This is a genomic window from Candidatus Woesearchaeota archaeon, assembly GCA_030651375.1.
Taxonomy (GTDB): domain Archaea; phylum Nanobdellota; class Nanobdellia; order Woesearchaeales; family UBA12501; genus JAUSFM01.
Genome location: JAUSFM010000003.1, coordinates 1 through 111,092, shown reverse-complemented (window position 1 = coordinate 111,092; position 111,092 = coordinate 1). Strand labels below are relative to the sequence as shown.

Sequence of the window (111,092 nt, the reverse complement as noted above, 5' to 3'; positions counted from 1 at the left end):
ATGCGCACAAGATATTCCGGCGCAACGATGAGGTGCACCGCAACCATTCTGTCGTATGTTCCTACTCTTTCTGGCAGCGGAAAGTTTGCATTCATCAATCCCAATTTCCCCGTGTATAAATCGCGCGCTCCAAGAATTGTGCCGCCGGTCGCCCCCATAGGGTCGGTAACAACGAGTATTTTTGAGTCAACCGATGGATTCTCCGCAAGTTTTGCTCCAGAAACCGCGCAGCCAGTGACGTGGTGCCCTTCATCAGTTGTGCGGTTTGCCATGATATAATCGGTGCGCACAGGCCTTCCGGTTGCGAACGCAAGATACTCTTTTGCTTTTTCTGTTGCCGGCGCGCCGCCGCGCAGGATGGAAACGAGAACTATGCCGTGCTCATCGCTGGGCATGGGGCCAGTGTACCGCGCGTGGTCGGGATCATGTGCCGACATTCGCGTTTCTATATCACTATCATTCGTGCCAACTTCATTGCGCACGACGTGGTGCATCGCGGCTTGATAAAAATAACCCAGCGCACGCAGTGCCGATGACTGATCGGTCTGGGGATGGCCGATTTTTGCAATCATTGCGAGAAGGAGGGGGTCATTCAGTATATGGACATTAGGCCCATATCCATGAGCAAGCTCAAACGGATTGTCGGACTTGGGAAATTCCCATGCGTGGTCTTGAATATCATCAACTGAAAGTCGAGCCATTAAAATTAATTTTGTGTGTGCGAGACTTAAAAAGATAGTGGTGGTAAAGAAGCGATATGTAATCAGTTGTTGATGAGAAGGATTACCTTTTTCTTTCGAAAAAAATCAGCTTACTGGGGTTTCAGCAACGGGTTGCCTTTGCTGAACTTCTTGCTTAAGAATAGCGTCGTGTTCGATCACCGGTATCTGAACACTTGCGTCCAAAATATCTGAAATATCCTTAGGAGATCTTCCTGCTTTACCTAACTCTATGGCAATTCGTGCCCTCTCTGTTACTGCTGTTGTATACAGGTCTCTCTGGAATTCAAGAATAGATGCAATCGGGGCAATCGAAATTATCATCGGTTTAACGATATATCTCAATGATAAATACAAGCTCCCCAGGGTGCCTGCGGTATAAACAGCACTTTGTGCAGCATCTGCTATTGTTGTTCCATCCATTACCAATAGCAGTGAAGGTGCATTTAAAAATTTTCTGCTATTCTCTAATTCAAAAGAAAATCAGCTTACTCATTTATTGATATTCTGCAAAATCTTCTTCCTCGACTTTGCCAAGCCGGAGAATTCCCTTAAGCGTTCCAATCTTTAATTCTTTGTGCAATGAAACTACTGTTCCGACTGCTCCTTGTGGCGTTTCTTTCTTAAGAATCCCATGGCTTCCAGTCTGGCGAACCATCACAAAACCGAATTTGTTACATAGAATTTTGATGCATTCTTTTCCAGAAATTTTCTTAAGCATGCGCAACTTCAGCTACCTCGAATGTGGTCAGAAGCGGGCGCTTTGTTTCTTTGCACGGGAATTCTTCAAGGTACAGTTTTGTTGCTTCTTGCAGGTTTGCAACAGCTTCTTCAATGGTATGCCCTTGGCTCACCGTCCCTACTTCAGGGCAGGTGGCAACATACATATCCTCTTCTTTTTCCAGTAGTGCAGTAAACGTTCTCATATCTCTCGGGTGCTGCTTTAGAATATTTAAATCTTCCCCTTTCTTCGACCAAAAAATATGGCATCTTTCTCCTCTTCAATCTCTTTCGTCACCACAAAATATTTGTGTATCAGCACGGCCAATTTTTCTTTCTTTGGCGACTTCTTCAGAAAACTAATCGCATAGCGCGCGTTTTTCTTTCCAACGCGGCACATTTCTTTAATCCCTCTTTCTGCATCGTCAAAATTCTGAAGCGCGGTGATTGACACAACAACATCAAACTTCTTGTCGGGCAACGGCATTTTCTCTGCCGGTGCGCAAATTGTTTTCACGCTTTTCGCGAGCGGCGCGTTGAACCGTTCCAGCAGTTTTTTCGACGGGTCAAGTCCAACCACATCGCACGGAAAATTCGACGTTATGCCGGTGCCGCAGCCGACGTCAAGAAGCAGGTTTGTTTGTTTTACTTTAAGATATTTTTTGACCAGCGCAATTTTCTTTTCCTGCTCGTCACGGTGCAGTTCTTCATAGCCAGCGGCGATGGCGTCGTAGTAGTTTTCTTTCATTGGACACCAGCGTACTGGAGGTTATTTAAACTCTTCGATTCCCGGATTATTTTTTAATGTGCATGTATCTCCATCAGCCGATATGGTGTGTAGTGGGTGGTGTGTTTCTGCATCAGCCAATGTCACGACGGTAACGGCAAGGAATGAACTGGTAAGGAAATAACCGATGCAGTAGCACGGTCACGAAAAAACCGCGCGGCGAAAAACCGGCGCCGGTTTTTCGCCCTTCAAGAAAAATCAGAATGTGCAGACCACATTTTTTCCTTGCCCCCACTTTGTTTACAATGCGAACCCGTTTTTGTAGTGGCTGTTGACACACTACACACCACCAATTATGCATCAATTCACTATCCGTTTCGTGATAGCTGATGCAGTTTTTTTTACAACACATTTACCAAAAGATTCCTTTTTTTCGCCGGTGCGTCGTGGGGAGCTGTTCACGAACAACCATGTTGATAAGCAGCAAGCCGCCGACAATAAACAAGCCCGGCAGTACGGCTGCCCGCAGGTTGTAGGTAAGCAGCGACTCTAAGGCGCTCGGCGCCCCAAGCACAATGCTTGCCAGCCCTGCTGCGCTGAGAAACCTCTTTGTCCTGCTGCGCATCTGTTTGCGGATCATACTCGTTGTATACTACCAGTCTTTTAAAATGTTTTTGAAGAAAGGTTTAAAAACCCTGCCCTGTTTTCGCTGGCTATGGAACAGCACGGCGTTATTGAACAATTAAAATCTCTTACCAGCCATTCCCATATTCAGCTCACCCATCGCGGCGATGGAGCGATTTTGTTAGCGCTGCACATAGTGAAATGCGCATCAATCGAACACCGAAAACCGACTGCCGCTTACCCAACCATTCTCATTCCCGACCAAGCCGGTTGGCTGTCCTATCAAACGCTGCCAAAATTGCTCGGCTTCAACATTGTCGAGGTGAAAACCGACAACGGCCTCATCGACCTCGCTGATTTGAAAGAAAAAATAACATCAACAACCGCTGCAGCCATTCTCATCCAAAGCCTCGGCGGCTATTTTGTGCAGCAGCCGATGGAAGACATCATCTCAATCTGCAAAAAAAATAACTGCCTTGTGATTGAAGACATCTCCGGCAGCATCGGGTTTCTTCCGTCGTATGACAGCGACATCAAAGTGTGCAGCTTTGGCCTGGACAAGCTGGTCAATGTGGGCACCGGCGGCTGTTTGTCGTGCAAAGAAAACTATCTTACCCAATTCGCCGAAGAATTTGCACCGACAGTGCGTCTTGTGCAACCACTTTTTGATACTGCGCTTCTCCTCCAAAAACTCACCGCCTTAAAAAGCCGCGTCGCCTTTTTAAGTGCAAAAGCACAAAACATAAAAAGCGACCTTGTTCATCATACAATTATTCACCGGCAAAGCGTTGCTATCAATGTGGTGGCAGTTTTTTCAAGCGCCGCAGAGCAATCGGCATTGATTGAGTATTGCCAGAAAAACAAAATTCCATTCAAGCAATGCCCACGGTACAACCGCGTGTTGGCTCCTGCAATAAGTATTGAAGTCAAAAAATTGAGCTAAGCTGTACAATCAAATTATCCAAGGTTCAAATTATCCAAGGTGTTTGTATGAATATGTCACGACAACGCATCGGCCTTTTTCTTGTACTTGTTCCACTGCTCCTTTCCGGCTGTCTGAAACTCTATCAGCACAATGGTACCAGCGTGTACCAAACAAAAGATAATGCTACTAATATCGACGTCAACAAGCCGCTCAACTTTGGATCACTGAACACGTTTGAAGATATGTTTGGCGCCATTGTCCTTATTGATGACAAATATGGAATCTCATTCAAACAAGAGGCGCTTTTCGGCCTGATGGCTGATGAAAAATTAATTCCCCACATCAAACGCGATCTTGAGGATCTACGAAAAAAAATTGATCCAGTCAGCTCTATAACTCCTGAATTAGTTTTTGCTCTTGCGCCCGACAGCAGAACACCGCAGCAGCTGGGCGCGCTTCTTGTTGATGCGCGCATGAAAATGATTGAATCACAGGAAAAATTCCATCTCGCCTACGCATCCGGCGTGCAGGGTCTTGTCGGAGACGGATTTTACTGCCGTGAACAGCCCGTCCTGTTTGCCTCAATCGACGCATTGAACCAATCGGCAAAAACTGCTGCAACAGCAAAATATTATCTTGACGAATTATTGACCGGCAATACCAACCCTGCGGTGCCTTTTGTCGGTGTCGGGGACCAAAAGCCAGTATTTTATTATTCACCCAATGAACTCATATGGGACCAGCTCAAGGTCAACAAAGCAATTATCAATGAATACTGCAACACTGACCTGCATAACAAAGCGGGTAAATCGCGTGATTCAATCTTTGTGAATTTTGACCAGTCAAAACACAAGGATCTCTTTATCAACCCTTCAAGTATTGTCTTTCCTTCACAATGGAAGCTGCTGACTGAACCAGTGAGGTCAGCAAAACTCAAGGCTGCTTCAGCAGCTCCAGCATCTTCATAAGAGGTGGACGTATGGCTCTCCGCGAACCAGAATCAATGGATGAATGTGTCTACTTTACCCGCCGCCTGCTCGACAACGGCAAGGGAAAAGCAATGGCGTGGGTGCTTCGCAAAGCATGCCCGAAATGCGGCAAGGAGCAAATGCACAAGCCGAAAGCCGATGACGGCCATATCAAAATCCGCGCAAAAGAATATCAGTGCCCTGCATGCAAACATACTGTTCCTAAAGACGACTATGAGCCGACGCTGACCTGCGATGTCAAATACACCTGTCCCAGCTGTGGAAAAGCAGGAGAAGCAAGTGTGCCATTCAATCGCGTTTCATTCCAAGGCGTCAAGGCGGTTGTGTTTCCCTGCGCGAGTTGCGGACAGAAAATTGGCATCACGAAAAAACTTGCCGCTGGGAAGAAGAAAAAAGGAAAGAAAGACGACGATACGGCTGATGAGGATTGATGGGTAAATCTGTTATCCCAGCATAAAAAATCATCAACATTTAAATACTCTTTCTTCACTTTTACCATTTCATGGCGCAGCGGAAAAAAACAACAGCGAGCAAGGCAAAAAAAACAAAACCAGCGAAAAAGCAAGCACAGCAAGCGTCAGCACCCCAAAAAATCCTTATCACCAGCGCGCTGCCGTACGTCAACAACGTCCCGCATCTCGGCAACATAATCGGCTGTGTGCTGTCGGCAGATGTGTTTGCCCGTTTCTGCAGAAGCACCGGCCATGAAACCCTCTACATCTGCGGCACGGACGAGCACGGCACCGCAACTGAAACAAAGGCATTGGAAGAGGGCGTTACGCCAAAACAGATTTGCGACAAATATTATGCCATCCACAAACAGATTTACGAGTGGTTCGGCTGCAGCTTTGACTGCACACTGGGCAGAACATCGACGGATACACACACCAAAATTACGCAAGACATTTTTCTGAAGCTCAACAAAAACGGTTACATCACTAAAAAACATGTTGAACAGCTCTTTTGCGAACACTGCAAAAAATTTCTCGCCGACCGGTTCATCGAAGGCAGTTGTCCGCACTGCAATTATTCGCGCGCCCGCGGTGACCAGTGCGAATCCTGCGGCAAGCTCCTCAATGCCACTGAACTGAAAAATCCGACCTGCAAGGTCTGCACGTCAAAACCAATTATCAAAACATCGGAACACCTTTTTGTTAATCTTGCAAAATTGCAGCCAAAACTTGCCGCGTGGGTCAAAAAGCAGAGCATTGATGGTTTCTGGTCGTCAAACGCAATCACCGTGACCAACGCGTGGCTCAAGGAAGGGCTCAAAGAACGGTGCATCACACGCGACCTCACCTGGGGCGTGCCGGTTCCACTGAAGGGCTTTGAAAAAAAAGTGTTTTACGTCTGGTTCGATGCGCCCATCGGCTATCCCTCAATCACCGCGCATGAGTTTGCCAAACAAAACAAACCTGCAAACGAATGGAAAAACTGGTGGCAGGCACACGATGTTCATTTATACCAATTCATGGCAAAAGATAATATTCCGTTCCACACCATTCTCTTTCCCGGCTCGCTTATTGGCACGGGCGATGACTGGAATCTGCTCCACCACATCAGTTCCACTGAATATCTCAATTACGAAGACGGCAAATTTTCAAAAAGTTCAGGAAGTGGTGTATTCGGCGACGACGCGATGAGCACCGGCGTCCCTCCGGATGTCTGGCGGTATTATCTTCTGACAAACCGGCCGGAAACACAAGATACCCAATTTAACTGGAATGATTTTCAGGAAAAAAATAATCATGAACTGCTCGCCAATTTCGGAAACTTTGTCAACCGAACGCTGGTGTTTCTTGAAAAATATTTTGAAAGCACAGTTCCTGATGCAAAGCTCGCTGACAAAGACCGGGCATTCATCAACCATATCGACGGTGAGATTGATGTTCTCACCAACTTGCTCCAGCACGTCAAGCTGAAAGACGCGATGCGCCATTTCATGGCGATTTCAAAATTATGCAATCAATACTTCCAAGAAAATGAACCGTGGACGCTGCTGAAAAAAGGAGAAAAAACACGCTGCGGTACCGTGCTTAACATTTGCGTGAACATGGTACGCGACCTTGCGGTTATTGCCGAGCCCTTTTTGCCGTTTACCTCCCGTGAGATTTTCCGGCAGCTGAACCTGAAAGACAAAGAACCATTTGTTTGGGACTCTGCGCTGAAACAGCCGCTGAACAAAGGGCACAAAATAAATCAGCCACGGCCACTCTTCAGAAAACTCGAAGACCCAGAAATTCAAGGATTTAGGGAACGCTTCAAGGGAAAATCAAAAGCGGGAGCAAAAGAAAAAAAAGAGTCTGATCCTTTATCCTTTGTTGACCTTCGTGTTGCGGCTATTGTTGACGTGCGTCGCCATCCGAATGCCGACAAGCTGTACATCGAACAAATTGATCTCGGGCCGAAAAAGGTGCAGATTATCTCAGGGCTTGCTGATTACTACACACCTGAACAACTCCTCGGCAAAAAGGTCGTTGTTGTTGCCAACCTTGCGCCGGCGAAATTGCGTGGCGAGATGAGCCATGGAATGCTGTTGGCAGGAAGCAAAGAAAGCACAGAAACGGGTGGCAAGAAAATTGTGCGGATTCTTGAAGCACCGAAAAATTCTATGCCTGGCGATGCGATTGTTGTTGACGGGATTGAATCAACGCCCAAACGCGAGCTTACCATTGACGAATTTTTTAAGGCGGCGCTCGTGGTGAAAAATAAAAAAGTGTTCTATGGGAATAAGAAGCTGAAAACGAAATCCGGAGATATTGCTGTTGAGCTTGATACAGGGACGGTTGGGTAAATCTACACTTTTCTTCTTAATCTCTCGTACTCGTCTCTATCCATCTTAATCTGATTTAGAATTTCTTTCAACAACCCTTTCCCCAGATCTTCGTTACTGTGTACGGGAACAACAGTAAGGCGGCCATCAGGGTGTTTGTACCGAATATGGCTTCCTTTTTGGCATATTTTTTGAAACCCTATTTTTTCCAACAATTTACACATCTGTTTTCCAGAAATAAGAACTAACTTGCTCATACAGAAGTAACCTCAACCTGCTGGACGCCTACAAACTTTAATGGTTGATACTGTTCTGATTTTTCTGCTTCCAAACAAACTTCAATAGCTTCTTTAATTCGCTCTAATACCTCCTGAACTGTTTTTCCTTGTGTATAACATCCGGGAATGTCAGGAACTTTTGCTACATACACTCCATCTTCATCTTGTTCTATCAACACGGTATAATTATAATTTTTTTCCATAGGCTCTATAACTAATGAAATGTATATAAAGATATCGAAATATTCAGGTTTTTCTTCACTAACTTTATAAACAAATCTTACCAAAATATGTTCTGATACCTTTGAGAATTGAGGTAACATGAAAAAACAGTACCTTTGGGTAGTTTTAGGTAGCTTGCTTTGCGTACTTTTAGTTACGTCAGTCGCTCTTGTTGTTGAGCTTGTGCCCCGTTCCTCGACACCCATTGCGCCGCGATCATCCAACACTCTGTCGGAACTCGCTGATTATGGCGTTGGCGTTACCTCATCACCATCTGTTTCAGCTCCTCCTTCTCTGCGTCTAGCCAAAAAAACAGAACCTCTTTCTCTCTCTTCCTACCCCTCCGCTTTTTTCAAGCCTGACTCGCACCTTCTCGATGGTTTTATCATCGTCTCTCCCAACGCATCAGACACTCTTCGCGCTGCTGCGCTTGACCTCAACCAAAAACTTGTTCCGACTGAAACTGCGGAGAGCGATGAGCTTGAAATCGGCGTTGACTATGTCGGCGGCGCTGATGGCGAATGGCCGGGCGTTTCATGCCACGAGCTGACGCTCTTATGCATTGGTTCGCAATTAAACCTCTACGACCGTTACCAGTACACGGAAACATTGTTCATGCCGCGCGGCCGTGTCGAGTATCGCCTTGATCCAGAAGATAACGACCGCGTTCCCCGGCCGTATCTTTTTGTGAAACAGGAAAATGAAACCTACCGCTACAAAATTACATTTTTGCCAGCGCTTGAGTCAGTCAACCGCATCACTGCAACCGGCGGCCGCCTACAGTCAACAACCACGCCCGACACCGAGGTCAGTTTGTGGGGCAAAGAATACATCCTCATTGACGCACACCACCTTGCGCAATACTCGCTTGCCCTCACGCTGGTCGGCGGCATCAAGGATGTGCTTGCTGAAGGACAGGAACGAACGTATGACATTGACGGCGAATACGTGACCATCAAGCCGGTGTTCATCAACGCTAACAACACGATATTTGAGATCAACGGCCAGCGCATGAAACCAATGGTTGACGACGAATCCAGCATTATTCCTGCGGCGCACAACCGCAGCATTGCTGTCCATGAAATTCTTGAAAATGAAGGCAACGAGGAAGATGGCCTTGATCGGGTTGAATTTTATTTTGGCGACAACATTGAGCTGGTTGATACTAACACGACATCACCCAGCCGCATCAATGAACTCGGTGAATTTGTCGGATCCACCGTATTATGGAACAATGAGCAGCTGCCCAACGTTGATGTGAGCATTGTCACCACACGTGACGACGGCATCTATGATTTTGCCAAAGTACAGGTCAAATCAATTGAGCTGAAATACCTTGCGTCTGACGATATCTACGGCTCGGGAAAAATGAGCACACAATCAGAAAAAATCGAGCTCGGGAAAAAAGGGAACTTCCTGAATCTGTTTGAGCTTGACTATCTCGGCATTCTCCCCTTGAAATCGGTTCGCGACCAGCAAAAAACCTTCGAGTACCTGTTCCATCCGCGCGGTAAAGATGCTTATCGCTTGAAATGGCAGAACATGGATGGTGTGTGGTATGATTTTGATGCAGTGAGCTGTGTTGACGATGCATGCACGAATCTGTCCTACGGCAAAAAAAGCGGAAGCTCCTTTTATGATCTCGTGGTCAATGAAAGCGAATCTATCGGCGAGAATGAATATTTCTTCCTGAAATCAGAAACACAATCATACTTTTTGACATATGATACGCTTGACGCGCTCAATAATATCCTCACGCTGCGGGAAGTCAACCCTGACCATCAAGAAAACGAGCGCGACCCAACGTACGAAGTTTCGTACGACGCAACCACCGGCCTCGGCTTTTTTGACCTTGGCAAATCAACATTCACCTTCAATGTGACCAACGAAACAACCGGCGCCGTTGTTGCCGACCTGAACGGTGATGGCGATTTTTTGGATACTGGCATTACCCTGCGCGCCTCATCCGGCGGTGACTTCAACTTCAGCGCTTCTCTTGAGCCACGCATTGCGTACCAGACCAACGAACTGTATGAAGACACGCGTCGAGACGAGCTTGACTTCCGCCCATTCTTTGATCCGGTGTTCAAACATCTCGACGTGAATGTATCCGACGTCAGCGGCACGTGGCTCTCGGGATTTAATTCAAGCAGGACTGATGTCATCATCAACCACACACTTGAAATTAACAAGACTGATACCTCCGTAGGCATGACTGAATTTGGAATGAGCGCCGCGCTCACGGATGCGGACAGCCAGAATCAATCAACACTTACTATCACGGCACCCTACTATCAACTGTTCGGCTTCCTGAATGTCTATCCAACAACATTCAAGAAACTCGTGAAGCGAAGCGATGTGATTTCCCCTCTGGATAAACAGAAACCCGGCAACCGCATTGTTATCGGCAGCCCCTGCGAAAATCCAGCCACTGCTGACATTGTCGGATTTGGCACCACAGAAACTGAATGCTTCCTCGGTGCGCAGCAAGGCGAAGCAGTGATTCGTGCCTATCAACTCGATACCGGCTTTTCCGCGCTCGTTGTTGTCGGCACGGATGATGCCGCGACGATAAACGCTCTTGAGGTGTTGAAAGAGCCGGAAAAATATCTTACCAACACGATCAGTGACCGCGTTGTCGTTGCGCGGAAAAATGGGAAGATCGTGGTGAAATAAACCAACAATAAAACAGAATAAACCAACAACTTTATAAACTAAAAGAAGTTAAAATAGAAAAGAAAAAGAGGTGGGTTACATGTATAACCTCAATAAACCATTACTTCGACATTCAAAAAAAGGCGCACTTGAACTTTCTATCAACGCGATTGTTGTTTTAATTCTTGCAATAACCATGCTTAGCCTTGGGCTGGCATTCATGAAAGGACTCTTCAAAAAAACAACCGGCCAGCTTGAGCAGGTCGGTGAAGACATCAAGAACCAGATGATTGAGCAACTCCGGACATCCTCTGCAAAGCTCACGCTGAACCAGGAAGATATCACTCTCAAACGCGGAGAAACGCGAGAAATTTATTTTGGCATTAAAAATGTGGAAACAACTGGAGAATCAGGGAACAGTTACACTATCTCAGCAGAATGTGGCACTCCACTGAAAGGTGAGTCGCTGCCAGCAGATGCGCTAACGACGTTTCCTTCGTCACGCGATTTAAAACAGGGAGAAATTGATGTTCAGAAGATGATTATCTCAATTCCATCAACCGCTGACCGGACAACGCACTCTTGTAACCTTCAGCTTAATGGTGGTGCCTACGCCAAGAAATCCTTTTTTGTATCAGTCGAATAGATGAAACGGTGAACCAATGAAACGACGCCTCACTTCAGAGCAGGAATTTAAAATCATGAAGCTCGTGCTGGACAAATTTTTGTGGCTTGGCTTCTTGATCATGGCTGCCGGCATGTACGAGCTCTACACCAAGGGCTTTGCCGCGCTGCAGGATGCCCTGCTGCTGTTTGTAAGCGGCGCCGTTATTCTCGTCATCTTCATGATCATTATCGTGAAAGAGTTCGAGATTGTACGCCACGCATAAACGTGACGCTCGGTGAACATGACTATGAACAAGCGCGCTATGGAATTATCAGTAAATATGTTCGTTATGCTCACCATCGCCATTGTTGTATTCGCGTTCGGCATCAAATTTGTCAAAGATATGTTCTCAACAAGTTCCCAGCTGGCTGAAACCAGCTTCAAAGACGCTGACCGCGCGATTCAAGACCTTGCCTGCGCCTCTGCCGAGCGCGTGTGCCTGCCGGCCTCAACAAGAACCTTGGATGGCAGCAAGCCTGCATTCTTTGGTGTGGTGGTTGAGAACGTGCTTCCCAATGAAGAAGAGTTTACTATCCAATTAAACGGTGCGCAGGGCTCTTGCCCAACTGGACTTCAAACCTTGCCACCATGCGGCGAATCACGAAAAGAAAAAATAAAATCAAAAGAAAAAACAAAAGTCGGCATTGCAGTTGTTAATAACGGCGCGGATAATGGAAAAACATATACCTACACCGTAACTGTTAACAAAGCAGATGGCACCATGTACGCTTCTGCACCGCTTCTGTTCTATGTCCACGTGCCGTGAACATAAAACTTTATAAATTCTGAATCACCAGCTATTGATTAACTATGGCAGACAAAAAACAAATAATGCTTGCGCGGGTGCATCATGCTTCGCACAAGGGAATAACCAGCACGCGCGGATTTCTCGCTCCGGTTAAAGGAAAATTCAAGAGCAATCTTCAATTTGAAGCAAACATGAACCTTTCCACCAATGATGTTGTTGAATTTTATATGGAGAAAGGCGAGCCGATTGTGGTGCGAAAAGTAAAAAGCCACTAATTAAAAAGCCAAACTTCTTTTCTTCTTCAGTACATTCTGACGTCTTATGTGTCTTATTTTACGGCGGATTCACACCGGCTGTGCTTCCGCCGGCAGCAATCTTTGCAATGTACATGCCGCCGATTTCACGGGGGAGAACGACTTCATCGGCGCCGGCACGCTTGAGCTGGTTGACATATTTATCATACGTTGCTTCGGCAATCACTTTCACGTTGGGATTCATCTCCTTGACCAACATCGTGACGAGTACGTTATCCCCATCATCATTGAGGCAGGCAATGACTGTTTTTGCCTTCATGATACCTGCTTGTTTCAGATATTCTTTCTCAAAACAGTCGCCTTCAATGGCCGGAACGCCGGCTGCATTCAATTCGGCAACACGTTCATTGTCGCTGTCGATTACCACTGCGGGCATGCCTCGCTTGATGAGTGCCTTGCCGACGCTGAAGCCGAGACTCCCGCCGCCGCAGATGATATAATGATTGGAAAGCTCATTTATTTTTTTCACGAGTTTCGCCTCCTGGACACTTTTTTTCATTGCATCAGTATACACTGCCCTGACAAAAATTAACGTGAGATAGACCGTAATGACCGCACCTGCAATTGAAATCAGCACGAGCAGGCCGCTGTCTTGTGCATCACTGGGGATACCAAGATGAAGTACAATGTTGATAGCATTGCTGAACGCCTCTCCTGGATTCTGCTGGCCGTTCTGTTGCTTGGTGAGCAGGATTGTTGCAGCGGCAAGCAGGGCAACCAGCATGATAATTGAGAAGACGACCTTCTTTGTTGTTGCAGGCGCCTGTACGAGTGAAGTATCCACCCTATCCCTCTTTTTTCTTTTGTTGCCTATTCCTATTTTTGTTTTCTTCTTTTTATGTTCTCTTGTTTTATAAATATTGCGCCAATCGTCTTTGAACGCAGTTGTTCATTATCCTATTTCCACAATCTTTTTATAGTTACCTTCTGAAAACGCTTAGTGGGGTTATTCACTTGGAACAAAAAACGTACCATATCAAAAGTCTCATGGTCGGCAGGAAGCCACGCATTGGCACGAATAAGTATAAAACTGCAATTGTGAACCTGTTTACGAAAAACAACCCACACAAGACCGGCGAAGTGCCGAAAGAGATGCTGGAATACCCCAACATTGAAAAAGTGCGGATTAATGACCTCATCAACATCTCATACTACCTCGAAGGCAACGACATTGTCATCAACGACCTTGATGAGGTCCATATTGTGTTAGACAAGGCCATTCTTACGATTACCGGAAAACAGAGCATTTAACTTAATTCTAATTACTAATCATTAAAACTGCTGATTTTCACCAAAAAGTATATATAGACGACAACCAATAGAACTATCCATGGAAATAGAGGGTGAAAACAAAAAGTTCCTCACCGTAGAGGAAGCAAACCGCGTGCTTGCCACGCTTGAGGTGCAAATGCTCAAGTTGCAGGAGCTCAACAAAGCAATTGCCCTGCTCCGTTCAGTGTCGTTTGAATATGACGATGACCACCAAAACCTGGTCAGCGCCGTCAAGCTCAACCACCAGTTCCACACGATTTCTGCAGAATTTTACACCATCCTCCACCGGCTTTTGGATGCCGGCTGTGTGGTCAAAGATATTGACACCGGGCTTGTTGATTTCTACTCCACGATTGACAATCGAATCATCTGCCTCTGCTGGCAACTCGGCGAGAAGCACATTCAGTTCTGGCACGAGACCGACGCCGGCGCACAGGGAAGAAAGCCAATTGCAATGCTTCGGCAGCAGAGTGTGGAATAAATCTCTTTAATCTCCAAGATGCAAGAACCTATTCACTATTTCTAATCCATCCTCTTTTTTCCTGCTGTTCTCGTATAACAATTGCCTGCGCATAAAAAAGCACATCAGCAGCAAGTTTGCCTGCCATGACGCCCCATCCCTGACCGCCGATTCGTGCGCCAACACCTATGCAGAATGGCCGTAACAGTGCAGTATCGAAATATTCAGCAACGCCGAATTCGACGATCTCATTTCGCGCGACTTTGAGAGCATCAGTGATGGTGTATGCTCTTCCTTCTTTTTTCACTGCCTTATAATCTTGTCGAAGATCATATAAAAATACCGTACTGTAAAATCCAATGCTCTCTCCAATGGCGCCAGCATACGCCGCCGCTGCTTCACCTGCAATGCCCTCTTTTGTTGCCTTGAACGCATAAAATGAGGCGACGACCGCGGTTATGGTTCCAACTATTTCAGCGGGGCCATAGCGCTTAATCCACTTCATGGCTTTTTTTCTGGGCGGTTCTTTGATTTCCAGTAATTTTTCTAAATCAGCAGTCATACAAGATGAGAATAAGGAGGGGTATTTAAACTAGACTTATAATCAAACTAAAAGAAAAATAAATTAAAAAATTACTTCATCACTGCACAACTAATATCATCAACCTGTTTCTGATAACGATCCAGCATTTCAAACATCGCCGTCTTTACCGCGCCATAGCTCGGAAATATCTTTTGAAAACTGGTCGTAGTATTGAATTTCGATACGATTATGATTCTGGGCAGCACCCTTCAAAATGGATTTTAAACCAGCATTAATAACACAATACTTATCCTCCTGCGTACTCTGAACATCTGACTTAAAATAAACAGTCGTCGTCTTAAAAAACAAACCGTTATCCTCAACTGCCGTCACGTACCCAACATGACTGCCATTATCTGTTGTAATATAAGAAATACCAGTCAATGAAGTTATAATAATAAATATAATCATTGCAATAAAGACAAGAGTAACATATCTTATTAAATCAGTATCTTCCATCTTTTTCACCTGCCACTATCATCGTATTCTTGTTCTCCTTTTTCTGATTTAACGTCTAAACTTTTTGATTTATGCACGTTAGTCTCATAGATATTGGTGAATATTAAGCCAATAATAATCATTACAAATGATGAATATATGAAATCAATGGAAAAGTATTTTTCTACCAATATACCTATAAACCAAAGGATAATAATAGCTATAAACACCGTGAACACCGAATTTTTTTGTTGTTTTTTCATTAGTTTCAACCTTTTTATTGTATTATTGCATAGTCTAATGTGATGTTGTCGTGTGTTGCATTATTAGTATTTCCGCCATTGTTTGTTCCGGTGAGGCGAACTTCGAGATAGTTCGTGTTTGGCGGTATTACTTGTTGGATTGTTCGTTGGTTGCACACGTTTTCAAACCCTTCCATTCCCTCATGGTAGTTTTCGCTGATGAAGTTCATATTTGCATCATAAAAGGCAATTCCGAATCCTACTACATCACTTGCGCTTGATACAATGTCTGTTGCTGTTATTTGCAAATGGTTAGCATTAATATCTGCCACTCTATCTTGTAAGTTTACTACTTGTGAAACAATGTATGCTTCATTGTTTCCTTCTCGTTCCCTAAGAGCGTTTTGTCCCTGACAAGAATTATACCCTTCTGCAAGAGAAACAACACCCGGACTTCCCTGTCGAACATCCCAACAAGGCACGCTTCCATCTGGTGTTATTGCTCGTTCAAAATCTGCATTATATAATTGACCGGGAATATTAATAGTGAAACAGTAAGTACCATTCCCATCACCAAGACACTGAACTGTTCCAGCACCTCTGCATAAGTCTTCACACGCTTGCCCAACATCAAAACCATCATCAACAATACGATTACAGTCATCATCTTTCGCATTACAAACTTCAACACTTGGCAAAACCTGCGGTGAGACAATAACATACTGTGCAAGACCATCAACATCAACACATTGTTCAACTTGCGCCTTACAAACACCAACACCTAACGTACCATCAGGCCCATTATAAGATTCTCTTATATTTCCTAATAAACATTGGTCAAAATTATCACAAGCAGACCAAACAGACCAAGCACCATCAACACAATAACGCTCCTCAACACCCCTTAAATTAACACCACAAGAACGAGATTCAGGCACAAGATTATCAACCAACCCATCAAGGTCATCATCTACACCATTACAAACCTCCGGTGACGGAACAATACCAACATCTATTCCATGAATACCCGAATCACTATTTTGCGCATCATAACCAACATCTGGCATTCCAGTATCTACTGGAACTCCAGCATCTCGTTCTGGAAAACCGGCGTCTCTTTCAGGAACTCCAGAATCAACACACCTTAAAGGTTCGGGATTTGTCTGCACACACATCGTACTACGACCATCTTCTAAACAAACATAATTACCACCAAACACGCAACCAGCAACTTCTAAACTACAAGGCATTCCGACGTTATAATCCTCATCAGTATCAGTATCACAATCATCATTCAAACCATTGCATAAATCTTGACGAGGGAGAACTTCAGGCGTAGAAATTATGTACTTAAAAGATTCGCCCTGTCTATCACAACTTAAAAAACCCGCCCTGCATTCTCCCACATCAAGAGTAAAAATAGCCGCATTATAAAACTTAATCTGTGAACCTGCAACACAAGAATCATTATCAACACAACCACTCAAATTACTCCAAGTATTATCATCCAAACAATACCTAAACTGCAAACCATTACCATTCAAACCGCAAGCAGAATAAATCCTCATTCCTTCACGACAAATATTAGACAAATTAACCTCTGGAGTATTATTTGAAGAATCCTTAACACTGACATCACCCTTAACAATAGCATCATAACCTGCATCACGACCAGAAACAACACTCCTCCCAACGTCTGATAGAGTTGCAGGTTTGGAAACCGAATCCAAACAACCACCAAAATACAACGACACAGACAATAATAATGACGTTAAAGTTTTCATTCATTCACCTGATTTTCCTAATTCATACGCTGCGCTGACGCCGGCAAGCCCGCCGCCGACTATAACAACTTCAGTATCATTTTGAGTAACCATTTGTTTTTCACCTGGTACTTGTTTTGTATGCCTTTTTCGAAGGGTATAGATAAAGATTACTGTGGGGGAGTATATAAACCTTTCTATTGTTATCACTTTGTAGTGGTCTTTAAATACTCCATTCGAACCACAACATTTATATAATTATACGTATAATTAACTTGTATGGAAACCGTCACTAAACTTAAAGCGTGGGGAAATTCAGTGGGCATTCTTTTACCAAAAGAAAAACTGTGCCAAGAGCATCTTGCGGTTAATGATGAGGTGGAAGTTATTGTTCGAAAAAAAGCAGGCTCGCTCCGTGCAATCTTCGGCGAGCTGAAAAAATTTACCCCAACTTCCGGCAAATCAACAGATGTTTTACTTAAAGAGATAGATGAAGAATTTGAAAGCAGGTTTGACTAATGTATTTTCTTGATACCTACACCCTTATTGAAATTGCCGACGGAAATAAAAACTACGACCCGTATCTTGAAGCAGACGCCATCACGCTGTATTGTAATCTTGGGGAACTCTACTTTTTTTTGTTAAAAAAATATAATCAGCAGACTGCGGATTATTTTCAGAAACGTTTTGCGCCGTATGCGGTTGATATTTCTGCAGATATAATCCCTGCAGCAATGCTCTTTCGCTTTAACCAAAAAAAGCAAAAGAAAAGTTTTTCATACATTGATTGTTTTGGCTATCATTTTGCACTGCACCACAGCCACATTTTTGTTACCGGTGACCGCGCTTTTGAATCAATGGAGCAGGTTGAAGTGGTTCGTTAATATTTAACTACTCAACAGTAAAAATAAATAGAAAGGCTTATAAACAAGTATCTTACTCCTTTCATACCATGCTATTCGACTGGCTCACCGATCCGGACTCTTCATTGCAACAGATACGCACGGCGTTCGTACGAGTAAAACACGACCTCTCCAATGTCTTTGGCTGGACGCGCTACTTGTACCACCAGCAGCATGCTCAAGAGCGGAAAATCGAGCAACTTGAACAGCGCATGCACGAGCTTGAGCGGGATAATTTTAAGGTTTAGATACAACACAAGAACGTACCATCAAAAATTTCTTTTGACAATTTTATACAATTTTTATTACACCCAACGTACCCGACCTATTATCACAATCTTTATATAATCAATCCTTCCATTCTCAAAACTTAATTTTAGAAAGGGTGATAGACATGGAGGAGATGCAAGAAGATTTCTTGGAAGAAGAGGAAGAAACAGACAGTGAAGAGTCCAGTGTCGATGATGATGAGATTTCTCCGGAAGAGGACGCCTTCATCCACGGCCATGATGAGGCGAATGACCTCAAAGAGAATGATAAGTCAGAAGATGATGATGAGAAAAAATCAGAGGATGAATAATTTTTTTATCTTTCTTTTTTTTGCCCCGACGAGCATAAACTTTTTAAAACAAGCCCAACTTACCGTGCCTATGGCGAAAAAATGCCTTATTTGCAATGCTGAAGCGCAGTTCTGCATCAAGGGAACCTCGGACTACTACTGCAAGGAATGTGCGTTTGACCAGTTCGGCGACCTTGCCTACCTGGTGAAAGTGGAAGATGAAGCGCAGCGGCTCAAACAGGTTGTTGAAGAAGTTGAAACACACAAAGATGAAGAGCTTGACATCAGCATCAACGAAACAAAATAAAAAGACAACGAAAAACTAACATCCATAAAAAAGTAAAAAAGAGGCCATCCATGGTAAGCATCAGCGACCTTAACCTTCAGGATATTGTCATGCCTTTGAGCAACCAATTTGTTTTTATTCTCCGCAAAATCCAGCTGCTCGTCGGCGGCATTTTCGGCCTGTACTTCATTGCGTTTATGATTCGATGGTTTCAGGATCGCAAAAACGCGCGCCGGCTTGAAACAATCCAGCACCAGCTTACTGAAATCAAACACCTGATTAATGCCCGTCATGGAAAACGCCGAAAATAATCTGCTAATCATCTACTGACCCTCAACAATCTTCCTAAATCCACTTCCTTTTCGCCATGGACCCCAAGAAAACAATACTCAAGATACTGCACGCTTTCATCGCGCCAGATGAATCTCTGATTGAAATCCCGCCCGACGACGCGCTGGGCGATTATGCCTACCCCTGCTTCATGCTGGCAAAAGAACTGAAAAAATCACCGGTAAAAATTGCAGAAGAGTTCGCAAAAAAACTTACGCCTGAAGCGCCCTTCAAGAAAATCGAGGCCGCCGGCCCCTACATCAACTTTTTCTTCGACCCCGCTGCATTGGCGTGTTTGACGCTTGCCAAAATTCACGACGAAAAGGAGGAGTATGGCAAAGAACCTTCACTGAAGGAAAAAACAATCATGGTTGAATACCCCTCGCCAAATACCAACAAGCCCTTGCACCTTGGCCATGTGCGCAACATTGTGCTTGGCTCCAGCGTTGCGCGTATTCTCAAATTCCAGGGCCACACTGTGATTCAGGCGAACCTTAACAACGATCGTGGCATTCACATCTGCAAATCAATGCTCGCCTACCAGAAATGGGGCGGCAATGCGCAGCCAAACATCAAAAGTGACCATTTCGTCGGAAAATTCTATGTTGACTACTGCCAGCGTGAAAAAGAGCACCCTGAACTTGAGCAAGAAGCGCAGGAGATGCTGCGCAAGTGGGAAGCAGGCGACAAGCATACCCGCGAATTGTGGAAGCTCATGAGCGCGTGGGCGTACAGCGGCTTTGAAGACACCTATGAAAAACTGGGCGTGAACTTTGACAAGTATTACTACGAAAGTGATTTTTATGACAAGGGAAAAGAAATTGTTTTAGAAAATGTTTTTGATGGCGTGGAAAAAGGTATTTTCAAAAAAGACGAGACCGGCGCAATTTACGCTGACTTGCAGAAACAGGGGCTCGGCAAAAAAATCCTGCTCCGGCCGGATGGCACTTCTATCTACATCACGCAGGATTTGTACCTCGCAAAATTAAAGTTTGACGACCAAAAGCTGGATCAGTCCATCTACGTTGTTGCACACGAACAGGATCATCACTTTAAGGTATTGTTTTCTCTCCTTGGCTTGTTGAAGTATCCAGCAGAAAAATGCCACCATCTAAGCTACGGCATGGTCAACCTGCCGTCCGGCAGGATGAAATCCCGTGAAGGTACGGTGGTTGACGCCGATGACATCATCGCGAATATGCACGACCTTGCGGCGGTTGAAATCCGGAAGCGATTCAGCGACTTGAGCGATGATGAAATCAATGACCGCGCCAAGAAAATTGGCATCGCCGCGCTGAAGTTTTTCCTTGCCAAAATTGATCCGGCCAAGGACATGCTGTTCGACCCCAATGAATCAATTTCTTTTGAGGGAGAGACTGGGCCGTATGTCCAGTATGCCCATGCGCGCATTTACTCAATCATCAAAAAATTTATGGAACAAAACGAGCCATTGTTTGATGCGCTGCGGAAAAACACACCGCACCATGACCGCGATTCTCTGCTTGACTCCTTTTTCGAAGCCAACCACGTCAAGAGCAGCATGCTGACTCAAGGGCAGGAGAAAAAAATTGTGAAACTGCTTTACCAGTTTCCTGACATTATTTTCGAAAGCGCTGAAAAACTCAAGCCGAATCTGGTGGCAAACTATCTAATCGCGTTGGCGCAGGCGTTCAATGAATTTTACCATGCCTGCCCGATTCTCATGGCGGAAAAAGATCAGCGTAACGCGCGGCTCTTTTTGGCGCATTGTGTGCGGCACGTGTTGAAAACAGGGCTTGCACTCTTGGGCATTGAGGCGCCAGAAGAGATGTGATACCTTTTTAAGCATTGAGGAAACTATTTTAATGCCTTCCTTTCTTGATCAAGTATGGCAAATAGTGAACATATAAACGGTGCATTTCTGTATGGTATGTTAACATCACCACGTATTACCCAAAAAATGGTGCAGGCACTTCGTTTCACTGGTCGTACTGGTCGCGAAGCGGGATTTGAAGTGCACCGCTCTCTTGGAAAAAGAACGATTGAGTATCCTCTTTTCAAAGGAGATAATCGACGCGTTTTAACTGCGCCCGATGTTCTTTACCAACAAGGCGTCTATGGACTATTTCTTGTTCACACCCATCCTGTTGGTGATGTCGTGACACCAAGTCCGGGTGATTTAGCATACCTCCAATTTTCATATGATACTCACAAACTTGGTGCCGATGTTTCTGCTAATTCAGTGGGAGGTGTTATCCACGGTTTTGACGACGATGATTCTCTGTTTAGCTTGGTCATCTACCAGTATAAAGATCCTGAACTACACATTCCCGAGTTCGAGCAGCTTTGCCAGCTCGAAAAACGTATCGCCAAACTCCAAGATTCCAATAAAAATCGAGCGCTTCTTGGTCGATTAGAGTCACAAGCAAATGCCTCTTCGGAATCAGTTCTTAAAACCTATTTTCGTGTTGGCTTACTTGTCTATCGATTACATGGTACTTCTGCTGTTCTGGCGGATGCTACAAACAATCTCTTTTCAGACGATAAATCAATGACTGCACAAACACTCCTTGAAACTTTTTCCTTTAAAGCCCGAATGGTAGAATAACTGTCTCACTCACAGTTGCTTGCTCGTTATTTAATCATACTCATCGATTATCTCACCGACAATTTCTTCAAGGACATCTTCAAGGCTGAGAATGCCGGTGATTTTCCCTCGATGATTTCTGACAATAAATAAGTGCGTGTGCTTTTTCTTAAACAGTTCCAATACCCGGTCAAGCCGGTCATCAGGACTGATGTACTGGACAGTTTTACGCATCATTGTTTCAACGGTAACCTTCACCTTGTCACCAGGGCTGATATGGAAAAGATCTTTTGCGTAGAGTAGGCCGACAATAGTCCGCCGCACCGGGTCAAAGACCGGCACACGAGAATATCCGCGTTCACGAAACATGCCGATGACTTTCTTATCAAGCACTGCGTTTCGGTTGATAACTGAAGCAGTATTGAAGGGAGTCATAATGTCTTTTACTCGTTTCTCTGACAATACTAAGCCGCGTTCAAGCAGGTCAAACTCGTGGTGCGCGATGTCAGACTTTCCAAGCTTCTCAGCCCGGGTGCGTTGCTGCCGGAGCAGGAGGTGAAACTCCTTGCGTGAATAGATGGTTGGTAGATTCCCGCCAACGAGCTTGTCCAATAATAGCGCAATTGGTTTTGTGATAGGGTAAAATAATACCATCAAAAGCTCAACGAGGCCAGCAGCCTTTGCCCCATAGACAAGGCCATGTTTAGCAAAGAATGCTTGGGGAAGAATCTCTCCAAACACCACAATAAGGCTGGTTGCAATGACGCCTGCAATAAATCCTGAAGTTAGTGAACCAAGTACCAAGGCAATGGTGGTGTTAACTGCCACATTGCCAAGAATAAGCGTGCAGAGCAGTTGGTTGCTCTTCTTGCGCAACGGGTAGATGCGAACCGCTGCAGGGTTATTAAGCGCAACTTTGCGCCGGAGCATGTCGAGGCTCAGGCTCATCAGCCCCAGAAGCAGTCCTGAAAAAAGCCCTGACACTACAACGAGCACTATAACAATGACAATTTTGATTATTTCCATCGGAACGCTATTGAAAAGAGGAGGATGCTTTTAAATTTATTTGCAGAAGGCGTACTAATCAACTGGCAGCTTGCGTCATTTTCAATTGTTTCTTCGCCTGATACAAGAAGTATCCAAGTACCCCGAGTGTTGTCAACGGTGGCACAATGCTGGGTATGTGCACGCCAAAGCTTTCTGCAATCATAATCGCACCGAGTATAAGAATTGAATACATAGCACCATTCTTGAGGAGCTTGTATTTCTTGACGCGCTCAATGTTTCCAATGGTCACTTGTCGCACAACCAGAGCGCCGAGACCATTACCAAACAGAATTAACGGAATGGAAAGCGTAAATGCAAACGCTCCAAGTACACCGTCGATGGAAAACGTAGAGTCAATCACTTCAAGGTACATAATCTTGCTCCAGTCACTCATATGTCCTTTGCCGTGTATCATCTGATGCTCCATCTTTTCGGCATTCTGCTTGAAGCCGTGCGTGATGAAAAAGGCCGTTGAGCCAATCACGGCACTGAATGCCATCAGGGGATTTTTTTGCAGCGCAAACCAGGTGATGACCGCAAGGAGTATCGAAACAACCGCAAAAAACCAGACTCCATGGCGCTCAAAAAATCGCTCCGTACGCTCGGTATGCAGGCCATACATTTTCGGCTCCAAAAACAGCCAGTGGAAAAATAAAAAGACCAAAAAAATGCCGCCGCCGACAAGAAGAACAGGGGCGGATGATTCTATGGCTGCAACAGCTCGCGGATCAGAGCTGAATGTTGCAGTGAACGCGCCCCACAATCCGAGTTGAGGCGCAGTCCACCAGATGATAATAAGAGGGAGAATACCACGGACAATAAAAACAGCAAACAACATGCCCCACAACAAGAACCATTTCCGCGCACGGGCGCTCATCGTGTGGAGAACTTCTGCATTGATGACTGCATTGTCAAGGCTGCTGACGGTCTCAAAAAGGCAGAGGCCGACAACGGTCATGATCATGGAAAGGATGTCAAGGGACATAGGAATGCAAAAAGATGGCGAGTATTTAAATATTTGTTTGTTTATCTCCCTTCTATGAACAACCTAATCATTCTTTTAATTCTCACGTTCATCGTAGGCGGATGTGCTTCATCGGCTGAGAACATTCAGCAATCCTGCTGTGCACAATGTCTCGATACCTTCTCCCAAAGCCCTGTCGGCGTGGGGCAGTCCGCAGCGCGGTGCGGAGAATTTACCAGTTCATTAAATCTTAGCAACGATTGCGCTGCTTATTTTAAAACAAACTCGATGACCGTGGCGCAGTGCCAAGAACCGCGATAGAAACATTTATAAATCCCTGCCTAATTTTGTGCGTCTATGGTAAGCATTAGAAAAGCAATCTCCTATCGACGGCTCGAACGTCCCTATACTCGGCGTTCAAAGTTCAGAGCTAAATCCTACATCAGAGCCAACCCCGCCAGCAAAATCGTGCGGTATGACATGGGCAGCGCGAATAAAAGCGACCAGTTTCCAGTACAACTGTTTCTGAAATCAAAGAGCAACCTTCAAATTCGCCATAATGCTATCGAATCAGCACGGCAAGTCTCAAACCGCGTGCTGGAAGAGAAAATCGGCAAAGGAAACTATCACCTGAAAATCCGCATTTATCCTCACCACATCCTTCGTGAAAACCCGCTTGCATCCGGCGCTGGCGCAGACCGTATGAGCACTGGCATGGCAGCGTCTTTCGGCAAGCCAATCGGCATTGCAGCGCGTGTGTTCAAGGATCAGATCATTTTTCAGATTAACACCTCAAAAGAGCACGTTACCACTGCAAAAATCGCACTCAACAAAGCTCGACAGAAACTCCCGTGCCAATGCCTGATTGAGATGGTTGAGAAAAGCAAAACTGCAGGAAAACCAGTAGCGATGGCGAGTGCTTAATATTCATCAATTAAGTTTTTAAACCCCCTCCTTATTTCTCCTTTCCATGCTTCGAAAACTCTTCATGCCCGGGCTCCATCTGAAACGGTGGGTATTTCTTATTGTACTCGGCTTTCTTTCGCTGATGCTTTTTTTCATCATCGCCTATGGAAAGGAAATCCTTTTACTCCTGGCTCGGCTTGACCAACAGGTAAACTCGTTTTTTCACCTTTCTGTTGGCCAGTATTCCCCGCGCATTGTGCTGCTTTTGTTTCTTTTTTTCATCGGCCTTATCAGTATTGTGCTTGGACTTAAGCACCTCATCCGCAGGTTTGTACACTACGTGGCGCCGGAAAAACGAGGCAGAATTGCGCATCTTATTTTCAAATCATCCGAGTTGAACAAAGGAAAAAATATTGTGGTCATTGGCGGCGGCACGGGATTGAACAGCTTGTTGAGCGGCCTGAAAAAATACACGAACAACATAACTGCCATCATCACGGTTGCTGACGAGGGGAAGAGCAGCAGAGTCATGCGCACGGAATATGGTGTGCTGCCGCCGGGTGATATCAGAAACTGTATTGTTGCGCTGTCTGACGCCGAGCCGCTCATGGCAAAACTTCTCCAGTACCGCTTCAATGAAGGAACATTCAAAGGCCACCCAATTGGCAATATGCTCTTGACAGCCATGGCAAAAGTCACCGGCAGTTTTGAAAAGGGCGTTGAGGAAACTGCAAAAATTTTTGCAATACGCGGCCGCGTGCTTCCGGTTTCCTTGGGCACGACTCATCTCTGCGCTGAACTAGAAAACGGGAAACTAATTTGCGAAGAGCCGGAAGTTGAGGAACACAAGAAAAAATATAAGTCAGAAATCAAGCGCCTGTTTTTGGACCCGCAGGTTTCTGCGTATGGAAAAGCAGTTGAGGCAATCAAAAGTGCAGATCTTGTGGTGCTTGGGCCGGGAAGTTTATACACTAGCATTCTTCCCAATATTCTTGTTAAAGGCATTCCTGAAGCGCTGCGAAAAACACGAGCAAAACTTGCATACGTCGTCAATGTCATGACACAGCCCGGCGAAACCGACCAGTACACTGCGTATGACCATGTTGCGAAAATCGAACAGTACCTCGGCATTGGTGTGCTTGATGTTATTCTCATTAACAAGGAAAAAGCGCCTGAACAACTGTATGAAAAATACAAAAAAGCAGGCGCACGGCGAGTAAAATCTGATGAACAAGAACTTGACCGGCTCCGCGACTTTGGCGCTGAAATTGTGACGGCAAATCTGATGACCAAGAAAGATTTGCTGCGGCACGACTCCGATAAGTTGGCGCAGGCAGTTGTGAAATTAGATACTTAAGGCGTACGGTGCTTACAGCGTTGCCGGAAGAGAACAATTATACGCCGCTACTTCTGCGCGAACAGCCGGCAGTTGGACTCTGAGCTGTTCTTTCGCCACCGCATACAATCTGTTTGTTACTAATTCAGGAACGCCCGATTCAAGAACGCTTTCTTTTGCTAATAAACTCCGTATCGTTGCATCAATACCATCGAGCGCTTTTGCTTTTTCTCTGCCGCATTCAGGCGCAAGGTCTAAATCTTCGAGACCGAGACCAACTGACTGGTTTAATTTTATCATTCTTTGATTTTCTATATCAGTATCACGTTGAAGGGCTAATGTCGTTACATATAATCTCGCTCCTTCAACAGCAAAATCAACTTCCGCTACATGCTCTTTTGCTATTGAATCCTGCATAAGATATGCGTTTACTCGCTTAAAACATGCTTCCGTCGTCGCTCGTTCAGGCGTCCCTTCTGTTGATGCGTTATACTGGCGTGCACATTCGTTTTCCTGCTTTTCAATTGATGGCTTTTTTTCTGCAGGCGTGTTTTGTGCATACACCGTTGAACACGTCAGCGGTGCGGCAAGTACATATAGTGCTGCTCCCAATGATGCAATAAATCGTCTCATGGTGATTGAAAATTCATATCACTATTTAAACCTTTTTATATTAATCAGCACAAAGTTTAAATACCTTCTTGAACAGAAAGAATGTATGATTGGCCTTTTCCAGATTCCATATGTTGCATCCTTAACAAACCTCTACGATCAGGCACAAACCGCCATCGGCAACAAGTATCTCTTTGCGCTCGCCATCCTCATTGCCTTTTACGTTCTTTCCAAACTTTTTTTGTGGATTACTGAAAAAATCGTGCTGCGCGTCACGGCAAAAACAAGCACATCCATTGATGACCAGCTGGTCCACACAGCAAAGCGGCCGATTTCGTTGATTCTGTTAATGTTTGGAATCAAGCTGGCAGTTCTTCCTCTTGGTATGGTGGGAAAAGCAGGAGAACTTATTTCAATACTGATTACCACGAGCATCATTATTTTTGCAACCATTGCCGTTATTCGCATCATAATTATTATCATTGACAATTGGGGCCATCACTGGGCGCAACGAACAAAATCGTCGGTTGACGACGCGGTGCTTCCCCTGTTTCGCAAAATGGTCAAAATCGTCCTTTGGATTTTTTGCGCCTTGTTCATTCTTTCGTACTGGGGCTTTGACATACGCGGCCTGCTCGCTGGCGTCGGCATTGCAGGTCTTGCCATCGGCTTCGCCGTAAAAGACAGCCTCGCCAACATTTTCGGTGGCATTTCGCTGATTCTTGACAAGGCAATCAGAACCGGCGACATCATCAAGCTGGACTCGGGCGAAGAAGGCACCGTGCTTGACGTCGGCCTGCGCTCGACAAAAATAAAGACGCTCGACAATGAAGTCATCATCCTGCCCAATGGTGTGCTGGCAAACTCAAAGGTACACAACTACAAATTACCAGATCTCTCCGCCCGCGTTGTGGTTCCCTTTAATGTTGCCTACGGCACTGACCCTGACAAGGTCAAAAAAGCAATTGGCGACGCATTAAAAGGACTGAAAGAGATTATGAAAGACCCCCCGTCAACTGTCAAATTCATTGACATGGGCGAATTTGCATTGCAATTCAAAGCCTTGTTTTGGGTGCCTGATGTGACACAGCGGAAAGACAAGCGCGAAGAGGCAGTTAATCTCGTCTACAAAACACTGAACAAGTACAAAATTGAAATTCCGTTCCCGACGCGCGTCGTGTATCTGAAAAAGAAGTGAAAAAAGTGAATAGTGTATGAAACAAAAAAGAGAAAAAAGAAGGGATGCCTATTCGTTGTACGTTATCGTCGGATTAATCGCAGCTGTTGTTGTCGGTTATCACTCATCGTCATTTTTTGCAACCGGAAACCTCATTGTTGCAGAAGAATTCAAGACGCCACAAAAGTGCCTCTTTGTTTCTGACTGTCAAAAACTTTCTGAAGAAAAAGGAATCCTCCTCACGTGCCGGCTTGCTTTTTCTTCAGCGCGCGAAAAAAGTTGTTTGCCTCCGTTAACAGAAGGAATACGTTGTACAGTGAATGAGGACTGTGATGCAGGCCTCGCCTGTATTAAGACAAATCCTGATGCGCTGCATTGGATATGCAAACGCGCGCCGCGCAAGCCCGGCGAGACGTGCCAGAAACGCGAGGACTGTGGCGAGAATACTACCTGTGTTCTTCTTGAAGGTGCAGATAGTATGACGTGTGAAAAAATTCCACGCCAGCTGAATGAGCATTGTGCCGTTGATTATGACTGTACCGCCGGATTAAAGTGTATTTTTTCTGTCAAACAACGAGATCTTATTGGCCAATGCCTGCCACCACGTGCGCACAGCGAACCTTGTCGCTCTGAAACAGACTGCGAAGAAGGATTATATTGCAGAGATACGCGCGCTGGCGGAAGCGTATGCATGACGGGCGATGAGTTCAAGAAGATGTGGAGATAAGTAGTTTACCATATAAAACTTTTTAAACATCTTCTTTTGATGGATGCCGTATGACACTTGACGGAAAACTTGCCATCATCGGCGGCTCGGGCATTAATGACAGCCCTGAATTTCAGGACGCAGAATGGCAGATATTTGAGACACTTCATTCTAATGGGTTTGGCAATGGTCGTGTCGAATATCAAGAATTTGATGGTGTCATTTTTATCCCGCGTCACGGTCGCCACGAAACAGTGCGCCATTCACCAAGTACAACGCAGTACGGCGCAAATCTGATTGCGGCACGAATGTTGGGTGCAACGACGGTTGTTGCATTTAGCTGTGTGGGAAGTCTTACTCCTTTCATGCCTGTAAAAGAGATTGTTATACCTGTTGATTATATTGATGAAAGTAGAAGAGACGATAACCTATTTGGCGTCGGGCTTGTTGTTCATGCAAACCCAAATCCCCCCTTCTCTGAAGGGCTTAAAAAAATTCTGTTTACTCAAGCTGCTCAGTGTTTTCCCAGCGTGAGTACGGGCGTTTATGTAACTATTCCCGGCGACCGATTTGGCACTGCTGCTGAAGGAACTAAACGTGCGCAGTACGCTCATATTGTCGGCATGACGCTCTGTCCGGAGGCATCAATGGCAATGCAGCTTGGCCTGCATTACGCGTGCGCCGCGTTTGTCGTTGACATGAACACTGATGCAAACCATGAAGGCGAAACAGTGCGCATCATGCACGAAATGGGGCCAGTGGTACAGCGTTATGTGCACGAGCTGGTCCCTCCTGCAAAAGAATTTGCGCGCGACCCACCGAAACTGGTGCAGCTCGTTGGCAACATTATTCCGGGAAAAATGGAGAGGGTTCCTGGATATTGTCCTGCGTTACGACAAATTGCTGAAGAACTTGTTCAGAAATATTGCGCTTAATTACAGCGCGCTTTCCAGCGGCACTTTCTTTTTATCCTGCGATTTTTGGGACGCGTCGCGTGCCATTTTTTCGAGGTCAACGCCGAGCTCTTTCAGCGCCTTGACATGCATCTGCATAAGCTGTTCAACAATAGAAATGACTTTCTGGAATTCCTCACGCTCTTTTGCAAGTGTTGATAATGCTCCTTTGTGAAATCCGACTTGTTCGTCTTTGCTGACATTTTCATTTGCCATATGATTTCCTCCGATTCGTTTGTCGTATGGTCGTTGTCGACATTCGTCTTTAATTAGTTTTTGGTTTAGATGCCGGAAACATTCCAGTACAGGATGCGCGCGTCGCGGTATTTCGCAGCGGGTGACGTGAGCTTCGCTGATGCAGTCTCATTAAGCAATGCTGTAGTTTGCCCATCTTCAGCGCGCTGATACGGCATTTGTGCTTTTGGCTTGTAAAAATCATGCAGGTGCGCTGTTGGGTTGAGCGCATGGTGTGCTTCATCAAAGCGCTTGCTCATTTCCGGGCGCATACTGTATTCTCGCGAGGCGCCGTAGGGTACTATCGCTGAATCTAATAAAGGCGCGTAGCGCGCTCCACTATATCCACCGCAGCATCCTTGTCCCATTGGTTCACATCGCGTAATTGATTGTTAGTTTTCCCCTGCTTAATTCCCTGAAAATATCAAGGGGGTTTTTATCTTTTTGTTTCATTTGTTTTTGCACGAACATGAATGCGACATCGTGCAATCCATTTAATGCAGGCATCGGATTTGGATTGATTGACGCGGCAAGGTTGGCAATATTGTGTTCCTGCAATGCTTCAATCCACGCCATCTCAAAGGCAAACGCCTTTGCTTCTTCATCGTGCTGGTTGTTGAGCGTGAATGTCATAATGTGACCGATTTCATGGCCAATAGTAATCATCAGTTTGTCGAGCTCGTTTTCCTTGACGACAATGCTGCTGTTTCCAAAGCCTTGTTTGTTGACTGAAAATCCTTGGATGCCCGGACTCCATGCGCCACCCACTTTTTCATGGCGCTGCTTCATTTCATCTCTGGTGACGATTTCCATGAGCACGTCGTTGGGCAGCGTGCTGCCAGTCACTGCTTCAAAGGCCTGCTGGATGTAATGGGCGATGTCTTCAATGGCGCCGACAAACGGCGATACCGGTCGATTGGGCTTCAGGAATGGTTCTGCTGATGGTGTATGTATTGGACGCGGCGCTGAATAATCTGACGAAGGATTAAATGCGTAAGCGCCATTGGTTGCATTGTATGCGTGCGCCATCATTGTCTGGGGTCTGAAGTCTGTGGTCTGGGGTTGATGGTAACCTGTTTCAACAGCAGCTTCTAAATTGCTTATTCGTGGCTGATACGCAGTTATAGGCGTCATACAGCTGTTTATGCAGTATCCGGTTGAGTGAGACATATAGGTCATGCTGTCGTGGTATAAGCTAAGTATAGATAAAATGATTTCCACCAAATGTGGGACAAAAATGTCAAAAAGAAGAATAAGAAAAAAACAGCGACTTAGGATTCATCATCCGTTTCATCGTCGCCGGTGTCATCTCCACCATCGTCATCGCCGTCGTCACCATCAGCTTCTTTCGCATACAACCGTTCTTCACGTGCCATAGTAGTGTCCCTCCAATTGAGCTTTTTGTCCCCGAAAGTGGAGGTTTTGCTATAAAAAGCTTTTGGGAAATTTATAAATTATCAAGCGCTTCATTCACCAGCCGGTCAGCTTCCTGTTGGTGCGGGTCAGAGCGTGGAACCGATTTATACGTTACCTTTTCAAAATGCTTTTCCAGCATTTTTACTTTGTCAAACAGCGGGCGCAGATGCGTAGCCTTAATTTTATACCGGCCAAGAAGCTGGCGAATCACCAGTTCAGAATCCATGCAGACTTCCACTTCGCGGGCGTCACTTTTTTCAGCAAGTTCAAACGCCCGAATAAGCGCGGTGTATTCAGCCACATTATTTGTCGTGTTTCCAATACGTTCGCCCACTGCTTTCAGCTTCTTTCTTTTCTCGTCCCAGAGCACTACACCAATGGCTGCTGGCCCGGGATTTCCTCGGCTGCCGCCATCGCAGTTGATGAATATTTTACGCATGGACATCTATTTGTTTCATTAACTTTATATAGTTTGTTTTCCTAACCATTTTCGGTGATACCTATGGCATTTCAACTTGCAGGAATTTCATTATTTCCCGTTCTCGGCGCAGCAGTTACAGCAATGGCAATCGGTGCATTTTGGTACTCGCCTGCCTGCTTTGGCAAGGTGTGGATAAAATTGAGCGGTGTCAGTGACGCAACTATGCAAAAAGCAAAGAAGAATGGCATGGGAAAATATTATGCAGCAGCGTTTTTGTCGAATGTGGTCATGGCGTTTGTTCTTTCGTTGGTGATTAAGGAAATAAGCAACCCCGGAGCGATTGCTGGCGCGTTCATTGGAGTCCTTGTTTGGCTCGGATTTATCGCAACCGTCAGTCTTGGCATGGTGTTATGGGAAGGCAAGCCATTCAAGCTGTACCTGCTCAATAATGCCCATGAACTTGTCATCCTTGTGGTGATGGGTGCAATACTGGGGGCGTTTTGATAAAAAATCATCTTCGGCTATATTCTCTTTTTTCTTTTCTTTCCCGTTCCTGATATGGCGCAATATGAATAGTGTCTCCTACTTTGATGCCGTGTGGTTTTTCCTGTTTCAGGAATCGGCCGTTCCGTTCGACGCGGTAATCCAATTCTCGCGCGGCTTGTTTTCCAAGAAGTCCTTGGACGGTATCGTCTGAATCTTTTGCCAGTTGCCTGCTGACATAGAAATATTTTCCCTTGAGCGAGCGGTACAAATGCGCACAGTCACTGCCGCCGTTTGCTGGCGGCTGCATAACATCAACAATATCATTGTATAACATAACCGTTTTTCCTTCTTGCCGACAATACAACACGGGATCCTTTGCAGGATTATTAGGTGATAATTTTGAATAAAACCGCGATTCCAGCGGTGTAAGAACGTGCCGTGGCGTGTAGTGAGGTGGCTGGATATTTTCGTGGATGTCAGGAACAGGGTCTATGGTATGCGGTGCGCGGTTTGCGCTGAGTGGTGCGGCACTTGTCGATAGTGTTGTAGTTTCTGGCTGTGCTGGTGCTGCTTCAGCCGTGTTGACGATTCCATTTTCAACCGTGCCGTTGCAGTTCAGTGCATGGATCGCCCATGTGCCAAAACTGCCGCCAAGAACGCTGGAAACAAGAAAAAGGGGAATTGTCGGAAATCGGTTGCCTTTGCTTTTTGGTTGGTGAGAAGGCGGCTGGTACGAAGGCGCGTCTTCAATGCGCTGCAGCGTTCCCAACTGCCATTCACCTGAATCTTCAGCAAGCGTCGGGTCAAAACCTAAGGGGTGGTCTGCCATATCAGCTATAGAACCAAGAAACAATAAAATTGTTTAGTGCAGCATAATGGACAACAAAAAGAAATAGATATGACTACATACCACCAACTACCTAAAACCGGATATGGGCCTGCCCGGAACAATCTTTTTTGCTGCGGCAAAAAAGCTTGCACACTACGGGGCGGGCTTCGCGTTGCTCAGTCAACCAAATAGGTTGCGTGTCATATCTGCACCAAAAACAGAACTAAAAATGGGCCTGCCCAGATTTGAACTGGGGATCTCCACCGTGTGAAGGTGGCGTCATACCGGGCTAGACCACAGGCCCTCCTGCCGCTGGGACACGATAACGGAATATAAAGCTTGCTTTTTCTTCACCACTCCATTCAAGCGAAAGGCATATATACCCTCCCTGTCCCCAATAATATATGAACATGCAAGAGCTCCTCAAAGTTGAAACTGCTGACACCTATCTCGATCACGCGTTTCACGCAGCAACTGAACGTGCAGGGATTATGCGCACTAAGAAAGATGAAAAAACGCGCATGGATAACCTGCAAAAATCAAGAACAATCGAAAAAATAAAGGTAAAAACAGTCACCGCGAACCTTACGCGTGCACTGCACAAAATTTTGAGTTCGTTTCCAAACTTTTCAGAGCTGCCTCGCTTCTATCAAGAACTGGTTCGCCTGCGCCTTGACTTTCACGAATTCAAACATTCACTGGGGGCAGTGCAATGGATGCATGACAAGGCCAACGAATTACAGCGGGACTATTCCAATAAAATTGATGCTGCGCGAACAATCGCTGACATTAACAACCACCGGCGCGCATTTTATGGCAGAATCGCATCGTTTCTGAAACAAGTTGACCCCCAGTTTAAATTGCTTGACGACATGAGGAAAATACTGAAAGAGTTTCCCACCATCAAGACCTCCATGCCAACCGCCTGCCTTTTTGGCTTTCCCAACGTTGGAAAATCAACGCTCCTTGCAAAATTGACCACAGCAAAGCCGGAAATCAAGGCGTACCCATTCACAACAAAAAACATCAACACCGGGTATCTCAAAGAGCCGGGAATAAAGATACAAATCATCGACGCGCCCGGCACCCTTGACCGCTTTGAAAAAATGAATGACATCGAAAAGCAGGCGTACCTTGCGGTGAAACACTGCGCCGACCTTGTGGTGTATGTATTTGACCCGACGGATGAAGTGCCGGAAGAAGACCAGCTGAAATTACTTGAAACGGTTAAAAAATATTGCAAGGAAATAGTAGTCTACATCTCAAAGACTGACATTGCCGATAAAAAAGTAGTTGACAAAACTATTGCTGCGGTAAAAAAAGAAAAAATAAAAGAACTCTTTACTGATATTGAAGAATTAAAAAAGCGCCTGCTTCTTTTGCCGCCGAAAGAAAAAATGCCGGTTGAAAAAAAGGAGTATGAGCGGGTTTCTCACGATGACGGCGATGAAGAAGACGATGAGGATGATGGTGATGACCATCCCAGTAACAAGTACAATAAGGAAGAATGAATTTACCGCAAAGCTTATAAGTGGCCAACTTTTTCTCTACTTCATGACTCTCATTGACAAATTAAAAGGTGGAATTTCTGCAGCCTTTTTTGTAGCTGCTGTTTCGTGTGCGCCTCCGGATCCGCGCACCGCCGATCTTGACGATGTTGCTTGGGATAAAGTTGAGGTGTGGTATCACGATAAGTGTATCAGTCCACGGCACCCATATTGTGTACCATGGAAAGCACGATTTTCCAAAGACTATTCAGCAGTGCGTAACGGGGACGTTGTTCGGGAACTGGTCTTCGGCGATACAGACGATTCAGAACTTCGAACTTTAGACTTCAACGAAATTAAAAAAAATGCTAAGGAATATGAGACACATGTTGCACCGGTTGTCTTTATTTTTGAAGTGAGATAACTAGTTAGAGTGTATACACAAACCCTGCGCTCGGCCCGACACCAATCGTCTTCTTGAGTTTCATGTTCAGCGGCGCATACACCGCATTGTACACAATCAGTATGGCATCTTTTTTCATTTCTTTCCCGAGTTTTTTTTCAAGCTCATACAACGGATTGTCTGGATTGATGAAAATGACGTCGTATTCACCGAGGTGAATGTCCGTCAAATAATTTTTTTTGACGAACAACGCTTTTTTCAGCGCCCCATGTTTTACTCCCAACTTTTTCTGCATGCGCTGTGCTGTGGCAAACAATTCATCATCTAATTCAACACCAACCGCGTTCGTGTACGCCGCTGCCATCAGCACTACCCGACCATCACCACTGCCAAGATCAATGAATTTTTTGTATTTTTCCAGATGGATTTTCTCAAAAATATCGTGAATGTCATCAATTCGCGCGCCGGCAAAATAGCCAATGCTCGTTGGTTTCATGAATGTCTTTTTCTGAAGCATTTTCCCGGCAAGAAGATGGTATTCGTCAGCAATGCTTTTCAAAATAGGCGTGCGATTCATTCCACGTCACCTTATTCAAATTCAATTGCCGCAACACCCGGCCCAAATTCCTCATGCACCAGCGTGTTGTCATGAAAAATTTTCACATGGTTCCGGTTCACCAGCTGGACATTGTTGCCTGAAATAAGAAGGTTATGCATTGGATTTGGCGATGTGAGCCAGACATCCTTGTAAAACAGTTTATCGCCCTGCCGCTTGCAGTGCTTGAGCGCATGAATGCCGGTGCTGGTATGCGCAATGACTGGCCCTTTCAGGACGTCTTCAACATATCCTGCCAGGGCAGGATTATATTTTCGTATGGCTTCAAGGCGCCGCTTTGCCTGAAACAGCGATTCAACACAGTCAAATGAGCAGGGAAAGTGGCTCAGGAGCGCGACGTCAAAAAAACGCAAGGTATTGTTCGTGTAAAACGGTGGATGCTCCTTAGTGTTGGCAATGCTGAAAAAGCAGTAATCGTCGTGCAGTTCTGCCGCTTTCTCATAATTGTCGCGATAAAAACGAACACAGCATGCCGGATAGCCGAGCATCTCGCCCATTTTTTCGTCATTGTGGATATGCTCATAAAATCGCGTGTGCTGTGCATCATCGCGTGATTTTGAAATGTACGCAAAAAAATGTCCTTTGCTGGGGTGGTCGGTTTTTGCCATTAATGCAGTGGTATTTGACGGATCGTATCCAGGTTCGTTTTTATCCTGCTTCAGAATTTTAAAAAAAGAAAGCTCGAGCGCAAGATTGTTTGCCGTGCAAAAATCATGCAGATTTGCATAGGAATCTTCGTGCATTTCAACGCGCGCAACCGGCTTGAGGTCTTCCAGCACGAACAGAATTTCAAATGCATCAACCATTGTTTCAAAACTGTGCAGAAGGTCTCTCCCTTTGTAGAGCAGTTGTTGTGGAACTGATGTTGTTGTTTTCATGCTGCAAACTCCAAACTGCCATCTGCAAACTATTCCATTGGAACCTGGCTCCACAGCGTCCAGTCATTGGACGGTGCATACGCGCCAAAAATGTAATGCGGAAATTCTGCCTGGCCAAAGTATGCGAATGATACATCATTCCATCGGGTTGCCCCTCCGGGACGCATTGGCCCGCCCATTGCGTAAATCGGACTGCCAAAGGCGCGCCAGGCGTCGCGCATCATGCGCGGCGCATCGCCGTATCCCTCTGACAAAAACGCCCCTTTGTAGCCTTTCTTTTTGAGATACTCAACTGCTTCGACAACCGGCGTGTTTCCGTGCCCTACGGGGAGATTTCCGTGGCCAAAGCCGAATCCATCAGCGATGTGCAGGTGGCCGATAATGCCAGATTCCTGCATTTTCTTGACTTGATCCATGTACCACGCGTTGAAGCGGCCGTTGAATTGGTCTTCTGTTTCGCCGGGAGTTTTCACAAAGTGTTTTTTCCACATGCCTAAATGTTCCGTGTCAAGCGTTGCGCGGATGTGCGTTTCTGCTGCTTTTTTTGCCTTGTCTTCACTCCAGTGGCGCTCTGCAATTAACTTTTCCGCCATTTTTTTTCGCGAGTTCTGCACCAGTTCGATAAGCTCTTCAGGATGGCTGCCATAGCCCATTTCCGGAAAAATATTTTCCGGCGCGAGAAATAATGGCCGCGGCAAATTTCGGTCACGCGTGGTATCCATTGCGTAGATGCCTGCTTCTGCGTATGAATCTGATGTTTTTTTCTTTGCATAGCGGCCAACGCTCATCACATGGTGCATGTCCTCAATAATGCGGTCTGCTTCTGCGTCTGACGCTGCAGAGGCTTCGTGCGCGTACCGCATAGCATTTTTTTGCTGCTCAACAAATTCTTTTAGGATTTCTGTCGGCATTTTTTGCTGTGAACCAATAAATTCAGCAACCTGCTGTCCGCCACGCTGTATTTTAAACTGTGTCTTGAGTATGCGCCACTGCTCTTCTTTTGGTGTTTTGTCTTCAATTTTCTGAAAATAGTCGAGCGCTTTTACTGCTTCGTCATACGCCTTTTTTTCTTCTGCATAATATCGTCCGTGAAACAGCGAGCCGCCGCGCGAACGCAAGGCATTATTGAGGTATTGTGTTTGCTGGAACATCTCTTCCGGTGAAATCTTGTCTTTTGCTCCTTGTTGGATTTCCGTTGCGTGACGCTCATTGAACTGGCGCGCCCGTTCGACAAAATCGTCCCATTTAAGCGGAATTGTTTCAAAGCGTGTTTTTGACTGGTCCCATGCCGGCACGCGCTCGAACATGTCATCGGTGTTGTCCGGATTCAGCCAGTGGCCATGTATGTCAACCCAATCCTGCTTTTGGAGGACGCGCCCGGTTTTTTCGTCCCGCCTGCCAATCTGATTCAGCGTTTCCGCAGTCTGATATTTCGGCTCGTACACAATCATGTTTTTCTTCGCCTCACCCATGATTCGGCCGGTTCTGTCGTCGACAACATACGCAATGAACCGCTCTTTTTCTTCTTCGTAATGCTTAAATTCGCCGTATTTTGTCCGTGCCCATGACTGTTCGGTAAACGGGCGCTGGAATTCTCCCGTATGCACGATGACAGCAGCACCGTCGGTGGTGTCCGCCGCAAACTGGATTGCTTTTTTTACTTCAGTGACTTGGATATGGCGATGGTCGTCAACAAAGCCGCGCTGTTCACCCGCAAATCCGGACATGTTTGCAACGACTTGAACAGGGGTGTGGACTGATGCGATATTGATTTGGTTTGCCCGTGCAATTTCCCTGATTTCGCGCCGTTTTTCTTTTCCGTAGAGGTCAGGGCCGACATTTGGTTCGCTGCCTGACGCGCTCAAACTTAATTCGATATGCGAACCACCTGCACGGATTGCTGCCTGTACTGATTCAATAAACGATCCTGATCCACGGCCTTCGCCGACGGTTTGTCCGAGTTCGCCGACGCTAATCGTTGGCTCTCCTCGGGGGCCCTCAATTGGTGCTGCAAGCGAGTCACCGTACAGCGGCACGCCGAGAAGCGTTGAGTTTGGCAAGTATTCAGAATCCATTGCGCTGGCGTACGTGTAGGGTCCGCGTTCGTTGAATATCATAGAGGCCTCTTTTCAAAGAATAAACATGATTAATATTGTTTGAGTTTATAAAGTTTTTAATTTGGAGGAGTATGCGTGATATTAAAAAAACTTATTCAGCGGCTTGTCCGTCGGCGCCGGCAGTTTTCCCTTGATTTGGCTGATGATTTTGTTCTTGCGCGTGTTGACGTCGTTGCTGATTCCTTTGGTCATGGCATGTGATGCATTCATTTTAATGAACAGTTCCTCAGTCAGGAGAATGTTTTTGCGGATGAGCGTGAGTATTGCATCGCTGCGCCACTGGATTTTGTGCTGGTCCAGAAGTATAATCAACTCATGCACTTTTTCAAATGAGGTGATGACACTGTTCAGAATGAGGCCGGCGTTGACTGGGTCGAGATTTTTGATAAACTGATGTTCAGGTGATTTGCTGACAAGGGCAAATATTTCAGTGAGGATATGTTCGAACGAAGAAAGATTGATATTGATTTCGCTGGTGTCCCGTTTGTGGAAATGGTTTTCCTCAATTTTTCCCATGATGCGGTTCAGGTTTTGCCGGAAGTATAACAGAGAGGAACGGAGCCGATTGAGCTTTTCCTCGAATGAAAATTCATACAGTTCAGTAAGTATGATGTCCTGCTTGATGGACACGAGTTTCGAGGTAACCAAGGCAAGCAGAAGCAGGCCGAACAGCACTTCAACGATAGCAAGCAGTTTGAAGAATCCTAAGGGTACGATGTCACCGAAGCCCGTTGTTGTTGCCGTGACAAAACTGAAATAGACCGCATCTTTGAGTGACTCAACATTTTGGTTTAGCTGGTTGTAATGAAGGTAAGAATGACTGGTTGCAAACGAGGAGTAGAAAAAGCCAAATAATATGATGATACCAAGCCACACGGTGAGAATGCGGGGGAATGACAGCCGATCAATCCATGTGCGGAATGTTTGCTGGCGAATACTGCCGAGCAGGAGGTTTCTGCGTATCTGCTCAAGAACCAGCTTGCGGCGCACCTGGCCGGTCATGATACTTTTAGTTACTTCAGGAAGCTCTTTGTTCTTGATTGTTTTCAGAAAACGGTTAACATCTATGTCCTTCTCTTTTTCTTTCTCTTTTTTTGGCATGCAAACTCCTCTTTTTGGCTGTTGATACCTTCCGTTTGTCTCGATGTTTATTAATTTTTTGATGGATAAAATAATTCAGTCAAATAATACTATCAACAAGTGGTAAACAGAGGAAGGTTTAAATAGGAGTCATATGTCATAAACTGTATGGTTATTGCTGTTCCAACACTCGATGAGATTATAACGTACTACAAAACTAAAGAACCGCTTCTGGCGCACGAAGAAGTTGTTCGGGACATGGCGGCCAAAATACGCCCGCTTACGTCTGAAATTCCTGAAGAGGAACTTAAGCGAAATATTGCTCTGTTAACTGTATGGCCATTGGTTGAGATATATCGGCTTGCCCAGCGCGCGATAACTCACGACCTAAAAAAAAATGAACAGGAAAACTTCACCCGATTAATGGACAAGTATCATCAATTAGTGCTGCGTGGCGAACAAAACGCGGTTCTGTCGTATTCTGAACGGCCTGAACAGCCCAAGATGCACTTTGTCCAGCCCTATAATTTTTCTGTTCCTGCCTTTGGCGCGTTATTGACGCGTATGAGCGAGCCCTGCGACACGTGGCATGATCATCTGCGTGATACCACGCGCTCACATATGAAGGCGCTTCATGACGCACAAATGGGTGGTTCACTTTTTGTTATCGAAAAAGAAAAACAACGAGACGCTATGCCGTTCACGCTCTATCAGCGTTCATTTATTTGCATCAATCAAAATGGTGAACCAGTTCTTTTTATGGATGGCATTCAACATCAAGAAGGGCCGGATGTTTCACGATTAAACCATTGGCGTGGCTATGATAAAAATTCTGGTGAAAAAGTAAGAGAATCAAGCATTCATGAAGTGTATGCCTCAGTCGCTTCAGCGCTGTATCTGGCACAAAAATTAGATATCCGGTACATTGTGTTACGCGATACTCCGTTGGTTGATTTTGCACGTGAAAACGGCATACCTGAGCGAAAAGTTTTTTCAGAAGATGATATGCCCTGGAAGATTGGCCTTCATTCACTGGAGCAGAAAACTGGTGTTCATACCAATCTGTTGTATGGTTCAGGAAAAGATCGGCGCACGGGCGTACAGCTTCGCTGTCAAACCCTTGAACAGTTCCCATACCAAAACCCTGCAGAAATGTTCCAGAAACTTGAAGCACTGGCCGCTGAAGTTATCAGCACCAATCGTGACCGTAAAAAACGTGCCCCGAAAACAACGGAACGGCTCCAGGCAGCAGCTGCATTATACAACCTGATCGTCGATTTTCCGCTTACTCCCTCTACCAGGCGGCAACAAGCGTATGAGGCACTCAAAGCAAGCTATGGGGCAGTGCATGAAATGCTCTCCATTACACCGCCGACTGTTTAGATTTACTCACAGCCCAAACTCATCCCGCCGGCGATATGACCCACGGATGCCGTCGATAAGCCGCTCGTTTGCTTCAAGGTGCCGTTTCTCTTCATCGGTAATGCCTTTGTACATCATTGCTTTTTCGGTCTTGTCCTGCAGGTATTCAACGGTTTTCATCTGGTCGTACGAAACGTTGCCCGCCTTGGCAGCGTCGTAAATCGAGGCGAGCTTGTTTTCCGCTTCGAGTGTTTTTTCGAGAAGCAGGCCGTACTGCTGCGGCTTTCCACCGTGCGTTCGCTGAAACCGCTCAATGCCCTCTTTTTCATCTTCAATCATTTTCTCAAGCTGGTCGATGTGCTCGCTCGGGATGATTTCTTTTTGTTCTTTTATCTTTTCTCCGGTGAATCGTTTTGACTTAAAAAGTTCTTTTTCTTCGGGTGAGAACAGCATGCCCACATCAACCGACGTCATTTGGGGAATGGGAATGTCGCGCTTGATTTCTTCCAATGCAATTTCATGCTCGCTTTGCGCCACCAGTTTTCTGGCTTCTTCGATTTCTTTTTTCCGCTCTGTTTCAAGCTCCTTGAGCTTTTTCAGCCGCTCCTCTGGAGGCAGTTTTTTTATATCGGAAAGGTCCATGAAGAATCACTAAAGAAGGGGAATATAAAAAGGTTGGTGGGAAAACGCTTTTATATAACTTGTTATTTTCTAAACGCATGCTTAGAGACATAGCAGTATTTGCACACTCGGTCGTACGCGCAGGAGTATCTAATGGTTTTACCCATTATTGGGATTCTGCACCAGATGAAGATTTACATGCTCTTGTTAATCACCTATCCAATGTGGAAGATACAGAACGGTCGCTCCTGCGCCGCATTCTTCGGGAAACAAATCCAACGTCACTGCTTGATGTAGCCTGCGGGCCTGCTACTGAAAAAACCGGCTATGACAAATACGGATTAGGTATTGATTATACCGGATTAGATGCGAGCAGGTATATGTTACATGTCGCAAAACAAAGGCATCCTGATTCAACATTTGTGAGAGCAAACGTTCAAGAACTCCCCTTCAGAGATGCCACGTTTGATGCAGTCTTATTAAAACATATTTTAGAACATCTCCCTGCCTATGAAGATGCGATACATGAATCATTACGAGTCGCACGAGATACCGTCATTATTGACTTTTTCCACGCCTTAATTCCGATTGGCAGAAATATCCATCTGAAAGATAGAAGAGGATTTCATAACAATTGGTATAGTCGGCCAAAATTTCATTCATTTTTGGATACCTGTTCTATAACGGGATATGAGCTTCGCCAAACAACCGGCACTGCGGGACAGACTGCGGATGTATATGTTTTACATAAAAGATAAGAGCATGATATTTTTTAGAATCTTATCTTCCAAATAGTTGAGCACCAGTAGCTACGGACCCAAGAGATTTGTATTCGACAACGTCACAAAGATGCACCGTCATTGGTGCCCAATTCGGCGCAAGAGAATTGTCTAACAATCCATGTTCTTGAGTTCTTCCTGATAGTATTGGCTTCGCTGGTTGTGATAGGTCAACACCATCAAGTGTTAGTACGAAACTTTTCTGTACAGCACTAATATCGTCCCCAACAGCACGGCCATCGTCATATTCTGCTTTTGCGATGCTTCCGATTACATATCCATCAACGCGTGAATGGTCGCGAGATTTAATTTCAAGTACACTTCCCGATGGAACTTCAGCAAGTTTACCATCGAATCTTCGAAGCATTCTTTCTCGTGCTGCCGTTCCCATAACTACAAGATAAAATTCTCTTCCGAGCATTGTTTCTAATTCTTGAGGATCAAAAGGAGTCATGCCTTGTCTTCTCATGTACCAGTCTCTGACTCCCTTAAAAACCATTGTACCGCTCCAGAATGGTAGTTGTATTTAAATCTTTACTGGGGTAATTCCGAGTGCCGTACTTGTAAATCTCTTGTTTCCCCAAACACTCAAATTAAACATTTATAAGCCGTATAACCCCATTCTAAAACGAAAAGATTTATAAAAGAAAGCCGTGTCAAAATCATAGAAAAAGGAGTAAAAAAAAGCAAAAACTTTCTCAACAATGGACGAAAACGAACAACCAACCCCGACGCAGGAAGCAGTGCAGGAACCAGCACAAAAAGCGCCTGAAGCCCCTCAAACCAGCCAAACAACCAAGGGCGCAGACACTTACACGGCAGAGCACATTCAAGTATTACAAGGCTTAGAAGCCGTCAGAAAGCGTCCTGCGATGTACATTGGCACGGTTGGCAGCAGAGGGCTCCATCATCTGGTCTATGAAGTGGTGGACAACTCCATCGACGAAGCATTGGCTGGTTTCTGTACTGAAATCATCGTCATCATCAATGAAGATAATTCAGTCACGGTCATCGACAACGGCCGCGGCATTCCGACAGATATACATCCAAAGTTCAACATGCCAGCGCTTGAAGTGGTGATGACCAAGCTACATGCCGGCGGCAAGTTTGACAATAAATCATACAAAGTTTCCGGTGGGCTCCACGGCGTCGGCATTTCAGTCGTCAACGCGCTTTCGAAAAAATTAATTGTAGTCACCAAGCGAAACGGCAAAGTATGCTCCATGTCGTTTTCGCGGGGAAATAGCGACGGGCCTATGAAACATGACGGCGACACATCTGAAACCGGTACCACGGTTACCTTCTGGCCGGATGAGCAAATCTTTGAAGCAGTCAATTTCAGTTTTGATATTCTTTCATCCCGACTTAGAGAACTGGCGTTCCTCAACAAAGGCCTCAAAATTACCATCAAAGACCTTCGAAAAGGTGAAGGAGAAGAAAGCGATGGAAAAGAGCAAGTCTTCCAATACGAAGGCGGCATCAAATCATTTGTCGAGTTTTTGAACAAGAACAAAAATCCGCTGCATCCGGTTGTGTACTTTGAAAAAACAAAAGATGACATCATTCTCGAGATTGCGATGGCGTACAATGACGGCTATCAGGAAACGGTGTTTTCATTCGCCAACAATATCAACACGATTGAAGGTGGTACACACCTCATCGGGTTTAAGGCAGCGCTCACCAAATGTATGAACAAATATGCCAGTCAACATAAATTGAGCAAAGAAGAAAACAAAATTACCGGCGAGGATGCGCTCGAAGGCATCAGCGCGGTTATCTCAATCAAGCTTTCCCAGCCACAATTTGAAGGCCAGACCAAGACAAAACTGGGCAATTCAGACGTGAAAGGCATTGTTGAATCACTTGTTAATTCCACGTTGGGTTCGTTCCTTGAGGAAAATCCTGCAGTTGGACGCATAATCATAGCCAAATGCATCAGCGCAGCAGATGCGCGCGAAGCAGCAAGAAAAGCACGCGAACTCACGCGAAGAAAATCTGCCCTTGATGGCGCAAGCCTGCCGGGAAAATTAGCAGACTGCAGCAGCAAGGATCCAGCAAAATGTGAACTCTACTTAACTGAAGGAGACAGCGCAGGCGGCAGTGCAAAACAGGGAAGAAACAGAGAATATCAAGCGATTCTTCCGCTGCGTGGCAAGATTCTGAACGTCGAAAAAGCGCGCCTGCACAAAATTTTTGCAAACAACGAAATTGTAACCATGGTCACGGCAATTGGCACGGGCATTGGTGAAGAATTCAAAATCGAAAAGACACGCTATCATAAAATTGTGCTCATGACTGATGCGGATGTTGACGGCCAGCATATCACCTGCTTGTTACTCACCTTTTTCTACCGCTACATGAAACAGCTTATTGAAGCTGGTTACATCTATCTTGCCAGCCCACCATTGTATAAAGTTAGCAAGGGCAAAACGATTCACTACGCGTACAACGATGCAGAAAAGGACGTGTTTGTGCAGCAAATCGGTGATGGCGTAACCATCCAGCGCTACAAAGGCCTGGGAGAAATGAACCCCGACCAGCTTTGGGATACCACCATGGATCCTGCGACACGCACACTTAAAAAAGTGACCATTGAAGATGCGGTTGGCGCCGACATCATATTCTCGATTCTTATGGGCGACCAAGTCGAGCCGCGCAAGAAATTTATCTACGAGAACGCGCGCAAGGCGGTTAATATTGATGTTTAAATAGGTTTAAGAAGTGCTAAAGAAAGTTTTATATTGTTTCTCGCTATCCGCCCTGTATGCCCGAGCTTATCCATGCGTATGATCAACAAGGCACTATTGTTGAGACCGGAACAAAGAGAGACATCCTTAACAAACAGAGGGAATATGCTATTACCAACGGAGAGAGTCCCTTTGCAGTCCCCTCAGTACTTCTTCTTCTGACGCATCCTGAAGACGGATTTTTTTCAGTACAGCGATCTAACCGCCGTGAAGATCCGCTTCTTTGGAGCGAGACCGCTTCAGGACATATTGCGATAGACGAAGACCCTAACACTGCCCTTTTGCGGGAGGGCCGTGAAGAGATAAATGTGGACATTATTATTGCTGGTTCGCTTGAAGAGTATCGTGCTCGACTTCGTCTCGATAATCTGATTGACCATGCTGTTGTCCGCCCTATTGATTTTCGACCATGGATGGGTGCCTATCGGATTGACCGAGAAACACATGCGCGTTGGATGAAGCGTACCCGTACCAGTGTTTATGCTGGTGTATACCGTGGTGAAGTTCAATGCAGTAGCGAAGGTGGTGGTGAAGACGATAGTAACGGATTGGGAGAAACATTGGCGGTTCAGAAATTTAAAAAAGATGATTTAGTGGCGAGGATAGCTGCGGGTGATCCTCGGTTTCGCCATCAATTAACTATGGCAGTGCGTGACTATCACGCATTTATCGAAGAGCCATTAGAACAACCTACCGGGAAATAAAAAATTCTATGTGCGTAGCATTGCATCTTTGCCTGCGGTTTACCATTAGTGGATGTTTCTTAATATACTAAGTCGTTGCTCAAATCATACATATCAAAGTCGTCTGCCATTGCGTGAATGTCTTCATAGTCACGCAATCGTTGTTTCATCGGGTCATGAAAGTAGATGCTCGGTCCCCAATCGGTTTTTCTGCGCATGCTAACCACCCCGGTAGTACAGAAGTGAACAAAAGATATATACCTTCGCCTTATACAGTATATAGTGTGTCGTACTGTGTACAACGTAAGGTCGTATTTGTATAAACGATGAGAAAAGAGAAAGTACGAGAAAAAAGAAAAAATGGATGGTGGAGACGAGCCCCACACATCCAGATTTTGCTTATGTGCTGAGAGTGTTATGCGATACTCGGGATCAAAGGAATATAGCGGTGGGACGTGAAGCTTTCGCTTCACCCCACCCCAGGTTTTGCTTGTGTGCTGAGTATGATTTGAGTTTGATTGTCTTGATGAACACTACATAATCAGTTGTTTATATATAGTTTTTCGTTATACTTTATATAAACCTTAAACTTTTTCCAAGGTTTATATAAAATTGATATTTTATCAATATATTTAAATATAAGTAAGGCATTCTACATGGTGGGTGGTTACCTATTAAGCGAAAAATCATTCAAATTGGTAATTCAACACAACTCGTCTCGTTACCACGTGCATGGGCAAAGAAGTACAACCTCCAGAAGGGGGACGAACTTGAAGTAGAAGAAAGTGGAAACAAGCTTCTGATAGGAACTGAAAAAGAGTTTAAACTGAACGAAGTCACTATTGATGTTTCAAATCTTGATCGAACGTCGATTCTTCTCTGTGTACGAAGCGCTTATCGCAAGGGGTATGACATTATAACGCTCACCTATTCAAATATTCTCACCACGCACCTTCGAATTGGAACAGAAGTAAAAGTGAGCACAATCATTAATGATGAGGTACGTCGCCTGATAGGGGTTGAGGTGGTAGAACAAAAAGAAAATAGGTGTGTCATCAAAAATATTCTTGAGCATTCAGGAAAGGATTTTGACACTATCCTCCGCAGAATTTTTATTCTTATCAATGAAATGACAAAGGAAGTAGTTGATGGGATAAAAAATAATAACCGGGAGATTCTTGAGACGATGGAAGAGCGGCATGATAATCTCACGCGGTTTATTAGTTATATCTTACGCCTCCTCAACAAACACAACTATGAACAGCATCAAAATATTCCAACAATGTATTATCTGGTTGCAAGTCTCGAGGATATTGTCGATGTTCTGAAGTGGACCGCACGGGATTTTCTCATTTTTTTCACGGCGCCGCCAAAGAGTGAAACGATACGGATTATAGAGCAGATTGGATTGACCTTCGACAGATATTATGACCTTTTTTACAAATATGAAGAGACAAAAATTAAGGATTTGTATGAGCTTCGCCAGCGGATAATATCCTCAATCTACAAGCCATTGAAGAAATTTATTCCTGAAGAGCTTATGCTTATCAACCGTATGGGCCAGATTAATGAGCTGGTGGTTTATCTTACGCAGACAAAAATGATTTTAGAATTATAATCTTTTATTTTGGGGTATAGCGAACAGCAACTGAAGAATACCAATCATGGTTATAACAACGATCCGTCAGACTAAAGACCCGATTACCTTGTTCATCAGTCATCGGACGCCCCAAAGGCGACCCTAATGCAGATCGGAAGAATTCGTCAAGATTTCTCTCATCATCTTCTGCAGCAACACGCCGGTTAAGGTGGAGAACCATTTTTCTGCGTCGGGGAACTTCAATGTCAGTCAACCAGTATGTTTCTCGGAGGTAATCAGAGCTAAATGGCATTGAACTGGCAAATTGTTTAGTGTTTAAAGGAACTTTTCCGTCGGTTTTTAAACGATATCGAATATCATCCATAATTAATTTAAGCTGTTCAAGTCCTGAAAGGCCATTCGTCACTCCCCGTTCTGTTTTTATTTCGTCAACTGAACGTCCAAAAAATGCTGCACAGCATGTTTCTGCATAGAGCCGGAGAACCGTACCGGGATCAGGAACCGGAACAAGTCCTTTTATTGCTTGATAAAAGGCAATGACCTGTGACAAACGAGCGTAGGTTACATCAATACGTGTTGCTGTTGAACGAACGAGGGCATCGGTCAGGGAGATTCTTTCGTGTTTGTGTTTCCATTCCTTTCTCATTCTGTTTGAATTATTGTTGTGTAAAACATGACTATAAACATCATCTTTTGCAAGTTCTATATGTTTTTGAAAATTTTCCCGAACAATATCTATTCTTGACTTTCGTGACGCATCATCGGTTTCACGCAATGCTAAACGCGTTTCAAGGTCTTGTGGAGTGTCCGGTGTAATAAGAATCGGAACAACAGAAACCCCCACGTCTGTTAACGCGTCATATGCAGTTCTGACTGCATCTGGATTGCCAAGCATAAGAACCATATCGCGTTCTTCCAACAAAGTAAGATTGTGCCGTGGAAACCCATATAGTGCCGGACGCCCAGTTGCATCTTTGCTGTAAGGAATACTATACCTAAAAAGATAATTGCCAAACCCGTCGCGCTCTTCAAACTGAGCACGGGTAATAGTAACATCCTGTTCATCGCCGACAGGACGTTTTTCACGGGTCATTTCACGAGAAGCAATTTCAACTTTTTGTAAACGGGCAACAAGAGCTGATTTACCAGAACCAGTAGGTCCTCCGATAAGGAATACATAATTCCTTGCATCGGGTAGTTGGGGAGTTTCATCAGTTTGGCCCGGGCTCACACCTGGCACTAGACTGAATCGTGGAAATAATCGGTCCCTAAGTGTAAGACCTGACGGTTCTGTGGTCACTGGTAGTCCCCCAATCGCTTCTGCTAGATATCGAAAACTCATATCCCTCAGCCCATAAACAGATAACCTTAGTTCTTAAGGTTACAATCAAGGTGCAAAAAGTCTACCTATTTAAACCTTACGGCTATGGGTGCAATTATGGCTTTTTAACCAGCGGCTAACCATTAACTTTATAAACCACCTGTCTTCAAGCCAGTTCTATGGCACAACCGGCAAAAGTTCAGCGCACCATTGACGTTTGGAAGAAGAAACGATGGTATAAGCTGATTGCCCCTGCATTGTTCAATAACGAGATTCTGGGAGAGACGCCAAGTCTTGAGCCGGTACTGGTTGAGCACCGCACGGTTTCTGCAAACCTGATGACGCTGACGCGCGACATGAAGAAACAGCACATTGATGTTACCTTCGAAGTTGAGCGGGTGCAAGGCGATTCTGCGTTTACTGATGTCAAAAGATATGAGATTAATCCTGCGTTTATCAAGCGCTCGGTTCGGCGAAACAGAAGCAGAGTGGATGACTCATTCACCTGCATCACCGCTGACGGTTGGGAACTCCAAGTCAAGCCATTTCTCCTGACACGATTTGCAACACCGCGAAGCATTGAGACCGCGCTGCGAAGAAAAGCAAAAGAGTTTATCGTCAGGGCTGTTTCAAAAAACAGCAAGGACACCATTCTTCGTGATGTTATCTCCATGAAACTTCAGCGCCTCCTGCGCGATTCAGTAAAAAATATTTACAATCTGCGCGCGTGCGAAATCCGTGTACTTGACGTTATTGGCAAGACCACGAAAAAGCCGCTGGTTATTCCTGATGAAAAGCCGGTGCTTTCTGATGAGGAACGGGAAGAAAAAGAATCAGACTACGCTCCTGTTTCCGCACCGGAGCCAGCACGAGAAGTGAAGGAAGAGAAAAAAGAAACAATGGAACCAGCCCCTGCAGCTGATAGCGAAGATAAAAAGCAGAAAAAATCGCGGAAAAAAGAATCATCTGAAGAGCAGGAAGAATAATTCTGGGTATACGAATAATAATTAAACATAAAAAAAGTATATAAACTTAAAATCGGCTATCTTTATCCAGGAATTGACTGGAAGTGTTTATTTCTCCCTGTTTTCGTGTTGTTTGAGTAGCTCCTGATGATATTGACTGCTCTGCCGTTGCTGCCAATTTCAAAACTCACCTTGGCGCCCTTGATCATGCCGCCGGGGCCGGTGGAGCGCTTGCCTGCTGCTTCGTCAAAAAAGGCGGACAGCCCGCTGACCTGATCAGAAATAATTTCACCAAAAGCAGTGCCTGATGGCGTCTTTTTGATTATGCCTACATATCGTCCCATGCTATCACCTAAACATGTTTGATACGTTGATTTTTATAAAGTTTGTCGTCGTGCCCTCGAAAAGCACCTTGGATGTTAAAGTCATTATTTAGTGGTAAAATTTCGAAAGTTTTATAAGAAAGCGGGGTTCAGCAAAGGCAATGGACCATAAACCTGTTCTTGAGAGCATGGTGCTTGCGCACCAAGTTGCTCATCTCAACGCAATTCTCAAGGGTGAACTGCATCCACTGCCGCTACCGAAGCCTGAAAGTCTTGGAACAAAAACACGCGAGTTTGTATCGACAATGCGAAGTGCAGATTTTATTCCCTATGCAGTTCGCCTTGCACACCAGACTGACCCAAACCTGTTTATTTTGCTTCTTCCCGACAAAAAACAGTACCCGGAAGACCCGACCATTGAACACGCCGTTGGATTATTCGCACAAATGTACGAACGTGGCATGCCCTTCTTTGATTTTTATCTTGCCACTCTTGAAACAACTGAAGATGCAAGCATTGTGCGTTTTGAACAGGCACAAGAACTGCGTAAATTCATAACTCAGTTCAGAAGAGTACGCGTTTCGCCGCCGCAGCGAGTTGCTGACCACCATCTTCGTGGTGCTGAATCAACTGCCATTGCTGCACGAGACCAACACGCGTACCTTAATGCCCAAATAGAGCGATTTAACCTGTACAAGGACGCTATTAGAAAAAATGTGGGCTCGGGGCCGGGAATTGCGATGATACAGCTTCGCGACGGCTGCAACCCAGCATTGTTTGACATCTTTGACAACGCAGGGCTCACCTATATTGCGGTCGCTCCGTCGTATGCAAACGCTCAGCCTTCAATGATGACCCTTACCACCGTTGTTGGCGGCATTGACTGGCTTTTTGCTGACCAGCATATTGGACGCATCCATACACTTCTGGGCTTAAGGGGGATCACTGATATACCTCATGAGACTGTACACAACGGGCTTGAGGAATCAGGATACCGCCTGAACAAACGAGAGCGAACGTATACACTTCCTGATGGCCACGGTCAGCTGAAAGTTGAGATCCTGCACATGGACGGGGATGGCAACCGAGAACGCAGAAAAAGCATGCTCACCGTATCAGTTCCCCGTGCCTGCAACGACCTTGTCGAAGCGCTGGGAAAGTATGTGCATGGGATATAAAATTTCTAACGAGGTGCTTGAATTCTCCAATATGCGCCCGGATGGTCTGTATCAGCACGATAACACCATGATGTTACAGAATCAACAAAGAGGCCATCTTGTTTATGCGCTGACAAAAGAGTAATGCTTTCCGGCGCAACACAGAGTACTTTGTTCTGCTGATAAAATGATTCTATAGAATTATCTTGCCACCACCGATGGCTATGATGAGGAGCACGGGGAAGAATAATCTCGGGTCGATGAAACAGAACAACTCCTGGGTTTAGTATACTTCCCTCACTTTTTCGTCCGCGAACTTCGACAAGATGATCGCCGGCAAATTTTTTTCCGAGCCGTTGAACCGCGTGCCTGAGTGCAATATCTTGCAGATGCGTGGCAGGTCCTTCTTGGATGGAATAATCCGGTCCTGAGCTCACGTTTGATGACGCAGTATCATAGACGTCAGATGCGGTACTGACAAGCCAGTCAAGCACGGGAGGGTTGTTCTGTAAATGTTCAACATACGCATCTTCGTATAATTGAATTGCGTCACGTTGTCCAACAATGCGGCGCTCAACATCCCACGCAAGAGTCCAGTTGCCTTCACCGAAACGGGCGTTCAGGCCTTCAACACGTTCGTCACGCTTCTTGCCAAAATAACCGGCCTCGTGATACAGCAAAATCCAGTCGGGATTGGGAAGGGGGAACATGAGAATCACAGAAACTCAAACGTGAGAGAAACGGTTTTTTTGAATTGTGGACTCCAACCCCGATAGTGAAGTCCGTTTATTTCTCTGCCTTGTTCTTTGAAAAGGGCGCAGGTCGTGTCAGCAGAATGAAATGTATCCATTATATCAATAGGAGGTGAATATGTTTTTCTGGAAGTTAACCCCGAGGGATAAGGAACCTCTCGCTGGCGGTATTTGTGTTGAGACAATGCATCAAAGGCAGAAACAAGGCGTTCAATTCGTTGTGCCAAAAGTTCATCAGCTATCTCCACTGTTATTTTTTCTTTTCCAGCGATATACGAGGAGGATACGGTTACACCAGGAGCTGTATAAACTGCTGAACTTGAGGTTGAAGAAGCAGCAAAAGATACCTGCACATCCGGGGATGCATCACGAAGAAGAGAGGTGAGGTAGGCGTCAAACAAACTGGCATAGTGAACATCTTGGATTGGAGCTCCAGGATCAGTCAGCTGAAATGGATTTACCCCAGCGAGTACGCGCATATCCAGAGTACGTTCAGAAAGTACCATATTGTCGCTGATACAAAATCGCCCTATTTAAACCTTTCTCTTTTTTTGCCACTAAACGATAAGAAATAAAAAAGTAAAGAACCAATTAAGGTGCTGCTGATTGAGCAGTCTTTTGGGCAATAACATCAAGATCAATAGCTGCCAAGAGCTGGTCTTTTGGCGATGTTGGCTTTACTAAGGGGCCTACTTCACTAAACGCGCCAATCTCGATAGAATTGCTCATATGTTCAAATTTAAGCCCTTTTTTTGTCCCAACAATAAAATGAGGAACCGAAGATGCCCATTCAGGCTTGACCGCATACATAAGCACTACGGCTCTTCGATGCGGGTACTTAATCTGGTGAAGCGCTGCAAGAAACGCCGGAATAGTTCCCTTAAAGGTTGAATCAACAAAGACAACATCCTCATCGCCCACATTTGCTTCCCGATAAATTCTCCATGCTTCTTGGGCAAATGCTGGATCAGTATCGAGCTTAACCTTGAGCCGATTAGTTACTTCTTGCATAAACCGCTGATATGCAATTTTTCCTTCAAGCCCGGATGACGCAACTGCGTCACGCGCCTCAACCATAATACCTGACTCGTCTTCTTGTTTATAGAGTGTGCTGTACACCATGCCTTCTTCTGTTCTGCGCTGAACCGCTGCCATGCCAGGGTCTCGCGCAATCATTCGATAATAGTCCAAGCGTTCTGCATCAGACATCATTGATATTCTGCTGACGTACGAAAGTTGAACGGGTGTATCACCGCCTTTTCGAGCTAAGCGCACCGCAGCAACTGGTTCAATATCTCCCAAGAGCCCGACAACTTTTGTTGATGGCGGCAACCCATTTTCCTGAATGTGGGTATCAAGCGCTTTATCAAACTCAATGAGCAGGTCACTATTTGCCTCAGATTTTGCACGAACACTTCCCGGTGTTTTTTGATTGGCAAGAACACGGCCAAAATCGTCGAGGATTTCAGTCTCTTCAAGCCCTTCGCGCGTGAGTATGTCCTCTAACACTTCAGAATATACTTGTTTCAAACGAACAGGATCGGTCCGGTATTCCAATGCACTTACTGATTCAAATTCAGAAGCTCTTTTTTTAATGCCGTCAAGTAAGGCGTTTGCAACCCGCACAAGCTGTTCTCTTTTTTTGCCAGGAAGTGACGTAGCTGCTAAACCAGTTCTGACTTTTTCTTCAATAAAATAAAAGTTGCCTTTGGTTTTGGTGTCGAGATAGAAAAGATCCATCAAAGAAAGAAGCGTTTCATGAACACCATACTGTTGTTTAAGAGCACCCAGTTCTGAAGAAACAACATCCTCAAGTGTCGGCTTTGTTTCCTTAAGGTGATCTATTTTTGTTTGTAACGCTATTTGATACACAGCAACGGGACGTGCCGTTTCTGAGTTGGGAATGAGCGCATTAATTTCTTTGAGTAATGCTTGACGAGACGACGAGTCAACACGCGCTGCCAAATCCTCTTCCTTCATCACTTTCACCACTTCAGTTTCTGCCTTCGCCGCATATTTCGATTCATCAACAAATACAGAGGGGAATGTTTCTGCTGTTTCAAGCGTGCCTTTCTTGAGCTTGCCGGGCTGGAAGAGACCAAAGAACCATGATTGTTTATGCTCGCCATACCACTCTTTTCCTTCCGGTGTTTCGAGGAATGTTTTTCCTGCAGGTATGCCAATCCACGCTTCGAGGTCATTTATTTTTGCCCGTGTGGTAAGCCTGTTTGTTTGAAGGTACGGCTCAAGTTTTTGTGCATCGTCAGGAAGAATTTCATCTTTGAATCTGGTAAAGTACGACCATGCTTGTTCTGATTTTCCTTCACCGCTCAACCTTTCTAATTCTTCCAGATGCGTGAACCCGAATTTCGCCGCGCCGGGAGGGATGTTGACAGGGAAATTTTTATGGTTTGCTTGTGTAACCGAACTGACGATGGGTACCTGTTTTCCAGTCGCACGTGCCAAGACCTCATTCGGATTAATCCCTTCTTCAAGAATTGCCTCAAGCCGGCGTTCGCCGCTGTATTTTATATGTGTAGCAGATTCAGGAGAAACACCAATACTAAGAAGAGCACGCTCAAGGTCATCATCTTTTAGGCTGATAAGCGAATCAGCAACCGTGTTAGTAACTGGGTATTTTTGTTTTGTGGCAACAGCAACTTTTGCTTTTTGTAAACGCTCACGTAACATAACCGCTTCTGTTTTTGCAACGATGCTTTCTTTTGGCTCAGGAATTTTTTCCCAGCCTCCAAAATCAAAGAAGATAACATCGCCGCGAGTGTACTGCTTTCCATTAAGTACTTGGTCTTTAGTGAGCACCATATATTGAATATCATCAGGAAGCCACCCATGCTCTTCTGCAGTGCGCAGACCTTGTTCAAGCTGGCGTATAGATTTTTCATTTACATACATGGCGATGTCATCAAGTGATGTAGTGGACAGAAGGGGTTCACTTCCTTTAAGGGCAATGCCTTCAACAATTTCCAGGGCCATTGCCGGATTGCCACCAATATCAACAATGCCGTAATAATGTGGTGTTGGAATAATCTGTTCAAGTTCCTGCGCTGCACTAACTTCGTGATTCCAACTGTTGACGACATCCTCAAGATTAGTAGTCACCACTCTTTTCTTTGCAATTTTAAGTGCAACATCTTTATCTACACCTTCTATTCTCCCGATGAATACAGTTGCACTCCCACCTGAATCTCCACCGGGCAGTGTTTGAGTGACCACTGCACGTGGAACTTTCCCGCGAATAGATGCAGTGTATTCAGGCGGTGCAGTGTGGAACTCCGCAGGCAATTCAAAAGAAGATTTTTGCGCTGTTGTTTGTTCTCTCCGCGGCACAAACTCACCAACAACAACTTGATCAGGCACCTGTTTTGCATAATCAGCACGCGGCTCGGATCGGCCGGGCTGCCGAGGGAACTGGCGTGCCATGCGCTCATTAATTGAGATGTATTCTCCGTTTGCAGTCGGGAGTAAATCACCGTCATTTTCAATGAGTTTTTGCACAAGGCCGCGGTCCTGCTGGCTTAATTCCTGCTTAATTTTCCCTACATTTTTTTGGGCGCCCTTCAAAATAGTCCGCGCTTCATCATCAGTATAGCCGGCACGTTTCATTTTTGCAAGAAATTCTGATTCATCTGAAACAATGTCGTCAAGTTTTTTCACAACACCGCTGAATTTTCGTTCTGCCTTTTCAAAATCAAATTCGCCCTGTTTGATAAAATCTTCATAGTTGAACAAGCCAAAGATATGGTCATTTGCAGAACTCAATACTTGGGGAATACGGTCAGAACTGACCGATTGATGCAGGATAGGATAATCAAGAATTCCCAAGAACGCTTGTTCTTCATCAAAACGGACTAGGCGAATATACGATGATGGATCGTCTCCGGCTGAATGGGGCAATTTGATAAAGCCGAGCTCGACATCGCCATTGCCAAACACTAGGTTGACTATTGCCTGCCGCTCTGCCTGTTCTGTAATTTCCGTATATTCTCGTGAGGTAAGGTGATTGTCTTTGAGAAGCGCACTTAATTTTTTGAACTGCGAACGAGGATTCTTGCTAATTGATACATAGTCGGGAATAAACTCAGATTCAATAACACCATATCCGTCGATGGTTTGCAGCCTTCGCATGCGTGGAACAACGACATCATCAAATTCGTCAAGAATCGACGCCATTCCAAGTTGTCGCCTGCCTCCATCAGTGAGCCCGATCACTTCTCCATGCTGAAGACGGGCAGAAATAGGATTTGAGGTATCTATTTTCCAGACTGCTTTTGTTCCATCAGTTCGTTCAACAATGCGTGCCTGGCTAATGCCGAGGTCTACCTTTTCAAGTTTTCCGAGTATGGACCGTTCATCGACTGCACTGGTTAGTTTTTTTGCCTTGATGCCGCTGGGAAGCGGCATGATATCTTTGACGCCGAGCCGAATAAGTTCATCTTTGACGGTATCACTGATATCTGTTCGGAGATGGATTGGTATTTTTGGCGGTTCGGCACGTGTCTCAAGGAGTGTACCTTCTGGCATGTCAAGTGGGATGTCAGATGCTATCTCAGGCACACGTTCAAACGGTTTGGTTAGTACACCTTGTTGGTTCAGATGCTGTGGAGGTTTGACCGATTGAGGAGGAGAAGGAGGAGGAAAGGTAAGAGTCTGCGTGATTGTTGGTGATTCTCCAGCCAAACGACTTGGCGAAGCAGGAAGAACGTCGAGCAGAGGTTCTGGAGATTGAATCTGTTTTGCAATGGGCCGTTCAGCGCTGGTTACTGTTTGCAGTTTTGCAAGAGAGTCCAATTCTGATGTGCGAGCAATGCGAACGCGCTCAAATTCTCTCATGGTGTCTAAAAATGTTTGCCGTGCAGTGGGAGTAAGATATTTTCCAAGGTCAACCGGAGTGCTGGCCTTGCCAACTATTTTGATCATCACAATGTTGATATTTGACGGGTTGCGCGCAGCTTCACCAACATCACCAAATTTTCCCACTGCCTGCACCGCACCGGTACGCTTGTCAACCCAGAGTTGATATCTGGCAACGCCCGTGCCAATTGTATCAGAAGGCGCTTGAGTAAGTTTTGCAATGCTTGCCTGAATTACTGCTTCGTCTCTGACGTGAGGAACCGGCACTTCTGCTGGTTTGGCAACGCTCGCCATTGCCGCGCCAAAATCTTTTTCAAGAGCTGCAGCTGCTGCTTCGATCTGGTGTCGACTTACTTCTGCACGCGCTGCATATCCGGGTTGTGGAACGTGGCCGGGTGCAAGGCCGGCTGCTGCTTCAAGGCCTTCAATCGAAGGTTGTGTCGCGTAAGCTCCGGATGCCAATTCTCCAGAACCCAGAGGCGCGACTTCAACGATTGCGCGATTCTGCTCCATCACGTGCATACCCTGCGTTACTTCGGTTGTTTCAGCTGCGCCATCAAGGTCGTGCACGTGCTGGAAGCGCTCTCGCACGGTATCTTCTGAAAGCCCCAAGCGCTCTGCAGCTGCTTTTCCTGCATCAGTTAATTCGCAGGGTGATGCACACTTTTTGATCGAGTTAACGCCAACAACTTCGTCGATATTTGCGGCGACGCCGCGCAGAACATCAGCAACATCATCGGCGCTGCGCTGCAGTGCCATTTTTGATTTGATAAACTCATCAAACATGAGAGCGACATCACGTGATTTTTCGTATTCCTTTGCAGCTTTGGTAACTTTTACTGCGGCCAACCGAATCTCTGGTTCCTTGCCAAGTTGTTTTGTTGTTTCAAAAAGGCCAAGAGCTGTTTCCAGCGGCGCGGGCTTTTCTTTGCCAAAAACAGTAATGCTGCCAATACTGCGCTGCGCTGCCTGAATTTTTTCTGCAGCAATGACTATTTTTAATTCTGCAATATCTTTTGCTGCCATCGATGCTGCTTCAGCGTTGCCCACCTGGTTAAAGGCAGTGTACATGCGTTCTGCGTTCTGAAGTTGTTTCCGTGTAGAGCTTTCAACGACTACTGGAAGAAAACCATGCTCTGCTGAGCCCAGTTTTATTTCACGGCGCGCAAGATAGCGGAATGCGTCCCCTGCTTTTTCAAAGCCAACAGCAGACGCTGCTTTCGCAAGGGGACGTCTAATCGGGGCAACGATTTTTTCAGTTGTTCGTGCAACACCACCTGCTGCTTTAGCAAGCGGGCGGACAACTTTGATGGCAACGGTTGGAAGTGTCTGTTCAATCTCATGCACGGTCTCGCCGATACGCATAAGCCGACGACCGAGTTTTCCTGCGCGCGCGAGCTGTACACCTGTTTGTGCGGCTTTAACAAGAAGCACAGAGCCAACCACGGGCAAATCAAGAGCAGTAGTAATGTCAATAGCGCGCCCTGCCATTTCAGTGGTGGTGCGCCGTCCAAGGTCAAAACTGCGATCGTAGGTAATGCCAACTTTGATTGTTTCTTTTTCAACCTCTTTCTGGAATTTTCGCAATTCATCAAATCCGGAAAGTGAGCCGCGCTGGTTCCAGAATTTGTCCTGTATTGCTGCAAGATCTTCTTTTGCAGCATACGGGTCTGCAGCAAGGTGCATTTTTTCTTCTGCAGCAGCCATCAGCACATTGAATTCCTGTTGCGGCGTCAGCGTACCGGCAGCCTGATGTATCATATATTTTCCATGGCTGCGGTAAAACCCGCTGGTGTCACCTAGAGGAATTTCTTCGCCGATAGTGTCATGCTTTTCTTGCGGGCCCATCTTGTTCCATTCGTCGATACCAATCCCTCGCTCGGCAGCAATACGTTGCGCATTCGCCGCTTGCAGCAAGTCACGGCCATATTTGTCAGCGTCTGACTCGCGTTTTTCCTTGACGTCTTTCAGTGCCCAGCCGAAAACCGTCACCATCGTTGAGCCATCCCATTCGTTTTCCTGCCGTCCTGCTTCTCGTTTGCTAATGCGCACGCCGGTTTCATCGTCGACAATCTCGCCGTAATACGCATTGCGCATTTTTTCGTATTCGGCATCAGCAAGCGGACGGTCGATAAGATCGGTTTTCAGCCGCTGTGCCTGAAGCTTGAGCAATTCACTGCCGCTCTGTTGCACTGTTTCATATTTTTTTAATGCCTGCTGAAGAAGAATCGGAGACCTGCCTTGTTTCATGTCTGCTTCCATGCCCATAAACGCAGCAAGCGCAGGATCTTTTTTCTCGATGGATGCGATGCGGTCCTTGGCACGCTGCAGCTCGGCGCCGCGGTATCGTTCATCAACGCCAATGGCAGACAAGGAAATGCGCGCACTCGTTGCAGGATCTGATTCAGCGTAGGTTGCGTCAAGAATTGCTGCTTGCTTTTCGAGCTGGTAACGCTGCCGGTCCAATCGGTCACGATCGTCTTTCATGTCGTTTACTTGCTTCAATAATTTCTGCCAGTCTTGCTCCTCTTTTGAGGCGCTAATCTGTTCCTGCAATTCTGCAATTTTCCGCTCTTTGCCGCGAATGATAACATCGACGCTGCGCAGCTGCTCGCCGATAAATGCTGCGCGTTTCAGGTCGTCTTGTTTGTCTTCACCTGCTTTTTTTTGGCCTGCAACCTCGGCAACAAGTGTTCGGTACAGCGCGTCATTTTGTTTTATTGCTTTTTTGATTCCTTTGGTTTCTTCGCCGTTCTTTTGCGCAGAAACAAGAAGGGCATTGTTCAATTCGTTTGAAGCCTGAATGTTGGTCTTTTGCAGTTCATTCATGGCGATACCAAGCGCCGCTGACGACTGTTTCATTGCGGCGCTGCATGCCTTGTCAAGGCACGAGCCGTCTGCACCAATTCGGATGTTGAATTGCTTGCCGAGTGTGCGCGCCTGCGCTTCTGCACGGTCTTGAAGTGAGAAGGATTGCTGAAGATGTTTTGCGTACGCTGGATTTGAGAGAAGCCCGACGTCAATTCCGGTTTTTATTTCCTGCGGCTGGCCGAGCATACTCTTGCCGTTCATCACTATGCTGACTGCTTGGGTCTTGCCGTTGATTTTTGTTTCATATCTGCCAATGCCTTGGCTACCAATACCAAAAAAGGTTTTTCCCCCCTCGGCACTGACATACAGCGGGCTGTCAAATGCCAAAAATGATGACTCATCAGCGTCGAGCGCGTCATTCATATCTTTCAATGCCGCCGCTGGAACATCAAATTCCAGTTTTCCGCCGCGCACATCAGCGGTGATTTCAAGGCTTTGCCGATGGATGTCATCGCTGGTTATCTCGTCGCCCGTAGAAACAACTGCAATGTTTTTTACAATCTTTGCCGCGTTTCCATTCTGACAGCCATTGCACGCGACTGACAGAAACGCCTCGTTGTCGCGCTTGCTCAGCCGTGCTCCTGATTGCTGTGTTTCTGCACGATAGTGCTTGTCGGTATAGATTCCTTCGCCGTTCATAACAAATGTTTCTGACGTGCGAGCCGGCGGCGTAAGCTGGTCGCTGACAAAGTCAAAAGTTGACGAGGCAGTTGAGCCGGTAAATGATGCTTTGTTTTGATTCGTACCAACTACTTGGCCACTGCTGACAAAGTAATTGCGCACCATGACTTTTCCGCGGCTGTACACCGTTGTTGCGCCGCTGGCATGGTTGATGAACACTTCGGCGCTCTGTCCTGCTGATGGAGAGGATTCGCGTCGTAGGCCATCTGCCTTTTCCCGCGCCTGTTCAGCACTCGCCAGTTTTTTTGGCACCAGTTCCGAGGAATCGCTCAGTTGATCGAGATGTGTCAGCACAAACTCGTTTTTTTTGCGGTCCTGCCCGCTGCTAATCACGCCGATGCCTGACATTTTATCGACAAGAACCGTTTCGCCATTTGTTTCCTGGTCATCAAGGTCAACGCCTTTTCGCATACCCTGTTTTCCACCGAGACTGTAGGTGTACACCTCTTTTCCGCCGCCGGTGATAGCAAAAGTACCATCGAGATACAAGGTTGGCGTGTTAAGTTCGACATCACTTCTGACTCCAGTGGTGATATCGCCATTTTGTTGAATCGTGAGTGATGGCGTGTCATCGGTGTCAACGATGCGCTCGCGAATACGAAAATCCATGGGCACTTTGTTGATGGTAAGCGTGCCGTGCGCAGCTCCTTCAATGGTCAGCGTTCCATCAGGCTGCAAGGCAAATCTGCTGGACCCGTCGGGTTGTACGGTGTGCGTTTCTCCGTTCTGGTTTTTGAGGGAGAATACACCCTCTTTGTACGCCAGTGCAACCGGCGCTGCGCCGGAAAAAGTGATTGTTTTTTGTTGTACGCCATCAACTTCAGTGATTTCAAAATCATCGCGAACCGCGCGGATTTCTTTTATTTTTTTGTTGTTGAAAAAATCAGCAAGACGAATTATTTTGCCGCCGGACGACAGCGTTCCCGCGTCTGAATTATAAGCAAGGCGCGTCGCCGATGCGTCAAAAACATAATTCGCTTGGTAGGCATTAGCGAAAAAAGCGCGCGCACCTTCACGAGCCTGTTGTAGGGTGTCCGGACGCTGAAAATAGGTCTTGCTTGTTTCCAGATTTTTCAGCACGTTGGCAGGCGTGTTAAAATAGCGAAGGTCAAGTTGCGCATCTTTGCCGATGTTTGTTGTGTCGCCGTAAAAAAGCGCGGCGAGCTCATCACGGTACTGTGCCTGCAATTGATGCAGCTGATCTTCAGGAGAGAGCGCCTTAAATGCATCAGGGCTTATATCACCAGTGATGGAAGTATCAGGAGTCGTGGCACTTGCTGCACCAACAGAAAGCGAAACGAGGAGAGTGAAAACGAGGAGTAAAACTAGGAACAGCACCATCACTGCTCGTTTTTTCTCAGTCCTCGACCACGAAGCGGACACTGCGTTCATCACTGGAGCCATGAGTATCAGTTGCTTTTATTTTGACGGTGAAGGTGCCAATATTTATTGGTGTAAAGGAAAACAGCCCGTCGCTGGTAATAGGAATTGAAGGGTTATTTGAGGTGAACGATACGGCATCATTGTCTGCGTCAAATGCGTCCACATCGTACGTGAACGGCACGCTTCTTCGGAGCACGAAATCCTTCAGGTTCAAAATGCGTGGCGCACTGTTTCCCGTGGCGTCCTTGCGCGGCCGTGTTTCACTAACGCCAAACCACCAGATGAGCGGTGCGTTATCAACCCAGAATTTTTCATCGTCGTCATACATGGAGTAAACCATTGTTTCCTTGTCAAACGGCAGGAGAGAAATCATGACTGTGTACTGGCTGTTGAGCTGGGCAAATGCAGGAAGATTGGCACGCTCGGGGTTTTTGGTTATGATGCCGAGCATTTTTTCGGCAGCCGCAAGCAAATCAAATGCTCTACTCGGAACCTCAGCACTGAATTTTGATAGCGTACTTACTTTGTCTTTAACGATTATTTCAAGCGGGTATGTCACATCAACAATAACGCGGTCGCGCGCAATGGTTGTTTTTGCCGTGACGTCGCCTTCGGCAATAGCCATTCCTTGTTGGGCAAAGCCAGAAAAGTCAACACACAAGGGAAGATTTTCAGCAACGTATGCTCCCAGTTCCTTTTCGATGTCGCTACGGCTTGGCATCACTTTTTTTCCGTTAAGCAGATAGTACGGAAACGCACGCTCAAAGGTGAGAAAGTTTTTTTCAGTAAAATCATCCTGCTGGAAATCCTTGTCTGTATACATCCTGCCCCCCTGATACGCAAGCAGGTACACACCAGGAGGCGTTATTTTTTTAATGCACTGTTCCACATATTCCTGCACTGCCTTGATATCCGTTGGCGCCTCAACTGCTGTGGGTTTTTGCACGCTGACGCGCTGATAATAGAACCAAAGCGAGGCGATTATGAGAAGGATAATGCCGAGTATTATAAATAGCGAAATCTGCCCCTTTTTTTGGTCCATCTGGAGACGTATCAGGGAATTTTCTTTATAAATATTATGGAGTAATTAACTTTAAATAATTCATCTGCTCATCTCCCCTGTATGGCGCTTGAATTACCTTGTTCGTCCTGCAAAAATCGCTTTCCTATGGATAAGCTAAAATGCCCACCGGGCTCTCAATCAGTGGTCTGTGCTGCATGCATGACGAAAAAAGACAAGCCAGCTTCTCCATCCTCTTTCTTCGGGAGCATCGGCAGCAAGTTAAAAATAAACAAACCCAGCCTGACGGACAGTAAAGAGTGGCCGGTTGTTGGTATGAGCAAGGAGCAGCTTGCTGCGGAAAGCAAAACAAAAAAATCAACCGTGGCAAAGCCCGGCAGCGAACCAATGGGGCAGTACAAGTGCCTTGACTGTGGCTACCGCTTTTCAAAAACAAAACAAACAAAAACAACAATGCGCTGCCCATACTGCAGCAGAACACGTGTTCAGAACGTGATTAATTTAATTCAGGAAGTTGACCAGATAGGAGGTTAGTCGGTAGGATTTAGTAGGGAGTAATCAGTTTTGACAAATTTTAGCAGCATTCAGCAGCGTGCTGAAAGTTCACGGCAGATATTCATTACCTGTGCGCCATATGGCCATGCAGGGATGGTTCCATATGCAGGCTCTCGGCTGTTTTTTATGCGCCACTGTTCTTTTATATGTTGATAGAGGGGCGTTTGTTCAAACAAAGTACCTGAAGCAAGAATATCCTCTCGTTTGAATTCAATCCCGTGCGCCTGTGCATACACGGTTACGGAATCTACTGTTTGGTCACCGAGCCTGCCATCAGGAGTGATTGAGGTTCCTGCAATATCATTAAACTGCTGCTGGAATGCAGCATTCCGTGGGCACCATTCACCGCAATTGTACGCAGCAGCAACCAGTTGGATTTTCTGCTGCCGATCCATATCAGGCGTCACATATTTTGTCCATAGTTTTGCCAACTGCCGCTGGCCATGTTTCACCGCGCCCTCTTTGCCAGTAAGCTCACGGGGACCGTCAAAATCATTCTCGGGAATAACGCCCTGGAATGATAATTCCGCTGCATTTTGTTGTGCATTCTCCGGCAGAAGCTGGTAATAGCCGTAACTAAAATCAGGCGCCCAAGAACCGAGCAACGCAGCAGCGTCTTCTGCTTGTTTTTTTGCTTTGTGATATCCCCAAACACTATCAGTCAGTCCTGATTCCTTGAGACCGACCGAGAGCGTGAGCAACTCAAAGTCCTGTGCATCGCTTTCAGCCAGCGGATACTCCCGCATTCGTTCTTCAGTTGATTTTGTAATTAATGTGCGCCATGTTTCAGCATCATCCACTCCCTGTTTTTCAAGCGATTCACTAAGGGAAAGCGATGGCTCTGCACGCTCCTCTTCATAGGGGCTGGTTCGCGAAACAAATAACACATCACCGGCCTTTGGTGCGTTCATTGCGTTGCGCAGTTTGATTGATTTTGCCAGCGCAGGAATATCACGCTCGGGAACCTGGCGTGCTTGCAACTCCTCTTCAATTGTTTTATAGCGCAACTGCATCGCCTGCACACCGTTCAGGTCGTTATTTGCCGAAGCGTCAGCCATTCGTTTTTCATTCGGGCGCAGGTGTTCATAGAGGGAAAATGAAGGATTGTCATCCAAAAATCTTCCGAAATCTTCTTGGCGAACCGCTTCGACTTCAGGCTGGTTGGGATTTTGATGCCAGAGTTGCGCAATGATAATTTTTTCCACTTTGACAACAGTATCGCGCCCGGGAACAACACGGTGTCCTGATCCATCATAATAATTTCCATCAGGGTGCAAACGAACGCGCTGATACGCATCAGCACCATCATCCTCTTTTTTTACCCAAACCGGGAAGTTGGCCAACAAGGTCGGATTCTGCACGCCGATTTCTTTTTTAAGAAACTGCCCCAAGGAACCGGGTGAAGGATCATAGCTCAAGACTTCAGTGGTTGTGCCGAGTACTTTTGCGACGTGGGTATTCTGGCGGCCGTCTTTCCCGTCGGCAAATGATTCATCGAGATAATTGCTGCCCGTAAAGTACATGCTGATGACGTCGCCTTCTTTAAATGAGCCAAAATCATAGGAAACCTGCGCAGCAAGGCGTGGATCACGCAGTGGCAAATCGCCCCCTGCTTCTTTCCAGTACAAACTCGTTCCGCCATGGTCGCGAATATTTTCTGAAATTTCCCATGCATTGCCATACTGTCCAGTGTACAGGTCAAATGATTGTTTACGCAGCCCATAGGCCTGATAATACCCTCCCTCCAAGCGGGCAAGCCTGCGCACAAAACCAGCGCATTCAACCTGGCTCAAATCCATGTTTGCCGCAATGAAACAGGGCAGGCAATTCTCGCCGCTCATAAACCCTTGGTTAAAAGCAAAAACACTATTCTTGTTTCCTTCCCTCGTCACAATCGCGGCCTGTTTTCCCGCATCATCATACGCAACAATACTAACTGGCAACGGGCTTACGGGATTAAAAAAAGTTTTTTTCCGCGTCAAACGCCCAGTCAGATGGTCATACTGTTCGTTGCCATATGAAAAACTAACCTTGCCTTTTACTTGGACACTCAGTGTGGCGCCTTCAGTTATGGCAACCGTTCCGCCGCTCGGCCTGAAAATCATCGTCGATGAAGCGCTTGCTTCTTGGAAAAAAGCGTCACTGTTCTGCACATCCCAGCGGCCAGTAGGAGAGAGCCAGCCAGCATCGACCGACTGGAGTTGATGGCGTTTGTTGTAGGCATTCTGCCACGCGATAACTTTTGAGCTGGTTGCTGTAGTATATTTTCCGGTTTGCCGATCGCCAATAATCCGCTGAATCATCATGAGATTAAAAAAATCAGTCGTCCCCGGCTCAAACTGGTCTCCGGGTTTATAGCCGCGGTCAGGCACCTCAAGAAACGGCACACTCTGCCCGATTAGTTTTCGTCCCGCAATAACTGAAGCAGGGTCAGCAGCAACTTCGTAGGGATTCGCGCCGGCACTGGCCATAAAGACGTTTTTTCCGTCGGGCGCAAAAAAAACGGTATTTGCAGATGCCCGGCTGTCAAAATCAGTTTTCTCAAAGGCAATTTTTACGCGGTTATTGACACCACGAATTTCATATCCATCAACAACACCTTCATCTCCTTGCTCAACAAACAGCCGCCGAGAAAATGGTTCGCGCGCATCCCCACGCAGTGAGAATGTTCCGCCAATGATATGGGAAAAGCCCCGCAAACGAGTGTCTTGCTGTATCCGATAGCGGTCGGGTTTTCCAGCCCCTGAATCTCCTTTCATAAACATAAGCAACGTCGGCTTGGTAAATGCAAATGGGCCAAATAGTTCTGCCCGCGCAACAACCCGGTCATGCGAGTCAATAACCAAGTTGGTCACCTGCTCAACCGTATTCCCGTCAAACGAGCCCCTAATCAAGGAAATTGAGCCGTCTTTTGCTGCCAGAATCTTTCCCGTAAATGAATGCGCCACTGCTGTTTTTCGGTCAGCGCCTTTGCGCACAAGCACAATGCTTCCATCAGGCTGCACCCCAAAGGCAAAACGCTCTTTGAGCAGGCGCACATTTACTTCGCCGTTGTTTCCTTTCAGCACGCCTAACGCAGTGTATCCCTGCACGTTTCCGTCAACCCGGATATCAACACCGTATGATGAAAGATAGTTGACAAATGCTGGACGCTGGCCATTAATATTTTCTGCGCTTTTGGAAAAAAAGAGCTCTGCAATCTTTTGCTCATCAGCAAGAGACGAGGTTCCTGAAGTGAATGATGCATGAGCAACGGCGTCGCGCGCATATTCGCTAATATACTGTTGGGTGAGAAACAAAATTTTATTGTCAGAAGACAGTTTATTCCACGCATTGAGATTGACCAATGAAGGATTGCGCTGATGGAGCAGGAGAAGGTCAGCAGCAGTGGGATGTTCAATTTTTAAGAACGCATCAAGCGTTGGCTGTTGATTGAACGATAGTTGGATTTGGTTCATTTGATTCGGTGGAGCAGCGAGTAATGAAGGAACATGTATAAGAAAAAGAATAAGGAATACAAACAGGGGGAAGAACAAGCGGGAAGAAGGAGCGGGCAGTTCGTTATTCATGCTCCTTCACCTCAAGAACCATAACCGTGCTGTCCCACGCGCCTGTTTCATCAGTGGCTTTTATTTCAATGATGTGGGGACCAACCATGTTGGGCGTTGGAGTAAATGCAATTTTGCCGGTGCCGATGACCGAATCAGCAACGATGTCAAACAGGTCGCTGTCGTCGGAAAACTGAACTGTATGTGCAATAGGTTGCACAAACTGACCAGGAGCGCGCGCTGCGTTTGTTTTGATGTCAAGTGAGAATGGCGTGCCAACAACTGCAGTCACACTCGCCAATTCATGCTCGTTAATAATGTTGATGCTGCCAGCTGTTTGGTTACTGTCTGATGCGTATTTTGCAGCAAACTGGAATACTGCCGGCATCTTTGTACCAAGACGTGTTTCATCAAATGTTTCGTTGTAGAGCAGCTGATACACCATGACATAATCCGGCGGCTGATTTGATTCAAATGTTTGTAATTCCATGTCACGCGGCGTCTGTTGTGCCATGCATGAAAGGCACAGCGCAAGGTGATTGTCGCCTATAATATTCCTGCTGATGCGAAGCGCCTCGCCAAGGCGTGAGGGAATGACCACTACATACCCGCTAATAGTTATCTGTTCACGAGTATCAACAGAAGTCAGTATTGTCGGAATTGCGGCAGACACGGTTATCTTGCTGGAACTGGTTTGTTCTGTCACAAGGTCAACCACAAACAACGGCACACCAAACGTGATATTGAAATCAGGAAGTTGAATGGTGCCAGTGCAGTTGCGCATGGTGAGAGCGAGATAGTCACCAATTCCTTTTTTGACCGTTTCATCGCTGGGAATAAAAAGCTCATCGCGCACTTGATAATACGGAATCGAAGAAATAAGCGGTGATTCTTCTGCAGCAAAGTCAACATAGTTCTCCGGAGGAACCGCATAACCACCACGGTGCGCCACAAAGAGCACTGCTTCCTTGATTTTTTCCCGCAAGCATTCCGTAACCTGGAGCCGTGCTGATTTTGCAGCAGTGGCAAAAGTGAACGACGAAGATGTTGTTTGCTGTTCCTTTTTTGGTGATGAGAGTATCAAAACAAAAAGGAGGATGATAATTCCCAAAATAAGGTACATACTAATCTGGGCTTTCTTTGAGAGCATCTATCTACCTCGAATAGTAAACAAGATTAAACAACACAAAAGAGCTTTATAAAGTTTCTTTAAAAAAATTCTAAAACGAATACTGAACTACCACTTCACACCAAGCGCCTTGAGGTCATGCTCAAGCTTTTCCGGCGACTCAAACAACAAGGTCTTAATACCAAATGGTTTTGCCTTGTCGAGGAATTTTTGGTGGTCGTCGATGAAGATAGATTCTTCCGGCTTGACGCCGTGCTTTTTTATTTTTTTGGCGAGAGACTCATAAAAATGGGAATCGCCCTTGCTGCAGCCCGCGTCGAATGAGTAGAGGAAATCATCGAATTCATTTTTGAGGTGATAGTGGCGATTGAGGTAGTCTATTCTTGCCTTGAAGTTGCCGGAGAAGACGATGACCAGGTATTTCTTGCGGAGTTTTCTGACGAGTTCCTGCATGGTCGGCTTGGGAATGTACGCCTCAAACCACAACTTTTCAAGCAGGGGAATGAGCTCTTTTTTAATGCCCAGCTCGTTCGCTACACAGCTCCAGAATTCGTCGCGCGTGAATTTTCCCTGCCGGTACGCAAGGCCTTCCTTGCCCGGGCTGCAGCTGAAAATTTCTTTTATTCGCTGTTTTGGTGCAGAAACAAGTTGGGCAACTTCATCAACAAGGGTTTGCGTGGCTGACGTGAAGTACACACCGCCAAGGTCCATGATAATGAGCTTGACCACACACCATGATTACTGGCATGAATATAAAAAGGTAGCTGTTGAAAACCAGAAAATATAAAAATAAGCCGGACTTCTCTTTTTTAACCTGTAAAGGGGGTGTTGTGATGAATGAAGATTTTGGAAAAGTTGTTTTGCGCATATGCGCCGGTTTGCTGTTTCTCGTTGCGGGATTGACGAAACTGATAAATCCCAGTGGAATCAGCGCCATGCTCGGCCAGATTGGCTTTCCGATACCGACGTTGTTCGGATGGCTGCTGCTTCTGTCAGAAGTCGTGTTTGGCGGCGCATTAATTCTCGGCTACAAAGCCAGATATGCGGTGTGGCCGCTCATGCTCGTGCTTGTTGTTGCATTGTTCACGGTGCATATTCCGAACATGAGTTTTGGAAACGGAATGAGCATGATTACCGTGCTATTCCACCTGCTTGGCATTGCAGCGCTGTTGAATATCTACGCGCTTGGGCCGGGGTCTATGAAGGTGGGGAATTAGAAGGATTTTTTTATTTATTTTTTTCTTATTTTTTCTTTTCAAGAATAGTTTTTATCGCGCGAATTCCATTGATGGCCGGCAGCGTCAGTTTTTCTGGCAGCGCATGAAGATCGAACCACTGCAATTCGTCACACTTTTTTGGTTCACAAATGGTAGGCGTACCTGCAACAATTTTGCACAGAAATTGAGGCGTTATCCAATGCTCGTTTTCCTCTTGGATAAAATCGTTGGTCACGCTCAAGAGCTGGAGAAGTTCAATATCGACACCAATCTCTTCCTTGATTTCCCGTTTGACTGCGTCTTCAGCGGTTTCAAAGCGGTCAATGCAGCCGCCGGGAATCGCCCAGTAGCCAACACAGTTCCTGCAGCCAGCGCCTCGTTTCATCAGGAGAATTTGATTGTTCTCATTCAGAATCACAGCGCCGCAGCCAACGCCGATGTAGTCTTTGCCAGGTTTCATGGCACTGAAAAAAAAGAAGGAATTAATAAATGTATCTCAGTGCGTTCCCAAAATTTGGCCAATTTGTTCTCGAGTGGTCACCGCGCCAATGCCCTCAAACACCAGTCGGTTCATGTTGGCAAAATAGTTGTTGCCGTTACCCTGTTCATACACCACACCAACTGCTCCCCGCTCATCGGGGGATTCGACGATATGAACTCTCACGGGCAGTTTGGTGTATTCGCGCCCGTCAATCACGCGCTGGCCGAATGTTTGCTCATAGGCGAGAATTGCATCAGCCCATGTCTCGCCGCGGTTTCTGCTGGGCTGGTCAAAAATGTCGCGAAACAGCGGACTGCCCAGAACGTCCCGCTTCCATACATCGTAGGATAGGATGAACACCGAAACGCCGAGCGCCGGTGGCATCTCAGTAACCAGTTGGTTATAGGCCGCAGCGGAATCAGAATCTGAAACACGGTTGCCTTCAGCGCCAACTGCAGTTGCTGTAATTGGATACACTCCCGGCTGGTTCCACACACCGGGAAAAAGGGCTTGATAAACCGCGCGGGAGCCACGGATGGTTGCGTTCTGCTGCGGCACGGTGATTGTCTCAATTTCACCAAGAGCGTTCGTCAGCTCAAACACTACTTTTTCTGCGTTCTGGGTAATCGCCTGAAACCGGCGTTCACTGCCATAACGGAAATAATCGGAAAAAAAGTGATGATCAATAGTTACCGGAAGAACTGTCGCGTCAGCAGAAACCGCTGCATCTGCAGCTGCATCCTGAACACGGCCATCCAGTGAGCCAGCATCGAGTTCAGCAGACTGCCCTTCACCTTCGCCATTCCCGTGTTCAGGTGGGCGCACGTCAGACTGGGTAGTATCAGCCACACTGCCAGCATCAGGATAACGATAGATATAGACTGTTTTTTCAACAGTGTCACCACAGCCGACGAGGCCGAGCGCCAACAGGATTGGAGTGAGTCTCATATGCCATCAAAAATGGGGTGGAATATTTAAGCGTTTCTAATTTATTTCCGCGCAGCCCGTGCAACGCGCTCAAGCTCGACCGCCGTGATGGCCTGCGCGCCATCAACTCGTAATTTTGTTCGGTCATATCCGACGGGCATGACGTCAATTTCCAGCCCGTGAGCACCAAGCTGCAATGCAGCAGAGCTCATGGCCTCGACCATGTCAGCATGTCCGGTGCTGTGGCTGGGATCAAAAATAATGGGAAGGCAACTTGCTGTTTTGATGGCAGGAATGACACCAAGGTCAGGTGTGTTTCTGCTGTATTCTCCCGAAAGCGACGTCCGTATGCCACGCTCGCAGAGAATAATCTGCATGTTGCCCGTTGTTGCAATATATTCTGCAGCGAGGAGCCACTCTTCGAGTTTTGCAGCACAGTTCCGTTTCAAAATAATAGGTTTGCCGGTTCTGCCCACTTCTTGTAAAAGCTCATAGTTGTACATGTTGCGCATGCCGATTTGGTACACATCAGTTACTGCATTGAGCACGTCCAGATGGCGAGGGTCGAGCACTTCCTGCACCATCGGTTTTTCCGGATAGAGGCGTTTAACTTCCTGCAAAATGTGTATGCCTTCTTCGCGAAGGCCTTGAAACTCGTACGGACTGGTACGCGGCTTGTAGAGAAATCCGCGAAAGACATCGGCGAACGGGGCAATTTCTGCAAAGGTGCGCAGTGCCTGCTCTTCAGTTTCAACAGCGCACGGCCCGGCGATAATGAGAGGATGGGGCATTACGTCTCCAATAACCTGCCTACCAATGGATACAGTGTGGGTTGGCCGAAACTGCCTGCTCACGAGCTTGTACTTGCTCGTGATGCGCCGCACTTCTAACACGCCGGGGAGCGGAGAAAACTGGTCTTCTGCTAATGCACGGGTATCGCCGATGAGGCCGATGACCACTCGTTCGTCGCCGGTTGAGACATCTGTTTTGAAGTCGAGTGCATGAACATGTTCAAGGAGAGCATCAAGAGTTCCATTCTTCTCGGCTATTATAATCATACCGAGGAGCAAAAAGAACCTGAATAAATGCTTTTGGGTACGGTATTTAAACCGTGGTTCCTGAAAAACAAAAAGCTACTCTTGCACCATACGGATGAACAGCAGTCAAAGTTCTATATACTTCAACTTCAGACCTGGAATTTCTTTAAAATCAGTATCGCCAGTGACGAGTGTGTAATCATGTTCCATAGCGAGTGCAGCGATGAAGAGGTCAAAGGTTGCAGGTGCTTTCCCTTTGGTTTCTAATTCAAAGAGAAGATCACAATAGATAATCGCTGTTGGCATGGTTGGATTTAAAAAATGATATTTTTTCAGACCTTCTAAAAGAGCTTGTTTGTTTTTAAGATTTTTATGCCGAAGGCCATAATAAAATTCATAAAACGTAAAAAAACTAAGGAAAATATCATCCTCATCTTCGTTAATAAAAGAAAGTTTTTCAATTACCTCTCGGTTTCCTTTTTCAACTTCAATAAGAATACTGGTGTCAAAGAGATACGTTATGCCGCCTCATTTTAAACGTTTTTTTGAAGTGCCCGCGAATTTTTTTGTAATCAACATCTTTAAGTAAATCTTTGAGCGGTTTTTCCCCAAAGAGGATTTCTTTTGCATTGCCTTTAGTACACTGCTGGCGGTGATCTGCCACCAGCTTGGTGAAGAAGTCTCCCATCTTCATGCCATGGCGTGCAGATTCTGACTTGAATTCGCGCCATTCTTCATCGTTAATGTTCTTGATGCAGGCGTCCATGGATACTCTCAAATAGTGGATTTATATAAATCTTTTGTTTTTTATAACTTGTTATAAAAGTATAATCATTTAATGACCCCTAATTAGTGGTAAACAGAGAAAGGTTCATATAATGGTGCAACGTTGAAAAAAAGATGAAACGCTCATTTCCTGCCCTTGTTTTTGCCGTAGGCCTTGAAACGCTTGTTTCTGGTCGTATTCCCGCACTTGTGCCCCGAGAATTCAAAGAAGTCGTCGTCAGCAGCTCAGCACTTACTGCGTACCATGATATCAAGCAGACAGAGATACCTGATCCGCTTGGTCACCGGCACCTTCTTGGGCCGCATGAGTTTATTGTCCCTGACAAAGTGATGCAAGTTGACGACGCACAAAAAGGGAGAGCACCTGCTGCTGGTTTTTTTCTGGATGAAACATCTCTTTATGATTCTGGGCCACTTATTGGCGGATTACAGAAAGCAGGTTATAGTGAACATGATGCATGGTGGTATTATGGTGTGCTGACCACAATAGGCAATATTGTTATTTCAGAAGAAACATTCCAATCACTTTATTTTCGGGAAATACTTGTTCATGAACGGTTACATAAGCGCATACCAAACCTTCCACACAACGAACATAATATTCTTTCTGATGCGTACAACAAATTGCATCAGCGAAACATCATTCCCGAAGTATTTTTTGCAGAAGTGAAGAAAGTAGGATCAAATCCGATGAACGAATTTTATCCAGCCCTTGTAGGTTTGGCGTATGGTTTTGATGACCTCATGGGAATAAAGATAGAAGAAATACTTTTTAAAGACTATCCCGCAGCGTATCATATATTCGACCACCTTAGAAACGAAGAAAAACAGCGCGTTGGATTGATGAAGTAATAGAATAACATTTTCTCTACCAGTATCCCTTTCAGGTATCATCCCATACAAACATCCCAAACCCCCCCATTTATGCGTCTTGCACCCTATTCCTATCCAACAAGGGGACGTAGAGAGTTTTGACCCCTCAAACTGGTTTGGGGAAAAATTCTGGGAACATGCACGAAAGAGAAGTTTCTTATGGCATAATGACAGAATGGGATGGTTTTTCAAAAACAGGTCATTCGAGATAATGCCGAATAAATAAAAAAGTGGAAAAATGAACAGAAAAAAACGAGTTTTTCGGCCTTGTTTTGGTACGCTTGTGATGAGATCGTTGCGTAGAACGAACGCAATCGATTCTGCTAAAAAGATTTAATCTTTTCTTGTACTACCTTGGCGTAATTTTGTGTACATTTCATCAATTTCAGCCGGCGTCATGCCCGGTTTAACAGGAAATTCATTTGAAAAGTTGAAGACAACACCAACAAAAGCACCGATCTCCATAAGTCCAGTACGGCCAAAGATAAGTCCTGCAATGTAGCCAATACACGCACCGGGCACAAAACCAGTAAAAGCATTGAGTGTGTGTCTTCCTTTATCCAGATTAACATAATGAGTTATAGTACTAAAACGTGCAGTATCAGAACTGTACATTCCAGCCAGAGTATACGCAATTTCTTCAATCATGCCTTCCCGCATCAAGAACAAACTTAAAAGCTTTATGCTTCGCCAGAATAGTTTAAGCGCAAAATGAACAGCTTTTTAATCTTAGTCATCTCTGTCTATCCCCAGATCTGATTTCTGGGCTGAAAATCGCGAGTAATGACAGCAACCTTTTGTTGTTTTTTCATACTGTCGTCGATATTTTGGCAAAATTTAAAAGGGAAACAAAGAGGATATAAACTAAAAACAAAAGAGGTGAAACCCTTCAAAAAAAACAAAATAATCATTCAAGACCACGAGCCGAGCATCAACCCAACCAGCGAAGAGCTGGCTGCGATTATTCTTGCGAGAATCGGCTTAATGCCTCGCAAACAAGGCTCAACTGACAAAATGCATCGCGTTTTGCTTGAATTATACGAGCGCGCAAAGCAGTCGTATCGTCAGAAAAAACCTGAGCTTGCAGTCATGACCGTCGAACAAATGGGCTGTTACGCTGGCATCTCGCGCCAGACCATGTATGACTACCTCAATCGATGGACCACGCTGAATATCATCAATAAAACAAGCTATATTGCCAACAGTAAGGTAACCATTGGCTACAAATTAACAGGCAATACGCTGGAACAATCGTTTGAAAAGGTCATGAACCGAATTAAAATCAACATGGAACTAACCCAACGGTATATTCGGGAGCTCCAGCGGCTGGTGAAGAATGAGAAAATTTCAGAGACCCAGAGCGGCAAGGCAGATGAACCCTTCAAAATTGAAGAGAAAGTTGCGATAGAAGCTTAAAAGTTTTTATCATTTTTTATTTTTTTGAATTTGATACGGTATTTTACCAATTTTAATTCGTTAAAAAGCCGACAGCAAATAGGAAAAATAGCGAATTAAAACGATAAAAAGACGGCACACTATTTTTCCGGCAGATGTCGGGAAAATAACAAAACATGCGCCGGAAAGTGAGCGTACGCTTACGAGATTCTGGCAAAATGAGGGAAAGGGACGGAGAAAGTGAGGGACAGATATACTCTGGTTAATTAACACCCCCGGTAATCATCACACAAAGGTTTAAATACAGCCTCTTTATAAAGCAACCATATGGCCAAAGAAACCCTGCTCAATTGGACTGCTTTTGAAAAGGCACTGGGCAGCGTAGTTGAGGGCGATGAGCCAACCAACGACCAGCGTGACCTGCTTGAGTTCTATCATCTTGTTAAAGCCAACATTGGCACGACCGTTGGCACGGTTGAATTTGAAGATAACCCAACAGTATATGTCTCGCTGGCAGATCTGAATGAAGATGTGGGAATAGTCGACAGTGGAATCACCCACAGCGACGCAGTACATGAACAGCTGAAAAAGTCAGGCGTTCTCGAATCAAAAACAATAAGCGATGATGAGTGGTTCCAACCAAGTAAAGAACCAGTCTTTAATCTTGGAAAACTTGAAACAGCCATCAAAGAATTGGGTGAGGACCATCCAACGACACAGTGTTACAATGCTCTTTTCCTTGCCCTAACAAGCAATGAAATTTCTATTCACACAGCAGATTTCAATGGCAACAGCAGAATTGTCCGGATGGCTGACCTGCATGATGCTGGAGTTGATATTCCGCTCGGCTTTTTCATTCGCTACGTTGAAAAACATGAGATTCCGATTAGTGAAGAAACGGGAGAAGCAGAAGAAATAAACAAACGGCTTACAGATGAAGTAGAACGCCTTACCACGGAATTAATGTTACTCGGACGCCGCTACCAACGACTGAAAGACAAAGAACAAGACATAGAAAAACCAAGCGAACCAGAAAAAGTAACTGTTGCCGGATACATAAACTATCTTGCACAGCTTTTTGTGTACCGCGCAGAGCGAGAAGGTCACATCACGCCGGGATATATCACTCTCGCCGAACAAGAGAGGAACAGAATCCGAGAAACAGGTGAAATACCACGGGCACTGCTTGATAATAAAACAGAAGGAGTGCCTATTAATTCTATTGAAAAAACAAGGTACGTTAGTGAAAATAGAATACTCCGCAGAGTGTTACAGCCGTTTCATATCAGCGATGAGGTGGTACATGCAACTGGCTCATTGTATGCAGCACTCATTGGCCAGATGGTGTTTATGGACATGGTCCCAATAGAACAGATAACAACCTTCCTTGACCTTGGGAAAAAGACTGTTGAAGACGTTCTTGCACAGGCAGAGATACCAAAGGAAACTACCTCTGCACGAGGCATGCCCGAATATGATGTTGACGCTGTCCGCGAAAAACTGCTGCTTCCGGCGTTTGTAGAAGCGCTCCACATCTTTGGCATCGACTGCCAGTATCGAACCGTAAAAGAATCACAAAGCCGCCTTCCTGTTTCTGCAGAAGTAAAACAGCAGCGGTTTGGACAGAGGACTATTGAAGAAATAGAACAACAGCGCACTGGAACAGACGCGCCCTACACGCCACTTATTGACGCCATCAAACAGATGATTCTTAATCCGAATTATTCACGAGAAGTAGCTTGAAGATAAAAAGTAAAAAAAAGATAAAATAAAAAACTTAACACTTCTGGCAATCAGGGCAGTGCGATGCACCGAGCTTGCCGAGACCGACGAGGAGCAACAGTGCACTCCACCAGTTTACGCCCCAGAAATTCCAGACATTCAGGTCTTTCAGCACAAACACCACACCCAGCGCCAGCAATAGTACGCCGCACATTTTTCCACATTTACTACAGCATTTCATCATAGGTACCACCCTCTAAGGTTAATGGATTATACTGGAGAAAGAAGGTTTATAATGATTGTGGTTTAAATAAGGGAAAAGAAAAAGAAGGGAACAAACAAAAAAGGAAAAGCTTTAATAAGAAAAAGAATGCGTAAACCCTTGCATGGCTAAAAAATACCGCCACAACGATTTTACCTACCGGCTTCTGCTATCGCCTGAAAAAAGGATGGCGGTCTTTAACGAGATTCCTATTAACAAGCGTGGATTTATTCTTCTGGGCCTGCCGCGGCGGATACAGCAAGAGATTGTTATCAACACGCCGGACAAGGAACTCATTCCCCTGCTTCATTACCTTGACCCCGACGAAACAACTGATATTATTCAGAATATGCGCGACTACCGAAGCCACCGGATACTGCAGGCGCTGAACGATGACATAAAAGAAAAAGTTGAGTTTCTGCTCCGATTCAACCCGCGCACCGCAGCAGGCCTGATGAGCCTGAATTATGTGCAGGTCGAGCTCAACAGCAGATTCAGAGACGTCTATGGAATTATTAAAAGATATGAGAAGCGCAATCAGAAATTCCCCACACTTCTTGTCGTCAAGGACGGCTATTGCGTTGGCACGCTGCAAGGCCATCTGGTCGTGCTCCACCGCGGAAATGAAAAAATAACGCGGTACATAAAAAAAGTCCCGACCATCCGGTACGACAGCGATGAAACAGGAGTTATCAAGCTGTTCAAGAAATACCGCAACAATAAAGTAGTGGTGTTGGACCACGACAACAGCATCCTCGGACTTATTTATTCTGAAGACGTCCTGCGCCTTATCGAAAAACAGCCGGCACGAAACTTGTATGAATTCGCCGGTGTCACGCAGGAAGAGAGCGTACTTGACTCTGCGTTCATGAAAGTAAAACAACGCTACCAATGGCTCATTCTTAACCTCGCAACGGCATTTCTTGCGGCGTATGTCGTGAGTCTTTTTGCAGAAACTATATCCTCATTCGTCCTACTTGCTGTGTACATGCCAATTGTTGCCGGCATGGGCGGCAACGCAGGAACACAAACACTTGCAGTCGTCGTCCGCGGACTGGCATTAAAAGAAATCCACATGCAAACAGCAAGGCCAGTCATCATCAATGAGGTCACTGCCGGCGCCATTAACGGCCTGATTAACGGCGTTATTGTCGCGATTGTCGCAACACTCTGGAACAAAAATCCGCTGTTGGGGCTTATTATTGGCATATCTATGGTCATTAATCTCGTTGTTGCCGGCTTCTTCGGCACCATCATCCCGCTCATCATGAAAAAGATGGGCAAAGACCCCGCTGCATCAGCCACCATCTTTATCACAACCGCAACCGATGTATTCGGCTTTCTCACGTTCTTGGGGCTGGCGACGCTGATATTGTGAACAGGGCACGAAAAGCATAATCTTTAAATGTGAGTACATCCACTAAATGTTGTTATGAAAAGCGCTAAACCAGAGCACATTCTCCGATTTTTTGGTGTACTCAAAAATAAAAACTGGAAAAAAAGAGAAAAAGAACACCGCCAACTGCGAAAAGAATTTGAGGAACGGCTGAAACAATCCATTTGACCTGTTCTGATAGCATGAATGCCAAAGAAAAAAATAATACGCCGACGCTCGGATTTGAACCGAGATATCCTTTCGGAAACTGGTTTTCAAGACCAGCGCAATACCGGATTATGCGACGTCGGCAATAGGAATGTGACTTGGTGTAGGGTTTTTAAGTTTTTCGTCGTTTTGCGCGGAGCGCTGTTTTCGCCGGAGGCGAAAACGTTCGTCGTGTGCAGCTTTTTGCGCATCAGCGCAAAAAGATTGACCTGTTTATGCGACTGCGGCAATGGCATTTAGTTCATTCAGGTATATTATAAAGGTTTTTATATTAGTTCTTCATTTTTACCCATATGTTCAGCCGATTTACCCGTGGCCTTGCCCTTGTTCAACAGAGCTATGCTGTTCTGAAGCACGATAAAGAAATCATGCTCTTTCCGCTGATTTCAATGATATTGACCGTCGCATTATTTTTTTCCTTTATGATACCGCTCTTCTTTATGAGTGGCGGTGCGCCCCCACAACATTCCAGTATGTACTATCTTGGATTGTTTGGCTATTACCTCATCAGCTATTTTATTGTCATCTTTTTTAATACAGGGCTTATTACCTGCGCGCATATCAGGCTGCATGGCGGCAATCCAACATTCAGCGACGGCATTCGAAATGCAGCAAAACATATCGGCAGAATTTTTGTCTGGGCCCTTATCTCAGCGACCGTTGGAATAGTTTTGCAGATGATTTCAGAAAGATCAAACATGCTCGGCAAAATCGCTGTGGCACTCGTTGGCATGGCATGGAGCCTGCTTACCTTTTTTGTTGTGCCGGTCATGATCTTTGAAAATGTAAGCGTCATTCAATCCATTAAACAGTCAGGGCATCTTTTCAAAAAAACATGGGGAGAGAATGTTATTGGCCAATTTTCAATGGGATTCTTTTTCATGATACTTGGGCTGCTGGGTGTTATTCCCATTGCTGCAGGCATTATCTTAAAGTCGGGTTTGCTGGTGCTAATCTCGCTTCCGTTTGTTGTTTTATATTGGGTACTCTTAGGCATCATTAGTTCAAGCCTCAACGGCATCTTTACCACGGCATTGTACACCTATGCAAAAACAGGAAAAGCGCCAAAGGCATTTAACGATGATTTTGTTCGACATGCATTTGCACCAGTGCCGACACGAATTTCTCACGGGATAATTTGAGATTCGAGTGGCCACCTACCCGTAATTATTTTCTATCTTTTCTTTTTTTGTGAGATTTGCAGTATTCTTCAAAACTAAGAAGGGGATCACGCTCGAGAGCTGCACGATTTTTCCGCTCGAGTTTTGTGAGCTGACCTAAAAAAGAGGCAGGCGGTGAAGGAGATGCTGGCTGTATGTTAGGAGGAAGAGAAGCATAGACTTGTTCATACGCTGCACACAGCCGCTCAAACGCAGGGCCTGAAAGGTTATAGAAAGTCCTTCTTTCATGAGGACTGGGATATATTTCTTTTAGATTTTTTAAAAACCCTGCAAGAGCGGGCTGTGCAAGAGCGCGGTTATTCCAGCGAAAGATTTGCGTGCGTTGGTTTCTCGGCGTGCGCAGAAGAAATTCGGCAAGCATATCAATAGAGCCCACGCCGTTGGCTTCAAAATAGCCAGTGCTATGGCGAGAGGAAGCATACCGAAATTTTACATAATCCCATGCGAGTCTTTCAACCTGCACAGAAGAAGGAAGGTACGGGCCAGATTCGCTTCCGCCATGGGGCTGTGCAAGGTCGCCTAAAAAATCAGCCAGCACGGTCGGAAGCGGGCGTTCATCGTGATATGCCCAAGGATCAAGTGCAAAAGAAGGGCTGAAACTTAGTTCACCGCCGTGTTTATAGGAAGTCCGAACTGCATGCTCCTTGAAGTCGTCAATCTCCAGCTTTTTTCTGCCGGTCACAAAGTCTTCGAGATTTTGTATTTCTTCAGGTGTCCCAATAAATGCCTGCCTTTTTTTAAAAAAATGAAATACTGCTTCAAGATAGGTTTGCGCAGTGATACTTTTTTTATGGCGATGCGCAACAACCGGAACATCGGTGTATCTTCCATCGTGCACAAGATTAGGGTAATACTGTGATTCGTCATTTTCTCGATTCTTAAAAAGAGTGCGCATGCCAAGAGACAGAGGCAGCGATTTTAATCCATGCTCATGAAAATACACTGCACTGCTCACCGAGAAGAGAAGGAATGCTTTTATTTGGTCTTCCGATTCGATATAATCACCGAGCAGTTCAATTCGTGAGCCATTGTTTTTAACGCGGACATTGCTCCCGACTGAATGGGGCGTGAGCATAAAAAGGGCATAGGGAACAGCAAGTGCGTAAAAAAGCTCAAAGCCGAAATGGTCAGCGCTATAATCAGTGCCGCCCGGATTGCTCATATTCCAGTGGGTAGAATGGCCAATAACACGGATATCTTGATCAGAATAAATAAATCGGAGTAATTCCCGCCGTGCAAGATAGAGCGTGTCATAGGCCTGCTGGGTAAATCCCGGCTGGACGCGCACCGGCGGTGTACAGATTTCTGGATCGTGCTCATCCACATACATGCCATTACCCATGCGCGTGCGAATCGCAGTATCTGATAGTTTGTGATAGGTAGGTGGATATTTTTTGAGAAGGCCCGGCCACAGAGTTTTAAAATCAAGCGGCTCTGGACTCCATTTTAACGCATCAAATGCCTGAAATTCGTTTTCAATGCCGACGTAAAGGGGCGGGCTCATTTTGCATTCCGGCCATTGTTCTCTGCTAATGAAAGATGAGGGGGGATATTTGGTTCAATGAAACAATGGGGGATAAATCCAACCGATGAAGATAATGCCACTCCCAAATAAAGTCTGCCTTCGAACTGTGCTTCAAAAAGAGAGTGATAATCCGGAGTGTCTGCAGCGAATGAGAAAAGTGGATTGCCGCGCGCATCCATAAAACGAGCGTGATTTGTCCACTCATGGTCAGGATATGCAATCACCGTCTGCGCACCAATCCACAGTACGCTTGCAGGTGCACCCGGCTCATCAGACGTCAAACGAAAACGGTAACGAAGCGGCAAATACTCGTCACCCGGAAATACATACAGGCCAGTATCACTGCTGTCTTCACGGCCAATAAGAAGATCATCAATTCCATCATGGTTAGCATCAGCAACAGAAATGTGCAACTTGTTTTGGAGGGTATAATCATTTCCCGGAAGCTGTACCAATCCACGCTCACCATCAAGAAGGTACGTTCCTCGGTCGCTGAACAAAACTGCTTCGCGTTTTCCATTGCCATCAAAATCACCAACTGCAGAGGGATGAACGGAGATTGTTAGTTCTTGAAGAGCTTTCATCGTCGGTTCGCTTAATTCAGATGAAAGAACGAATTTATTATCGGAATAACTAAGCACAACACTCGGCCCCCGTACTTGGTCAATCACTACCGGGGGCAGTAGGATCTTTGGGGGTTTATTGTCACTCGAATAAAGCGGTTCGCCTGTTTCTGAAATACCGCGAACGTTGCCTTGTTCAGTCATGAAGAAATAAGCAGTGTTGCCATTATAGGCGTAGCGGCGCACTTCGCTTATTTTTTCATTAGACGAGAAAAGAGGAGTCAAGGTGATTTTAGGCGAGTTTTCTTCCTGCGCATAAGAAAGTTCAATCCGATAAATACCATGATCAGTTGTTGCCAGCACTGCGGCGGTGCCTGCTGAAATCAAACCAGAAAAGCGCATTAAATAGGTTGAACTGGAGCCATAATTGTTAAAAACTGAAAACAATCCGTCAACGTGCCCCACTACAAGAAGGGGGCTGCTGTACGGGGGAACAACAACTGGTTGGATGGGAGTACTAAAGTCAGAGCCAGCAACTAACCGAACAGTTAGATTATCTTGCCAACTACAGTGCCGTTGAAAATAGGTATTAATTTGTGCAGTCATAGTAGTTTTTGAGAGAAGTACCTCAAGAGCACCGACTCCTTGCTCCTTTTTTGTTTCATCAAACAAACGTTCTGCAGTCTCGTAATTTCCCACCTCGACGTTTGCTATTGCTTCGTTTAATTTCCGCTGGCGCACCGCACGAGGATGGCAAGAACTGTAGATAATGGTAGATGCAAGAGCTGTGGAAAGCAGGACAGAACCCCATGCACGATAGAACTTAAATCGTGATGCCAGTTTAGTTTCACGAGCAGCAACCAGTTTGTTATGCTCTCTAATCTTTTGTAAGCTCCCGAGCAAGCTTTCGATGATTGAGCCAATTTTTTTTTCCATGGGCAGTACCTATTTATTTACATCCCCAGGGGCAGACGTTGTTTCAACTTTTTTTTGTTCAGCAAGGACAGTGGGATGAATATAATCAATGTAGGATATAACTCCTATGACAAGGGCGGCAACAGCTCCAACAACACCTACGGCAAGATAGTTGGAACGTGAAAGTTTTGACGCATGCCACGCCCGACGCCAGCTCACTTGGCGTTGTGAGTCTGAAGGAGAATAGCCTTCAGGGAGAGAGGCATCTGCAGAAGAATCGTACGGAGGATGCTCATGTTCAATAAAATCATCAAGATTCCGGATGGGAAATGAGAGTGGTGATTTCAACGAAACAGCTGGCTCAAAAACCGCCCTGACAGCGCGTGAAAGTTCTTTTGACAATACTTTACGATCTCTTTGGGGGATTGTTACATCAGTTGCAAGAGAATTGGGAAGTTCAAGTATATCCTCATGAACCACAGAATCGTATTGGTCAGTAAGAGCCGAAACTAATCTTTTTTGTTGTACGGGCTTCAGGCGTGGGAGGGTTTCTGCGATAACATCCATAGCAGGCAGAGATAAAAGCGAAATTGCCCGGCCAGAAGCATCACTAATGGTGATGGCATCCCATGAACTCATTTCGTGCACACGCTGTTGCTCGACGACTGAACCAAGAAACGCGGCGAGCGGCGGCAGTTTTTTTTCTTCTGCATACGCTTTTGCATCGAGACAAAAAAGTGGGTCATACGCAAGTTTCAGGTCTGCTCCTTTATATGAATACTGCACTGCAAACCGCCTGAACCGGTCCATATCAAGTGTTCGTTTTCCCTGCACAAAATCTTCAAGCGTGGCCACTTCTTCTGGCGTGCCAAGCTTGAGAATAACTGGTTTCAGATAGTCATACGTTAATTCAAGATATGTTTGGGCAGTGATGGTGGTAAATGTACCATGAAGAAATGCAGTGACCTTAGTATGCCTGCCGTCAAGAACAGGATGTGCATATTTTAGGTCAATGAGAGGAAACTCACCAGATTGAAGGGGCATTTTTCCGCCGTTCCCTGTACTAAAAACACTTGCAGCGTACAAGAGTAAAAATGAAATAATCTGATCCATGTCTTCAATGTAGTCTCCTAACAGTTCCCAGCGGACTACTGGGCCGTCCTGCCGATTGTTCTGTTTCAGGCGAAGATTAGTTCCCACCGAGAGCGGGTTTAAGGTGAAAAGAGAATAAGGAACAACGTATGATTTCATGTGAGACGAACTGTCAGCACTGCCATTGTCGATGGAAGGAACAGAAATATTCCAGTGCGTTGAAAAACCAACAAGACGCGCGGCGGGCTCTGACGAAAGCAAATCGAGAAGTTCTTTTCTGCCAGCGTACAATGCTGCTGCTGCCTTTGTGGCAAACCCCTGTTCAACCCGCACAGGTGGCGTGCATACTTCAGGATCTTCCCCATCAATGTAAATGCCAGAGCCAACGCGTGTTCTGATAGACGTCGGACTTTTTCTAAAGTGAGGCTGCTTATATCTTTTTAGTAGATCTCTCCAAAAAAAATCAGGTCCGGAAGTAAGTTGACGATAGGATTGAGTAGACGTGTCCATAATCTGAAACTCGTTTTCAATTCCGACGTAGACTGGTTCGGTCATCGGTCAAAACCCCGCATCATGCCGTGATAGTACACATCATACACTATTCTTGAAATAACATTCATAACGCTTCCAGCACTGCTCACCGCCGGAAGCAATGGTTGTGGATGTACTTCGACATTAAACACAAAAGGCAATGAATGTTGACGATGAAATTCATCAAGCACACCCTGCAATTGGAGATACGCAATGTCGATTGGTGATGGTTCCACGGGAACAGCAGTATGAACCTCAGTTAGCACAGAATTTCTCTTGTGCTGGCCAATGCGGTTACACATGATGGTCAGCGCATACCGTTGGTCAATGACGCCAGTAACAAGAAGATCGTCGCCATCACGAGAGTCGGTGATAGATCCCATCTTGCTACCGATGATGGTGCCGATAGGTAGGTAGGTGCCTAACGGGGAAGAACTATTTTGTTCAAGAATCCTCTGCATCTGCAGACAACTGGCTGGTGAAGCAGCAGTCAGCTCATAAATCCGCGCCATGAGCAGCGTGAGATTGTTTGCTGTTGTCGGGTTGCTCCCATCGGGGTTCCACTCGGTACGCGTTCGCGGCACATTCGCGCTTAGAAGATGGCCCATCATGGTGCGAGTGGCACCAAGCTCCTGCATAAGCGCATTAATGTACGGAAGGGTCACATGATGAGCAAGCATGTTGGTCGCTTCATTATCTGAAGCACTAATCATGAGATCGAGCAGGTCATAGACAGAGACTGCTGTTCCGAGTTTTATGTTAGTTACTGCGTCATAACTTTCAAGAGAATATCGATGATCAACCACCAGTTTATCAGTGAGGTCGAGTGTTCCTTGGTCGATAGCGTGAAACACGGCAATCATGACGGGAACTTTGATAGTTGATGCTGACCAACCCATACGGTCGCCAGAAATAGAAAAAGAAGGAACGCGCCCAGTAAGATCGTAAAAGCTCACGCTGATGTACATGTCAAGAGTGGATTCATAGCTCCGCACTTTTTCTGCAAGTTTTTCACCAAGTGTTTCTGGAATCATGTCACCAAACTCGCGCTGCAGTTCAGCACGAGAAAGTTGTTCCAGTAGCGATTGGGAAGGAGTGTAGGTATAACCCACTCTTTGCTGATATCCGGAAAAACGACTTGAGTCAGCAGAAGAGAAACCTGAAAAATCAAGAGATAGGTCATCCTGAATGCGTTGAAAAAGAGACTGGCGACGAGGCCTCTTTGGTTTATCTGCCATCATTTCCACCGCTGTAGCGCTGCCCTGCTTCCATAACGCGGAGATACGAGGGGCCCGGACAGAGTTTTAATAAGTGAAACATGGAAACAACACGCTGAAATGGTTCAGCAAAAGCACGTTGTACGCCACGCTGAAACTGCGCGTCGATTGCTCTGCTGATTGCTTCGCGTGCAACAGAAAAAGGGCCATGGTCACACACATCCATACCGACATCCGACAACGGCATGCCTGACGTGCCAACCAATCCATTGTAGCGTTCAATTAAATCGTTCAGATGTTCAAATTGGCCAAAGGTGTGGGACAACACCGGAAGAGAGATGCCTGCTCGGCTTGATAATTCTGACCGAAGCGCATAAAAAGCAGCAAGCGCCGGCGATGACGAAGCGCATTTATCGGCATGCAAAAGCACCACGCCAACACTGTGCTGGTTTTTACCGAGCGTGTGCGCGCCCTGCACATCCAGTGGGCGCGTGGAATAAATTGTTCCGTCAGGATGAATGGCAAAATGGTAGCCGATGCCTGCAAAGCCACGCCCAAGAGAAAATGCCAAAAGGTCTGACAGGTCACTATGTTTGTAGGTATTGTGCAGATAGATCCTATCAAACCCCTTCATGGGTTCATGGTTTGCACGAAGTGGATATCGACATTCAACAACAGGCAAACGCCCAAGCCGAGCTGCAGCAAAAGTAAGCATAGGTTCGAGCCGAGCGACGATGTTTATAAACGTTTCGGGGAGGTTTATATAGGAATTAGGAGGGATGAATCAAGCCAACGGACAGCAGAAAAGCCGTTCCAGAATAAAAAACCTTAAATAGAGATGAGTGATTTTTCAGGGGTATGGTTGACCAACAAAGTCTTGAGATACTTACTGAAATGGCACTTACTTCGGTGATGATAGGTGTAATTGCCGGCACAGTAACGCTTGGTCACTGGTATGTTCTGAGAAGTAGAGTACGCGACTATGGAGCATCGGGAATTGCACAGCAACTCACCCCAACTGCAGAGCCAGCACGGACAATACAACGCAGCACGGGACCAAGAGCAACTGACGATCCGCAAATCCGCGAAGAAGGAGACAATATTGTTGAATTCACACAAGTCGGAGATGATAGTTTTCGCCAGTATGGTGACCAACAAACAACCGTCAGAATTAACTGCAGCATTGGAAAAGGACTCACGGTAGATGATTATGTTGCTGCGGTCGCTTATTTAGACAAAAGGGCACAACGAATTCATCCGCACGAAGAGCCGCACTGGCCGCATTTCCATGAGCGAGCATATCTCTTGCACGGCGTTGCAGTTACGGTGCCTGAACCGCTCGGCATGCTGCGCGTGCAGGGATATTCGCCTGCAGTCAAGCCAGTTGTTGAGCAGCTTATGGCAAACCTTCCATTTCTGAAACGGCCGAGAGAAGTTCAAGTAAAATAAGACTTTGAAGCGCAATTTTTATAAAGAAACCTCTCACAACGATTCATACAGCCCCGTCGTCTAGTGGCCAAGGATATCAGGCTCTGGTCCTGAGGACCGCGGTTCAAATCCGCGCGGGGCTATTATTATTTTTCTGTTATTTTCAACAGGTTTATAAATCACTCATGTTCCACCACAATAAATGACACCTTCCAAACTCACCCGCCGCGAAGAAGAACAGCGAGAAGCATTTTTCAACCGTCCGAGCACAGTCAGGGATAGTATAGGCAGCAGGACGGTAATTGAGGCAACAAGAGACAGCGTGCTCGAAGCAGTTGCCCGCTGTGCAGAAGACCCCGACAATCGTGCGGTGCTGATTCAAGGAGCACTTCTGCCGGAAAATGTTCAACCACACGAGGAGTGGGAACTTGCACTTGAACCATGGCGTGTTTTCTTGAAGTATGGAGAGGAAGTTAACCTGCGCGTTCCCCGCTCAATCAGAGAGGCGCTTGCCCAACAGACATCAGAAGTCAAGCTTCGCAGAGAAAAATTTGCTGGCCTTGATGAACATGTTGACTACTGCGGCTTGGTCTGGACCGGCATCCGCACCAGAACCAAGCGAAAAGTGCATCTGGTTGATGCGATTGAAGGAGTGAAACTTTTTGTATACGCCGATACCCGGCACAAGCGCTCGCCTGATCGCATCGACGTCAACGCCTACGCTGACACTAAAACAGCGCCAACACAAGGGGCATTTTATATTGTTGAAGTTCCTTCACGCTCACGAACAACACCGTATCTCTTTCGCCTTCAATCCGTCCCGCTGCCGAACAGCGAGCAGCGCCATGTCGTCTGGACTGACGAGCATGCGTACGGGCATGGATGTGAAGAGAACTTATACTATTTCAGTTATCGGCGGCGAACTGGCGAGCACGTATTTTGTCCCCATGTTGTCGCAGCGCACATGGCGGTGGCAAAACAGGAGAAAAAACGCGGATTTATGGATATGCCCTTCCCGCTCCCCACACCATTTCTCGTCGAGAAAGTCTACAACGTTCTTCGCGGACGAACAATGATACTTGAGGAAGTGACTGAAAAGGAAAAAACAAGAAAAATAAAACGGCCGCTGAACAAAGGTGAGGTTGAATTAGTCTTGTGGAAAGCGGTTGCGCACTACGGCCATGACCGGACGTGTTATGTCAATACTGACTCTCGCAGAGGCCCGGTTGATCCGCGCATGCAGGAATACCGCTGGCAGATTTCTTAAGGAAGAGAAAATGAGGATTACACAAACCCGCCTACACCGATTGTTCTAAGAATATGCTTAATTTCGCCAATGGTTTGTTGTTGATGTTTTTTATCAGACATTCTGACAAATTTGAGAAGGATGTCGGTTAATTCTTCCTGTTGGATACATCTAAGTTTAAATCCATCGACAATAAAGTAGAATCGGAAAGTGTTATATTTTAATTCTTTGATGACGATGCCGCCAACGGTTCCCAGAAGTTTTCCTTTGTGAGGATTTTCTTCAAGCTCCTCGATCAAATCAAAAACACGGTCAGCGTCTTGTTTAAACGTTTTTTCTATTTCTTCAAAGAGGCTTTCTACAATTTCTATTTGTGCCATCGTTCAGCATGCCGTTTACGGGCTTCGGCAAGGGTTATAGTGTTTTCAGACGAAAAAAGAAGTTCGCGCAATTGTTCTTTGACAGCGAGATCGTACATCCGTTTGACAATATCATCGTACGTATCTTCTTTCCCGCCAAAAGTGCTTATGGCTGCTTTGGTTTCTTTGCTGAGTTGGATGGTTGTGGTGGTCATTCTATAGCAGATATAGTGGTTATAGTATATAAATTTTACGTACGACACACCGATTAATGCCGCGGCGCCCACTATGAGACTTATATAAGTACTCCATTTTATAATATAATAAATATAAAAACAAAACATTTATATATAAGTTACGCTACAGAACAAGATTAATCATTGAGGTGATGGAGATGCAGAAAACTATTGACTTTTGCTATTTTGGCAAAGGGTTCAAGCCGAAAGTGCACGCGAGCGTGCCATTCCACCTTCAGACAACACTGGAAGCGGCATGAACGTGTACTGACAACGCGAACAACAAAAACACGGTCCTACCTCATGAAGAGAAAACTGGTCAAGCAAGGAGATAATGCACTGACGGTCACGATTCCGGCATCGTGGGTACACACTCACGGCCTCACCCCAGGAAATCAAGTTGATGTGCGCGAAGAAGGACAGGAACTGATTCTAAGTAGCGCGCCTGCTGAAGAAAAAACAGCGGAAATAACGATTGTCGAAGGAGCAGAAGAAAAAATACGCGAATTATATCGGGGGGGATACGACCGTATCGTTGCCCGATTCTCCAACGCGAAAACACTCTCGAAAATACAGAGTGTCGTCGGGAAACTCTACGGGTTTGAAACCATTGAGATAACAACAGCAACGTGTACGATTAAAAGCGTATACGAGGAAAAACCGGAAGAGTTGCCCAACCACATCAAACGAATGACGACAGCATTAAAAGTATTGCAAGAATTAGTGCTGAAGCAATTCAAACACAGAAAAGAAAATGAGCACATACCGCACTTTAGAGATAATGTTGTTCAACAAGCTGACCTCATTGTTCGGCTCATTCGCAAACACCGGCTTATTGAAGAATTGTCGATGTATGAAGAGGCGATGAAAGGTGAACAGATGGCGAAGATGGATTATGAAGTGTACAAAGAAGGATTAGTAAAATCAATGCCGACAAATGTTATTGCTTTTTTTGAAAAAGTCAAGAAAGTTATGAAGAATTAATTCTCAATCATTTCTATCTCAATATTCAGGCCTTCGGGAATCGGCACACGCATCACAAGGCGAAGCGCACGTTCATCAAGCCCCAAATCAATCAGCCGCTTGTGGACACGCATTTCATAGCGCTCCCAGGTTGCCTTGCCGTTGCCACAGGGGCTCTTTCTGGTCGTGAGCTTGAGCCTCTTCGTCGGCAGTGGAATGGGACCGCGCATTTGTACGCCGGTCTTTTCAGCAATGCCCCGAATGTAGTCGCACACTTGATTGATGCTGTCAATCTCAGCGCAGACCAGTTTGATTCTTGCTTTTTGCATTGTTTTGTTCCTTACATGATAAAATTCTTATTCATCATGCCTGTACCCCTTGTGAGCTATCGATGTATGGTATAATGAAAATAAATTAAAAAAATTTAGGCGAGCTTTTTCTCGACAATGTCAATGCACATGCCCGCAGCAACGGTTGCACCAGAGTCGCGAATTGCGAATCGGGCAAGCTGGGGAATGTCTTTCTGCTTCTCAATGACAAGCGGCTGGAGCGGTCTGATTTTTACGATCGCAGCATCGCCGTTCTTGATGAAGTCAGGCTTCTCTTGAAGCACTTCGCCGGTTGCAGGGTTCAATTTCTTGACCAGTTCGATGAACTGGCACGCAACCTGTGCAGTGTGGATGTGGAACACCGGAGTGTATCCTGCCGTGATAACGGTTGGGTGGTTCAGCACGATAATTTGTGCGGTGAACTCGCTGGCAACTTTTGGAATGTTGTCAGGGTGACCCATAACATCGCCGCGGGTAATGTCTTTTTTACCAACGCCACGCACTGAAAGGCCGACGTTGTCGCCGGGCTCTGCCTGTTGCATCTGTTCGTGGTGCATCTCGATTGTTTTGACTTCGCCGGGCACGCCTTTTCCTTCGCGGCCGGGTACAATCATGACTTTGTCGTTTACCTTGAGAATGCCGGTTTCAATTCTTCCGACCGGAACAACGCCGATACCAGTGATGTTATAGACATCCTGTATAGGCATGCGCATCGGAAGGTTGGTTGGCTTTTCAGGTGATTTGAGATCGTCGATGGTTTCAAGCAGTGATTTGCCCGTGTACCATGGCATTTTTGTTGTTTTGGTTGCAACGTTCTCGCCGTGAAGTGATGCCATCGCCACAAACGGAATCTGGTCAGGCTTGTAGCCGACTGATTTGAGCAGCTTGGAAACATCTTCCTTGGTCTGGTTGAACTTTTCCTGTTTGTATTCAACGCCCGGCATGTCCATTTTGTTGATGGCGATGATAATCTGCTGGACACCGAGGGTCTTTGCAAGGAACACGTGCTCCTTGGTCTGAGCCATGATGCCGTCGGTTGCAGCAACAACAAGTACTGCGGCGTCTGCCTGTGACGTTCCGGTAATCATGTTCTTGATGAAGTCCTTGTGTCCGGGTGCGTCGATAATAGTAAAGTAGTATTTGCTGGTCTCAAACTTGCGGTGGGAGAGGTCAATGGTGACACCACGTTCCCGCTCTTCTTTGAGATTGTCCATAACGAAGGCGAATTCAAATCCTTTCTTGCCGAGCTCTTCTGCTTTTTCCTTGAGCTTGCGCATGGCTGCTTCGTCAATGTTCTTGGTATCGTACATCAGTCGTCCGACTGTAGTGGACTTTCCGTGGTCAACGTGTCCGATGAATATCAAATTTATGTGGGGCTTTTCTCTTGCCATAGGGATTTCCTCCGTTCACTCTTTTTTATGATAAGGAGAGTAAGGAATCTTCCTTAATCTCTTGAATTTTCTTTATTTTCTGCCATTTCTGGCGTTTATGAACCTCTACAAAACGCCACCCCTTTATAAAGCTTTTGGAGAGGGCGATGGTACAATTTAAATATCTTAATGGAGAGTTACGATAAAGAGAAGAACATAAAAAAAATAAGATAAAAAATAGCCTATTAATCTATCAATCTATCCAACATAATTCAAGCTCTTCTTCTGTTGCGTGTCCTTGGCCATTTTTGTTTGCTCAAGAAGCCCGCGAAGTTTCTCCTCGAATTTTTCTGCTTGGTCAAGCAGCGGCTTTGGGTCAAGTTTCAAGCCCAAGTAGCCATCGAGCACTTTGATTATTTCTGCAGCTGCCTTGCTGTCAGGCAGGCCGGTGTGGGTTTCAACAAAAATGCAGGATAGATTTTTTGCTTCTTTAATCAGCAGTGCGCCGGTGACGCCGATAATAATTCCTTCCTTGAGCAGTTGGGTTTTGCTTTTTTGGAATCTTGCGGCAGCGCCAGCGAGCGTGGTGTAGAAGAAACAGCGCGCATCCGGTTCGCCACCGGTGCCATCTGCCATGGGCGACGCAACGCCTTCAAGGCTTACAATTTCTTTTGCTTCGAGCTGTTTTGCCACTTCGAGAATTGCTTCGGTCAGCTTCCATTCAATGCCGGCAACGCTGGTGATGACGTGGAGAATGGCGAGGTTTGTTTTCTTGTCATAAAAAATGCCGACTGGATTCACGAGCTTGCCGTCGTGGATTGCCACCATGGTTGGAATGTCGGGAAATAAGACGGTGCCAATAAGTTCTGCTTTCAGCGTGTCAATGAGAAACTCGGTCGTAATGGTGCCAATGAGGCCGAAGCCGGGAAAGCCCTGCACGAGGATTACGCCTTTTGGCTTTTTTTTCAGTTCAATTGCAACATCGACCATATGACACCTCAGGATGCGAATTTATCAGCGAGTGTTTCGAATTCATTGTGCTCGAGACGAACCATGCGGCCAGTTTCCATGCCGTCGCGCACCATAACATCAATGCCGTTTTTTTTGACGCGATCAATGAGCGAACGCGCCTGATGGCGGTCAGCATCCGTGCGCAATTGTGTAGCTGGCTTTATTTGGGCGAGGACTTTTGGGAATCCTTGGTATGCTTTTGTTCTGCGCTCAAGGAACGACCGTGCGCGTTGGGTTATTCGCTCGCGAACTTCGTCGAGATGACGCAGTTCTTCTGCAGTGAAATATTTTGAGTATTGCGTTTCAAGCACTGCTTCAGTGTTTTCTACAAAACGAAGCAAAGCCGCTTGTCGGTCGGTTAATGGGCCGAGCAAGTCAGTTTGCAAAACGTCGCGGATAGTATGAAGGAATGAATCAAACTGAACATCAAGGTTAGCTTGGGGTGGTGTTTTTTCGAGCATGGTTCTCATTGAGTCAAGCATCTTGCCTATTTTGTCAAGATCTGCCCGTTCCTCTTCCTGCATACGGTAAATATCAGTCTCCGCTTTCATCGTGTCGCGCAAGCGTTGCAAGATTTCAGATTTTTCCTGCGCAGCGCGCATCATTGTTTCTTCTTCGCGCGCACGGATATCGGGGCGAATGGTGCCGGGAGTGTGGGAAATGGGGGAGATGGTATCTCCGCCTTGACCAAGATGTCGAAGCAGTTCACGTTGCTTGGTAAGACTAAGGAGAAGAGATGAGAATACTTCGGGAGACTGTCGAGTGCCACTGCGCCGGTGCTCGTCTACTTCTGTGATAAATAGTGCAATAACTTCGTCAAGTTCTTGTGCACTTTTTTGAACTGGAATTGGTGGTGCCATGAGTATCACGTTTTACTAATTTACCAAGGTGATGGATCGTTGTGTATTCGATGACGTTCAAATTCATGCAACAAATTTAGTGTTGCAGCAGTTGCATTTCCAAAATCAATACGGAGATTATCAAAACGTACGGATTCAGCGTTAGTAATCCGGCCGATATCAGGATGACGACTAATGTGTTGTAGATGGGTAATAATACGCCGAGCCTCACCATCAAGTGCTGCTTGCGCCGCATTGTATGGTCCCCAGTCGAGACCTGTCGTAACGGGCGCAGGATACGGTGGAGTGGGATAAGGAGGAATGCCTCCCGCAGCGTTTGCATTCAGCAAATCACGCATTGCAGGAACGCGCAGCGCAGTTTCGCGAATGTTGTTGTAGGCAGTAATAGCCGCTTCAAGGGCGTCAAGGCGCGCAGTGAAATTAGGCGGCACGGGTGTTGGCCCGGGATGTGCTGGTGTGGTTCCAAACGGCCAGGTTGGTGCTGTTGGAGCAGCTCCCGCTGGTCCCGCAAAAATCGCTTTGAAGATGTGATACAGTCCTGCAATAATACACACGCTCGTTGCAAACCCTGCAATGCCTTGAGTAATATTAAAGCTGGGAATGCCCGCAGTTTGCATTGCTGAAGTGAAGTGTGTCAGCAGTGCAGCAAGCAGGAAAAAGAGGACTGCCTTGATGATGTGGTTGAACCGATTGTCCTCGCCGAAAAACTTGTGCATGAGAAATAAGGTTCCTGCAATCGGCGCGATGTAGAGAATAAATGTTGCAAAAAAGGTGTACGATTCAATAATGCCGCGCAGCATACTTTCCGGCATGCCGAGTGTGGAGATTGCAGCGACAATAACGCCGAGCGTCACCGCAATGTTTTTGTTCTCTTTGAACAGCATGCGAAAAACTGCGTAAAACAAAGCGAACAGCAGAATCCAAATCAGGAATTTTGCCCAGAAGGCGAAGTTGGCGCTCTCGAGCATGTTTACGCCGAAGATGGGATAAAACAGCTGCATGACTGTATCGCCCACATTGCCAATGTCACCGGCGAAGGGCGCTGCTGAAACTGTTGGAAGGAAAGAAAAGAGGAATGAAAATAGGAACGTCAAATCTGCGAGTGCCCTTTTCAGTTGATGCTTCACCATCTTTTACCTGATTTGTGTGTTCCGGTCTTTTTAAAGTTTGTTTATTACGCTGCCTGTTTGTATTCTTCAATGTCAGCAGTTCCTTCTGCTGTTTTTTCATCTTCTTTTTCTTCAACAAGCCGTTCCTGCTCGTCGAGGTCGCGAAGCCACGCGAGGAGCCGTTCAATTTTAGTGTCGGTTTCAGTTTCCTTGGCAAGCAGCGGCATGAGTTCTTCACGCAGCCGCTTGATGCGGCCCTGCATGAGATACTGCGCCTGACCGAGCGCATTTAATTTCTGGAGTTGTGCGTGGATACGCGCCCAGGTCTGGAGATTTTCTGCCTGTCCCGATGGATTCAGCCGGCTGATTTGCCGCGGGTCAGTTTTGAGTGATTTGAGATCTTGTTCAAGCTGTTCAAGCACGGCGGCGTGGCTCTGCTCCTCGACAAGCTCCTCTTTTTCAGCGGCAACAACAAGAGCGAGCAGGTCTTGAATACGCTTATCGTCCTGCTCTTCACCACGCTCCGCTTTATACACGAGCACGCTCATGTTTGCTGATTTTGACGCAAGCTCTTTGACGCGCTCGTTGTGTGTCATCATGTTAACGGCGAGTTCTTTTTTTGCTGCACGTTGTGCAAGACGCCCTGCTTTTTTTCCGCGCTGTTCTTTTTCAAGATGCATCTGGATTATTTTATTGTCTTCGGATTGCTCCTGCTCAAGCGCGGCACGGTCTTTTGCCAACAGCTCGCGGACTTCTGCGAGGAGTGCAATTGCTTTGGATTTTAGGTCATCGCATTTGGCTAATAACTCTTGAACCGTCGGCATAGTATCACCTAAATATGAGACTGAATTTCTCGTTGCAGCTGTTGGAGATCTAAGACAATGCTCTCGATTTGCCGCTCGATAGCAGTGAGCCGTGTGGAGAGGCCGATTTCACCGGCAGCAAACCGCGCACTCACGGCTTCTTTTTCTTCTATTGCATGGTCATACTGCCTAATAATCTCGGCGAGCCGTTCCCCATCAGTGATTGTGCGTTCCGCCTGTTGCGTCAGGTCGCGCACGCCAGCTGCGCCGGGAATAATTGAGGGCATGTACGGTTGAGTGTAGCGGCCTTTTGCAGCACGCCACACATCAAAGATGTCAAATGCGAGAATGATAACCATGCCAACAAGGAATAGGCTGCTCCATTGGGTGATGGACTGCCATGATGAGATAATCGAGCTGAATGTGGTGTTAAGTGAGGCCATAAATTTGATGAGGAGAATAAGGATGAACACATCCAGCAGCACAAATCCGACGTGTGTCCACACGCTGCCGCCGTGCTGTTGTTTCATCTTGAAGCGGAATAACAGCAAGCCAAGTATCGGCCCGCCGAGAAGAATCAGCGTGGCGATGAGGCTGTAGTTGATGATGATGTCGCGAAGCAGCGTGCCGGGAATTCCCAGAACAGAAATCAGCGCGAGCACAAATCCGATGGTGCCGGCGATATTTCCCGGCAAAAACAGTCTGAAAACATAATAACAGATGGTAAACACGAGAATCCAAATCAGGAAACGCGCCCAGAAAGTTGATTTTGCAGCGGCATCTCCCTGCTCGCCGATAAGGGAAATTTGAATCTGGTCCATGAAGCCGAATACGGAGCTCACGGTTTCATAGAGCGTATCACTGATGGTTTTTTCCTGCGCAGCAGCTGACGAGGAAAAAAGAGGCAAAAAGAGGAGCACGAGAAGTGAAACCGCCATCAACCTCTTATTGAACACCATGCATCCGATAATGCGCTGTTTGATATTTAAATGTTGTTGTTCAAATGTTGTTTGATTATTGGTCCAGCGCAACACAAACTTTAAATAGATTACCGTACACGATTATCAAAACAAAAAATAAAAAAACAAATAAAAAACAAAAAAGGTGATTGCATGGCATTGTTACTGCAACTGTTTCATTCTCGAAAAGCGTTTGTCACTGACTGGGGCGACCTGTTTAAGGGCCTGATTGTTGGCTTTATTGCCGGCTCGGTGCTGTTCATTCTCGGCTGCAAGGGCGTCGTGAAGATTCCCTTTGTCTAAGAACTGTGAGAAGTGAGGAAAACCATGAATCCGCACCAGCTCCAAAATATGCTCAAGCCAAAGCCCACCGGACATAAGTTCTTGATGGGTTTGGTGTTCCTTGTTTTTGGCCTGTTTCTTATTGCCAAACTCGCAAACTACCCGCTCGTGGTTCTTAATTATATTCCTGAACGCGTGCTGTACTGGATTGCAGGTGTTGGCAGTGCGGTGGGCGGATTGTATATGATGTACAAGACGATTACGAGAAACAAGATTGTAGTATAATTCTTTATTTTACATTTTCTTTCTTTTAAATTCTGTATCAAGTTCTGCGACGCTCACGTCAAAATCAAATTCAATATCAGCAAACCGGTTGTCATCTTCGGGGCATATTAACGATAAACAATACCCGGGCTTATCCCGCCGACCAGTCCTTCCTATTCGATGGATGTAAAACTCCGCCCGTGTCGGAGCATCGTAATTGACAACCAGATCCACATTTTCAATTTGAAGCCCGCGAGCAGCAACATCAGTCGTTATGAGAATGTGGATTTTTCCATCCTTGAAAAGGTTGAGCGTGTTAAAACGCTCATCTTGCATGAGGTTGCTGCTTAATTCTTTGGCATGGAATTTGTGGGCTGATAAAAATCGAGTAAGTTCCGCAGTTCGGTCTTTCCTATTGCAAAAAACCATCACGCGACTAAATTTTTTATGGCGAAGAAAGCGCAGCAACACTTCTTTCTTTTCAGGGATAGTGCAAAACAGTTTTTCTTGAATAATTTTTTTGGGGACTAAGTCGCCTATTTTTAATACTTCATGGCCCGGCAGCGCTGTTTCAATAAATTGTTGCACTTTTTCAGTCATGGTAGCTGAAGAAAAAATCGTCTGAACATCTGAACTCACCCGTTTTTTTACATACACGCATTCGTCAAAAAAGCCGCGGTCAAACATCTGGTCGCTCTCATCATAAACAAGGTATTTGACGTCTCCCACTTTGATATTTTTTGCGTTTATATGCTGGATAAGCCGTCCCGGAGTGCCAACCATGATGTTGTTTCGTTTTTTTGTGGTCATGTGGTCTCCGGCTATTTCCCTGCCGCCGTAGAGCATGCCCACTTTGATTCCGAGAGGATCGCACACTTTAGTTATTTCTTTCCCAACTTGGATACAAAGTTCCCGCGTGGGAACGAGTACCAGCATTTGGATGCCGTGTTTTGGATTGATTTTTCCAAGAAAGCCGAGAAGATACGCGAGTGTTTTCCCGCTGCCGGTTCGTGAGGTGAATACGATATCTTTGCCGCGCAGTGCCAGAGGGATTATTGCATCTTGAACTTCTAATGATTCGGTGAAATGTAATCGGGACAACACTGCCAGTATTTCTTTTTTTAAGCCGAGGTTAGAAAAGTTTCCCATGCAATGATTAAGAGAGGAGGCACAATATAAAGATGCCTCTTTTTATAGATAGGTTTATAAACTACCGGTTTTCCTGAAGAGTATACAAAATTCTCCGGATTTTGTTTTGAAACAATGGCAACCACCAGCATAAAAGGGCACACATTCAACGCCGTGCTTGCACGAGATTCCTATGGCAGGCGGGCACAGCAGTACAAAAATAATATAATCGCCACACTCGGTAAAATTGAGGTAGCAGATGATGATATAATTATAGATATTGAGCCGGTTGCGATAAAAAATCTTCCTGCATCAGCGACTTGGTATGCTGACGGATATCGCATGTATTACAGCTATAAATCCGCTCAAAAATATGTTGATAATCTGTATGTGGTTTTCAAAGTCATAGAATTCGAAGTAGCCGACCTGCTCGCCGGAAAAAAGACGTTTGAGGAGTTTCTCTTAGATTTCACGGAAAAAGATGATGTTGAGCAAATGCGCAAAGAAGCGCGGGAGACGCTCGGTGTTGAGGAGCATTCTCTTGACATGGATGACATCGATAAGAAATACAAAAAATTGGCAAAGAAGTACCACCCGGATATGCCTGAAGGCGATGTTGAGATGTTCAAAAAAATAAATAATGCGCATAAGATTTTAAAGAGAGAATTACGCTGATTTAGTTGATTTTATTACTTGGATTAGGGGGCATTAACTTATCTGCACTTTTTTTCCAACTGCCTGTCCCGGCATACCAGACTCAAAGATGGCGCGGACAGCGCCAGAGTTGCCATGGGCTGAGCGAATGACACCGGTGATTTCTTTGTGCTCCTTGCCAGGTGACTTCCATGAGACTTTCTTGCCAACCAGCTTTTCTGCATCAGCGCGCTTAGTAATAGAAGGCACGACAATCACCATGTGGTTGCCCGAGGTGCGCTTTAGACTTCGCCGGAAATTGCTAATAACTGCGTCCATAAACCCTTCGATTAAGAGGGGATTTATATAGTTTTCTACTTCAGTGGTTCTGCCCAATATAATGCTACCTTTTTAGTGCTAGTTCTACCCAAAAAGTTCAAATAAATATTGACTGGTTTTGCCAGATAGATAGCCCATGCCTAAAAGATCATAGTGAATCTTGCCTTTAACTTGTAATAGATTTTATGAGCTCATCAAGTTTATCTTTGAGTGTCGTCCGTCGAATCTTACCGATATAAACATTTTTATCATTAACTACAATCAATATATTTTCCTGATTTGAATCAAAAATAGACAATACCTCTGTGATAGTGTTGTCTGATTTTATCAAGACAGGTTTCTTACAGTAGGTGGGTGTATGGATTTCAATATCAGGAAGGTTTTTATTAGTCTTTTTTAATTCTTCATTCACAAATTTTAATAGTTCTTTTAGTTCTAGGAGAGTAATAATACCTTTAACTGATTTAGTCTGACTATCTAATAAGACAAAGAAGAAGTCACGCGCATCTTTCAGATGGTTTAGCTTTTTTTCTAGCTTTTCAAGAATAGTAGTTAGTCTATCGTTAGTATAAAGTATATCTCCGAGTATATCATTCTCCATTATCATTTTTGTAGGTAAATTGGAGTAGTTTATGGGCGCCATCATTTTCGTTCCCTGAACCGATTCAACAAGTTCAATACGTTCTGATAATATTTAGGGTCTACTACTTTTTTTTCCTTGTTTTTATCCGTCACTTTCTGCACACGTTCTCGCAATTTCTTAATTTCCCCACTATTTTTGATTGCTTTGGCCTCCTCATCTTTATCATGGTCTAATCCATGCATTTTTTGCATATGTCCAACATCAGTGGCAAAATGTTTTTCTTCTACTGATTGGATGAAGAGCATCGTTATTTGGACTATGAATGCAAGTACGATAGCTGCTACTGCCCACCCCTTGAATGTGTTCAGGTAATTTACCCCAAGCGCAATTAAAACTGACATGAAGAGATTGATCATTCCTTTGACCTGAGTATAAAACTTTAAAGGCATACATCTTTTAATGCCTTTCTGTTTAAAAAGATATTCCCTCTTTTGGGTTGCTCAAAAGGTTCCCTACTTGCCCAAATAGCCGACTTGTTATAAACTGTTAAGACAAAGCCTACTTCAGTTTCAAATAGTCCTCAATCGGCACGGCGCGGGACTGCATAGTGGCAAACAGGTGTTCATAGAGGTTGACCACGTCACTGCTCCGGATGACCACACCGGATGTCTTGCCCTTGAAAATCAGCGAAAAGAGCACACGCTTGTCCGTGATGAAAATCTGCATAGGGTTGATTTCATCAACCACAAACGCCTTGAAATTAAAATGCTTGATTTTGTGTGCAAGCCCATCAAGAATCCGCTGGTGCATATCGCTGCCAAATTCCTCGCGGATGAACGAGAGATGCGTGTCAAACGCTTCCTTGCAGACGATTTCAGTATATGGCCGGCGCTTGCGGTGGAATTCGGTGATGGTATTGAACATGATTGCCGCAATTTCAGGCGTGTGGTAGGCAAGTGTTTGCCGACGCCTGCCGATTGCCTCGCGAATCGCCAGAAAATCCTTCTTGTCGTGCGAATACAGCGAAAAAGGAAACGAGGTCTGGCGCGCCATGGCCTTGAAATATTTGCCCTCGTTGAGCATCTGCAGCATTGAATAGCTAAACCGCTCACTACTTTCAATCACCTCAAGGTGATGCAGACGGTCTTTCTGCTCGAGCAGGTTCATGATTTCAGACTGGTTACGAACTGCGGTGTCAAACTGGCGCTGCATGAACAGCAGAATTTTTTCCTGCGGCGGCTGTACCGAGTACTGAAACGGCTTTCGCCCGCTTTTGTCGACCAGTCCGTTATCGAGCAGTTCGTTGAGAAAGCCGTACAACCGACCGAGAGGAATCTGCGTCTGCTTGCTGATGGCATCGGCAGATCGGTCGGAGTGCTGCAGGCACCCAAGAATGTCAAGATGCTGGCTCTTGAGGCCGTAGCGGTTTTTCAGTTCCCCGAACACTGCGTCAAATGACATCAAGAAGAACAGGCTGAGATGCTACATAAATAGTGAGGATATAAAGTATATACCAACCGGTGGTTGTTTCACCACGAAAAAACAGTTGTTTGATGGAAATATTTATATATTTCAGCGTCTCATCTAATCTTCTCGCGAATGTGTCCGCCCCAGGTGCTCAATGATTGTGCAAACAACCGTGCTGAAAAATATGATGAGTGTGACTGAAGAACAGAAACGAGAGCAGAGAGAACATCAAACGCAGACGTTTTCTTTATTGGCGAAGATTTCAAGCAGAAAAATACCAACCAGAAGTTTTCTCAACAAGCAAATCCGGAACCACACCATTGATTTTCGGAAAGCATATCGCCTGTATTCTGCAGCGTGAATAGGAGGGAGTATATTTTGGAGTGTATAGTCGAGTATATTGTTTTTTGTTTCTTACCCTAGTAGGGAATAAGTTATACTGGTTAGGTTGAATTGTTTTGTCCCGTACCCTTTTTTTACACAGAAAGTTTATATAGTTTTCAATATTTTAGTGCACAATGACGTATGTACCTCAACAAGATGCACCAGAATCTTTTTGTGAAGGACTGGAGCGTGAAGTTCAACGATTAGGTGAGAGGATAGGTAATAATATTGATCAAGCGGTAGAAAGAACGGCGTGGGAAGCGATTGACGGAGCTGGAGATTATGTTAGGTCTATCTTTGAAAGCTTTGAGAATTATCTTGAGGGAAGAAACGATTTTGATGATGATTAGTTTTCTGGTTGGTGAATAGTTTTTTAAAACAAGAGAAAAAAACACCACATAAAAAAAAGTAAGAATTAAAAAAATTGATTCTTATTTCTTGCGCTTTTTTGGTAGGGGAGAATCGCCGCCAAAAATGTCTGCTGGCCCTTTACCCATAAGTCCCTTGCGCTTACCAAACGTCACGCGGCCCTTGTCGCTGACCACGGTTTTCTGCGTCTTGCGCAGCACTTGACTCACACTTGTTTTTTTTGCCATTATAACACCTCAGTTTGGAATATAATTTGCTAAGTTATCCGGAGGCATCATATTATATAAAGTTTGTGATTATTCAACCGTCACGCTTTTGGCCAGATTCCTCGGCTTGTCAATGTCACAGTGGCGGAAGTCAGCGATGTAGTAGGCAAACAGCTGTGCCACCACCACCGCGAGAATTGGATAGAGAATTTCATCAACTACCGGAACATACAAGACGTCGTCGCAGTGTTTTTTAATGTCCTCATCGCCGGCTGTCGCAATCGCAATGACCTTACCGTTCCGTGCCTTGATTTCCTGAATGTTGCTCATCATTTTTGGGTACATGGAATCCAAGGGAACAATGGCAACCGTCGGCACCTCGTCAGTCACCAGCGCGATGGGGCCATGCTTCATCTCCCCAGACGGATACCCCTCGGCGTGAATGTACGAAATTTCTTTCAGCTTCAGCGCCCCTTCAAGCGCAACAGGATAATTCACGTTTCTGCCGATGTAAATAAAATTATAGACGTGGTAATACTTCTGCGCAACCGCACGAATATCGTCTTTGCGGTCGAGAATGTTTCGAAGAATCATGCCGGGAATTTTTTCAAGGTCAATTTTTTTTCCGGATAGTTTTTCAGCAATCTTGTAAAATACAATCATCTGGGACATAAACGCTTTGGTGGAGGCAACTGAAATTTCAGGGCCGGCGCGCGTGTATATCACTGAGTCTGCTTCACGCGCAATCGTGCTGTTCACGACGTTAATAATGCCGAGTGTTTTCGCGCCTTTTTCCTTGGCAATGCGAAGCGCTGCAAGTGTATCTGCTGTTTCGCCGGACTGTGAGACCGCAATCACGAGATCGTCCGGCCCCAGAATGGGGTCTTTGTACCGGAATTCAGAGGCGACATCGAACTCCACCGGCACGCGCGACAGTTTTTCAATGACATATTTTCCAATTAGGCTTGCGTACCCAGCGCTTCCGCAGGCGACAACAAATAATTTTTTGAAGGAGGAAAAATTGACCGGTGGATTTTCTTCGGTGAAATAGGTATCAAGATTAATGCGCATGGTTTCCTTGGCCACGGCCGGCTGCTCGTGAATTTCTTTCAGCATGAAATGATTGAAGCCCTGCTTTTGAGATTGCTCAAGGTCCCAGTCAACTGGCACGAGCTCTTTTTGTATTCGTTGGCCATCCTTCCCGTACACTTCAAACCCATTTTGCCGGATGACGCCGAGCTCAAGATCTTCAAGATAGACGACATTCCGTGTGTGCTCAACAACCGCAGAAACATCTGACGCAACAAAATGCTCGCCCGTGCCCACGCCAATAATGAGCGGGCTGCCATGGCGCGCCGCCACAATCTCACCAGTATTCTGGTGGATAACCGCAAGCGCGTAGGTGCCATGCAATTCTTTGAGCGCATGCTGGACAGCCGTCCGGAGATTGCCACATTCGTTGTAATATTCCTCAATAAGGTGCGCAACAACTTCGCTGTCGGTCTGCGAAGAAAAACGATGGCTGCTCAACCGATTTTTTATTTCAAAAAAATTTTCAATGATGCCGTTATGCACCAGTGAAATTTTGCCTGAACAGTCGGTGTGGGGATGCGCATTTTCATCGCTCGGCTGGCCATGGGTTGCCCAGCGGGTGTGGCCGATGCCAACGGCAACACCTCCAGCGGTTTTTAAAACACCTTTGAAGGGATAGCGAGCAAGATGCTGTTTCAGATTTTCAACCCTACCGGCAACTTTTTTTATTTCAATGCATGAAACCCTGCGTGCCAGCGTTGACGTGAGGCCTGATGCGCCAAGCGACGCAGGCAATGCAACCGCCGGAGGCAGCTGGCTGATTATAGCAAGGCCTGCTGAATCATAGCCGCGGTACTCAAGCCGCTCGAGCCCCGCGACCAAGGTGTCCACGGGATTCTTCATTCCGACATAACCGATAATTCCACACATGGTTCATCGACCAACAACCGGGTGCCTTTTATAGTTTTGGGTTGTTTTTTAATGGGAGTGCGAGAGCGTTAAGATAACAGTACAATGAAAAGGAAGAAAAAAAAGAAATGAATAAAAAGACAGAAAAAAATAAAAGTTTATCCGAGAATCTCAACCAGTTTGAGCGTCTGCTGTTGGTCGCTCTTGCCGCTGCCGCCAACTTTTTCTACACGGCCTCTGAATGGTTTGTTTTTATCCATACCGCTCAGGCGCTGCTTCAGGGAAGCATCAACGCTGACTTTGGCAGTTGTCCAGCCTTTGGATTCTACCTTTACACCATTTCCTTTTCGTACTAATGAAACAACTTCACCCATCACACACCTCCTTTAAGTGTTGTTTAAATAGGTTTATTATACTAAAGGCAATTGCTGTTTATATTGTTTGTGGTTTTTTAACGAGAGTGTTTAAGAAGAGGCTACGCGATTTGCGCAGCTCCTTGATAAGGGAAATCGACAGGTTGGAGGGATGTTGATTTTGCGAGCAGGCGCTCGTGAATTTCTTGCAACACTCCGGGTCGAAGCACGCCCTGGCGTTCAGCAAGCACTGTCCACGCAGGGCAGAATGGATCCTCGCGATGCTCGCTGTAGTTATGGGGATTGGTATTTTGGACAATGAGTCCAGTTTCCGGATCAATTTTTGAATACGCCGAACGTGTCGCACAACCGCCTCTGCACAGGTCATTTGCATTCAAGTCACACACATCCGGATTGCATACATACGTTCCATAGCCATGCGCAAATTCATCACGGTACTGCCGCAGGCGCTCACTCGCCACTAAATCTTTCAGCGAAAAGCCGGGCGTCGTGACATTGCCAAAGGTGTATCGATCAGTCTCGTCGGGGCCAGGCGATTCAGAGCACGCAGTAACATTTCCGTCTGCGCGCACGTGCAGTCCGGAAAGATTCCGGTTGCACGTTTTGTCGTACGTGAAAGCAGACCAGGGTTTCCACACAATCCCATACCGGTCTGCATCAACGCGGGCAATCAAATCGAGAAGAACTTTTACATGCGGAGAATGAATGCCGCCTTCCTGATCCTCATTGACAGCGTTGCCGCAGTAATGCACTGGCACAATAGAATGGTCAAAGCCGTGATCCATCACCCATGAGTGCAAGTCAACCATGCCATCGAATGTGGTGTGGTCAAGAACTGAATTGACAACGAGGCGAAGCGCTGGATCTTTCCCATAGCCAGCATCAATAAGATGTTGGTAGCCGCGCGTCATTTTGTCAAACGCACCGACCTGATTCACTTTGTAGTCCTGCAGTTCAGCAATGAGCGTGTCGCCTTTCGTGCATAAGCCAACTTTGTAATCAGCAAACCGGCGCGCGATTTCAGGAGTTATCAGCGCTACATCGTCGAATGTGAGAATTTTTACTTCTCTTCCTGCGGCAGCAGCAGTGCGGCGAATCATGTCAACCACCCTGAAAAAATGATCGCCGCGGCCCTGCTGTCTCCCCAGTGCCGGATCATGATACATCAGCGGCTCGCCGCCGGTAAGTATAAACAGGGACGTTCCAATAGCAACTGCATCAGCAGTCAGTTTTTCAAGAATACCGTAAGGAATAATGTCTTTTTGGAGCGGGCTGGAACTCGCAAAACACCAGGTGCATTCAAAGTTACAGCCGCGCGTAAGCATATAATCAAGGGATGTAAGCATGTGGCCTGCTCTAATTTCTTCTCGCAATTTATCCGGTGAAATGCCGCCCATGCCTGGATGAAGATCAACGACAGCCCCGCGCCGTTTGAGAATCGCGTTGATTTCGTCAGGAGTAAGATTATACACTTTATCACCGCCCTGCGGCGGCGAGAGAGTACCGGTAAAAAGCGGCTCATCTCGTCGAAAGAGGTCAGGATTAAGAAGACGCTCTAGTGTCGGCGTCATGGGCACTTTTATTTTAACAGGAGTACACGGAGCACATGATTCATCAGCCATGGAAAACACCTCGAAATATACGGGGGAAAAAGTAATATTTAAAAGAAGCGTATCAATTAGGATACCTGAAAATGGCAAACTGTGCGCTTTTGGAAATACAGCACGTCCTGGGGAAAAAATGGACAATTCTGATTCTTCAGGAATTGTACCACAACGAAAAACGGAATTTCAACCAGCTGAGCGGAAGGCTAAAGCATGCCACGAACCGTGTGCTATCGATGCGGCTGCAGGAACTTGAAACTGATGGCCTTATTCAGAAAAAAATAATCCGGGAAATTCCCCGTGCAGTTGAATACCAACTCACAGAAAAGGGAACGGGTGTCATGCAGATTTTTGACGGCATGAAAAAATGGGGCACCGAAGGAAAGCTGGTGCCGCGAATGTGCAGCAAGACAAATTGTATGGAATGTGAACGGTCGTGCTGTTGATTGTTGATGAGCGTATTTAGATTGGGTCTATTGTATCTTCTGTAAAATAGTGTTCAATGCACCAGCCGTCAACAGCCGTGGATTATTTTTCACGCGCTCCAGATCAACGCTCGCCACAATGCGTGGATGCTCTGTTTCAGCCACGCCGAGGTCGCGAAGCTGGACAGCGAGGCCGATATGTTTCATCAACACAGTTATTTTTTCTGCGGCAGATTCAACTGATGAAGCTCCGAGAAGTGTAACCAATTCACGCATTGTTTTTTTTGCTTGCGCCGAACCGCGCTCGTCATTCACGTCAGCATCGGTCACGCCGCTGTTGAAAACAAGAAGCGATGGAAGCGTCAATGCGACTGCGTGGCCGTGCGGCACACCATGATAGGTGGTGAAATAATATGAAATCGCGTGCGGCGCGGTTGTTTTGGTGATGGCGATTGCTTTTCCGGCAAGATGTGATGCTTTTGCCATTGCTTCCCGTGCGGCAAGCGTTGGCGCGGTGACAGCGTCAGAAAGATGCGCAAGCGCAAGCGGAATTGCCTCGCGGGCGTACTGCTTTGATTCCTCGGTTGAGTTGATGCTCCAAAATGATTCAATCGCTTGAGACAATGCGTCCATGCCAGTATATGCGGTCTGATGCGGTGAAAGGCTCATCGTGAGCTTGGGGTCAACAATCGCGTAGTCTGGAAGAACGCACGGATGGCTTAAGGAGTATTTTATTTTGTTCATGTACACCACGGCAAACGGCGTTGCTTCGGAACCAGAGCCGGATGTTGTGGGAATGGCGAGAAAAGTAACCGCGCGGTGGGTTATTTCGTTTTTTCCAGCAAGATATATTTCCGGCGCATCATGGTGGCATGCAAGCACGGCAACTGCTTTCGCAATGTCTATAGATGTGCCGCCGCCCACGGCAATGACAAAGTCGCAGGCATACTGTTTGAAGAGGGCAATGCCTTTTCGCACATCCTCAATTTTTGGATTGACGTCAAAATCAGAAAAACGGGTGACGTGATATTTTTTAAGAAGCGGGTCAAGCACTGCTGCTGCGCCGGATGATTCATAGGATTTTTTTCCGTGCACGAGAAAAATATGGCTTGGTTTTTCTTTTTCAAGAATAGTTTGTACGCGCGAAATGCTTCCTGCACCGAAAAAAAAAGTCTGGCTCATTTTGTGGCAAGACGCTGCGCTGGTTCTTCAGGCAACTGGCCGCCAACGCGGAGAAAGTCTTGCACCGTGTCAAATTCTTTCCAGCCCTTCTGGATGAGCGTGCAATGAATTTTTTGGCCGTGGTTCACGAGGTCTTGAAGGATGTCGGTGATGTATGCCTTGCGCCACTCTTTCGCGTTTTGGTAGGGGTTTGTTTTGACAATGGTGCTGTTGAGCTTCTCGAACTGCTCGATAAATGTTTTTGCGCCCTTCGGGGAAAATTTCCAGAGACCAATAAATTCTCCCTGCTGGTGGTGCGGAACGCTGTCCGTGATAACATCCTTGCCGATTTTTATGACGTGCAGGTTGTCGTTGAACACGACGTTTTCTGCTTCAGTAATGGGATGGTCGGTTCTTCCATTGTAGTATTCATGCCACTCGGTGTCAACCACGATTGAAACCGGCTCGCGTGATGGCAACAGTTTTTTTACAATCTCATCTTTGAACAAAATGTCTGAATAGGTCACGATGATGTCTTCATTATTTTCAATGGCCTCTTTCAGTTTTTGTTTTGCGCACATCAGCGAATGCAGAATGTTGTTGTTTTCAAAGTCCGGATTTTCGAAATACGAGAGGCCGGGAAAATTAATTTTATCTTTCTGGTAGCCGCGGATGACTGAAATGTCGGCCACGCCATTTGCCTTGAAAATATCAAGGGCGTGCTGAATCAAGGGCTTGCCTTTTATCTTGAGCATGCATTTCGGAAGATTTGTGGTAATAGGCATGAGACGCTTGCTCATGCCCGCGGCGATGATGATTGCTTTCATGGCGATTCAAAAAATGAAACTTATTTATAAATTTGACGACGAACAAAGCCGCTGGAACAGAAACCTTTATAAACAACCGCCTTGTTTCTCATCATATCCTTTTGGGATGTCCGCATCCCCCATCGAACCGCAAGGTTCACCTCATCAAAATCAAAAAAACAAAAAGCGATACCTATGAGCTTACTGTACGACGTTGACGCGACAACCCTCATCTACAAAACCGCTGACGAGCTGAAGAAGATTCAGTCGATAAAGCCACCGGTGTGGGCAACATTCTGTAAAACAGGCATGAGCAAGGAACGCCCACCAACGCAAACCGATTGGTGGTATCTTCGCGCCGCATCGATTCTCCGAACTGCTGCAATGCATGGCCCGATTGGCGTTTCAAAACTCCGCACGCGATACGGCGGCAGAAAAAACAGAGGCCACAAGCCTGACCGATTCTACCGCGGCGCCGGCAACCTTATCCGAAAGATGTTCCAGCAGCTCGAAAAAGCAGACCTCTTGAAGCAGACGCCGAAAGACGCGGAACACAAGGGGCGCATTGTCTCACCAAAAGGACATTCACTTCTTGACAAGGTAGCACTCACTCTTATCAAAGCCTCACCGCGGCTAAAACCTCGGCCTGCACCCGCAGCACCAACCGAATCAGGTGTTGACGCAAAGCCCGGAGAAAAAACAGAGAAGATGGAAAAGGAAAAATCAGAAAAGCCGGCTGAGGAAAAAAAGAAAAAAATAAGCATCCAAGCATAACATGGATGAGCTTGAAATACTTCGGGCACAAAAACGTGCAGCACTCAATGCAGCGCACCAAGCGCCGCAGGAGTATGGCAATAGCCCGTATGAAAAACAAGCCGAGCTGCAACAACAGATCGAAATGCTCGAGGCAGTGGTCAAGCAGTATTTGGCTGCAGATGCTATTGCGCGGCTGGGCACACTGAAACTTGCCCATCCGGAAAAAGCGCTGCAGGCGATGGTCGTACTCGGCCAGTTTATCAAAGCCGGCAAGATACGCGCGCCGTTGAGTGACGAACAATTCAAGGACATCATAAGGATGATGACACCTGATAAAAAGGAAACAACAATCAAACGAGTTTAACATGGCACGATTCAAACATCCCAGCAGAAAAAGACGGCTTGCCAAGTATGGCCGCCAGACACGTTGGGCACCATTCTGGACCGTCCTTAAAATTTACGGACCGGGACGAAAAGTGCATCCGGGACGACACACCGTCGTCAAAAGAAATTGGCGCCGCAAAAAACTGAAGGCATAAAACAATGGCAAAACTCGAACGAACGTATATTGTACCGCTCCGCAAGGAATTCATGAAAGTGCCTGCGCACAAGCGCGCGAAAAGGGCAGTTCGGGCACTGCGCGCATTCCTCGTTCGCCACATGAAGTCAGAGAATGTCAAACTCGGCAATTTTGTCAATATGCAAATCTGGGCGCGCAGCATGAAAAATCCGCCGCGATTTGTCAAGGTTACTGCAATCAAAGATGAAGACGGTTCGGTAACTGCGGAACTCTTTGGAAAGCACTATCTTGATGTCAACGCTGAGATAGAAAAACAGAAAAAGACCACCGAGGAAAAGAAAGAGAAGAAAGCAGACGATAAGAAAGAAGAAAAGAAGGCAAACGAGAAAAAAGAAACAGAAAGTAAGACAGAAGCGCCGAAGAAAGCAGCACAGAAGAAGGAATAGTTAGAGAAGGTTTGCTAATTTCTTAAATCTCAAAATGAAGAAAAATCACTGCGGATAGACAGTAGATTTAGTATACGGAAGTTGAATGGGTTCATGTCCGAACGATATTTTTTTCGTCACTACTTTACCATCAGTGAGAGTAGATGTTTCCGTCACGAAAAAGCCAAGGTAGGTAAACAGAATCCTGTCCGGTTCTTGAGTAACCTTGAAGAACCCTACCGCAGGAACATTAATTCCACCGTGTTTGTGCGCAATCACGGGAACGCCATCCCCTGTTCTCCACTGAGCCCGACCTTTTGCTTGAGCAGAAATCTGTCGAAGGTAATCCGAAGTAAATCCATACTCGCAACGTGTTTCAGGACTATACGAAATCGCGTCCTGCAATTCCCCATCTTTGTGTAAAACATGAATAGTGAGATCGTCTTGGTTAACAACGAGTTCCAGCTGTTGGGTAGTGAGTTTCTCCCCCTGCGAAGGGGCATTATCAAATGCGATTTCATCTAAAAAGTAATCGAGCAAAGACGAAAGGTCTCTTGAGCTAGGCAACGCTACCATTACCGGAAGAAAGAGCAGGTATTATTTATAGGTTATGGTAATTTAGGATCAGAGAAGGTTCGCTAATTTCTTGATATCTTTATTCGCCACGTGCGTATAGATTTGTGTTGTTTGCAAGTTCTTATGACCCAGCAGCTGCTGGATGTAACGAATGTCCGCACCCCCTTCAAGAAGGTGAGTGGCAAAGCTGTGCCGAAGCATGTGCGGATGAACCTCTTTTCTGATGCCTGCTTTGCGTGCGACGTGTCTTACAATAAGCTGTACTGTTCGTTTGCTGTACTTGTTGCCACGCTCTGAAATGAGGATTTGTTTGTTCAGGTCGTTTTCTTCGTTAAACCGTTTCAATAAACCCGCCACTTTTTCGTGCAGGAAAACAACCCGTTCGTGCTCCCCCTTTGCTATCTTGACATGAATGAGACCGCGCTCAAAATCAATGTCTTTCCATCGCAGGTTGATGACTTCTGACAGGCGCAAACCGGCGTAGTACAGCAACGCAAGAACAAGTTTATGCTTCTGATTTTTGACTGCTTCACACATCTTCATAACTTCTTCCCTGCTTAACACTTCAGGGAGCCGGATATTCTTCTTGGCCAGCGGGATGGCTTCGCTGAATTTTTTGTTTAATACCGCTTCATAGAAAAATCTGAGCGCGAAATACGTGCCCCGCATGGTTGCCCTGCTTTTATCGGTGATTTCCAGCAAGAACTGCCGCGGTTCTTTCCCTGATTCAAGAAAATGAGTAATCACACCAAGGTATGCCTTCGCGGTCTCTGGCGAGTATTTGCGGAGCTTACATTCCTCCTTAAGCTTTTGAATCTGTGCATCCTGATCGCCGTTGAGCATGAATCTCTTTGATGGCTGCAACCATATAAATATTTCGCTTTTTGTTTGAAAATGGCATAATTAAGCGCGAATATAGCGCTTAATAGGTGTTAGCCAAAATTTTCTTACTGCCTTTTAGGTTCACTTCGTTCCCGAAAATCATAAAAGATAGGTGCCTTCGTTAAATCGAGAAAACGAAAACTCAAACAATCACTTCGTGACTATTT

128 protein-coding genes and 3 tRNA genes (1 of these 131 running past the window's edge) are annotated in these 111,092 nt (G+C 45.9%); 57 read left to right on the top strand and 74 right to left on the bottom strand.

All coding sequences use genetic code 11. The annotated features are described in order from the left end of the window. The 6 genes from Q7R76_00685 to Q7R76_00660 form a co-directional block, all read right to left on the bottom strand. Nucleotides 1–701, bottom strand: the 5' portion of a protein-coding gene (locus tag Q7R76_00685) for a uracil phosphoribosyltransferase (GenBank protein ID MDO8642094.1). Its footprint begins 178 nt before the window's first position; the window shows 701 of its 879 coding nt (coding positions 1–701); its start codon is at nt 699–701; its stop codon lies off the left edge, out of view. 105 nt (nt 702–806) lie between these two features. Continuing rightward, nucleotides 807–1,142, bottom strand: coding sequence for a hypothetical protein (locus tag Q7R76_00680; protein ID MDO8642093.1), 336 nt, complete (start codon nt 1,140–1,142; stop codon nt 807–809). 73 nt (nt 1,143–1,215) lie between these two features. Then, nucleotides 1,216–1,446 carry a type II toxin-antitoxin system HicA family toxin gene (locus Q7R76_00675; GenBank protein ID MDO8642092.1) on the bottom strand — a complete coding sequence of 77 codons (231 nt, stop codon included), beginning with the start codon at nt 1,444–1,446 and terminating at the stop codon, nt 1,216–1,218. Then, nucleotides 1,433–1,645 carry a type II toxin-antitoxin system HicB family antitoxin gene (locus Q7R76_00670; protein ID MDO8642091.1) on the bottom strand — a complete coding sequence of 71 codons (213 nt, stop codon included), beginning with the start codon at nt 1,643–1,645 and terminating at the stop codon, nt 1,433–1,435. Before Q7R76_00670 ends, Q7R76_00675 begins: the two co-directional genes overlap by 14 nt. A 26-nt stretch (nt 1,646–1,671) precedes the next feature. Continuing rightward, complete coding sequence (locus tag Q7R76_00665; protein MDO8642090.1) at nt 1,672–2,187, bottom strand: class I SAM-dependent methyltransferase; 516 nt, start codon at nt 2,185–2,187, stop codon at nt 1,672–1,674. A 391-nt stretch (nt 2,188–2,578) separates the two neighbouring features. Further along, on the bottom strand, nt 2,579–2,806 hold the full coding sequence (locus Q7R76_00660; protein MDO8642089.1) for a hypothetical protein: 228 nt from the start codon (nt 2,804–2,806) through the stop codon (nt 2,579–2,581). Between the two features lie 75 nt (nt 2,807–2,881). Between Q7R76_00660 and Q7R76_00655 the strand changes: the two genes are divergently transcribed. The 4 genes from Q7R76_00655 to metG all read left to right on the top strand — a co-directional run bounded on the left by Q7R76_00655 (nt 2,882) and on the right by metG (nt 7,498). Further along, nucleotides 2,882–3,733, top strand: coding sequence for an aminotransferase class V-fold PLP-dependent enzyme (locus Q7R76_00655; GenBank protein MDO8642088.1), 852 nt, complete (start codon nt 2,882–2,884; stop codon nt 3,731–3,733). Between the two features lie 47 nt (nt 3,734–3,780). After that, nucleotides 3,781–4,683, top strand: a complete 903-nt coding sequence (locus Q7R76_00650) for a hypothetical protein (protein MDO8642087.1) — start codon at nt 3,781–3,783, stop codon at nt 4,681–4,683. Nucleotides 4,684–4,694: 11 nt separating this feature from the next. Further along, a complete protein-coding gene (locus tag Q7R76_00645) occupies nt 4,695–5,135 on the top strand; it encodes a hypothetical protein (GenBank protein MDO8642086.1) in 441 nt (146 codons plus the stop codon). Between the two features lie 71 nt (nt 5,136–5,206). Then, a complete protein-coding gene (metG, locus tag Q7R76_00640) occupies nt 5,207–7,498 on the top strand; it encodes a methionine--tRNA ligase (protein ID MDO8642085.1) in 2,292 nt (763 codons plus the stop codon). 2 nt (nt 7,499–7,500) lie between these two features. Here the strand turns inward: metG and Q7R76_00635 are convergent, their stop codons facing one another. Together Q7R76_00635 and Q7R76_00630 are read right to left on the bottom strand one after the other, a co-directional pair. After that, nucleotides 7,501–7,701 (bottom strand): type II toxin-antitoxin system HicA family toxin, encoded by a 201-nt coding sequence (locus Q7R76_00635; GenBank protein ID MDO8642084.1) that lies wholly within the window; start codon nt 7,699–7,701, stop codon nt 7,501–7,503. Between the two features lie 29 nt (nt 7,702–7,730). Then, nucleotides 7,731–7,958 (bottom strand): type II toxin-antitoxin system HicB family antitoxin, encoded by a 228-nt coding sequence (locus tag Q7R76_00630; protein MDO8642083.1) that lies wholly within the window; start codon nt 7,956–7,958, stop codon nt 7,731–7,733. A gap of 154 nt (nt 7,959–8,112) precedes the next feature. Between Q7R76_00630 and Q7R76_00625 the strand changes: the two genes are divergently transcribed. The 5 genes from Q7R76_00625 to Q7R76_00605 all read left to right on the top strand — a co-directional run bounded on the left by Q7R76_00625 (nt 8,113) and on the right by Q7R76_00605 (nt 12,322). Then, nucleotides 8,113–10,653, top strand: coding sequence for a hypothetical protein (locus tag Q7R76_00625; GenBank protein MDO8642082.1), 2,541 nt, complete (start codon nt 8,113–8,115; stop codon nt 10,651–10,653). Between the two features lie 79 nt (nt 10,654–10,732). Further along, nucleotides 10,733–11,278 carry a hypothetical protein gene (locus Q7R76_00620; protein MDO8642081.1) on the top strand — a complete coding sequence of 182 codons (546 nt, stop codon included), beginning with the start codon at nt 10,733–10,735 and terminating at the stop codon, nt 11,276–11,278. Between the two features lie 16 nt (nt 11,279–11,294). Beyond that, nucleotides 11,295–11,522: a hypothetical protein gene (locus Q7R76_00615; GenBank protein MDO8642080.1), complete on the top strand. Its 228-nt coding sequence runs from the start codon at nt 11,295–11,297 to the stop codon at nt 11,520–11,522. Nucleotides 11,523–11,540: 18 nt separating this feature from the next. Then, a complete protein-coding gene (locus tag Q7R76_00610) occupies nt 11,541–12,065 on the top strand; it encodes a hypothetical protein (GenBank protein ID MDO8642079.1) in 525 nt (174 codons plus the stop codon). A 44-nt stretch (nt 12,066–12,109) separates the two neighbouring features. Next, nucleotides 12,110–12,322 (top strand): hypothetical protein, encoded by a 213-nt coding sequence (locus tag Q7R76_00605; protein MDO8642078.1) that lies wholly within the window; start codon nt 12,110–12,112, stop codon nt 12,320–12,322. Between the two features lie 58 nt (nt 12,323–12,380). Here Q7R76_00605 and Q7R76_00600 read toward each other — a convergent pair whose 3' ends face one another. Beyond that, complete coding sequence (locus Q7R76_00600) at nt 12,381–13,145, bottom strand: NAD-binding protein (GenBank protein ID MDO8642077.1); 765 nt, start codon at nt 13,143–13,145, stop codon at nt 12,381–12,383. A gap of 170 nt (nt 13,146–13,315) precedes the next feature. Between Q7R76_00600 and Q7R76_00595 the strand changes: the two genes are divergently transcribed. Next, nucleotides 13,316–13,612, top strand: a complete 297-nt coding sequence (locus Q7R76_00595) for a hypothetical protein (protein MDO8642076.1) — start codon at nt 13,316–13,318, stop codon at nt 13,610–13,612. A 79-nt stretch (nt 13,613–13,691) separates the two neighbouring features. Then, nucleotides 13,692–14,114 carry a DUF2203 domain-containing protein gene (locus Q7R76_00590; GenBank protein MDO8642075.1) on the top strand — a complete coding sequence of 141 codons (423 nt, stop codon included), beginning with the start codon at nt 13,692–13,694 and terminating at the stop codon, nt 14,112–14,114. A gap of 28 nt (nt 14,115–14,142) precedes the next feature. Here Q7R76_00590 and Q7R76_00585 read toward each other — a convergent pair whose 3' ends face one another. From Q7R76_00585 to Q7R76_00570, 4 genes are all read right to left on the bottom strand, one after another. Further along, nucleotides 14,143–14,655 carry a hypothetical protein gene (locus tag Q7R76_00585; protein ID MDO8642074.1) on the bottom strand — a complete coding sequence of 171 codons (513 nt, stop codon included), beginning with the start codon at nt 14,653–14,655 and terminating at the stop codon, nt 14,143–14,145. A gap of 129 nt (nt 14,656–14,784) precedes the next feature. Continuing rightward, a complete protein-coding gene (locus tag Q7R76_00580; protein MDO8642073.1) occupies nt 14,785–15,135 on the bottom strand; it encodes a hypothetical protein in 351 nt (116 codons plus the stop codon). A gap of 256 nt (nt 15,136–15,391) precedes the next feature. Beyond that, a complete protein-coding gene (locus tag Q7R76_00575) occupies nt 15,392–17,140 on the bottom strand; it encodes a hypothetical protein (GenBank protein MDO8642072.1) in 1,749 nt (582 codons plus the stop codon). Then, nucleotides 17,141–17,233, bottom strand: coding sequence for an FAD-binding protein (locus Q7R76_00570; protein MDO8642071.1), 93 nt, complete (start codon nt 17,231–17,233; stop codon nt 17,141–17,143). A gap of 165 nt (nt 17,234–17,398) precedes the next feature. Here Q7R76_00570 and Q7R76_00565 point away from each other — a divergent pair, with 165 nt between their 5' ends. The 8 genes from Q7R76_00565 to Q7R76_00530 all read left to right on the top strand — a co-directional run bounded on the left by Q7R76_00565 (nt 17,399) and on the right by Q7R76_00530 (nt 21,783). Beyond that, on the top strand, nt 17,399–17,638 hold the full coding sequence (locus Q7R76_00565) for a hypothetical protein (protein MDO8642070.1): 240 nt from the start codon (nt 17,399–17,401) through the stop codon (nt 17,636–17,638). Then, entirely contained in the window at nt 17,638–18,003 is a 366-nt protein-coding gene (locus Q7R76_00560; GenBank protein MDO8642069.1) for a hypothetical protein, read from the top strand. The genes Q7R76_00565 and Q7R76_00560 overlap by 1 nt, the downstream gene beginning before the upstream one ends. Before the next feature lie 68 nt (nt 18,004–18,071). Further along, entirely contained in the window at nt 18,072–18,269 is a 198-nt protein-coding gene (locus Q7R76_00555) for a hypothetical protein (GenBank protein MDO8642068.1), read from the top strand. Nucleotides 18,270–18,415: 146 nt separating this feature from the next. Beyond that, nucleotides 18,416–18,601 (top strand): hypothetical protein, encoded by a 186-nt coding sequence (locus Q7R76_00550; GenBank protein MDO8642067.1) that lies wholly within the window; start codon nt 18,416–18,418, stop codon nt 18,599–18,601. Between the two features lie 70 nt (nt 18,602–18,671). Beyond that, nucleotides 18,672–18,887, top strand: a complete 216-nt coding sequence (locus Q7R76_00545) for a hypothetical protein (GenBank protein ID MDO8642066.1) — start codon at nt 18,672–18,674, stop codon at nt 18,885–18,887. Between the two features lie 50 nt (nt 18,888–18,937). Beyond that, complete coding sequence (locus Q7R76_00540) at nt 18,938–19,177, top strand: hypothetical protein (GenBank protein ID MDO8642065.1); 240 nt, start codon at nt 18,938–18,940, stop codon at nt 19,175–19,177. Nucleotides 19,178–19,233: 56 nt separating this feature from the next. Continuing rightward, nucleotides 19,234–21,009: an arginine--tRNA ligase gene (argS, locus tag Q7R76_00535; protein MDO8642064.1), complete on the top strand. Its 1,776-nt coding sequence runs from the start codon at nt 19,234–19,236 to the stop codon at nt 21,007–21,009. Between the two features lie 54 nt (nt 21,010–21,063). Further along, entirely contained in the window at nt 21,064–21,783 is a 720-nt protein-coding gene (locus Q7R76_00530; protein MDO8642063.1) for a hypothetical protein, read from the top strand. 30 nt (nt 21,784–21,813) lie between these two features. On the opposite strand, the gene Q7R76_00525 is transcribed toward Q7R76_00530, so the two are convergent. Together Q7R76_00525 and Q7R76_00520 are read right to left on the bottom strand one after the other, a co-directional pair. Continuing rightward, a complete protein-coding gene (locus Q7R76_00525) occupies nt 21,814–22,788 on the bottom strand; it encodes a CNNM domain-containing protein (GenBank protein MDO8642062.1) in 975 nt (324 codons plus the stop codon). 58 nt (nt 22,789–22,846) lie between these two features. After that, complete coding sequence (locus Q7R76_00520; GenBank protein MDO8642061.1) at nt 22,847–23,794, bottom strand: DUF475 domain-containing protein; 948 nt, start codon at nt 23,792–23,794, stop codon at nt 22,847–22,849. Nucleotides 23,795–23,848: 54 nt separating this feature from the next. Here Q7R76_00520 and Q7R76_00515 point away from each other — a divergent pair, with 54 nt between their 5' ends. From Q7R76_00515 to Q7R76_00505, 3 genes are read left to right on the top strand one after another with little or no spacing between them, the layout of a single operon-like run. Then, nucleotides 23,849–24,094, top strand: coding sequence for a hypothetical protein (locus Q7R76_00515; protein ID MDO8642060.1), 246 nt, complete (start codon nt 23,849–23,851; stop codon nt 24,092–24,094). Nucleotides 24,095–24,130: 36 nt separating this feature from the next. Further along, complete coding sequence (locus Q7R76_00510) at nt 24,131–24,697, top strand: 50S ribosomal protein L16 (protein MDO8642059.1); 567 nt, start codon at nt 24,131–24,133, stop codon at nt 24,695–24,697. 46 nt (nt 24,698–24,743) lie between these two features. Continuing rightward, entirely contained in the window at nt 24,744–26,036 is a 1,293-nt protein-coding gene (locus Q7R76_00505; protein ID MDO8642058.1) for a YvcK family protein, read from the top strand. 12 nt (nt 26,037–26,048) lie between these two features. Here Q7R76_00505 and Q7R76_00500 read toward each other — a convergent pair whose 3' ends face one another. Continuing rightward, nucleotides 26,049–26,648 carry a hypothetical protein gene (locus tag Q7R76_00500; protein ID MDO8642057.1) on the bottom strand — a complete coding sequence of 200 codons (600 nt, stop codon included), beginning with the start codon at nt 26,646–26,648 and terminating at the stop codon, nt 26,049–26,051. 85 nt (nt 26,649–26,733) lie between these two features. On the opposite strand from Q7R76_00500, the gene Q7R76_00495 reads away from it, so the two are divergent. The 3 genes from Q7R76_00495 to Q7R76_00485 are packed head-to-tail and all read left to right on the top strand — an operon-like array spanning nt 26,734 to nt 29,445. After that, nucleotides 26,734–27,825, top strand: a complete 1,092-nt coding sequence (locus tag Q7R76_00495; protein ID MDO8642056.1) for a mechanosensitive ion channel family protein — start codon at nt 26,734–26,736, stop codon at nt 27,823–27,825. A 16-nt stretch (nt 27,826–27,841) separates the two neighbouring features. Next, nucleotides 27,842–28,531: a hypothetical protein gene (locus tag Q7R76_00490; GenBank protein ID MDO8642055.1), complete on the top strand. Its 690-nt coding sequence runs from the start codon at nt 27,842–27,844 to the stop codon at nt 28,529–28,531. Between the two features lie 50 nt (nt 28,532–28,581). Continuing rightward, a complete protein-coding gene (locus Q7R76_00485; GenBank protein MDO8642054.1) occupies nt 28,582–29,445 on the top strand; it encodes an MTAP family purine nucleoside phosphorylase in 864 nt (287 codons plus the stop codon). On the opposite strand, the gene Q7R76_00480 is transcribed toward Q7R76_00485, so the two are convergent. From Q7R76_00480 to Q7R76_00465, 4 genes are all read right to left on the bottom strand, one after another. Next, nucleotides 29,446–29,679: a hypothetical protein gene (locus Q7R76_00480; protein MDO8642053.1), complete on the bottom strand. Its 234-nt coding sequence runs from the start codon at nt 29,677–29,679 to the stop codon at nt 29,446–29,448. Between the two features lie 65 nt (nt 29,680–29,744). After that, nucleotides 29,745–30,065: a hypothetical protein gene (locus Q7R76_00475; protein ID MDO8642052.1), complete on the bottom strand. Its 321-nt coding sequence runs from the start codon at nt 30,063–30,065 to the stop codon at nt 29,745–29,747. A 4-nt stretch (nt 30,066–30,069) separates the two neighbouring features. Continuing rightward, the gene (locus Q7R76_00470) at nt 30,070–30,831 is read right to left on the bottom strand and encodes a hypothetical protein (protein ID MDO8642051.1); all 762 of its coding nucleotides are present in this window, start codon (nt 30,829–30,831) and stop codon (nt 30,070–30,072) included. Nucleotides 30,832–31,144: 313 nt separating this feature from the next. Next, nucleotides 31,145–31,558: a ribonuclease HI family protein gene (locus Q7R76_00465; protein ID MDO8642050.1), complete on the bottom strand. Its 414-nt coding sequence runs from the start codon at nt 31,556–31,558 to the stop codon at nt 31,145–31,147. Between the two features lie 57 nt (nt 31,559–31,615). Between Q7R76_00465 and Q7R76_00460 the strand changes: the two genes are divergently transcribed. Beyond that, nucleotides 31,616–32,038, top strand: coding sequence for a DUF1761 domain-containing protein (locus Q7R76_00460; GenBank protein MDO8642049.1), 423 nt, complete (start codon nt 31,616–31,618; stop codon nt 32,036–32,038). Nucleotides 32,039–32,045: 7 nt separating this feature from the next. Here Q7R76_00460 and Q7R76_00455 read toward each other — a convergent pair whose 3' ends face one another. Both Q7R76_00455 and Q7R76_00450 read right to left on the bottom strand, forming a co-directional pair. Further along, a complete protein-coding gene (locus Q7R76_00455) occupies nt 32,046–32,849 on the bottom strand; it encodes a hypothetical protein (protein MDO8642048.1) in 804 nt (267 codons plus the stop codon). A gap of 230 nt (nt 32,850–33,079) precedes the next feature. Further along, nucleotides 33,080–33,153: transfer RNA gene (locus Q7R76_00450), tRNA-Val, on the bottom strand. 100 nt (nt 33,154–33,253) lie between these two features. Here Q7R76_00450 and Q7R76_00445 point away from each other — a divergent pair. Both Q7R76_00445 and Q7R76_00440 read left to right on the top strand, forming a co-directional pair. After that, entirely contained in the window at nt 33,254–34,360 is a 1,107-nt protein-coding gene (locus Q7R76_00445) for a GTPase (GenBank protein MDO8642047.1), read from the top strand. A gap of 43 nt (nt 34,361–34,403) precedes the next feature. After that, the gene (locus Q7R76_00440; GenBank protein MDO8642046.1) at nt 34,404–34,760 is read left to right on the top strand and encodes a hypothetical protein; all 357 of its coding nucleotides are present in this window, start codon (nt 34,404–34,406) and stop codon (nt 34,758–34,760) included. A gap of 4 nt (nt 34,761–34,764) precedes the next feature. On the opposite strand, the gene Q7R76_00435 is transcribed toward Q7R76_00440, so the two are convergent. The 4 genes from Q7R76_00435 to Q7R76_00420 all read right to left on the bottom strand — a co-directional run bounded on the left by Q7R76_00435 (nt 34,765) and on the right by Q7R76_00420 (nt 39,451). Next, a complete protein-coding gene (locus Q7R76_00435; GenBank protein ID MDO8642045.1) occupies nt 34,765–35,316 on the bottom strand; it encodes a methyltransferase in 552 nt (183 codons plus the stop codon). Nucleotides 35,317–35,327: 11 nt separating this feature from the next. Then, the gene (locus tag Q7R76_00430; GenBank protein ID MDO8642044.1) at nt 35,328–36,233 is read right to left on the bottom strand and encodes a hypothetical protein; all 906 of its coding nucleotides are present in this window, start codon (nt 36,231–36,233) and stop codon (nt 35,328–35,330) included. 29 nt (nt 36,234–36,262) lie between these two features. Further along, the gene (locus Q7R76_00425) at nt 36,263–38,350 is read right to left on the bottom strand and encodes a hypothetical protein (protein ID MDO8642043.1); all 2,088 of its coding nucleotides are present in this window, start codon (nt 38,348–38,350) and stop codon (nt 36,263–36,265) included. An 81-nt stretch (nt 38,351–38,431) separates the two neighbouring features. Next, complete coding sequence (locus Q7R76_00420) at nt 38,432–39,451, bottom strand: potassium channel family protein (protein ID MDO8642042.1); 1,020 nt, start codon at nt 39,449–39,451, stop codon at nt 38,432–38,434. A 147-nt stretch (nt 39,452–39,598) separates the two neighbouring features. Here Q7R76_00420 and Q7R76_00415 point away from each other — a divergent pair, with 147 nt between their 5' ends. Beyond that, nucleotides 39,599–40,813, top strand: coding sequence for a hypothetical protein (locus tag Q7R76_00415; protein ID MDO8642041.1), 1,215 nt, complete (start codon nt 39,599–39,601; stop codon nt 40,811–40,813). 6 nt (nt 40,814–40,819) lie between these two features. Here the strand turns inward: Q7R76_00415 and Q7R76_00410 are convergent, their stop codons facing one another. Beyond that, nucleotides 40,820–41,434, bottom strand: coding sequence for a hypothetical protein (locus tag Q7R76_00410; protein MDO8642040.1), 615 nt, complete (start codon nt 41,432–41,434; stop codon nt 40,820–40,822). A 77-nt stretch (nt 41,435–41,511) separates the two neighbouring features. On the opposite strand from Q7R76_00410, the gene Q7R76_00405 reads away from it, so the two are divergent. Beyond that, nucleotides 41,512–42,171 carry a class I SAM-dependent methyltransferase gene (locus Q7R76_00405; protein MDO8642039.1) on the top strand — a complete coding sequence of 220 codons (660 nt, stop codon included), beginning with the start codon at nt 41,512–41,514 and terminating at the stop codon, nt 42,169–42,171. Between the two features lie 22 nt (nt 42,172–42,193). On the opposite strand, the gene Q7R76_00400 is transcribed toward Q7R76_00405, so the two are convergent. Beyond that, nucleotides 42,194–42,691: a hypothetical protein gene (locus Q7R76_00400; GenBank protein MDO8642038.1), complete on the bottom strand. Its 498-nt coding sequence runs from the start codon at nt 42,689–42,691 to the stop codon at nt 42,194–42,196. A gap of 205 nt (nt 42,692–42,896) precedes the next feature. Here Q7R76_00400 and gyrB point away from each other — a divergent pair, with 205 nt between their 5' ends. Both gyrB and Q7R76_00390 read left to right on the top strand, forming a co-directional pair. Further along, a complete protein-coding gene (gyrB, locus tag Q7R76_00395) occupies nt 42,897–44,900 on the top strand; it encodes a DNA topoisomerase (ATP-hydrolyzing) subunit B (GenBank protein ID MDO8642037.1) in 2,004 nt (667 codons plus the stop codon). A 56-nt stretch (nt 44,901–44,956) separates the two neighbouring features. After that, nucleotides 44,957–45,643: an NUDIX domain-containing protein gene (locus Q7R76_00390; protein ID MDO8642036.1), complete on the top strand. Its 687-nt coding sequence runs from the start codon at nt 44,957–44,959 to the stop codon at nt 45,641–45,643. 59 nt (nt 45,644–45,702) lie between these two features. Here the strand turns inward: Q7R76_00390 and Q7R76_00385 are convergent, their stop codons facing one another. Further along, nucleotides 45,703–45,840 carry a hypothetical protein gene (locus Q7R76_00385; GenBank protein MDO8642035.1) on the bottom strand — a complete coding sequence of 46 codons (138 nt, stop codon included), beginning with the start codon at nt 45,838–45,840 and terminating at the stop codon, nt 45,703–45,705. 758 nt (nt 45,841–46,598) lie between these two features. On the opposite strand from Q7R76_00385, the gene Q7R76_00380 reads away from it, so the two are divergent. Then, nucleotides 46,599–47,240, top strand: coding sequence for a hypothetical protein (locus Q7R76_00380; protein MDO8642034.1), 642 nt, complete (start codon nt 46,599–46,601; stop codon nt 47,238–47,240). Nucleotides 47,241–47,244: 4 nt separating this feature from the next. Here Q7R76_00380 and Q7R76_00375 read toward each other — a convergent pair whose 3' ends face one another. Next, complete coding sequence (locus Q7R76_00375; GenBank protein MDO8642033.1) at nt 47,245–48,453, bottom strand: hypothetical protein; 1,209 nt, start codon at nt 48,451–48,453, stop codon at nt 47,245–47,247. A gap of 269 nt (nt 48,454–48,722) precedes the next feature. On the opposite strand from Q7R76_00375, the gene Q7R76_00370 reads away from it, so the two are divergent. Then, nucleotides 48,723–49,529: a hypothetical protein gene (locus Q7R76_00370; GenBank protein MDO8642032.1), complete on the top strand. Its 807-nt coding sequence runs from the start codon at nt 48,723–48,725 to the stop codon at nt 49,527–49,529. A gap of 62 nt (nt 49,530–49,591) precedes the next feature. Here the strand turns inward: Q7R76_00370 and Q7R76_00365 are convergent, their stop codons facing one another. After that, nucleotides 49,592–49,852, bottom strand: a complete 261-nt coding sequence (locus Q7R76_00365; protein MDO8642031.1) for a hypothetical protein — start codon at nt 49,850–49,852, stop codon at nt 49,592–49,594. Between the two features lie 140 nt (nt 49,853–49,992). On the opposite strand from Q7R76_00365, the gene Q7R76_00360 reads away from it, so the two are divergent. Next, nucleotides 49,993–51,009, top strand: a complete 1,017-nt coding sequence (locus Q7R76_00360; protein ID MDO8642030.1) for a hypothetical protein — start codon at nt 49,993–49,995, stop codon at nt 51,007–51,009. A 5-nt stretch (nt 51,010–51,014) separates the two neighbouring features. Here the strand turns inward: Q7R76_00360 and Q7R76_00355 are convergent, their stop codons facing one another. From Q7R76_00355 to Q7R76_00340, 4 genes are all read right to left on the bottom strand, one after another. Further along, complete coding sequence (locus tag Q7R76_00355; protein MDO8642029.1) at nt 51,015–51,707, bottom strand: hypothetical protein; 693 nt, start codon at nt 51,705–51,707, stop codon at nt 51,015–51,017. Further along, nucleotides 51,704–52,246, bottom strand: coding sequence for a hypothetical protein (locus Q7R76_00350; GenBank protein ID MDO8642028.1), 543 nt, complete (start codon nt 52,244–52,246; stop codon nt 51,704–51,706). The genes Q7R76_00355 and Q7R76_00350 overlap by 4 nt, the downstream gene beginning before the upstream one ends. Nucleotides 52,247–52,331: 85 nt before the next feature. Next, nucleotides 52,332–61,556 (bottom strand): hypothetical protein, encoded by a 9,225-nt coding sequence (locus Q7R76_00345; protein ID MDO8642027.1) that lies wholly within the window; start codon nt 61,554–61,556, stop codon nt 52,332–52,334. After that, on the bottom strand, nt 61,522–62,589 hold the full coding sequence (locus Q7R76_00340) for an Ig domain-containing protein (GenBank protein MDO8642026.1): 1,068 nt from the start codon (nt 62,587–62,589) through the stop codon (nt 61,522–61,524). The genes Q7R76_00345 and Q7R76_00340 overlap by 35 nt, the downstream gene beginning before the upstream one ends. 81 nt (nt 62,590–62,670) lie before the next feature. Here Q7R76_00340 and Q7R76_00335 point away from each other — a divergent pair, with 81 nt between their 5' ends. After that, on the top strand, nt 62,671–63,102 hold the full coding sequence (locus tag Q7R76_00335; protein MDO8642025.1) for a hypothetical protein: 432 nt from the start codon (nt 62,671–62,673) through the stop codon (nt 63,100–63,102). Between the two features lie 50 nt (nt 63,103–63,152). Here Q7R76_00335 and Q7R76_00330 read toward each other — a convergent pair whose 3' ends face one another. The 3 genes from Q7R76_00330 to Q7R76_00320 form a co-directional block, all read right to left on the bottom strand. Next, nucleotides 63,153–66,692: a DUF1615 family protein gene (locus Q7R76_00330; protein ID MDO8642024.1), complete on the bottom strand. Its 3,540-nt coding sequence runs from the start codon at nt 66,690–66,692 to the stop codon at nt 63,153–63,155. After that, on the bottom strand, nt 66,685–67,821 hold the full coding sequence (locus tag Q7R76_00325) for a hypothetical protein (GenBank protein ID MDO8642023.1): 1,137 nt from the start codon (nt 67,819–67,821) through the stop codon (nt 66,685–66,687). Before Q7R76_00325 ends, Q7R76_00330 begins: the two co-directional genes overlap by 8 nt. Nucleotides 67,822–67,908: 87 nt before the next feature. Next, nucleotides 67,909–68,529, bottom strand: a complete 621-nt coding sequence (locus Q7R76_00320) for an HAD-IA family hydrolase (protein MDO8642022.1) — start codon at nt 68,527–68,529, stop codon at nt 67,909–67,911. Nucleotides 68,530–68,633: 104 nt separating this feature from the next. Here Q7R76_00320 and Q7R76_00315 point away from each other — a divergent pair, with 104 nt between their 5' ends. Continuing rightward, entirely contained in the window at nt 68,634–69,017 is a 384-nt protein-coding gene (locus Q7R76_00315; protein ID MDO8642021.1) for a DoxX family protein, read from the top strand. A gap of 25 nt (nt 69,018–69,042) precedes the next feature. Here the strand turns inward: Q7R76_00315 and Q7R76_00310 are convergent, their stop codons facing one another. The 5 genes from Q7R76_00310 to Q7R76_00290 all read right to left on the bottom strand — a co-directional run bounded on the left by Q7R76_00310 (nt 69,043) and on the right by Q7R76_00290 (nt 72,228). Continuing rightward, nucleotides 69,043–69,477 (bottom strand): NUDIX domain-containing protein, encoded by a 435-nt coding sequence (locus Q7R76_00310; protein MDO8642020.1) that lies wholly within the window; start codon nt 69,475–69,477, stop codon nt 69,043–69,045. Nucleotides 69,478–69,513: 36 nt separating this feature from the next. After that, a complete protein-coding gene (locus Q7R76_00305) occupies nt 69,514–70,446 on the bottom strand; it encodes a hypothetical protein (GenBank protein MDO8642019.1) in 933 nt (310 codons plus the stop codon). 41 nt (nt 70,447–70,487) lie between these two features. Then, nucleotides 70,488–71,483: a 3-deoxy-7-phosphoheptulonate synthase gene (locus Q7R76_00300; GenBank protein MDO8642018.1), complete on the bottom strand. Its 996-nt coding sequence runs from the start codon at nt 71,481–71,483 to the stop codon at nt 70,488–70,490. A 105-nt stretch (nt 71,484–71,588) separates the two neighbouring features. Continuing rightward, nucleotides 71,589–71,924, bottom strand: coding sequence for a PIN domain-containing protein (locus Q7R76_00295; protein MDO8642017.1), 336 nt, complete (start codon nt 71,922–71,924; stop codon nt 71,589–71,591). A gap of 43 nt (nt 71,925–71,967) precedes the next feature. Continuing rightward, nucleotides 71,968–72,228 (bottom strand): hypothetical protein, encoded by a 261-nt coding sequence (locus Q7R76_00290; GenBank protein MDO8642016.1) that lies wholly within the window; start codon nt 72,226–72,228, stop codon nt 71,968–71,970. Nucleotides 72,229–72,362: 134 nt separating this feature from the next. Between Q7R76_00290 and Q7R76_00285 the strand changes: the two genes are divergently transcribed. Then, nucleotides 72,363–73,100, top strand: coding sequence for a hypothetical protein (locus tag Q7R76_00285; protein ID MDO8642015.1), 738 nt, complete (start codon nt 72,363–72,365; stop codon nt 73,098–73,100). A 354-nt stretch (nt 73,101–73,454) separates the two neighbouring features. On the opposite strand, the gene Q7R76_00280 is transcribed toward Q7R76_00285, so the two are convergent. Beyond that, complete coding sequence (locus Q7R76_00280; protein ID MDO8642014.1) at nt 73,455–73,769, bottom strand: hypothetical protein; 315 nt, start codon at nt 73,767–73,769, stop codon at nt 73,455–73,457. 231 nt (nt 73,770–74,000) lie between these two features. Here Q7R76_00280 and Q7R76_00275 point away from each other — a divergent pair, with 231 nt between their 5' ends. Further along, the gene (locus Q7R76_00275) at nt 74,001–74,537 is read left to right on the top strand and encodes a hypothetical protein (protein ID MDO8642013.1); all 537 of its coding nucleotides are present in this window, start codon (nt 74,001–74,003) and stop codon (nt 74,535–74,537) included. A gap of 306 nt (nt 74,538–74,843) precedes the next feature. Beyond that, nucleotides 74,844–76,259, top strand: a complete 1,416-nt coding sequence (locus Q7R76_00270; GenBank protein MDO8642012.1) for a hypothetical protein — start codon at nt 74,844–74,846, stop codon at nt 76,257–76,259. A gap of 34 nt (nt 76,260–76,293) precedes the next feature. Here Q7R76_00270 and Q7R76_00265 read toward each other — a convergent pair whose 3' ends face one another. Beyond that, complete coding sequence (locus Q7R76_00265) at nt 76,294–76,482, bottom strand: hypothetical protein (protein MDO8642011.1); 189 nt, start codon at nt 76,480–76,482, stop codon at nt 76,294–76,296. A gap of 142 nt (nt 76,483–76,624) precedes the next feature. Between Q7R76_00265 and Q7R76_00260 the strand changes: the two genes are divergently transcribed. Both Q7R76_00260 and Q7R76_00255 read left to right on the top strand, forming a co-directional pair. Then, complete coding sequence (locus Q7R76_00260) at nt 76,625–77,878, top strand: magnesium transporter (GenBank protein MDO8642010.1); 1,254 nt, start codon at nt 76,625–76,627, stop codon at nt 77,876–77,878. Between the two features lie 54 nt (nt 77,879–77,932). Next, nucleotides 77,933–78,064, top strand: a complete 132-nt coding sequence (locus tag Q7R76_00255; protein ID MDO8642009.1) for a hypothetical protein — start codon at nt 77,933–77,935, stop codon at nt 78,062–78,064. Nucleotides 78,065–78,103: 39 nt separating this feature from the next. On the opposite strand, the gene Q7R76_00250 is transcribed toward Q7R76_00255, so the two are convergent. Together Q7R76_00250 and Q7R76_00245 are read right to left on the bottom strand one after the other, a co-directional pair. Further along, a tRNA-Ser gene (locus Q7R76_00250) sits at nt 78,104–78,187 on the bottom strand. Beyond that, nucleotides 78,151–78,339, bottom strand: coding sequence for a hypothetical protein (locus Q7R76_00245; GenBank protein ID MDO8642008.1), 189 nt, complete (start codon nt 78,337–78,339; stop codon nt 78,151–78,153). Before Q7R76_00245 ends, Q7R76_00250 begins: the two co-directional genes overlap by 37 nt. Nucleotides 78,340–78,396: 57 nt before the next feature. Between Q7R76_00245 and Q7R76_00240 the strand changes: the two genes are divergently transcribed. After that, the gene (locus tag Q7R76_00240; protein ID MDO8642007.1) at nt 78,397–79,245 is read left to right on the top strand and encodes a DUF6159 family protein; all 849 of its coding nucleotides are present in this window, start codon (nt 78,397–78,399) and stop codon (nt 79,243–79,245) included. 25 nt (nt 79,246–79,270) lie between these two features. Here Q7R76_00240 and Q7R76_00235 read toward each other — a convergent pair whose 3' ends face one another. Genes Q7R76_00235 through Q7R76_00215 form a run of 5 tightly spaced genes read right to left on the bottom strand, consistent with a single transcriptional unit; the run spans nt 79,271 to nt 85,842 of the window. Then, on the bottom strand, nt 79,271–80,788 hold the full coding sequence (locus tag Q7R76_00235) for a hypothetical protein (protein ID MDO8642006.1): 1,518 nt from the start codon (nt 80,786–80,788) through the stop codon (nt 79,271–79,273). Then, a complete protein-coding gene (locus Q7R76_00230; protein ID MDO8642005.1) occupies nt 80,785–82,308 on the bottom strand; it encodes a VCBS repeat-containing protein in 1,524 nt (507 codons plus the stop codon). The genes Q7R76_00235 and Q7R76_00230 overlap by 4 nt, the downstream gene beginning before the upstream one ends. Before the next feature lie 9 nt (nt 82,309–82,317). Then, nucleotides 82,318–83,934 (bottom strand): hypothetical protein, encoded by a 1,617-nt coding sequence (locus Q7R76_00225; GenBank protein MDO8642004.1) that lies wholly within the window; start codon nt 83,932–83,934, stop codon nt 82,318–82,320. Further along, nucleotides 83,931–85,148: a serine hydrolase gene (locus Q7R76_00220; GenBank protein MDO8642003.1), complete on the bottom strand. Its 1,218-nt coding sequence runs from the start codon at nt 85,146–85,148 to the stop codon at nt 83,931–83,933. The genes Q7R76_00225 and Q7R76_00220 overlap by 4 nt, the downstream gene beginning before the upstream one ends. Then, nucleotides 85,138–85,842 (bottom strand): peptidoglycan recognition family protein, encoded by a 705-nt coding sequence (locus tag Q7R76_00215; protein ID MDO8642002.1) that lies wholly within the window; start codon nt 85,840–85,842, stop codon nt 85,138–85,140. Before Q7R76_00215 ends, Q7R76_00220 begins: the two co-directional genes overlap by 11 nt. 143 nt (nt 85,843–85,985) lie before the next feature. On the opposite strand from Q7R76_00215, the gene Q7R76_00210 reads away from it, so the two are divergent. From Q7R76_00210 to Q7R76_00200, 3 genes are all read left to right on the top strand, one after another. Then, entirely contained in the window at nt 85,986–86,576 is a 591-nt protein-coding gene (locus Q7R76_00210) for a hypothetical protein (protein ID MDO8642001.1), read from the top strand. A gap of 49 nt (nt 86,577–86,625) precedes the next feature. Beyond that, nucleotides 86,626–86,698, top strand: a tRNA-Gln gene (locus Q7R76_00205). Between the two features lie 59 nt (nt 86,699–86,757). Continuing rightward, entirely contained in the window at nt 86,758–87,822 is a 1,065-nt protein-coding gene (locus Q7R76_00200; protein ID MDO8642000.1) for a hypothetical protein, read from the top strand. A 17-nt stretch (nt 87,823–87,839) separates the two neighbouring features. On the opposite strand, the gene Q7R76_00195 is transcribed toward Q7R76_00200, so the two are convergent. Together Q7R76_00195 and Q7R76_00190 are read right to left on the bottom strand one after the other, a co-directional pair. Continuing rightward, nucleotides 87,840–88,181, bottom strand: coding sequence for a hypothetical protein (locus Q7R76_00195; protein ID MDO8641999.1), 342 nt, complete (start codon nt 88,179–88,181; stop codon nt 87,840–87,842). Then, nucleotides 88,169–88,375: a hypothetical protein gene (locus Q7R76_00190; GenBank protein MDO8641998.1), complete on the bottom strand. Its 207-nt coding sequence runs from the start codon at nt 88,373–88,375 to the stop codon at nt 88,169–88,171. The genes Q7R76_00195 and Q7R76_00190 overlap by 13 nt, the downstream gene beginning before the upstream one ends. Nucleotides 88,376–88,699: 324 nt before the next feature. On the opposite strand from Q7R76_00190, the gene Q7R76_00185 reads away from it, so the two are divergent. Next, on the top strand, nt 88,700–89,380 hold the full coding sequence (locus tag Q7R76_00185; protein MDO8641997.1) for a hypothetical protein: 681 nt from the start codon (nt 88,700–88,702) through the stop codon (nt 89,378–89,380). Here Q7R76_00185 and rpsJ read toward each other — a convergent pair. The 7 genes from rpsJ to Q7R76_00150 all read right to left on the bottom strand — a co-directional run bounded on the left by rpsJ (nt 89,377) and on the right by Q7R76_00150 (nt 95,800). Beyond that, nucleotides 89,377–89,688, bottom strand: coding sequence for a 30S ribosomal protein S10 (rpsJ, locus tag Q7R76_00180; protein MDO8641996.1), 312 nt, complete (start codon nt 89,686–89,688; stop codon nt 89,377–89,379). The two genes, Q7R76_00185 and rpsJ, sit on opposite strands and share 4 nt — an antisense overlap. A 95-nt stretch (nt 89,689–89,783) precedes the next feature. Continuing rightward, a complete protein-coding gene (gene tuf / locus Q7R76_00175) occupies nt 89,784–91,079 on the bottom strand; it encodes a translation elongation factor EF-1 subunit alpha (protein MDO8641995.1) in 1,296 nt (431 codons plus the stop codon). 237 nt (nt 91,080–91,316) lie between these two features. Beyond that, a complete protein-coding gene (locus Q7R76_00170; protein MDO8641994.1) occupies nt 91,317–92,048 on the bottom strand; it encodes a PAC2 family protein in 732 nt (243 codons plus the stop codon). A gap of 8 nt (nt 92,049–92,056) precedes the next feature. After that, nucleotides 92,057–92,929, bottom strand: a complete 873-nt coding sequence (locus tag Q7R76_00165) for a hypothetical protein (GenBank protein MDO8641993.1) — start codon at nt 92,927–92,929, stop codon at nt 92,057–92,059. Nucleotides 92,930–92,949: 20 nt separating this feature from the next. After that, complete coding sequence (locus Q7R76_00160) at nt 92,950–94,059, bottom strand: hypothetical protein (protein MDO8641992.1); 1,110 nt, start codon at nt 94,057–94,059, stop codon at nt 92,950–92,952. A gap of 44 nt (nt 94,060–94,103) precedes the next feature. Beyond that, nucleotides 94,104–94,862 (bottom strand): hypothetical protein, encoded by a 759-nt coding sequence (locus Q7R76_00155; protein MDO8641991.1) that lies wholly within the window; start codon nt 94,860–94,862, stop codon nt 94,104–94,106. Between the two features lie 8 nt (nt 94,863–94,870). Then, nucleotides 94,871–95,800 carry a hypothetical protein gene (locus Q7R76_00150; protein MDO8641990.1) on the bottom strand — a complete coding sequence of 310 codons (930 nt, stop codon included), beginning with the start codon at nt 95,798–95,800 and terminating at the stop codon, nt 94,871–94,873. Between the two features lie 153 nt (nt 95,801–95,953). Here Q7R76_00150 and Q7R76_00145 point away from each other — a divergent pair, with 153 nt between their 5' ends. Together Q7R76_00145 and Q7R76_00140 are read left to right on the top strand one after the other, a co-directional pair. Continuing rightward, on the top strand, nt 95,954–96,103 hold the full coding sequence (locus Q7R76_00145) for a hypothetical protein (GenBank protein ID MDO8641989.1): 150 nt from the start codon (nt 95,954–95,956) through the stop codon (nt 96,101–96,103). A 24-nt stretch (nt 96,104–96,127) separates the two neighbouring features. Then, nucleotides 96,128–96,367 carry a hypothetical protein gene (locus Q7R76_00140; protein ID MDO8641988.1) on the top strand — a complete coding sequence of 80 codons (240 nt, stop codon included), beginning with the start codon at nt 96,128–96,130 and terminating at the stop codon, nt 96,365–96,367. A 9-nt stretch (nt 96,368–96,376) separates the two neighbouring features. Here the strand turns inward: Q7R76_00140 and Q7R76_00135 are convergent, their stop codons facing one another. After that, nucleotides 96,377–97,495, bottom strand: a complete 1,119-nt coding sequence (locus Q7R76_00135) for a DEAD/DEAH box helicase (GenBank protein ID MDO8641987.1) — start codon at nt 97,493–97,495, stop codon at nt 96,377–96,379. 114 nt (nt 97,496–97,609) lie between these two features. On the opposite strand from Q7R76_00135, the gene Q7R76_00130 reads away from it, so the two are divergent. Continuing rightward, complete coding sequence (locus Q7R76_00130) at nt 97,610–98,149, top strand: DnaJ domain-containing protein (protein MDO8641986.1); 540 nt, start codon at nt 97,610–97,612, stop codon at nt 98,147–98,149. Nucleotides 98,150–98,182: 33 nt separating this feature from the next. Here the strand turns inward: Q7R76_00130 and Q7R76_00125 are convergent, their stop codons facing one another. The 4 genes from Q7R76_00125 to Q7R76_00110 form a co-directional block, all read right to left on the bottom strand. Continuing rightward, nucleotides 98,183–98,446: a 50S ribosomal protein L35ae gene (locus Q7R76_00125; protein ID MDO8641985.1), complete on the bottom strand. Its 264-nt coding sequence runs from the start codon at nt 98,444–98,446 to the stop codon at nt 98,183–98,185. Between the two features lie 166 nt (nt 98,447–98,612). Then, nucleotides 98,613–99,089, bottom strand: coding sequence for a CBS domain-containing protein (locus tag Q7R76_00120; protein MDO8641984.1), 477 nt, complete (start codon nt 99,087–99,089; stop codon nt 98,613–98,615). Beyond that, nucleotides 99,089–99,445, bottom strand: coding sequence for a hypothetical protein (locus Q7R76_00115; protein MDO8641983.1), 357 nt, complete (start codon nt 99,443–99,445; stop codon nt 99,089–99,091). The genes Q7R76_00120 and Q7R76_00115 overlap by 1 nt, the downstream gene beginning before the upstream one ends. Nucleotides 99,446–99,587: 142 nt before the next feature. Then, a complete protein-coding gene (locus tag Q7R76_00110) occupies nt 99,588–100,490 on the bottom strand; it encodes a helix-turn-helix domain-containing protein (protein ID MDO8641982.1) in 903 nt (300 codons plus the stop codon). Between the two features lie 160 nt (nt 100,491–100,650). Here Q7R76_00110 and Q7R76_00105 point away from each other — a divergent pair, with 160 nt between their 5' ends. Together Q7R76_00105 and Q7R76_00100 are read left to right on the top strand one after the other, a co-directional pair. Then, complete coding sequence (locus tag Q7R76_00105) at nt 100,651–100,857, top strand: hypothetical protein (GenBank protein MDO8641981.1); 207 nt, start codon at nt 100,651–100,653, stop codon at nt 100,855–100,857. 157 nt (nt 100,858–101,014) lie between these two features. Continuing rightward, nucleotides 101,015–101,230, top strand: a complete 216-nt coding sequence (locus Q7R76_00100; GenBank protein MDO8641980.1) for a hypothetical protein — start codon at nt 101,015–101,017, stop codon at nt 101,228–101,230. 81 nt (nt 101,231–101,311) lie between these two features. Here the strand turns inward: Q7R76_00100 and Q7R76_00095 are convergent, their stop codons facing one another. The 4 genes from Q7R76_00095 to Q7R76_00080 form a co-directional block, all read right to left on the bottom strand. Beyond that, nucleotides 101,312–101,476, bottom strand: coding sequence for a hypothetical protein (locus Q7R76_00095; protein MDO8641979.1), 165 nt, complete (start codon nt 101,474–101,476; stop codon nt 101,312–101,314). 69 nt (nt 101,477–101,545) lie between these two features. Continuing rightward, the gene (gene glmS / locus Q7R76_00090; GenBank protein MDO8641978.1) at nt 101,546–103,417 is read right to left on the bottom strand and encodes a glutamine--fructose-6-phosphate transaminase (isomerizing); all 1,872 of its coding nucleotides are present in this window, start codon (nt 103,415–103,417) and stop codon (nt 101,546–101,548) included. 137 nt (nt 103,418–103,554) lie between these two features. Further along, nucleotides 103,555–103,770, bottom strand: a complete 216-nt coding sequence (locus Q7R76_00085) for a hypothetical protein (protein MDO8641977.1) — start codon at nt 103,768–103,770, stop codon at nt 103,555–103,557. A gap of 101 nt (nt 103,771–103,871) precedes the next feature. Next, on the bottom strand, nt 103,872–105,392 hold the full coding sequence (locus Q7R76_00080; protein ID MDO8641976.1) for a radical SAM protein: 1,521 nt from the start codon (nt 105,390–105,392) through the stop codon (nt 103,872–103,874). A 71-nt stretch (nt 105,393–105,463) separates the two neighbouring features. On the opposite strand from Q7R76_00080, the gene Q7R76_00075 reads away from it, so the two are divergent. Next, complete coding sequence (locus tag Q7R76_00075) at nt 105,464–105,820, top strand: winged helix-turn-helix transcriptional regulator (protein ID MDO8641975.1); 357 nt, start codon at nt 105,464–105,466, stop codon at nt 105,818–105,820. Nucleotides 105,821–105,847: 27 nt separating this feature from the next. Here the strand turns inward: Q7R76_00075 and Q7R76_00070 are convergent, their stop codons facing one another. After that, entirely contained in the window at nt 105,848–106,981 is a 1,134-nt protein-coding gene (locus tag Q7R76_00070) for a phosphonoacetaldehyde reductase (GenBank protein MDO8641974.1), read from the bottom strand. Then, nucleotides 106,978–107,787, bottom strand: a complete 810-nt coding sequence (locus Q7R76_00065; GenBank protein MDO8641973.1) for a phosphocholine cytidylyltransferase family protein — start codon at nt 107,785–107,787, stop codon at nt 106,978–106,980. Before Q7R76_00065 ends, Q7R76_00070 begins: the two co-directional genes overlap by 4 nt. A 174-nt stretch (nt 107,788–107,961) precedes the next feature. Between Q7R76_00065 and Q7R76_00060 the strand changes: the two genes are divergently transcribed. From Q7R76_00060 to Q7R76_00045, 4 genes are read left to right on the top strand one after another with little or no spacing between them, the layout of a single operon-like run. Beyond that, nucleotides 107,962–108,540, top strand: coding sequence for a 30S ribosomal protein S19e (locus Q7R76_00060; GenBank protein MDO8641972.1), 579 nt, complete (start codon nt 107,962–107,964; stop codon nt 108,538–108,540). 1 nt (nt 108,541) lies between these two features. After that, nucleotides 108,542–108,886, top strand: a complete 345-nt coding sequence (locus Q7R76_00055; GenBank protein MDO8641971.1) for a DNA-binding protein — start codon at nt 108,542–108,544, stop codon at nt 108,884–108,886. A gap of 1 nt (nt 108,887) precedes the next feature. Then, a complete protein-coding gene (gene rpl39e, locus Q7R76_00050) occupies nt 108,888–109,061 on the top strand; it encodes a 50S ribosomal protein L39e (protein MDO8641970.1) in 174 nt (57 codons plus the stop codon). A 4-nt stretch (nt 109,062–109,065) separates the two neighbouring features. Further along, the gene (locus Q7R76_00045) at nt 109,066–109,488 is read left to right on the top strand and encodes a 50S ribosomal protein L31e (GenBank protein ID MDO8641969.1); all 423 of its coding nucleotides are present in this window, start codon (nt 109,066–109,068) and stop codon (nt 109,486–109,488) included. A gap of 45 nt (nt 109,489–109,533) precedes the next feature. Here Q7R76_00045 and Q7R76_00040 read toward each other — a convergent pair whose 3' ends face one another. Together Q7R76_00040 and Q7R76_00035 are read right to left on the bottom strand one after the other, a co-directional pair. Next, complete coding sequence (locus tag Q7R76_00040) at nt 109,534–110,043, bottom strand: hypothetical protein (GenBank protein ID MDO8641968.1); 510 nt, start codon at nt 110,041–110,043, stop codon at nt 109,534–109,536. A 48-nt stretch (nt 110,044–110,091) separates the two neighbouring features. Next, nucleotides 110,092–110,886 carry a tyrosine-type recombinase/integrase gene (locus tag Q7R76_00035; GenBank protein ID MDO8641967.1) on the bottom strand — a complete coding sequence of 265 codons (795 nt, stop codon included), beginning with the start codon at nt 110,884–110,886 and terminating at the stop codon, nt 110,092–110,094. Between the last annotated feature and the right edge of the window lie 206 nt (nt 110,887–111,092).

Excerpts from the sequence above, each read along its gene's own strand:
- Q7R76_00120 (MDO8641984.1), bottom strand. The coding sequence starts at position 99,089 with ATGGCGCCCATAAACTACTCCAATTTACCTACAAAAATGATAATGGAG.
- Q7R76_00115 (MDO8641983.1), bottom strand. The coding sequence starts at position 99,445 with ATGATCAATCTCTTCATGTCAGTTTTAATTGCGCTTGGGGTAAATTAC.
- Q7R76_00505 (MDO8642058.1), top strand. The coding sequence starts at position 24,744 with ATGCTTCGAAAACTCTTCATGCCCGGGCTCCATCTGAAACGGTGGGTA.
- Q7R76_00495 (MDO8642056.1), top strand. The coding sequence starts at position 26,734 with ATGATTGGCCTTTTCCAGATTCCATATGTTGCATCCTTAACAAACCTC.
- Q7R76_00285 (MDO8642015.1), top strand. The coding sequence starts at position 72,363 with ATGAAACGCTCATTTCCTGCCCTTGTTTTTGCCGTAGGCCTTGAAACG.
- Q7R76_00190 (MDO8641998.1), bottom strand. The coding sequence starts at position 88,375 with ATGACCACCACAACCATCCAACTCAGCAAAGAAACCAAAGCAGCCATA.
- rpsJ (MDO8641996.1), bottom strand. The coding sequence starts at position 89,688 with ATGCAAAAAGCAAGAATCAAACTGGTCTGCGCTGAGATTGACAGCATC.
- Q7R76_00515 (MDO8642060.1), top strand. The coding sequence starts at position 23,849 with ATGAACAACCTAATCATTCTTTTAATTCTCACGTTCATCGTAGGCGGA.
- Q7R76_00530 (MDO8642063.1), top strand. The coding sequence starts at position 21,064 with ATGGCAAATAGTGAACATATAAACGGTGCATTTCTGTATGGTATGTTA.
- Q7R76_00270 (MDO8642012.1), top strand. The coding sequence starts at position 74,844 with ATGGCCAAAGAAACCCTGCTCAATTGGACTGCTTTTGAAAAGGCACTG.
- Q7R76_00490 (MDO8642055.1), top strand. The coding sequence starts at position 27,842 with ATGAAACAAAAAAGAGAAAAAAGAAGGGATGCCTATTCGTTGTACGTT.
- Q7R76_00440 (MDO8642046.1), top strand. The coding sequence starts at position 34,404 with ATGACTCTCATTGACAAATTAAAAGGTGGAATTTCTGCAGCCTTTTTT.
- Q7R76_00145 (MDO8641989.1), top strand. The coding sequence starts at position 95,954 with ATGGCATTGTTACTGCAACTGTTTCATTCTCGAAAAGCGTTTGTCACT.
- Q7R76_00455 (MDO8642048.1), bottom strand. The coding sequence starts at position 32,849 with ATGGCAGACCACCCCTTAGGTTTTGACCCGACGCTTGCTGAAGATTCA.
- Q7R76_00070 (MDO8641974.1), bottom strand. The coding sequence starts at position 106,981 with ATGAGCCAGACTTTTTTTTTCGGTGCAGGAAGCATTTCGCGCGTACAA.
- Q7R76_00210 (MDO8642001.1), top strand. The coding sequence starts at position 85,986 with ATGGTTGACCAACAAAGTCTTGAGATACTTACTGAAATGGCACTTACT.
- Q7R76_00510 (MDO8642059.1), top strand. The coding sequence starts at position 24,131 with ATGGTAAGCATTAGAAAAGCAATCTCCTATCGACGGCTCGAACGTCCC.
- Q7R76_00630 (MDO8642083.1), bottom strand. The coding sequence starts at position 7,958 with ATGGAAAAAAATTATAATTATACCGTGTTGATAGAACAAGATGAAGAT.
- Q7R76_00590 (MDO8642075.1), top strand. The coding sequence starts at position 13,692 with ATGGAAATAGAGGGTGAAAACAAAAAGTTCCTCACCGTAGAGGAAGCA.
- Q7R76_00525 (MDO8642062.1), bottom strand. The coding sequence starts at position 22,788 with ATGGAAATAATCAAAATTGTCATTGTTATAGTGCTCGTTGTAGTGTCA.
- Q7R76_00255 (MDO8642009.1), top strand. The coding sequence starts at position 77,933 with ATGAAAAGCGCTAAACCAGAGCACATTCTCCGATTTTTTGGTGTACTC.
- Q7R76_00520 (MDO8642061.1), bottom strand. The coding sequence starts at position 23,794 with ATGTCCCTTGACATCCTTTCCATGATCATGACCGTTGTCGGCCTCTGC.
- Q7R76_00470 (MDO8642051.1), bottom strand. The coding sequence starts at position 30,831 with ATGACGCCTATAACTGCGTATCAGCCACGAATAAGCAATTTAGAAGCT.
- Q7R76_00500 (MDO8642057.1), bottom strand. The coding sequence starts at position 26,648 with ATGAGACGATTTATTGCATCATTGGGAGCAGCACTATATGTACTTGCC.
- Q7R76_00130 (MDO8641986.1), top strand. The coding sequence starts at position 97,610 with ATGGCAACCACCAGCATAAAAGGGCACACATTCAACGCCGTGCTTGCA.
- Q7R76_00465 (MDO8642050.1), bottom strand. The coding sequence starts at position 31,558 with ATGTCCATGCGTAAAATATTCATCAACTGCGATGGCGGCAGCCGAGGA.
- glmS (MDO8641978.1), bottom strand. The coding sequence starts at position 103,417 with ATGTGTGGAATTATCGGTTATGTCGGAATGAAGAATCCCGTGGACACC.
- Q7R76_00420 (MDO8642042.1), bottom strand. The coding sequence starts at position 39,451 with ATGCCAAAAAAAGAGAAAGAAAAAGAGAAGGACATAGATGTTAACCGT.
- Q7R76_00045 (MDO8641969.1), top strand. The coding sequence starts at position 109,066 with ATGGCAAAACTCGAACGAACGTATATTGTACCGCTCCGCAAGGAATTC.
- Q7R76_00280 (MDO8642014.1), bottom strand. The coding sequence starts at position 73,769 with ATGATTGAAGAAATTGCGTATACTCTGGCTGGAATGTACAGTTCTGAT.
- Q7R76_00260 (MDO8642010.1), top strand. The coding sequence starts at position 76,625 with ATGGCTAAAAAATACCGCCACAACGATTTTACCTACCGGCTTCTGCTA.
- Q7R76_00085 (MDO8641977.1), bottom strand. The coding sequence starts at position 103,770 with ATGGGTGAAGTTGTTTCATTAGTACGAAAAGGAAATGGTGTAAAGGTA.
- Q7R76_00165 (MDO8641993.1), bottom strand. The coding sequence starts at position 92,929 with ATGGCACCACCAATTCCAGTTCAAAAAAGTGCACAAGAACTTGACGAA.
- Q7R76_00305 (MDO8642019.1), bottom strand. The coding sequence starts at position 70,446 with ATGAGACTCACTCCAATCCTGTTGGCGCTCGGCCTCGTCGGCTGTGGT.
- Q7R76_00325 (MDO8642023.1), bottom strand. The coding sequence starts at position 67,821 with ATGCTCTCAAAGAAAGCCCAGATTAGTATGTACCTTATTTTGGGAATT.
- Q7R76_00580 (MDO8642073.1), bottom strand. The coding sequence starts at position 15,135 with ATGGAAGATACTGATTTAATAAGATATGTTACTCTTGTCTTTATTGCA.
- Q7R76_00480 (MDO8642053.1), bottom strand. The coding sequence starts at position 29,679 with ATGGCAAATGAAAATGTCAGCAAAGACGAACAAGTCGGATTTCACAAA.
- Q7R76_00615 (MDO8642080.1), top strand. The coding sequence starts at position 11,295 with ATGAAACGACGCCTCACTTCAGAGCAGGAATTTAAAATCATGAAGCTC.
- Q7R76_00220 (MDO8642003.1), bottom strand. The coding sequence starts at position 85,148 with ATGGCAGATAAACCAAAGAGGCCTCGTCGCCAGTCTCTTTTTCAACGC.
- Q7R76_00575 (MDO8642072.1), bottom strand. The coding sequence starts at position 17,140 with ATGAAAACTTTAACGTCATTATTATTGTCTGTGTCGTTGTATTTTGGT.
- Q7R76_00390 (MDO8642036.1), top strand. The coding sequence starts at position 44,957 with ATGCCCGAGCTTATCCATGCGTATGATCAACAAGGCACTATTGTTGAG.
- Q7R76_00240 (MDO8642007.1), top strand. The coding sequence starts at position 78,397 with ATGTTCAGCCGATTTACCCGTGGCCTTGCCCTTGTTCAACAGAGCTAT.
- Q7R76_00610 (MDO8642079.1), top strand. The coding sequence starts at position 11,541 with ATGACTATGAACAAGCGCGCTATGGAATTATCAGTAAATATGTTCGTT.
- Q7R76_00670 (MDO8642091.1), bottom strand. The coding sequence starts at position 1,645 with ATGAGAACGTTTACTGCACTACTGGAAAAAGAAGAGGATATGTATGTT.
- Q7R76_00330 (MDO8642024.1), bottom strand. The coding sequence starts at position 66,692 with ATGAATAACGAACTGCCCGCTCCTTCTTCCCGCTTGTTCTTCCCCCTG.
- Q7R76_00360 (MDO8642030.1), top strand. The coding sequence starts at position 49,993 with ATGGACCATAAACCTGTTCTTGAGAGCATGGTGCTTGCGCACCAAGTT.
- Q7R76_00195 (MDO8641999.1), bottom strand. The coding sequence starts at position 88,181 with ATGGCACAAATAGAAATTGTAGAAAGCCTCTTTGAAGAAATAGAAAAA.
- Q7R76_00565 (MDO8642070.1), top strand. The coding sequence starts at position 17,399 with ATGGAAACCGTCACTAAACTTAAAGCGTGGGGAAATTCAGTGGGCATT.
- Q7R76_00340 (MDO8642026.1), bottom strand. The coding sequence starts at position 62,589 with ATGGACCAAAAAAAGGGGCAGATTTCGCTATTTATAATACTCGGCATT.
- Q7R76_00245 (MDO8642008.1), bottom strand. The coding sequence starts at position 78,339 with ATGCCATTGCCGCAGTCGCATAAACAGGTCAATCTTTTTGCGCTGATG.
- Q7R76_00540 (MDO8642065.1), top strand. The coding sequence starts at position 18,938 with ATGGTAAGCATCAGCGACCTTAACCTTCAGGATATTGTCATGCCTTTG.
- Q7R76_00265 (MDO8642011.1), bottom strand. The coding sequence starts at position 76,482 with ATGATGAAATGCTGTAGTAAATGTGGAAAAATGTGCGGCGTACTATTG.
- Q7R76_00445 (MDO8642047.1), top strand. The coding sequence starts at position 33,254 with ATGAACATGCAAGAGCTCCTCAAAGTTGAAACTGCTGACACCTATCTC.
- Q7R76_00605 (MDO8642078.1), top strand. The coding sequence starts at position 12,110 with ATGGCAGACAAAAAACAAATAATGCTTGCGCGGGTGCATCATGCTTCG.
- Q7R76_00230 (MDO8642005.1), bottom strand. The coding sequence starts at position 82,308 with ATGGAAAAAAAAATTGGCTCAATCATCGAAAGCTTGCTCGGGAGCTTA.
- Q7R76_00460 (MDO8642049.1), top strand. The coding sequence starts at position 31,616 with ATGGCATTTCAACTTGCAGGAATTTCATTATTTCCCGTTCTCGGCGCA.
- Q7R76_00655 (MDO8642088.1), top strand. The coding sequence starts at position 2,882 with ATGGAACAGCACGGCGTTATTGAACAATTAAAATCTCTTACCAGCCAT.
- Q7R76_00385 (MDO8642035.1), bottom strand. The coding sequence starts at position 45,840 with ATGCGCAGAAAAACCGATTGGGGACCGAGCATCTACTTTCATGACCCG.
- Q7R76_00665 (MDO8642090.1), bottom strand. The coding sequence starts at position 2,187 with ATGAAAGAAAACTACTACGACGCCATCGCCGCTGGCTATGAAGAACTG.
- Q7R76_00080 (MDO8641976.1), bottom strand. The coding sequence starts at position 105,392 with ATGGCTGATGAATCATGTGCTCCGTGTACTCCTGTTAAAATAAAAGTG.
- Q7R76_00060 (MDO8641972.1), top strand. The coding sequence starts at position 107,962 with ATGAGCTTACTGTACGACGTTGACGCGACAACCCTCATCTACAAAACC.
- Q7R76_00350 (MDO8642028.1), bottom strand. The coding sequence starts at position 52,246 with ATGGTACTTTCTGAACGTACTCTGGATATGCGCGTACTCGCTGGGGTA.
- Q7R76_00425 (MDO8642043.1), bottom strand. The coding sequence starts at position 38,350 with ATGATATTCAACGAACGCGGACCCTACACGTACGCCAGCGCAATGGAT.
- Q7R76_00370 (MDO8642032.1), top strand. The coding sequence starts at position 48,723 with ATGGCACAACCGGCAAAAGTTCAGCGCACCATTGACGTTTGGAAGAAG.
- Q7R76_00170 (MDO8641994.1), bottom strand. The coding sequence starts at position 92,048 with ATGGTCGATGTTGCAATTGAACTGAAAAAAAAGCCAAAAGGCGTAATC.
- Q7R76_00105 (MDO8641981.1), top strand. The coding sequence starts at position 100,651 with ATGATTGTGCAAACAACCGTGCTGAAAAATATGATGAGTGTGACTGAA.
- Q7R76_00110 (MDO8641982.1), bottom strand. The coding sequence starts at position 100,490 with ATGTCATTTGACGCAGTGTTCGGGGAACTGAAAAACCGCTACGGCCTC.
- Q7R76_00475 (MDO8642052.1), bottom strand. The coding sequence starts at position 30,065 with ATGGGACAAGGATGCTGCGGTGGATATAGTGGAGCGCGCTACGCGCCT.
- Q7R76_00345 (MDO8642027.1), bottom strand. The coding sequence starts at position 61,556 with ATGAACGCAGTGTCCGCTTCGTGGTCGAGGACTGAGAAAAAACGAGCA.
- Q7R76_00555 (MDO8642068.1), top strand. The coding sequence starts at position 18,072 with ATGCTATTCGACTGGCTCACCGATCCGGACTCTTCATTGCAACAGATA.
- Q7R76_00140 (MDO8641988.1), top strand. The coding sequence starts at position 96,128 with ATGAATCCGCACCAGCTCCAAAATATGCTCAAGCCAAAGCCCACCGGA.
- Q7R76_00570 (MDO8642071.1), bottom strand. The coding sequence starts at position 17,233 with ATGGTTACTCAAAATGATACTGAAGTTGTTATAGTCGGCGGCGGGCTT.
- Q7R76_00585 (MDO8642074.1), bottom strand. The coding sequence starts at position 14,655 with ATGACTGCTGATTTAGAAAAATTACTGGAAATCAAAGAACCGCCCAGA.
- Q7R76_00310 (MDO8642020.1), bottom strand. The coding sequence starts at position 69,477 with ATGAAACCTGGCAAAGACTACATCGGCGTTGGCTGCGGCGCTGTGATT.
- Q7R76_00185 (MDO8641997.1), top strand. The coding sequence starts at position 88,700 with ATGAAGAGAAAACTGGTCAAGCAAGGAGATAATGCACTGACGGTCACG.
- Q7R76_00160 (MDO8641992.1), bottom strand. The coding sequence starts at position 94,059 with ATGGTGAAGCATCAACTGAAAAGGGCACTCGCAGATTTGACGTTCCTA.
- Q7R76_00645 (MDO8642086.1), top strand. The coding sequence starts at position 4,695 with ATGGCTCTCCGCGAACCAGAATCAATGGATGAATGTGTCTACTTTACC.
- Q7R76_00095 (MDO8641979.1), bottom strand. The coding sequence starts at position 101,476 with ATGGCAAAAAAAACAAGTGTGAGTCAAGTGCTGCGCAAGACGCAGAAA.
- Q7R76_00660 (MDO8642089.1), bottom strand. The coding sequence starts at position 2,806 with ATGATCCGCAAACAGATGCGCAGCAGGACAAAGAGGTTTCTCAGCGCA.
- Q7R76_00410 (MDO8642040.1), bottom strand. The coding sequence starts at position 41,434 with ATGGACCTTTCCGATATAAAAAAACTGCCTCCAGAGGAGCGGCTGAAA.
- Q7R76_00680 (MDO8642093.1), bottom strand. The coding sequence starts at position 1,142 with ATGGATGGAACAACAATAGCAGATGCTGCACAAAGTGCTGTTTATACC.
- argS (MDO8642064.1), top strand. The coding sequence starts at position 19,234 with ATGGACCCCAAGAAAACAATACTCAAGATACTGCACGCTTTCATCGCG.
- Q7R76_00200 (MDO8642000.1), top strand. The coding sequence starts at position 86,758 with ATGACACCTTCCAAACTCACCCGCCGCGAAGAAGAACAGCGAGAAGCA.
- Q7R76_00415 (MDO8642041.1), top strand. The coding sequence starts at position 39,599 with ATGGTTATTGCTGTTCCAACACTCGATGAGATTATAACGTACTACAAA.
- rpl39e (MDO8641970.1), top strand. The coding sequence starts at position 108,888 with ATGGCACGATTCAAACATCCCAGCAGAAAAAGACGGCTTGCCAAGTAT.
- Q7R76_00315 (MDO8642021.1), top strand. The coding sequence starts at position 68,634 with ATGAATGAAGATTTTGGAAAAGTTGTTTTGCGCATATGCGCCGGTTTG.
- Q7R76_00065 (MDO8641973.1), bottom strand. The coding sequence starts at position 107,787 with ATGAAAGCAATCATCATCGCCGCGGGCATGAGCAAGCGTCTCATGCCT.
- tuf (MDO8641995.1), bottom strand. The coding sequence starts at position 91,079 with ATGGCAAGAGAAAAGCCCCACATAAATTTGATATTCATCGGACACGTT.
- Q7R76_00150 (MDO8641990.1), bottom strand. The coding sequence starts at position 95,800 with ATGGTGTTCAATAAGAGGTTGATGGCGGTTTCACTTCTCGTGCTCCTC.
- Q7R76_00405 (MDO8642039.1), top strand. The coding sequence starts at position 41,512 with ATGCTTAGAGACATAGCAGTATTTGCACACTCGGTCGTACGCGCAGGA.
- Q7R76_00125 (MDO8641985.1), bottom strand. The coding sequence starts at position 98,446 with ATGGACGCAGTTATTAGCAATTTCCGGCGAAGTCTAAAGCGCACCTCG.
- Q7R76_00100 (MDO8641980.1), top strand. The coding sequence starts at position 101,015 with ATGACGTATGTACCTCAACAAGATGCACCAGAATCTTTTTGTGAAGGA.
- gyrB (MDO8642037.1), top strand. The coding sequence starts at position 42,897 with ATGGACGAAAACGAACAACCAACCCCGACGCAGGAAGCAGTGCAGGAA.
- Q7R76_00560 (MDO8642069.1), top strand. The coding sequence starts at position 17,638 with ATGTATTTTCTTGATACCTACACCCTTATTGAAATTGCCGACGGAAAT.
- Q7R76_00225 (MDO8642004.1), bottom strand. The coding sequence starts at position 83,934 with ATGACCGAACCAGTCTACGTCGGAATTGAAAACGAGTTTCAGATTATG.
- Q7R76_00155 (MDO8641991.1), bottom strand. The coding sequence starts at position 94,862 with ATGCCGACGGTTCAAGAGTTATTAGCCAAATGCGATGACCTAAAATCC.
- Q7R76_00620 (MDO8642081.1), top strand. The coding sequence starts at position 10,733 with ATGTATAACCTCAATAAACCATTACTTCGACATTCAAAAAAAGGCGCA.
- Q7R76_00055 (MDO8641971.1), top strand. The coding sequence starts at position 108,542 with ATGGATGAGCTTGAAATACTTCGGGCACAAAAACGTGCAGCACTCAAT.
- Q7R76_00040 (MDO8641968.1), bottom strand. The coding sequence starts at position 110,043 with ATGGTAGCGTTGCCTAGCTCAAGAGACCTTTCGTCTTTGCTCGATTAC.
- Q7R76_00300 (MDO8642018.1), bottom strand. The coding sequence starts at position 71,483 with ATGATTATAATAGCCGAGAAGAATGGAACTCTTGATGCTCTCCTTGAA.
- Q7R76_00290 (MDO8642016.1), bottom strand. The coding sequence starts at position 72,228 with ATGGACGCCTGCATCAAGAACATTAACGATGAAGAATGGCGCGAATTC.
- Q7R76_00075 (MDO8641975.1), top strand. The coding sequence starts at position 105,464 with ATGGCAAACTGTGCGCTTTTGGAAATACAGCACGTCCTGGGGAAAAAA.
- Q7R76_00550 (MDO8642067.1), top strand. The coding sequence starts at position 18,416 with ATGGAGGAGATGCAAGAAGATTTCTTGGAAGAAGAGGAAGAAACAGAC.
- Q7R76_00215 (MDO8642002.1), bottom strand. The coding sequence starts at position 85,842 with ATGCTTACTTTTGCTGCAGCTCGGCTTGGGCGTTTGCCTGTTGTTGAA.
- Q7R76_00650 (MDO8642087.1), top strand. The coding sequence starts at position 3,781 with ATGAATATGTCACGACAACGCATCGGCCTTTTTCTTGTACTTGTTCCA.
- metG (MDO8642085.1), top strand. The coding sequence starts at position 5,207 with ATGGCGCAGCGGAAAAAAACAACAGCGAGCAAGGCAAAAAAAACAAAA.
- Q7R76_00135 (MDO8641987.1), bottom strand. The coding sequence starts at position 97,495 with ATGGGAAACTTTTCTAACCTCGGCTTAAAAAAAGAAATACTGGCAGTG.
- Q7R76_00035 (MDO8641967.1), bottom strand. The coding sequence starts at position 110,886 with ATGCTCAACGGCGATCAGGATGCACAGATTCAAAAGCTTAAGGAGGAA.
- Q7R76_00365 (MDO8642031.1), bottom strand. The coding sequence starts at position 49,852 with ATGGGACGATATGTAGGCATAATCAAAAAGACGCCATCAGGCACTGCT.
- Q7R76_00635 (MDO8642084.1), bottom strand. The coding sequence starts at position 7,701 with ATGTGTAAATTGTTGGAAAAAATAGGGTTTCAAAAAATATGCCAAAAA.
- Q7R76_00400 (MDO8642038.1), bottom strand. The coding sequence starts at position 42,691 with ATGGTTTTTAAGGGAGTCAGAGACTGGTACATGAGAAGACAAGGCATG.
- Q7R76_00235 (MDO8642006.1), bottom strand. The coding sequence starts at position 80,788 with ATGAGCCCGCCCCTTTACGTCGGCATTGAAAACGAATTTCAGGCATTT.
- Q7R76_00335 (MDO8642025.1), top strand. The coding sequence starts at position 62,671 with ATGGCGCTTGAATTACCTTGTTCGTCCTGCAAAAATCGCTTTCCTATG.
- Q7R76_00435 (MDO8642045.1), bottom strand. The coding sequence starts at position 35,316 with ATGAATCGCACGCCTATTTTGAAAAGCATTGCTGACGAATACCATCTT.
- Q7R76_00545 (MDO8642066.1), top strand. The coding sequence starts at position 18,672 with ATGGCGAAAAAATGCCTTATTTGCAATGCTGAAGCGCAGTTCTGCATC.
- Q7R76_00485 (MDO8642054.1), top strand. The coding sequence starts at position 28,582 with ATGACACTTGACGGAAAACTTGCCATCATCGGCGGCTCGGGCATTAAT.
- Q7R76_00430 (MDO8642044.1), bottom strand. The coding sequence starts at position 36,233 with ATGAAAACAACAACATCAGTTCCACAACAACTGCTCTACAAAGGGAGA.